Source organism: Pseudomonas batumici, from assembly GCF_036585405.1.
GTDB classification, from domain to species: Bacteria; Pseudomonadota; Gammaproteobacteria; order Pseudomonadales; family Pseudomonadaceae; genus Aquipseudomonas; species Aquipseudomonas batumici.
This window is the reverse complement of record NZ_CP144470.1, coordinates 5071948-5187290: the sequence shown is the minus strand read 5'-3', so window position 1 is coordinate 5187290 and position 115343 is coordinate 5071948. Positions and strand designations below refer to the sequence as shown.

Annotated in this window: 104 protein-coding genes and 2 pseudogenes (2 of these 106 only partly in view); 72 read left to right on the top strand and 34 right to left on the bottom strand. The window is 62.0% G+C overall.

Features of this window, described 5'->3' with window-relative positions; translation table 11 throughout:
- Nucleotides 1-345 carry the 3' portion of an OB-fold protein gene (locus NUH87_RS23580; protein ID WP_338522890.1) on the top strand. The gene continues 165 nt to the left of window position 1, outside the view, so the window shows 345 of its 510 coding nt (coding positions 166-510); the start codon falls outside the window, past its left edge; it ends in the stop codon at nucleotides 343-345.
- A 130-nt stretch (nucleotides 346-475) separates the two neighbouring features.
- Here the strand turns inward: NUH87_RS23580 and NUH87_RS23575 are convergent, their stop codons facing one another.
- Nucleotides 476-904, bottom strand: coding sequence for a hypothetical protein (locus NUH87_RS23575; protein ID WP_338522889.1), 429 nt, complete (start codon nucleotides 902-904; stop codon nucleotides 476-478).
- A 456-nt stretch (nucleotides 905-1360) separates the two neighbouring features.
- On the opposite strand from NUH87_RS23575, the gene NUH87_RS23570 reads away from it, so the two are divergent.
- The 20 genes from NUH87_RS23570 (at nucleotide 1361) to NUH87_RS23475 (ending at nucleotide 24410) form a co-directional block, all read left to right on the top strand.
- The gene (locus tag NUH87_RS23570) at nucleotides 1361-1915 is read left to right on the top strand and encodes a hypothetical protein (protein WP_338522888.1); all 555 of its coding nucleotides are present in this window, start codon (nucleotides 1361-1363) and stop codon (nucleotides 1913-1915) included.
- Between the two features lie 32 nt (nucleotides 1916-1947).
- A complete protein-coding gene (locus NUH87_RS23565) occupies nucleotides 1948-2433 on the top strand; it encodes a hypothetical protein (RefSeq protein ID WP_338522887.1) in 486 nt (161 codons plus the stop codon).
- Between the two features lie 246 nt (nucleotides 2434-2679).
- The gene (locus tag NUH87_RS23560) at nucleotides 2680-3198 is read left to right on the top strand and encodes an RNA polymerase sigma factor (RefSeq protein ID WP_338522886.1); all 519 of its coding nucleotides are present in this window, start codon (nucleotides 2680-2682) and stop codon (nucleotides 3196-3198) included.
- A gap of 110 nt (nucleotides 3199-3308) precedes the next feature.
- Entirely contained in the window at nucleotides 3309-4289 is a 981-nt protein-coding gene (locus NUH87_RS23555; RefSeq protein WP_338522885.1) for a FecR family protein, read from the top strand.
- 117 nt (nucleotides 4290-4406) lie between these two features.
- Nucleotides 4407-6992, top strand: a complete 2586-nt coding sequence (locus NUH87_RS23550) for a TonB-dependent receptor (RefSeq protein ID WP_338522884.1) — start codon at nucleotides 4407-4409, stop codon at nucleotides 6990-6992.
- A gap of 115 nt (nucleotides 6993-7107) precedes the next feature.
- On the top strand, nucleotides 7108-7716 hold the full coding sequence (locus tag NUH87_RS23545; protein ID WP_338522883.1) for a biliverdin-producing heme oxygenase: 609 nt from the start codon (nucleotides 7108-7110) through the stop codon (nucleotides 7714-7716).
- Nucleotides 7717-7921: 205 nt separating this feature from the next.
- Nucleotides 7922-8329, top strand: coding sequence for a YbaN family protein (locus tag NUH87_RS23540; protein WP_338526917.1), 408 nt, complete (start codon nucleotides 7922-7924; stop codon nucleotides 8327-8329).
- Nucleotides 8330-8421: 92 nt separating this feature from the next.
- Nucleotides 8422-9774 (top strand): CoA transferase, encoded by a 1353-nt coding sequence (locus NUH87_RS23535; RefSeq protein ID WP_338522882.1) that lies wholly within the window; start codon nucleotides 8422-8424, stop codon nucleotides 9772-9774.
- A 446-nt stretch (nucleotides 9775-10220) separates the two neighbouring features.
- Nucleotides 10221-11648 carry an arginine-ornithine antiporter gene (gene arcD, locus NUH87_RS23530; protein ID WP_338522881.1) on the top strand — a complete coding sequence of 476 codons (1428 nt, stop codon included), beginning with the start codon at nucleotides 10221-10223 and terminating at the stop codon, nucleotides 11646-11648.
- 34 nt (nucleotides 11649-11682) lie between these two features.
- On the top strand, nucleotides 11683-12939 hold the full coding sequence (arcA, locus tag NUH87_RS23525) for an arginine deiminase (protein ID WP_338522880.1): 1257 nt from the start codon (nucleotides 11683-11685) through the stop codon (nucleotides 12937-12939).
- A 74-nt stretch (nucleotides 12940-13013) separates the two neighbouring features.
- The gene (locus NUH87_RS23520) at nucleotides 13014-14024 is read left to right on the top strand and encodes an ornithine carbamoyltransferase (RefSeq protein ID WP_338522879.1); all 1011 of its coding nucleotides are present in this window, start codon (nucleotides 13014-13016) and stop codon (nucleotides 14022-14024) included.
- Nucleotides 14025-14034: 10 nt separating this feature from the next.
- Nucleotides 14035-14964 (top strand): carbamate kinase, encoded by a 930-nt coding sequence (gene arcC / locus NUH87_RS23515; RefSeq protein ID WP_338522878.1) that lies wholly within the window; start codon nucleotides 14035-14037, stop codon nucleotides 14962-14964.
- Between the two features lie 55 nt (nucleotides 14965-15019).
- Complete coding sequence (locus NUH87_RS23510; protein ID WP_040070288.1) at nucleotides 15020-15379, top strand: DUF5064 family protein; 360 nt, start codon at nucleotides 15020-15022, stop codon at nucleotides 15377-15379.
- Between the two features lie 55 nt (nucleotides 15380-15434).
- Nucleotides 15435-16943, top strand: coding sequence for a sigma-54-dependent transcriptional regulator (locus tag NUH87_RS23505; RefSeq protein ID WP_338522877.1), 1509 nt, complete (start codon nucleotides 15435-15437; stop codon nucleotides 16941-16943).
- A gap of 310 nt (nucleotides 16944-17253) precedes the next feature.
- Entirely contained in the window at nucleotides 17254-17631 is a 378-nt protein-coding gene (gene gcvH / locus NUH87_RS23500; protein ID WP_338522876.1) for a glycine cleavage system protein GcvH, read from the top strand.
- Between the two features lie 9 nt (nucleotides 17632-17640).
- Nucleotides 17641-20490, top strand: coding sequence for an aminomethyl-transferring glycine dehydrogenase (gene gcvP / locus NUH87_RS23495; protein WP_338522875.1), 2850 nt, complete (start codon nucleotides 17641-17643; stop codon nucleotides 20488-20490).
- A 124-nt stretch (nucleotides 20491-20614) separates the two neighbouring features.
- Nucleotides 20615-21991: an L-serine ammonia-lyase gene (locus tag NUH87_RS23490; protein WP_040070292.1), complete on the top strand. Its 1377-nt coding sequence runs from the start codon at nucleotides 20615-20617 to the stop codon at nucleotides 21989-21991.
- Nucleotides 21992-22049: 58 nt separating this feature from the next.
- Complete coding sequence (gene gcvT, locus NUH87_RS23485) at nucleotides 22050-23174, top strand: glycine cleavage system aminomethyltransferase GcvT (RefSeq protein ID WP_040070293.1); 1125 nt, start codon at nucleotides 22050-22052, stop codon at nucleotides 23172-23174.
- Nucleotides 23175-23600: 426 nt separating this feature from the next.
- A complete protein-coding gene (locus NUH87_RS23480) occupies nucleotides 23601-23813 on the top strand; it encodes a cold-shock protein (protein WP_040070294.1) in 213 nt (70 codons plus the stop codon).
- Between the two features lie 111 nt (nucleotides 23814-23924).
- On the top strand, nucleotides 23925-24410 hold the full coding sequence (locus tag NUH87_RS23475; RefSeq protein ID WP_338522874.1) for an RDD family protein: 486 nt from the start codon (nucleotides 23925-23927) through the stop codon (nucleotides 24408-24410).
- Between the two features lie 61 nt (nucleotides 24411-24471).
- Here the strand turns inward: NUH87_RS23475 and NUH87_RS23470 are convergent, their stop codons facing one another.
- The 4 genes and pseudogenes from NUH87_RS23470 to rpoE all read right to left on the bottom strand — a co-directional run bounded on the left by NUH87_RS23470 (nucleotide 24472) and on the right by rpoE (nucleotide 28364).
- Entirely contained in the window at nucleotides 24472-25899 is a 1428-nt protein-coding gene (locus tag NUH87_RS23470) for a DegQ family serine endoprotease (protein ID WP_338522873.1), read from the bottom strand.
- Between the two features lie 278 nt (nucleotides 25900-26177).
- Nucleotides 26178-27154 (bottom strand): annotated as a pseudogene (locus tag NUH87_RS23465) (MucB/RseB C-terminal domain-containing protein).
- A gap of 8 nt (nucleotides 27155-27162) precedes the next feature.
- The gene (locus tag NUH87_RS23460; protein ID WP_338522872.1) at nucleotides 27163-27747 is read right to left on the bottom strand and encodes a sigma-E factor negative regulatory protein; all 585 of its coding nucleotides are present in this window, start codon (nucleotides 27745-27747) and stop codon (nucleotides 27163-27165) included.
- Nucleotides 27748-27782: 35 nt separating this feature from the next.
- Entirely contained in the window at nucleotides 27783-28364 is a 582-nt protein-coding gene (rpoE, locus tag NUH87_RS23455; protein WP_338522871.1) for an RNA polymerase sigma factor RpoE, read from the bottom strand.
- 541 nt (nucleotides 28365-28905) lie between these two features.
- On the opposite strand from rpoE, the gene nadB reads away from it, so the two are divergent.
- Nucleotides 28906-30522, top strand: a complete 1617-nt coding sequence (gene nadB, locus NUH87_RS23450) for an L-aspartate oxidase (RefSeq protein WP_040070300.1) — start codon at nucleotides 28906-28908, stop codon at nucleotides 30520-30522.
- On the opposite strand, the gene NUH87_RS23445 is transcribed toward nadB, so the two are convergent.
- Entirely contained in the window at nucleotides 30491-30943 is a 453-nt protein-coding gene (locus NUH87_RS23445; RefSeq protein WP_040070301.1) for a protein YgfX, read from the bottom strand. The two genes, nadB and NUH87_RS23445, sit on opposite strands and share 32 nt — an antisense overlap.
- Nucleotides 30927-31181 (bottom strand): succinate dehydrogenase assembly factor 2, encoded by a 255-nt coding sequence (locus tag NUH87_RS23440; protein WP_040070302.1) that lies wholly within the window; start codon nucleotides 31179-31181, stop codon nucleotides 30927-30929. Before NUH87_RS23440 ends, NUH87_RS23445 begins: the two co-directional genes overlap by 17 nt.
- A 150-nt stretch (nucleotides 31182-31331) precedes the next feature.
- Between NUH87_RS23440 and NUH87_RS23435 the strand changes: the two genes are divergently transcribed.
- Complete coding sequence (locus NUH87_RS23435) at nucleotides 31332-32273, top strand: folate-binding protein YgfZ (protein WP_338522870.1); 942 nt, start codon at nucleotides 31332-31334, stop codon at nucleotides 32271-32273.
- A gap of 23 nt (nucleotides 32274-32296) precedes the next feature.
- Nucleotides 32297-33118, top strand: a complete 822-nt coding sequence (locus NUH87_RS23430; protein WP_338522869.1) for an HDOD domain-containing protein — start codon at nucleotides 32297-32299, stop codon at nucleotides 33116-33118.
- A gap of 12 nt (nucleotides 33119-33130) precedes the next feature.
- Here the strand turns inward: NUH87_RS23430 and NUH87_RS23425 are convergent, their stop codons facing one another.
- Together NUH87_RS23425 and NUH87_RS23420 are read right to left on the bottom strand one after the other, a co-directional pair.
- Nucleotides 33131-34531, bottom strand: coding sequence for a sensor histidine kinase (locus NUH87_RS23425; RefSeq protein WP_338522868.1), 1401 nt, complete (start codon nucleotides 34529-34531; stop codon nucleotides 33131-33133).
- The gene (locus NUH87_RS23420) at nucleotides 34524-35195 is read right to left on the bottom strand and encodes a response regulator (RefSeq protein WP_338522867.1); all 672 of its coding nucleotides are present in this window, start codon (nucleotides 35193-35195) and stop codon (nucleotides 34524-34526) included. The genes NUH87_RS23425 and NUH87_RS23420 overlap by 8 nt, the downstream gene beginning before the upstream one ends.
- A 247-nt stretch (nucleotides 35196-35442) precedes the next feature.
- Between NUH87_RS23420 and NUH87_RS23415 the strand changes: the two genes are divergently transcribed.
- Nucleotides 35443-36420 carry a tripartite tricarboxylate transporter substrate binding protein gene (locus NUH87_RS23415; protein WP_338522866.1) on the top strand — a complete coding sequence of 326 codons (978 nt, stop codon included), beginning with the start codon at nucleotides 35443-35445 and terminating at the stop codon, nucleotides 36418-36420.
- 262 nt (nucleotides 36421-36682) lie between these two features.
- Nucleotides 36683-39892, top strand: a complete 3210-nt coding sequence (locus tag NUH87_RS23410; RefSeq protein WP_338522865.1) for an Ig-like domain-containing protein — start codon at nucleotides 36683-36685, stop codon at nucleotides 39890-39892.
- Between the two features lie 98 nt (nucleotides 39893-39990).
- Here the strand turns inward: NUH87_RS23410 and NUH87_RS23405 are convergent, their stop codons facing one another.
- The 4 genes from NUH87_RS23405 to ung all read right to left on the bottom strand — a co-directional run bounded on the left by NUH87_RS23405 (nucleotide 39991) and on the right by ung (nucleotide 47618).
- Entirely contained in the window at nucleotides 39991-42258 is a 2268-nt protein-coding gene (locus NUH87_RS23405) for an autotransporter outer membrane beta-barrel domain-containing protein (RefSeq protein WP_338522864.1), read from the bottom strand.
- Between the two features lie 232 nt (nucleotides 42259-42490).
- Complete coding sequence (locus tag NUH87_RS23400; protein ID WP_338522863.1) at nucleotides 42491-44428, bottom strand: hypothetical protein; 1938 nt, start codon at nucleotides 44426-44428, stop codon at nucleotides 42491-42493.
- A 354-nt stretch (nucleotides 44429-44782) separates the two neighbouring features.
- Nucleotides 44783-46759, bottom strand: a complete 1977-nt coding sequence (locus NUH87_RS23395; protein WP_338522862.1) for a hypothetical protein — start codon at nucleotides 46757-46759, stop codon at nucleotides 44783-44785.
- 166 nt (nucleotides 46760-46925) lie between these two features.
- Nucleotides 46926-47618 carry a uracil-DNA glycosylase gene (gene ung, locus NUH87_RS23390; protein WP_338522861.1) on the bottom strand — a complete coding sequence of 231 codons (693 nt, stop codon included), beginning with the start codon at nucleotides 47616-47618 and terminating at the stop codon, nucleotides 46926-46928.
- 130 nt (nucleotides 47619-47748) lie between these two features.
- Between ung and NUH87_RS23385 the strand changes: the two genes are divergently transcribed.
- Nucleotides 47749-48861, top strand: a complete 1113-nt coding sequence (locus NUH87_RS23385) for an enoyl-CoA hydratase/isomerase family protein (RefSeq protein ID WP_338522860.1) — start codon at nucleotides 47749-47751, stop codon at nucleotides 48859-48861.
- Between the two features lie 21 nt (nucleotides 48862-48882).
- On the opposite strand, the gene NUH87_RS23380 is transcribed toward NUH87_RS23385, so the two are convergent.
- The 4 genes from NUH87_RS23380 to NUH87_RS23365 all read right to left on the bottom strand — a co-directional run bounded on the left by NUH87_RS23380 (nucleotide 48883) and on the right by NUH87_RS23365 (nucleotide 52379).
- Nucleotides 48883-49191 carry a hypothetical protein gene (locus tag NUH87_RS23380; RefSeq protein WP_338522859.1) on the bottom strand — a complete coding sequence of 103 codons (309 nt, stop codon included), beginning with the start codon at nucleotides 49189-49191 and terminating at the stop codon, nucleotides 48883-48885.
- 286 nt (nucleotides 49192-49477) lie between these two features.
- Nucleotides 49478-50320 carry an ATPase gene (locus NUH87_RS23375; RefSeq protein WP_338522858.1) on the bottom strand — a complete coding sequence of 281 codons (843 nt, stop codon included), beginning with the start codon at nucleotides 50318-50320 and terminating at the stop codon, nucleotides 49478-49480.
- A gap of 114 nt (nucleotides 50321-50434) precedes the next feature.
- Nucleotides 50435-51433, bottom strand: a complete 999-nt coding sequence (locus NUH87_RS23370) for an NAD-dependent epimerase/dehydratase family protein (protein WP_338522857.1) — start codon at nucleotides 51431-51433, stop codon at nucleotides 50435-50437.
- A 52-nt stretch (nucleotides 51434-51485) separates the two neighbouring features.
- Nucleotides 51486-52379, bottom strand: a complete 894-nt coding sequence (locus tag NUH87_RS23365) for a LysR family transcriptional regulator ArgP (RefSeq protein ID WP_040070313.1) — start codon at nucleotides 52377-52379, stop codon at nucleotides 51486-51488.
- A 95-nt stretch (nucleotides 52380-52474) separates the two neighbouring features.
- Here NUH87_RS23365 and NUH87_RS23360 point away from each other — a divergent pair, with 95 nt between their 5' ends.
- The 8 genes from NUH87_RS23360 (at nucleotide 52475) to NUH87_RS23325 (ending at nucleotide 61887) form a co-directional block, all read left to right on the top strand.
- The gene (locus NUH87_RS23360; RefSeq protein WP_040070377.1) at nucleotides 52475-52876 is read left to right on the top strand and encodes an ACT domain-containing protein; all 402 of its coding nucleotides are present in this window, start codon (nucleotides 52475-52477) and stop codon (nucleotides 52874-52876) included.
- Between the two features lie 5 nt (nucleotides 52877-52881).
- Nucleotides 52882-53484, top strand: coding sequence for a LysE/ArgO family amino acid transporter (locus NUH87_RS23355; protein ID WP_338522856.1), 603 nt, complete (start codon nucleotides 52882-52884; stop codon nucleotides 53482-53484).
- 178 nt (nucleotides 53485-53662) lie between these two features.
- Entirely contained in the window at nucleotides 53663-54259 is a 597-nt protein-coding gene (locus tag NUH87_RS23350; protein ID WP_040070315.1) for a superoxide dismutase, read from the top strand.
- A gap of 287 nt (nucleotides 54260-54546) precedes the next feature.
- Entirely contained in the window at nucleotides 54547-56598 is a 2052-nt protein-coding gene (locus tag NUH87_RS23345) for a putative bifunctional diguanylate cyclase/phosphodiesterase (protein WP_338522855.1), read from the top strand.
- A gap of 172 nt (nucleotides 56599-56770) precedes the next feature.
- Nucleotides 56771-58108 carry an imelysin family protein gene (locus NUH87_RS23340; RefSeq protein ID WP_338522854.1) on the top strand — a complete coding sequence of 446 codons (1338 nt, stop codon included), beginning with the start codon at nucleotides 56771-56773 and terminating at the stop codon, nucleotides 58106-58108.
- 166 nt (nucleotides 58109-58274) lie between these two features.
- Entirely contained in the window at nucleotides 58275-59696 is a 1422-nt protein-coding gene (locus NUH87_RS23335; protein ID WP_338522853.1) for a di-heme oxidoredictase family protein, read from the top strand.
- Between the two features lie 26 nt (nucleotides 59697-59722).
- Nucleotides 59723-60787 (top strand): imelysin family protein, encoded by a 1065-nt coding sequence (locus NUH87_RS23330; protein WP_338522852.1) that lies wholly within the window; start codon nucleotides 59723-59725, stop codon nucleotides 60785-60787.
- Nucleotides 60788-60789: 2 nt separating this feature from the next.
- Nucleotides 60790-61887, top strand: a complete 1098-nt coding sequence (locus tag NUH87_RS23325) for a DUF1513 domain-containing protein (protein WP_338522851.1) — start codon at nucleotides 60790-60792, stop codon at nucleotides 61885-61887.
- 4 nt (nucleotides 61888-61891) lie between these two features.
- Here the strand turns inward: NUH87_RS23325 and NUH87_RS23320 are convergent, their stop codons facing one another.
- Complete coding sequence (locus NUH87_RS23320) at nucleotides 61892-62446, bottom strand: cysteine hydrolase family protein (RefSeq protein ID WP_338522850.1); 555 nt, start codon at nucleotides 62444-62446, stop codon at nucleotides 61892-61894.
- A gap of 127 nt (nucleotides 62447-62573) precedes the next feature.
- On the opposite strand from NUH87_RS23320, the gene NUH87_RS23315 reads away from it, so the two are divergent.
- The 6 genes from NUH87_RS23315 to NUH87_RS23290 all read left to right on the top strand — a co-directional run bounded on the left by NUH87_RS23315 (nucleotide 62574) and on the right by NUH87_RS23290 (nucleotide 69493).
- Complete coding sequence (locus tag NUH87_RS23315; RefSeq protein WP_338522849.1) at nucleotides 62574-65027, top strand: penicillin acylase family protein; 2454 nt, start codon at nucleotides 62574-62576, stop codon at nucleotides 65025-65027.
- Between the two features lie 290 nt (nucleotides 65028-65317).
- Nucleotides 65318-66097 (top strand): transporter substrate-binding domain-containing protein, encoded by a 780-nt coding sequence (locus tag NUH87_RS23310; RefSeq protein ID WP_040070322.1) that lies wholly within the window; start codon nucleotides 65318-65320, stop codon nucleotides 66095-66097.
- Nucleotides 66098-66155: 58 nt separating this feature from the next.
- Nucleotides 66156-66884, top strand: a complete 729-nt coding sequence (locus tag NUH87_RS23305) for an ABC transporter permease (RefSeq protein WP_040070324.1) — start codon at nucleotides 66156-66158, stop codon at nucleotides 66882-66884.
- A complete protein-coding gene (locus NUH87_RS23300) occupies nucleotides 66881-67591 on the top strand; it encodes an ABC transporter permease (RefSeq protein WP_338522848.1) in 711 nt (236 codons plus the stop codon). The genes NUH87_RS23305 and NUH87_RS23300 overlap by 4 nt, the downstream gene beginning before the upstream one ends.
- 11 nt (nucleotides 67592-67602) lie before the next feature.
- Nucleotides 67603-68721: a succinylglutamate desuccinylase/aspartoacylase family protein gene (locus NUH87_RS23295; protein WP_338522847.1), complete on the top strand. Its 1119-nt coding sequence runs from the start codon at nucleotides 67603-67605 to the stop codon at nucleotides 68719-68721.
- Nucleotides 68722-68728: 7 nt separating this feature from the next.
- Entirely contained in the window at nucleotides 68729-69493 is a 765-nt protein-coding gene (locus NUH87_RS23290) for an ABC transporter ATP-binding protein (RefSeq protein WP_338522846.1), read from the top strand.
- A gap of 18 nt (nucleotides 69494-69511) precedes the next feature.
- Here NUH87_RS23290 and NUH87_RS23285 read toward each other — a convergent pair whose 3' ends face one another.
- The 3 genes from NUH87_RS23285 to dcd all read right to left on the bottom strand — a co-directional run bounded on the left by NUH87_RS23285 (nucleotide 69512) and on the right by dcd (nucleotide 71359).
- On the bottom strand, nucleotides 69512-70357 hold the full coding sequence (locus NUH87_RS23285) for a transporter substrate-binding domain-containing protein (protein WP_338522845.1): 846 nt from the start codon (nucleotides 70355-70357) through the stop codon (nucleotides 69512-69514).
- A gap of 102 nt (nucleotides 70358-70459) precedes the next feature.
- A complete protein-coding gene (locus tag NUH87_RS23280) occupies nucleotides 70460-70684 on the bottom strand; it encodes a hypothetical protein (RefSeq protein ID WP_338522844.1) in 225 nt (74 codons plus the stop codon).
- A 108-nt stretch (nucleotides 70685-70792) separates the two neighbouring features.
- Complete coding sequence (dcd, locus tag NUH87_RS23275; RefSeq protein WP_040070331.1) at nucleotides 70793-71359, bottom strand: dCTP deaminase; 567 nt, start codon at nucleotides 71357-71359, stop codon at nucleotides 70793-70795.
- Nucleotides 71360-71734: 375 nt separating this feature from the next.
- On the opposite strand from dcd, the gene NUH87_RS23270 reads away from it, so the two are divergent.
- A complete protein-coding gene (locus NUH87_RS23270) occupies nucleotides 71735-71944 on the top strand; it encodes a cold-shock protein (RefSeq protein WP_002554837.1) in 210 nt (69 codons plus the stop codon).
- A gap of 259 nt (nucleotides 71945-72203) precedes the next feature.
- Here the strand turns inward: NUH87_RS23270 and apbC are convergent, their stop codons facing one another.
- Nucleotides 72204-73298, bottom strand: coding sequence for an iron-sulfur cluster carrier protein ApbC (gene apbC, locus NUH87_RS23265; RefSeq protein WP_338522843.1), 1095 nt, complete (start codon nucleotides 73296-73298; stop codon nucleotides 72204-72206).
- 137 nt (nucleotides 73299-73435) lie between these two features.
- Here apbC and metG point away from each other — a divergent pair, with 137 nt between their 5' ends.
- The 8 genes and pseudogenes from metG to NUH87_RS23225 all read left to right on the top strand — a co-directional run bounded on the left by metG (nucleotide 73436) and on the right by NUH87_RS23225 (nucleotide 80235).
- Nucleotides 73436-75487, top strand: coding sequence for a methionine--tRNA ligase (gene metG, locus NUH87_RS23260; RefSeq protein ID WP_338522842.1), 2052 nt, complete (start codon nucleotides 73436-73438; stop codon nucleotides 75485-75487).
- Between the two features lie 112 nt (nucleotides 75488-75599).
- Complete coding sequence (locus tag NUH87_RS23255; protein ID WP_338522841.1) at nucleotides 75600-76187, top strand: Rnf-Nqr domain containing protein; 588 nt, start codon at nucleotides 75600-75602, stop codon at nucleotides 76185-76187.
- A pseudogene (gene rsxB / locus NUH87_RS23250) lies at nucleotides 76184-76999 on the top strand (electron transport complex subunit RsxB); the annotation flags it as partial. The gene NUH87_RS23255 and the pseudogene rsxB, both read left to right, overlap by 4 nt.
- A gap of 1 nt (nucleotide 77000) precedes the next feature.
- Nucleotides 77001-77993, top strand: a complete 993-nt coding sequence (locus NUH87_RS23245; protein ID WP_338522840.1) for an RnfABCDGE type electron transport complex subunit D — start codon at nucleotides 77001-77003, stop codon at nucleotides 77991-77993.
- Nucleotides 77990-78589 carry an RnfABCDGE type electron transport complex subunit G gene (locus tag NUH87_RS23240; protein ID WP_040070336.1) on the top strand — a complete coding sequence of 200 codons (600 nt, stop codon included), beginning with the start codon at nucleotides 77990-77992 and terminating at the stop codon, nucleotides 78587-78589. The genes NUH87_RS23245 and NUH87_RS23240 overlap by 4 nt, the downstream gene beginning before the upstream one ends.
- The gene (locus NUH87_RS23235) at nucleotides 78582-79187 is read left to right on the top strand and encodes an Rnf-Nqr domain containing protein (RefSeq protein ID WP_338522839.1); all 606 of its coding nucleotides are present in this window, start codon (nucleotides 78582-78584) and stop codon (nucleotides 79185-79187) included. Before NUH87_RS23240 ends, NUH87_RS23235 begins: the two co-directional genes overlap by 8 nt.
- Before the next feature lie 123 nt (nucleotides 79188-79310).
- Nucleotides 79311-79949: an endonuclease III gene (nth, locus tag NUH87_RS23230; RefSeq protein WP_040070338.1), complete on the top strand. Its 639-nt coding sequence runs from the start codon at nucleotides 79311-79313 to the stop codon at nucleotides 79947-79949.
- Between the two features lie 106 nt (nucleotides 79950-80055).
- Nucleotides 80056-80235 (top strand): PA3496 family putative envelope integrity protein, encoded by a 180-nt coding sequence (locus NUH87_RS23225; RefSeq protein ID WP_040070339.1) that lies wholly within the window; start codon nucleotides 80056-80058, stop codon nucleotides 80233-80235.
- A 198-nt stretch (nucleotides 80236-80433) separates the two neighbouring features.
- On the opposite strand, the gene NUH87_RS23220 is transcribed toward NUH87_RS23225, so the two are convergent.
- A complete protein-coding gene (locus tag NUH87_RS23220; RefSeq protein ID WP_040070340.1) occupies nucleotides 80434-81060 on the bottom strand; it encodes a response regulator transcription factor in 627 nt (208 codons plus the stop codon).
- A gap of 912 nt (nucleotides 81061-81972) precedes the next feature.
- Between NUH87_RS23220 and NUH87_RS23215 the strand changes: the two genes are divergently transcribed.
- Entirely contained in the window at nucleotides 81973-82515 is a 543-nt protein-coding gene (locus NUH87_RS23215) for a hypothetical protein (RefSeq protein ID WP_338522838.1), read from the top strand.
- A gap of 63 nt (nucleotides 82516-82578) precedes the next feature.
- Here the strand turns inward: NUH87_RS23215 and NUH87_RS23210 are convergent, their stop codons facing one another.
- Nucleotides 82579-83796 carry an argininosuccinate synthase gene (locus NUH87_RS23210; protein WP_040070342.1) on the bottom strand — a complete coding sequence of 406 codons (1218 nt, stop codon included), beginning with the start codon at nucleotides 83794-83796 and terminating at the stop codon, nucleotides 82579-82581.
- A gap of 129 nt (nucleotides 83797-83925) precedes the next feature.
- On the bottom strand, nucleotides 83926-84843 hold the full coding sequence (locus NUH87_RS23205) for a flagellar protein MotY (protein WP_338522837.1): 918 nt from the start codon (nucleotides 84841-84843) through the stop codon (nucleotides 83926-83928).
- Between the two features lie 157 nt (nucleotides 84844-85000).
- On the opposite strand from NUH87_RS23205, the gene pyrC reads away from it, so the two are divergent.
- Both pyrC and rnt read left to right on the top strand, forming a co-directional pair.
- Nucleotides 85001-86047 (top strand): dihydroorotase, encoded by a 1047-nt coding sequence (gene pyrC / locus NUH87_RS23200; RefSeq protein WP_338522836.1) that lies wholly within the window; start codon nucleotides 85001-85003, stop codon nucleotides 86045-86047.
- Nucleotides 86044-86721 carry a ribonuclease T gene (gene rnt / locus NUH87_RS23195; RefSeq protein WP_040070345.1) on the top strand — a complete coding sequence of 226 codons (678 nt, stop codon included), beginning with the start codon at nucleotides 86044-86046 and terminating at the stop codon, nucleotides 86719-86721. The genes pyrC and rnt overlap by 4 nt, the downstream gene beginning before the upstream one ends.
- A gap of 41 nt (nucleotides 86722-86762) precedes the next feature.
- On the opposite strand, the gene NUH87_RS23190 is transcribed toward rnt, so the two are convergent.
- The 3 genes from NUH87_RS23190 to NUH87_RS23180 all read right to left on the bottom strand — a co-directional run bounded on the left by NUH87_RS23190 (nucleotide 86763) and on the right by NUH87_RS23180 (nucleotide 89765).
- Nucleotides 86763-87773 (bottom strand): AraC family transcriptional regulator, encoded by a 1011-nt coding sequence (locus tag NUH87_RS23190; RefSeq protein WP_338522835.1) that lies wholly within the window; start codon nucleotides 87771-87773, stop codon nucleotides 86763-86765.
- 26 nt (nucleotides 87774-87799) lie between these two features.
- Complete coding sequence (locus NUH87_RS23185; RefSeq protein ID WP_338522834.1) at nucleotides 87800-88861, bottom strand: NAD-dependent epimerase/dehydratase family protein; 1062 nt, start codon at nucleotides 88859-88861, stop codon at nucleotides 87800-87802.
- Nucleotides 88862-89162: 301 nt separating this feature from the next.
- Nucleotides 89163-89765, bottom strand: a complete 603-nt coding sequence (locus tag NUH87_RS23180) for a peroxiredoxin (RefSeq protein WP_040070348.1) — start codon at nucleotides 89763-89765, stop codon at nucleotides 89163-89165.
- Nucleotides 89766-90051: 286 nt separating this feature from the next.
- Here NUH87_RS23180 and NUH87_RS23175 point away from each other — a divergent pair, with 286 nt between their 5' ends.
- Together NUH87_RS23175 and bfr are read left to right on the top strand one after the other, a co-directional pair.
- Nucleotides 90052-90270 (top strand): bacterioferritin-associated ferredoxin, encoded by a 219-nt coding sequence (locus NUH87_RS23175; protein WP_040070349.1) that lies wholly within the window; start codon nucleotides 90052-90054, stop codon nucleotides 90268-90270.
- Nucleotides 90271-90469: 199 nt separating this feature from the next.
- Complete coding sequence (gene bfr / locus NUH87_RS23170) at nucleotides 90470-90940, top strand: bacterioferritin (protein ID WP_338522833.1); 471 nt, start codon at nucleotides 90470-90472, stop codon at nucleotides 90938-90940.
- An 88-nt stretch (nucleotides 90941-91028) separates the two neighbouring features.
- Here the strand turns inward: bfr and grxD are convergent, their stop codons facing one another.
- From grxD to NUH87_RS23155, 3 genes are all read right to left on the bottom strand, one after another.
- The gene (gene grxD, locus NUH87_RS23165) at nucleotides 91029-91370 is read right to left on the bottom strand and encodes a Grx4 family monothiol glutaredoxin (protein WP_040070351.1); all 342 of its coding nucleotides are present in this window, start codon (nucleotides 91368-91370) and stop codon (nucleotides 91029-91031) included.
- Nucleotides 91371-91583: 213 nt separating this feature from the next.
- Complete coding sequence (locus tag NUH87_RS23160) at nucleotides 91584-93689, bottom strand: molybdopterin oxidoreductase family protein (protein WP_338522832.1); 2106 nt, start codon at nucleotides 93687-93689, stop codon at nucleotides 91584-91586.
- A gap of 134 nt (nucleotides 93690-93823) precedes the next feature.
- Nucleotides 93824-94114: a hypothetical protein gene (locus NUH87_RS23155; RefSeq protein ID WP_040070353.1), complete on the bottom strand. Its 291-nt coding sequence runs from the start codon at nucleotides 94112-94114 to the stop codon at nucleotides 93824-93826.
- Nucleotides 94115-94524: 410 nt separating this feature from the next.
- Between NUH87_RS23155 and argF the strand changes: the two genes are divergently transcribed.
- Nucleotides 94525-95445, top strand: coding sequence for an ornithine carbamoyltransferase (gene argF, locus NUH87_RS23150; protein WP_338522831.1), 921 nt, complete (start codon nucleotides 94525-94527; stop codon nucleotides 95443-95445).
- Nucleotides 95446-95550: 105 nt separating this feature from the next.
- Here the strand turns inward: argF and ybaK are convergent, their stop codons facing one another.
- Complete coding sequence (gene ybaK / locus NUH87_RS23145; protein WP_338522830.1) at nucleotides 95551-96021, bottom strand: Cys-tRNA(Pro) deacylase; 471 nt, start codon at nucleotides 96019-96021, stop codon at nucleotides 95551-95553.
- Nucleotides 96022-96393: 372 nt separating this feature from the next.
- Here ybaK and NUH87_RS23140 point away from each other — a divergent pair, with 372 nt between their 5' ends.
- The 13 genes from NUH87_RS23140 (at nucleotide 96394) to NUH87_RS23080 (ending at nucleotide 110636) form a co-directional block, all read left to right on the top strand.
- Nucleotides 96394-97245, top strand: a complete 852-nt coding sequence (locus NUH87_RS23140; protein ID WP_040070356.1) for an MIP/aquaporin family protein — start codon at nucleotides 96394-96396, stop codon at nucleotides 97243-97245.
- A gap of 91 nt (nucleotides 97246-97336) precedes the next feature.
- On the top strand, nucleotides 97337-98842 hold the full coding sequence (gene glpK / locus NUH87_RS23135; RefSeq protein WP_040070358.1) for a glycerol kinase GlpK: 1506 nt from the start codon (nucleotides 97337-97339) through the stop codon (nucleotides 98840-98842).
- Between the two features lie 266 nt (nucleotides 98843-99108).
- A complete protein-coding gene (locus NUH87_RS23130) occupies nucleotides 99109-99864 on the top strand; it encodes a DeoR/GlpR family transcriptional regulator (protein WP_040070360.1) in 756 nt (251 codons plus the stop codon).
- 224 nt (nucleotides 99865-100088) lie between these two features.
- Nucleotides 100089-101627, top strand: coding sequence for a glycerol-3-phosphate dehydrogenase (gene glpD / locus NUH87_RS23125; RefSeq protein ID WP_338522829.1), 1539 nt, complete (start codon nucleotides 100089-100091; stop codon nucleotides 101625-101627).
- Nucleotides 101628-102076: 449 nt separating this feature from the next.
- Entirely contained in the window at nucleotides 102077-102991 is a 915-nt protein-coding gene (locus NUH87_RS23120; RefSeq protein WP_040070363.1) for a glutamate/aspartate ABC transporter substrate-binding protein, read from the top strand.
- A 199-nt stretch (nucleotides 102992-103190) separates the two neighbouring features.
- Complete coding sequence (locus NUH87_RS23115) at nucleotides 103191-103937, top strand: amino acid ABC transporter permease (RefSeq protein WP_040070364.1); 747 nt, start codon at nucleotides 103191-103193, stop codon at nucleotides 103935-103937.
- Nucleotides 103937-104608 (top strand): ABC transporter permease subunit, encoded by a 672-nt coding sequence (locus NUH87_RS23110; RefSeq protein WP_338522828.1) that lies wholly within the window; start codon nucleotides 103937-103939, stop codon nucleotides 104606-104608. The genes NUH87_RS23115 and NUH87_RS23110 overlap by 1 nt, the downstream gene beginning before the upstream one ends.
- Nucleotides 104605-105339 carry an amino acid ABC transporter ATP-binding protein gene (locus tag NUH87_RS23105; protein ID WP_338522827.1) on the top strand — a complete coding sequence of 245 codons (735 nt, stop codon included), beginning with the start codon at nucleotides 104605-104607 and terminating at the stop codon, nucleotides 105337-105339. Before NUH87_RS23110 ends, NUH87_RS23105 begins: the two co-directional genes overlap by 4 nt.
- A gap of 183 nt (nucleotides 105340-105522) precedes the next feature.
- Nucleotides 105523-107424, top strand: coding sequence for a sensor histidine kinase (locus tag NUH87_RS23100; RefSeq protein WP_338522826.1), 1902 nt, complete (start codon nucleotides 105523-105525; stop codon nucleotides 107422-107424).
- Nucleotides 107425-107468: 44 nt separating this feature from the next.
- Entirely contained in the window at nucleotides 107469-108746 is a 1278-nt protein-coding gene (locus NUH87_RS23095) for a sigma-54 dependent transcriptional regulator (RefSeq protein ID WP_338526914.1), read from the top strand.
- A 165-nt stretch (nucleotides 108747-108911) separates the two neighbouring features.
- Entirely contained in the window at nucleotides 108912-109832 is a 921-nt protein-coding gene (locus NUH87_RS23090) for an arginase (RefSeq protein WP_338522825.1), read from the top strand.
- On the top strand, nucleotides 109829-110203 hold the full coding sequence (locus NUH87_RS23085) for an EamA family transporter (RefSeq protein WP_040070371.1): 375 nt from the start codon (nucleotides 109829-109831) through the stop codon (nucleotides 110201-110203). Before NUH87_RS23090 ends, NUH87_RS23085 begins: the two co-directional genes overlap by 4 nt.
- A 31-nt stretch (nucleotides 110204-110234) precedes the next feature.
- Nucleotides 110235-110636: an EamA family transporter gene (locus NUH87_RS23080; RefSeq protein ID WP_338522824.1), complete on the top strand. Its 402-nt coding sequence runs from the start codon at nucleotides 110235-110237 to the stop codon at nucleotides 110634-110636.
- Between the two features lie 18 nt (nucleotides 110637-110654).
- Here NUH87_RS23080 and NUH87_RS23075 read toward each other — a convergent pair whose 3' ends face one another.
- Nucleotides 110655-111512, bottom strand: a complete 858-nt coding sequence (locus NUH87_RS23075) for a fatty acid desaturase family protein (RefSeq protein WP_338522823.1) — start codon at nucleotides 111510-111512, stop codon at nucleotides 110655-110657.
- Between the two features lie 97 nt (nucleotides 111513-111609).
- On the bottom strand, nucleotides 111610-112383 hold the full coding sequence (locus tag NUH87_RS23070; protein ID WP_338522822.1) for a MipA/OmpV family protein: 774 nt from the start codon (nucleotides 112381-112383) through the stop codon (nucleotides 111610-111612).
- A gap of 227 nt (nucleotides 112384-112610) precedes the next feature.
- On the opposite strand from NUH87_RS23070, the gene NUH87_RS23065 reads away from it, so the two are divergent.
- The 3 genes in view from NUH87_RS23065 to NUH87_RS23055 are tightly spaced (each overlapping or abutting the next) and all read left to right on the top strand, a layout consistent with a single transcriptional unit that may run on beyond the window.
- Nucleotides 112611-113315: an HAD-IB family phosphatase gene (locus NUH87_RS23065; RefSeq protein ID WP_040070547.1), complete on the top strand. Its 705-nt coding sequence runs from the start codon at nucleotides 112611-112613 to the stop codon at nucleotides 113313-113315.
- Nucleotides 113308-114702 carry an aspartate aminotransferase family protein gene (locus NUH87_RS23060; RefSeq protein WP_040070549.1) on the top strand — a complete coding sequence of 465 codons (1395 nt, stop codon included), beginning with the start codon at nucleotides 113308-113310 and terminating at the stop codon, nucleotides 114700-114702. Before NUH87_RS23065 ends, NUH87_RS23060 begins: the two co-directional genes overlap by 8 nt.
- Nucleotides 114699-115343, top strand: the 5' portion of a protein-coding gene (locus NUH87_RS23055; protein WP_338522821.1) for an alpha/beta hydrolase. It continues 222 nt past the right edge of the window; 645 of the gene's 867 nt are visible here — the first part of the coding sequence; it begins with the start codon at nucleotides 114699-114701; its stop codon lies beyond the right edge, outside the window. Before NUH87_RS23060 ends, NUH87_RS23055 begins: the two co-directional genes overlap by 4 nt.

Here is a 115343-nt window from a genome sequence, read left to right as displayed (position 1 = left end):
GCACAAGACAAGGCGAAGCAGGAAGTGGCGGCCATGCCCGCTGTCACGGCCAAAGCTATTGCAGTGGCTTATAACGAGAACACCGTGGCGGCCGACCAACAGTTCAAAGGCAAGAAGTTCAAAGTCTCGGGCACCGTCGCCGATATCAGCACCAACTTCATGGGCGCCCCTTACCTGACGCTGGTTGGCGGTGTGAACCAGTTCATGGAACCGCAGTTCGCCTTCGAAAAAGAAGACGCCCCTAAGCTGGCTCCGCTGAAAAAAGGCGCCAAAGTCACCCTGCTGTGTGTCGGCAAGGGCGATGTCGCCAAGATCCCGATGTCGGACTCCTGCATACTGCTCTGATTCACAGGATTGACCTCTTCAGCCACCCGGACAGGGCTCAAATGCTGTAAGCATTGATTTCGCCGGGGGACATACGAAGTGTTGAAAAAGCCCGCCTTTGGCGGGCTTTTTTCGTTTTCGCCTACCGGTTTCAGTCGAATGAAGGTGATGCGCGATCAGATGCACGCGAACCTTCCAGCAACGCATCCACCACCGCACGCGCCACCTCAACCGAATGCAGCATGCCCCAGAACAGCGCCCGCTCGACGGGGTTGGTATGCAAGCTGATTTCGTCGCCATTGAGTTCCGCCGTTTCGAGCAGATTCGAAACGTAGGTCAACGCATCCTGAGCATTGATACCTGGCTGGATGGCAAACAGCGTGGGCTTGTACGGGGCTTCGGGGATGACGGGTTTGGAGCAGGTGAACGAGAGGGTATCGAGCAAATGGGGTGTATTGGCCGGAACCGGCTCAGACTCGGTTGAAGAGTCATCAGAGATTTTTCGCAGATATATCGTTTTGTCGACTGTACTTGGCGCTTTGCGAGTAAGAGATAGATCGGGAGTCATTTTCTTTGTCATCGTGACGCTCCTTAAACAACCGCTTTCGCGGCGTTGTGCGCCTTTGCTTAACTCCGGGCTGCAAACCCCGTATCGCTGAACTTTCAGCGACAACTCAACTCTAGCGCTCACCTTTTGCGCACGCAATACCCTCCAATACCTGAAGCATGTAGGAAACATGAGACTCTTTTGCAATCCTTCTCATGCACCTATGAATTGAGCATGAAATAGGAAATACCCTACAACTTTTCGGGAGGCTGTCATGGCGGACGCCTCGTGCCGAAGGATTTGGACTACAGAATAAACCCACCTATATTCGCCAAGGTTATTTATAAAATCGTATCGATACTAAAAAATCAACACAACCTATCCGTTCGGCCAGTTTCCAAAGCAAGAAAAAGCCTGCCTAATATTTACTTACAAGTTGACTCACCCTCTTCACACCTCGCACTACTGCTGCAACATCAGGAGTCATAAATGAGCATCAGCATCTCCAGCCTTCTATACAAATATACTCCGACACCCGTCGCTAAATCATCCGTATCACCACCGGAAAGGAAGGAGGGCTTTGCACTCCCCTCTTCCACCAGCGCAGCAAAAAAAGAAGACACCGTCAGCTTGCCCAATTTAAACCTGAACATAACGCTCCCACTAAAAAATCCCCGTCCCCCAATCGCCATAGCCGATATGGATTTGGATACCCAACTCAAAGCGGCGATGATACCGAGCTGGTTAGGTACTTTTTATAGTAGAACGCCAGCGACCTTCGGATCGCGAGGTGATTACATAGAACCTGAAAATGTTAAATTTCTGAATCTAACATCGGGCGAGCGGGATGAGTACTTCATACTACTAAACTCAATAGAGCACGATCTATATGAGCAAAACAACCTCACCAACCCAATAGACTGCTACGAAGCCTACTGTTCCCCGACCGCAAACGAAGCGTTTCATCAAGATTTCATCAACAGAATTAAAGACAACCCTAGAATGTTTGAACTTGTAAAAAAGCTGGGCATCCTACTTTCTTAAACTTGCCCCCCCAAAAAACTGAGCACCTAAAAATGAAAAAATTCTTTATCGCGATGACTATCTGCTTATTGCCGATTACGGTTTTTGCTCAAAGCCCTATTCTTGCCTCGCTTCAAGCGCAGGGCATCCAGATTACAACCTTGAGCGATCAAGATTTAAGTCACATCAGAGGCGCCTCAAGAATCACGGGGCAATCGCCACCAAGCGTTACAACCGGCCTGAAGATCTACAATGTAAAACTGAATCGATTTGGCAACGAACATGACTACAGATCCTACCGAATAATGGGCAGTGAATGGGACCCGCACGCGAAAAAAACCCATTTCGAAAATGGTGTCGAATACAAAATTTTCGGTGATCGCTGGCTGGCCGACAAATCGAGCGGCACCGATTGGAGCATGAGCAATGCGACAGAGGTTGATTACCACTACCAAGCTCTGGATCGTGACGGCGCACCCTTCAATTTCGGCTGGAGGGAAACCAGTTGGAGTCGACCAATTTCAACTTTTTCCTGGTGACACGCGAATAAGAGCCACACATTTCAAGATGTGTGGCTTTTTAGTATCTGACGAACAGCCGTTCAATTCAGATTTGCATTGCCCATCAGGACGCCATCGCCAGCAAGCCGGCTCCTACAGTAGATCGGTGCTGGTTCCGAGCCACCGGTTGCCTCGGGTTCTGTAGGGACAGGGAACACATTAGGGCTTGACCAACAAAGCAGATGATAAGCATTATCATTAACTTGCAATCGGTCCGGTGCCTCCGTGAGTCAGTCCCACTTCAATACTGTCTTCCTCGCCCAGCGTGTCACGCTGCTGCGCACCTTGCAGCGCATGGTCAACAATCCCAGCACCGCCGAGGATCTGCTGCAGGAAACCTACCTGCGGGTCACCCGTGCCCTGAGCGAACGCCCGGTGGATCACCTGGAACCCTTCGTCTTCCAGACCGCCCGCAACCTGGCGCTGGACCATCTGCGCGCGCTGCGTGTCCAGTCGCGCACCCTGATGGACGACGTGCCGCTGGATGTCATGCAGAATGTCGCCGCCCCCCTGAGCACGGCGGAAGACGCCACCCACGCCGAGCAGATGCTCAAGCGCCTGAGCGTCAGCCTCGGCCAGTTGAGTGCGCGCCAGCAGCAGATTTTCATCCTCAGCCGCCTCCACGGCTGCAGCTACCAGGAGATCGCCGAACGGCTCGACGTCTCCCTGAGCACCGTGCAAAAGGAACTCAAGCTGATCATGGCAATCTGTGTCGGAGTGGCCGAACGCTTGGATCGCCCCTAAGCTCTGGCGCCTGACAGCGTGGACGGCCAGCTCGAAAGCCCTACGGCTCTATCGCTCAAAATCATAAGATCGTTGAACCAAACCGTGGCAAACGTTGCCGAGGAACACCCGTGACAGACAGTCAAGACTTGCGCCCTCCCGCCTCCGGGCAGGTGCCGCATGACGCAGCCATGGATCAGGCACTGGACTGGCTGATCGTCATGGAGTGCCCGACGGCCGAGCAGCAGGCCGCCTTCGACACCTGGCACGCCGCCGACCTGCGCCATGCCCAGGCCTATGCGCGGGCCAGCGCTGCCTGGAATGCGCAGCCGGTGTTCGCCACCGCCCAACTCCTGCAACAACAGCTCCTGCAACAGCGGCGACGCCCGTCACTGCTGCGGCGCCTGCGCCCACACTGGAAACCCCTGGCCACCGCCGCCGCGCTGCTGATCGCCCTCGGCAGCTATGGCAACCTGCCCTTGCGCCTGCAAGCCGATCACCTGACCGTGGTCGGCGAACGCCAGCACCTGCAACTCGAAGACGGCTCGAAAGTCCTGCTCAACACCAACTCGGCGTTCTCCAGCAGCTTCAGCGAACGGCAACACAAGGCCCGGCTGTACAAGGGCGAGGCGTTCTTCGACGTGGCCGCCGAACGCGAACAACCCCTTGAGATCGACGCCGGGCCAGTCCGCGCCAGCGTCAGCGATACCAGCTTCGCCGTGCGCTACCTCGATGGCGAGGCGCAGGTGCAGGTCCAGCGCGGCGATGTCGACCTGCGCACCCTCGACGACAGCGCCCGCCTGCGCCTGTCCGCCGGCAACAGCGTGCGGGTCGGTCCCCACGGCTTCGGTCCCCCGGAAAAACTCGATGCACAGAAGGACCTGGCCTGGGTCCAGGGCCGGCTGGTGTTCGAAAACTGCCCGCTGAACCAGGTACTGGCCGAACTGCGGCGCTACTACCCCGGCTGGATCGTCAACAACAACGAGCACCTGGCCCAGGTCGCCGTCACCGGCAACTACCGCCTGGACAAGCCCCTGGACGTGGTCCGCGCCCTGGCCCAGATCACCTCCGCCAAGCTCTCGGAGTACCCGGCGCTGGTCATTCTCAACTGAGCAGAATTATTTTTACGCGATAGCCACCGGTGATTCGTCTCGTTATAGCCAATGCAAGTGATTCGCATTTGAGTCACGCACTACCTATAACGATTCGTCCACCCGGGAGCGCTATCGATGCCCACTCGTTTCACCTCCAAGACCCGCACCGGCGGTCTGCAACACGGCACCTTGTCCTTGCTGACCGCCGCCATCCTGCTGGCCGGCGTACAAGCGACACCGGTGCTGGCGGCCGGTACCGCCGAACCACCGGCCAGGAGCCTGGGCAACTACAGTTTCTCCATCGCACAACAACCCCTGGTGTCGGCGCTCAACGACTTCACCTCGATCACCGGCTGGCAGGTCGGCTTGCCCGCCGAGCTCGGCCAGGACGTGGCGTCGCCGGGTGTGCGCGGCGCACTGCCGCCGGAAAAGGCCCTGGAGCGCCTGCTGGTCGGCACCAACCTGAGCTACCGCAAAGTCGGCGATAACAGCATCGTCCTGGAAAAGCGCGTCGGCGGCAGTGCCCTGAACCTGGCGCAGGTGACCATCAGCGCCACCCGCCAGGAGCAGGACGTCAGCTCGGTGCCCAATACCGTGACAGTGAAGGACCGCCAGCAACTCGATCGCCAGAACGTCAATACCATCAAGCAACTGGTCCGTGACGAACCCGGCGTCTCGGTGGGCGGTACCGGCCAGCGTGGTGGCGGCATCAGCAACTACAACATCCGTGGCATCGACGGCGACCGGATCCTGACCCAGGTCGACGGCATCGAGATTCCCGACAGTTTCTTCAACGGCCCTTACGCCAACACCCGGCGCAACTACGTCGACCCGGAAATCATCAAGCGCGTGGAGATCCTCCGCGGCCCGGCCTCGGTGCTCTACGGCAGCAGCGCCATCGGTGGCGCGGTGAGCTACTACACCCTCGACCCGGACGACATCATCAAGCCAGGCCAGGACGTCGGCGCCCGGCTGAAGAGTGGCTACAGCTCCGCCGATAACAGCTGGCTGACCTCCGGCACCGTCGCCGCACGCAGCGGCGATCTCGATGGCCTGCTGCACCTGAGCCAGCGCAACGGACGTGAGACCGAGTCCTATGGCGATACCGGCGGCACCGGTCTGAACCGCACCGCGGCGAACCCGGAGAAAGCCCGTGCTACCAACGTACTGGCCAAGTTGGGGTGGAACTACAACGACGACTCGCGCCTGGGCCTGACCTACGAGCGCTACAAGGACGATATCGATACCAACCAGCGCAGCGCCGTGGGTGGCCCGTTCAACTTCGGCCAGCCACTGGGCATGTACCGCTCGCGCACCGGCAACGACACCATCAGTCGCGAACGCTTCGGCCTCGAGAACAGCTTCGGCCTGGACAGTGCCGTGGCCGATCACGTCAAGCTGAGCCTGAACTACCAGATCGCGAAAACCGACCAGAGCACCCTGGAAAACTACTTCCCCTTCACCCGTAACGTCCTGCGCAACCGCGATACGGTCTACGAGGAAAAGCAGTGGGTCTTCGATGCCCAGGCCGACAAGGCCTTCAACCTCGGTGCGACCGATCACCTGCTGACCTACGGCACCACGATCAAGCAGCAGAAAGTCACCGGTTCGCGCAGCGGTTCCGGGACCTGCCTGGCCCTGGGCCGGGGCTGTACCGCCGTGGGCGCCGACAGCCCGTCCGACCGCCTGGTCAAGTCCAGCGACTTCCCGGACCCGACCATCGACAGCTACAGCCTGTTCGCCCAGGACCAGATCAGCTGGAACAAATGGACCTTCCTGCCGGGCCTGCGCTATGACTACACCCAGCTCAAGCCGCATATCACCCAGGAATTCCTCAACACCATCGCCGCGGCGGGCGGCGGTGCCGTCGACGGTTCCAACAAGACCTGGCATCGAGTCTCGCCCAAGCTCGGCCTGACCTACGCCCTGAGCGACCAGTACACCTGGTACGGCCAGTACGCCGAAGGTTTCCGCACCCCGTCGGCCAAGGCCTTGTACGGTCGCTTCCAGAACCTGAACACCGGCTATCAGGTCGCGCCCAACCCGAACCTGCAGCCGGAAAAGAGCAAGAGCTACGAGACCGGCCTGCGCGGCAGGTTCGAGTCCGGCTCCTTTGACCTGGCGGTGTTCTACAACCAGTACCGCGACTTCATCAACGAAGACGCCATCGCTCCCGGCTACACCGATCTGACCTTCCGGAGCAACAACATCAAGCACGCCACCATCAAGGGTGCCGAGCTCAAGGGTCGCCTCGACCTGGATACTTTCGGTGCACCGCAAGGCCTCTACAGCAAAGGCTCCCTGGCTTATGAGCACGGCCGCAACAACGACACCGGGCAACCGCTCAACAGCGTCAACCCACTCACCACCGTCATGGGCCTGGGCTACGACCAGGACAACTACGGCGGCCTGTTGAGCTGGACCCTGGTACAGCGCAAGCACGGGGTGGACAGCAGCAACTTCTTCTCCCCCGACGGCAAGGGCGAGCAGTTCAAGACCCCGGGCTACGGCGTGCTGGACCTGACCGGCTACTACAAGGTCAGCCACGACGTCACCGTCAACGCCGGTCTCTACAACCTGACCGACAAGAAGTACTGGAACTGGGATGACGTGCGCGGCTACGACAGCGTCGGCGAAGCCGGTGTGCTGAACCCGGCCAACCTCGAGCGCCTGACCGCGCCGGGGCGCAATTTCTCGGTCAACCTGATCTGGGATATCTGATCGAACCGCACCTCACCCGGCCGGATTTCGCGGCGCCAGGGTGAGGTTTTTTTACTGTCGCGCGTCTTCTGATTCGTCTAGTCACACAACGCCTCTCATTCTCAAGGACATCGTCATGACCACCCCGGACACCACCCAGCGCCCAAGCCTGCGCTCGCAACGCCTGAACCAGATCACCCACGAACCGCACGCCAGGCTCGATCAGTTGGTCAAGGCCCACGCCCTGTTCGAAACCCGGGCGAACTTCGCCCGTTTCGTAGTGGCCCAGTACCTGTTCCAGTCGGAGCTGGTGTCGCTGTACAACGATCCCGAACTGATCGCCCTCGTGGCGGATCTACCCGAGCGCTGCCGGGCCGAAGCGGCCAAGGCCGACCTCGCCGACCTGGACACCGAAGTGCCCGCGCCAGTGGCCGGCGCCGTGAAGCATCCGAGCAAGGCCGAGGCCCTGGGCTGGCTCTTTGTCTCCGAGGGTTCGAAGCTCGGTGCCGCGTTCCTGATCAAGCGCGCCGTGGGCCTGGGCCTCGGCGAAACCTTCGGCGCCCGCCACCTGGGTGAACCGGCTGGTGGCCGTGCCGAAGGCTGGAAGCGTTTTACCAGGACCCTCGACGGGCTGGAGTTCAGTGCCGAGGAAGAGGCGGCGGCGGAAAAAGGTGCCATCGATGCGTTCGTGCGTTTCACCGTGTTGCTGGAACGGGCCTACGCCACGGCGCCGGAACTGGCCTGATCAGGCGCCCCCGCTCCCTGTAGGAGCGAGCTTGCTCGCGATGCTCTGGAGAACGCCGCCGTGCCCCAGATACCCCGCGTTATCGTTGACGTTCATCGCGAGCAAGCTCGGCTCCTACACGGGGCGTCGCTCCACAATCTTGCGTACGTCACAACAAAGGATTCGGGGCTTGAGCCGTTCACTCCATCGCCGCACAATCGACGCCATGACCCAGCCAAAACCCTCCCCCTCCAAACTCGCCCGCGTGCTCTTCGGCCTGCTAGCCTACGTCAGCCTGGGCATCGGCCTGATCGCTATCGTCGTTCCCGGCCTACCGACCACCGAGTTCATCCTGCTGGCCGCCTGGGCCGCCACCAGGAGTTCGCCGCGCCTGAGCGCCTGGCTGGAAAACCATCGCCTGTTCGGCCCGATCCTGAGCAACTGGCGCAACGGCAAGATCATCGCCCGCCGGACCAAGGTCAGCGCCACCGTCAGCATGCTGCTCTGCGCCACACTGATGCTGGTGATGCTCGAACACGGCTGGCCGGTCTACCTGGCCATCGCCGGGATGAGCCTGGGCAACCTGTGGATCTGGTCGCGTCCGGAGCGGCTCGCCCTGCCCGACGCGTCCTGATACCCATTCGGTGCCTACGGTCCATGGCGGCACCTGACATCGACAATCGGCTGTATTTCAGGTGCAATGGCCCTTCTCACGGAGGGCCTTCGATGACCGATCTACTGACGTCCATTCAAGCCGCACTCGACCTGCCCCTTTCGCCCCCGGTCTTCACCGGCAGCGGCGTTCTGCCCTCGGCCTTCGCCGTCACCGAACTGGCCGGCGCCACCCTCGCCGCCGCCGGCCAGGCCGTGGCCGAACTGCTGCAGCAACAACGCGGACAACGCCCCGAGGTCGAAGTCGACCGCCGCCTGGCCTCCTTCTGGTTCGGTACCGCCGTGCAACCGGTGGGCTGGGAAATCCCGCCGCCCTGGGACCCGATTGCCGGCGACTACGCCAGCGCCGACGGCTGGATCCGCCTGCACACCAACGCCCCGCACCACCGCCGCGCCGCCGAGCGGGTACTGGGACCGGCCACCGATCGCAACGCCATGGCCGACAAGGTTGCCCAATGGTCCGCCGGCGAGCTGGAGCAGGCCGTGGTCGAGGCCGGGGGCTGCGCCGCGCAAATGCGCTCGTGGTCCGCCTGGAAGGAACATCCTCAAGGGCTGGCGGTGAATGCCGAAGCCCTGGTCCAGCGAACCACCCACGACAGCCATGGCCCGCGGACCTGGTTGGGTTCGCAGGCGCGTCCACTGGCGGGCATCAAGGTCCTGGACCTGACCCGCGTACTCGCCGGCCCCGTGGCCAGCCGCCTGTTGGCCGGACTGGGCGCCGATGTGCTGCGTATCGACCCACCGACCTGGGACGAACCCGCGCTGACACCGGACGTGACCCTGGGCAAGCGCTGTGCCCGCCTGAACCTGCATGACGCCGCTGACCGCGAGATCTTCGAAGGCTTGCTGGGGGGTGCCGATATCCTCCTGCACGGCTACCGCGCCGATGCGCTGGACGGGCTCGGCTACGATGCCCGGCGCCGTCAGCGCCTGGCCCCCGGCCTGATCGATGTGAGCCTGAACGCCTACGGCTGGAGCGGCCCGTGGCGCAATCGCCGGGGCTTCGACAGCCTGGTGCAGATGAGCAGCGGTATCGCCCAGGCCGGCATGCTCTGGAAACAGGCGGACAAGCCCATCCCACTACCGGTGCAGGCGCTGGACCATGGCACCGGTTACCTGATGGCGGCAGCGGCGATCCGCGCACTGACCGAACGCTTGCACAGCGGGCTGGGCGGCTCGGCACGCTTGTCCCTGGCCCGCACCGCAAAACTGCTGGTGGAACAGGGGGCGGTTAATGGCACACAGCCGCTGTCGCCCGCGCAGGCACAGGACTGGAACCCGCTGTTGGAACCCACCTCATGGGGCCCGGCGCAACGTTTGCTGGCGCCGCTGAAGGTCGGGGCGGCGCCGTTGCAATGGGCCTTTGCGGCGACGAGACTGGGGGCCCATCCGCCACAGTGGTGGTGAACCCAGGATCACCTTGGCCAGGCGCGTGAACAGCGGCTCAGCCTGTTCGCGCCTGGTGCAGGCAAAGGCGATCTCGGCACATCGCAGCACCCAGGATAACAACGCACCCAGCCGCAATTTCTCTGTCGGCCGTGACCTATCAAATACCCCACCCACTTAATTGTTTCAATATTTAACGAGAGAACGAATGTTCACTCGATTAATTATCCCGCGCACTGCTGTATTTATTCGATATAGACGACAAAGGCAGGCACTCAAGCACTCTTTAAAGTTCTGACGCGACAGCTCTGGAACGGTCTTCTTCACGCATTTACCAGTGCATCTTCTCTAAATACTCAAGTCGTTCATAAACAATGGAATGTGCCAATAAACTGATCTGTATCACCTCTCGACTTTATCCCCGGTCCTAGGCTGTAGCCTCACTTCTCCTGGATTGGAGTCATACAATGTCTGAATCTCCCGGAAAACTGCGATTAGGCGCGCTCGTCGCCCTGGTGGTCGGTTCGATGATCGGCGGCGGGATCTTTTCCCTGCCGCAGAACATGGCCGCCAGTGCCGATGTCGGCGCCATCCTGATCGGCTGGGCCATTACCGCGGTGGGCATGTTGACCCTGGCCTTCGTGTTCCAGACCCTGGCCAATCGCAAGCCAAACCTGGACGGCGGGGTCTACGCCTACGCCAAGGCCGGTTTCGGCGACTACATGGGCTTCTCGTCGGCCTGGGGCTACTGGATCAGTGCCTGGCTGGGCAACGTCGGCTACTTCGTCCTGCTGTTCAGCACCCTGGGTTACTTCTTCCCGGTCTTCGGCCAAGGCAATACCCTGGCCGCGGTGGTCGCGGCCTCGGTGCTGCTGTGGGCCGTGCATGGGCTGGTACTGCGCGGCATCAAGGAAGCGGCCTTCATCAACCTGGTCACCACCGTCGCCAAGGTGGTGCCGCTGCTGCTGTTCGTGCTGATCGCGCTGTTCGCCTTCAAGCTGGAGATCTTCAACGCCGACATCTGGGGCGTGAAGAACCCGGACCTGGGCAGCGTGATGAACCAGGTGCGCAACATGATGCTGGTCACCGTCTGGGTGTTCATCGGCATCGAGGGCGCGAGCATCTTCTCCGCCCGCGCGGAAAAACGCTCGGACGTGGGCAAGGCCACGGTCATCGGCTTCATTACCGTGTTGCTGTTCCTGGTGCTGGTGAACGTCCTGTCCCTGGGGATCATGACCCAGCCGGCCCTGGCGAAACTGCAAAACCCGTCCATGGCCGCCGTGCTCGAGCACGTGGTCGGTCACTGGGGCGCGGTGCTGATCAGCGTCGGCCTGGTCATCTCGCTGCTCGGCGCCCTGCTGTCCTGGGTGCTGCTGTGCGCGGAGATCATGTTCGCCGCCGCCAAGGACCACACCATGCCGGCGTTCCTGCGCCGCGAAAACGCCAACCATGTGCCGGCCAACGCCCTGTGGCTGACCAACGCCATGGTCCAGGTCTTCCTGGTCATCACGCTGTTTTCCGCCAGCACCTACCTGTCGCTGATCTACCTCGCCACCTCGATGATCCTGGTGCCCTACCTGTGGTCGGCGGCCTATGCCGTGCTGCTGGCGGTGCGTGGCGAAAGCTATGGACAGGCCCTGGGCGAACGCCGCAAGGACCTGGTTATCGGCACCATCGCCCTGGTCTATGCGATCTGGCTGCTGTATGCCGGCGGCGTCAAGTACCTGCTGCTGTCCGCCCTGCTCTACGCCCCCGGCGTGATCCTGTTCGCCAAGGCCAAGCACGAGCTGGGCAAACCGATTTTCACCCCCGTCGAGAAGCTGATTTTCGCCGCGGTGGTCATAGGCGCCCTGGTGGCGGCCTACGGCCTCTACGACGGCTTCCTGACCCTGTAGCACCCTGTTTGTTCCGCCCTCTGGAGGATCTGCAATGACCACGGAAAAAGTGAAGTACGGCGTTCATTCCGAAGCCGGCAAGCTGCGCAAGGTGATGGTCTGCTCACCGGGCCTGGCGCACCAGCGGCTGACCCCGAACAACTGCGACGAACTCCTGTTCGACGATGTGCTCTGGGTGGCCCAGGCCAAGCGCGATCACTTCGACTTCGTCACCAAGATGCGCGAACGCGATATCGACGTGCTGGAAATGCACAACCTGCTGACCGACATCGTCGGCCAGAAGGAAGCCCTGGACTGGATTCTGGAACGCAAGATCACCGCCAACCAGGTCGGCCTGGGCCTGGTCAACGAAGTCGGCGCCTGGCTGCGCAGCCTGGAACCGCGCAAGATCGCCGAGTTCCTGATCGGTGGCGTCTCGGCCGATGACCTGCCCGGCAGTTTCGGCGGCAAGACTATCGAGATGTTCCGCGACTTCCTCGGCCACTCCAGCTTTATCCTGCCGCCGCTGCCCAACACCCAGTTCACCCGCGACACCACCTGCTGGATCTACGGCGGCGTGACCCTCAACCCGATGTACTGGCCGGCGCGACGCCAGGAAACCCTGCTGGCCAGCGCCATCTACAAGTTCCATCCAGAATTCGTCAACGCCGACTTCCAGGTCTGGTACGGCGACCCGGACCTGGAACACGGCAACGCCACTCTCGAAGGCGGCGACGTCATGCCCCTCGGCAACGGCGTGGTGCTGATCGGCATGGGCGAGCGCTCCTCGCGCCAGGCCATCGGCCAACTGGCGCTGAACCTGTTCAAGCACAAGGCGGTGGAACGGGTGATCGTCGCCGGCCTGCCGAAGTCCCGCGCGGCCATGCACCTGGACACTGTGTTCAGCTTCTGCGACCGCGACCTGGTGACCATCTTCCCGGAAGTGGTGAACCAGATCGTCGCCTTCAGCCTGCGACCTGACGAGAGCAAACCCGGCGGCATCGACATCCGTCGCGAGGAAAGCAACTTCCTCGACACCGTCGCCCAGGCCCTCGGTCTCAAGGCCCTGCGTGTGGTGGAGACCGGCGGCAACAGCTTCGCCGCCGAGCGCGAGCAGTGGGACGACGGCAACAACGTGGTGGCCGTGGAACCGGGCGTGGTGATCGGCTACGACCGCAACACCTACACCAACACCCTGCTACGCAAGGCCGGCGTGGAAGTGATCACCATCAGCGCCGGCGAACTGGGCCGGGGCCGCGGCGGTGGCCACTGCATGACCTGCCCGATCATCCGCGACCCGATCGATTACTGACCGATATTCAAGCCTGCCCTTGCCCCTACGAGGGGTCACGGCAGGCGGATAACCGATACCCGAGGAGATCCAAAATGGCTTTTAACATGCGTAACCGCAGCCTGCTGAGCTTGATGCACCACACCAACCGCGAGCTGCACTACCTGCTCGACCTGTCCCGCGACCTCAAGCGCGCCAAGTACACCGGCACCGAGCAAGCGCACCTCAAGGGCAAGAACATCGCGCTGATCTTCGAAAAGACCTCGACCCGCACCCGCTGCGCCTTCGAAGTCGCGGCCCATGACCAGGGCGCCCACATCACCTATATCGACCCGGTGTCGTCGCAGATCGGCCACAAGGAAAGCATGAAGGACACCGCCCGCGTGCTCGGGCGGATGTTCGATGCCATCGAGTACCGTGGCTTCGAGCAGGACATCGTCGAGGAGCTGGCCCAGTTCGCCGGCGTGCCGGTCTTCAACGGCCTGACCGCCGAGTTCCACCCGACGCAAATGATCGCCGACACCCTGACCATGCGCGAGCACAGCGACAAGCCGCTGCATGACATCAGCTACGCCTACCTCGGCGATGCCCGCTACAACATGGGCAACTCGCTGCTGATGATCGGCGCCAAGCTCGGCATGGACGTGCGCATCGGCGCGCCGAAGGCGCTGTGGCCCCATGAGGATTTCATCGCCCAGTGCCAGGCCTTTGCCGAGGAGAGCGGCGCGCGTATCACCCTCACCGAAGACCCGAAGGAAGCGGTCAAGGGCGTGGACTTCATCCACACCGATGTCTGGGTGTCCATGGGTGAGCCAGTGGAAGCCTGGGACGAACGCATCGAGCAACTGCTGCCGTATCAGGTCAATGCGAAAATGATGAAGGCCTCGGGCAATCCTCGGGTGAAATTCATGCATTGCCTGCCGGCGTTCCATAACAGCGAAACCAAGGTCGGCAAGGACATCGCGGCGCGTTATCCGCACCTGGCCAACGGTGTTGAAGTGACCGAGGAGGTCTTCGAGTCGCCGGCCAACATCGCCTTCGAGCAGGCGGAAAACCGCATGCACACGATCAAGGCGATCCTGGTCTCGGCGCTGGCGGATATCTGAGGACTGCATCATGCGTATCGTCGTAGCACTGGGCGGCAACGCCCTCCTGCGTCGTGGTGAACCCATGACCGCGGACAATCAACGCGCCAATATCCGTACCGCCACCGAGCAGATTGCCAGGATCTACCCCGGCAACCAGTTGGTCATTGCCCACGGCAACGGCCCGCAGGTCGGCCTGCTGTCATTGCAGGCCGCCGCCTACACCCAGGTCTCGCCCTACCCGCTGGACGTACTCGGCGCCGAAACCGAAGGCATGATCGGCTACATCATCGAACAGGAACTGGGCAACCTGCTGGACTTCGAGGTGCCTTTCGCCACCTTGCTCACCCAGGTCGAAGTCGACCCCAGGGACCCGGCCTTCCAGCACCCGAGCAAACCCATCGGCCCGGTCTATGCCAAGGCCGAGGCGGAACGCCTGGCCGCCGAAAAAGGCTGGAGCATCGCCCCCGACGGCGACAAATTCCGCCGCGTGGTCGCCAGCCCCAAACCCAGGCGCATCTTCGAGATCCGTCCGATCAAATGGCTGCTGGACAAGGGCAGCATCGTGATCTGTGCCGGTGGCGGCGGCATCCCGACGCTGTACGACGAGGACGGCAAGCTCAAGGGGATCGAAGCGGTGATCGACAAGGACCTGTGCTCGTCGTTGCTGGCCGAACAGCTGGGCGCCGACCTGCTGGTGATCGCCACCGACGTCAGCGCCGCCTTTGTCGACTGGGGCCAGCCGAGCCAGAAAGCCATCGCCCAGGCCCACCCCGACGCGATCGAAAAACTCGGTTTCGCCGCCGGCTCCATGGGCCCGAAAGTCCAGGCCGCCTGCGAGTTCGCCCGACATACGGGCAAGGTTGCGGTGATCGGATCACTGGCGGATATCGAGGCGATAGTCCAAGGTAAGGCAGGGACGCGGATCAGTACGGCGAGACCCGGCATCACCTATTCATGAGAACCCTCGGGCAGGCCCGTGGCCTGCCCTACTCCATGCCTTGAAGGAGAACACCATGGCCACGTTCGCGCCCGGTCACCTGCATATCCAGCGTGCCGCCTTGCAACCCGGCGATTTCAGCTACGACCTCAAGATCGACTATGAGGTGGTGCAGGATCCGAAGGAAGGCACCTCCATGCAGTTCACCCTGCACGGCGACATCAACCACAAGGCGTTCAGCGAGGTGTTCACACTGCCCAAGGACCTGGCATTCAACTTCGCCAGCGAAGCCTTCCACCTCGCGGTGAAGCACGGCATACCGAAAAACGCCGACCTGCGCACCATGCACGGCTACTACGACAAGATGTTCGAAGACGTGCGCGCGCAACTCCACGCCAAATCCGGCGACCCGGTGAAACCCGAGCATTTGGAGTAACACCCCGGGCCAAGGCATAATTGCCACCCTCGCGCCCGGAACTCCGAATCGCCCCATGCGTATCCACGTCAGTTTCATCGACCGCGTCGGCATCACCCAGGAAGTCCTGGCCCTGCTCGGTGGACGCAATCTCAACCTGGATGCGGTGGAGATGGTCCCGCCCAACGTCTATATCGACGCCCCGACCCTCAGCCCGCAAGTGCTGGAGGAGTTGCGCGAGGCGCTGTTCAGCGTCCGTGGCGTACAGGCGGTGACAGTGGTGGACATCCTCCCGGGGCAGCGCCGGCATCTGCAACTCGACGCCCTGCTCGCGGCCATGACCGACCCGGTGCTGGCCCTGGACAGCGCCGGCCACGTGCTGCTGGCCAACCCGGCGCTGATTGCCCTGTACGGTCGCGAGCCGGCCGGTGAAAGCGTCGCCGAACTGTTTGCCGACCCCGGCCTGCTGGAGGCCCTGCTGGAAAACGGCTTTCGCCTGCCGCTGCGGGAAATCACCGTCAACGGCCAGACCCTGCTGCTGGACGCCACCCCCATCACCGATGCCGGGGCGCTGCTGACCCTCTATCAGCCCAACCGCATCGGCGAGCGCCTGTCGGCCCTGCACCACGACCATGCCGAGGGCTTCGACGCGCTGCTCGGCGAGTCCCCGGCGATCCGTACCCTCAAGGCCCGCGCCCAGCGCGTCGCGGCCCTCGACGCACCGCTGCTGATCCAGGGTGAAACCGGCACCGGCAAGGAACTGGTGGCGCGGGCCTGCCATGCCATCAGTGCGCGCCACGGCGCACCGTTCCTGGCCCTGAACTGTGCGGCGCTGCCGGAGAACCTCGCCGAAAGTGAACTGTTCGGCTATGCCCCCGGAGCCTTTACCGGCGCCCAGCGTGGCGGCAAGCCGGGGCTGATGGAACTGGCGAACCAGGGCACGGTGTTTCTCGACGAAATCGGCGAAATGTCGCCCTACCTGCAAGCCAAGTTGCTGCGTTTTCTCAACGACGGCAGCTTCCGCCGCGTCGGCGGTGACCGCGAGATCAAGGTCAATGTGCGGATCCTCAGCGCCACCCACCGCAACCTGGAGAAGATGGTCAGCGAAGGCAGCTTTCGCGAAGACCTGTTCTACCGGCTGAACGTGCTCAATGTCGAGGTCCCGCCCCTGCGCGAACGCGGCCAGGACATCCTGCTGCTGGCGCGCTACTTCATGCAGCAGGCCTGCACGCAGATCCAGCGACCGGTCTGCCGGCTGGCGCCCGGGACCTATCCGGCGCTGCTGGACAACCGCTGGCCGGGCAATGTGCGGCAGTTGCAGAACGTGATCTTCCGGGCGGCGGCGATCTGCGAGAGCAGCGTGGTGGACATCGGCGACCTGGACATTGCCGGGACCTCGGTGGCGCGCGAGAACGACCCCGAGATCGACAGCCTGGAACAGGCGGTCGAGGACTTCGAGAAAACCCTGCTGGAAAAGCTCTACGTGCAGTACCCCTCGACCCGACAACTGGCCAGCCGCTTGCAGACCTCCCATACGGCCATTGCCCATCGGCTGCGCAAATACGGCATTCCCGGCAAGCCCTGAGAACACCCGCCGCCGCCGGACCCGGCCAAAAACGACCTCCATCTGTACTGAAAGCGCTACAGCGGAACGATTTCGCTACACGCCAGGCCAATCCCCATCCCACAAGGCTTTGATCCTGCTGGGCTTTTTTTCTCCTCCCCAGCTGTAGCGATTTCGCTACAGCGGCGGGCTCACGGGCGCCGTAAAAACCCCTCAACCCCTTGATTTACAGGCCTTGCGCAATATTGGCCACAAACTTGCTATGGGAACTCCCATTCAGCGGGACGTCGATCCCGCATCCCCTGCGAGTCTGGCCCCCCTAGGAGTTTCCATGAGCGAGTTGCGTTTTACTGAAGACCACGAATGGCTGCGTACCGAAGCCGATGGCAGTGTCACGGTCGGCATCACGGCTTTCGCCCAGAACGCCCTGGGCGACGTGGTGTTTGTGCAACTGCCGGAGCTGCAGCACTACGAAAAAGGCGCCGAAGCCGCCACCGTGGAATCGGTCAAGGCCGCCAGCGGCGTGTACATGCCCCTGGACGGTGAAGTGCTCGAGTCCAACCCGGAACTGACGGACAGCCCCGAGCTGGTCAACGAAGACCCGCTGGGCGCCGGCTGGTTCTTCCGCTTCCAGCCAACCGATGCCTCGGCAGTCGCTAAACTGCTGGATCAGGATGCCTACGACCGCCTGATCAAAGCCAACGCCTGAGGAACCGTCATGACTGTCAATCTCAGCACCGCCAACGAATTCATCGCCCGTCATATCGGCCCGCGTCAGGCAGACGAGCAGGCCATGCTCGAAACCCTCGGTTTCGACTCCCTGCAAGCCCTGAGCGCCAGCGTGATCCCCGACAGCATCAAGGGCACCAGCGTCCTTGACCTCGGGGCCGGGCAAAGCGAAGCCGACGCCCTGGCGTCGATCAAGGCCATCGCTGCGAAAAACCAGCTGTTCAAGACCTACATCGGCCAGGGCTACTACAACTGCCACACGCCGGCGCCGATCCTGCGCAACCTGCTGGAAAACCCGGCCTGGTACACCGCCTACACCCCGTACCAGCCGGAAATCTCCCAGGGCCGCCTGGAAGCGCTGCTGAACTTCCAGACCCTGATCAGCGACCTCACCGGCCTGCCGATCGCCAACGCCTCGCTGCTCGACGAAGCCACCGCCGCCGCCGAAGCCATGACCTTCTGCAAGCGCCTGAGCAAGAACAAGGGCAGCAACGCCTTCTTCGCCTCCGTGCACTGCCATCCGCAGACCCTCGACGTGCTGCGCACCCGTGCCGAGCCCCTGGGCATCGACGTGGTGGTGGGCGACGAACGTGAACTGACCGACGTCAGCCCGTTCTTCGGCGCCCTGCTGCAATACCCGGCGAGCAACGGCGATCTGTTCGACTACCGCGAACTGAGCCAGCGCTTCCACGCCGCCAACGCCCTGGTGGCCGTCGCCGCCGACCTGCTGGCCCTGACCCTGCTGACGCCTCCGGGCGAGTTCGGTGCCGACGTCGCCATCGGCAGCGCCCAGCGCTTCGGCGTGCCGCTGGGCTTCGGCGGCCCGCACGCGGCCTACTTCTCCACCCGCGATGCGTTCAAGCGCGACATGCCCGGTCGTCTGGTCGGCGTCTCGGTAGACCGTTTCGGCAAGCCGGCCCTGCGCCTGGCGATGCAGACCCGCGAGCAACATATCCGTCGCGAGAAAGCCACCAGCAACATCTGCACCGCCCAGGTCCTGCTGGCCAACATCGCCAGCATGTACGCGGTGTACCACGGTCCGAAGGGCCTGACCCAGATCGCCCAGCGCATCCACAGCTTCACCGCGATCCTCGCCAAGGGCCTGGAGGCACTGGGTGTGGCGGTCGAGCAGAAGAACTTCTTCGACACCCTGACCCTCGACACCGGTGCCCAGACCGCCGCCCTGCACGAGCAGGCCCGCGCCCAGCGCATCAACCTGCGCGTCGTCGACGCCCAACGCCTGGGCCTGTCCCTGGACGAAACCACCAACCAGGCCGACATCGAGACCCTGTGGGGCCTGTTGGCCGGCGGCAAGGCGCTGCCGGACTTCAACGCCCTGGCTGCGTCGGTGCAAAGCCGTATCCCGGCCGAGTTGGTGCGCCAATCGGCGATCCTCAGCCACCCGGTGTTCAACCGCTATCACTCGGAAACCGAGCTGATGCGCTACCTGCGCAAGCTGGCCGACAAGGACCTGGCCCTGGATCGCACCATGATCCCGCTGGGCTCCTGCACCATGAAGCTCAACGCCGCCAGCGAAATGATCCCGGTGACCTGGGCCGAATTCGGCGCCCTGCACCCGTTCGCCCCGGCCGAGCAGAGCGCCGGCTACCAGCAACTGACCGATGAGCTGGAAGCGATGCTCTGCGCCGCTACCGGCTACGACGCGATTTCCCTGCAACCGAACGCCGGTTCCCAGGGCGAATACGCCGGCCTGCTGGCGATCCGTGCCTACCACCAGAGCCGTGGCGACGAGCGCCGCGACATCTGCCTGATCCCGTCGTCGGCCCACGGCACCAACCCGGCCACCGCGAACATGGCCGGCATGCGCGTCATCGTCACCGCCTGCGATGCCCGCGGCAACGTCGATATCGAAGACCTGCGGGCCAAGGCCGTCGAGCACCGCGAGCACCTCGCCGCGCTGATGATCACCTACCCGTCGACCCACGGCGTGTTCGAGGAAGGCATCCGCGAGATCTGCGGGATCATTCATGACAACGGCGGCCAGGTGTACATCGACGGCGCCAACATGAACGCCATGGTCGGCCTCTGCGCCCCGGGCAAGTTCGGCGGCGATGTATCGCACCTGAACCTGCACAAGACCTTCTGCATCCCCCACGGCGGTGGCGGCCCGGGCGTCGGCCCGATCGGCGTGAAATCGCACCTGGCGCCGTTCCTGCCGGGTCACGCGAGCATGGAGCGCAAGGAAGGCGCGGTGTGCGCGGCACCGTTCGGCAGCGCGAGCATCCTGCCGATCACCTGGATGTATATTCGCATGATGGGTGGCGAAGGCCTCAAGCGCGCCTCGCAGCTGGCGATCCTCAATGCCAACTACATCGCCCGGCGCCTGGAAGAGCACTACCCGGTGCTCTACAGCGGCAGCAACGGCCTGGTGGCGCACGAGTGCATCCTCGACCTGCGTCCGCTGAAAGACAGCAGCGGCATCAGTGTCGATGACGTCGCCAAGCGCCTGATCGATTTCGGTTTCCATGCCCCGACCATGTCGTTCCCGGTGGCCGGCACCCTGATGATCGAGCCGACCGAAAGCGAATCCAAGGAAGAACTGGACCGCTTCTGCGACGCCATGATCCACATCCGCGAAGAAATCCGCGCGGTGGAAAACGGCAGCCTGGACAAGGACGACAACCCGTTGAAGAACGCCCCGCACACCGCGGCGGAGATCGTCGGCGAGTGGTTCCATCCGTACAGCCGCGAACAGGCGGTGTACCCTGTGGCTTCGTTGATCGAAGGCAAGTACTGGCCGCCGGTCGGGCGTGTCGACAACGTGTTCGGCGACCGCAACCTGGTGTGCGCCTGCCCGTCGATCGAGAACTACGCGTAACCCAGCCGGGTCGATCGTTCCCATGCTCTGCGTGGGAACGATCAAACCCTGTAGGAGCCGGCTTGCTGGCTCCTACAGGACACCGCGTCCATCACCATAATAAGAACGACCCCGGAGAACCAACATGTCCCTGAGCGTGTTCGACCTGTTCAAGATCGGCATCGGTCCCTCCAGCTCCCATACCGTCGGTCCGATGCGTGCAGCCGCGCGTTTCGTCGAGGGCCTGCGGCGCGAGCACCTGCTGGAACAGACCACCTGCGTCAAAGTCGAGCTGTACGGCTCGCTGGGCGCCACCGGCAAAGGCCACGGCAGCGACAAGGCCGTGCTCCTGGGCCTGGAAGGCGAACACCCGGATACCGTCGATACAGAAACCGTCAACGCCCGCCTGCATGCCATTCGCAGCAGCGGACGCCTAAACCTGCTCGGCGAGCACTCCATCGAATTCAATGAAAAACTCCACCTGGCGATGATCAGGAAACCCCTGGCCTATCACCCCAATGGCATGATCTTCCGCGCCTTCGATGCTGCCGGCATCCAGGTCCGCAGCCGCGAGTACTACTCGGTGGGCGGCGGTTTCGTGGTGGATGAAGACGCTGCCGGCGCCGACCGGATCGTCGAAGACAGCACGCCGCTGACCTTCCCGTTCAAAAGCGCCAAGGAACTGCTGGGCCATTGCAGCACCTACGGCCTGTCCATCAGCCAGGTGATGCTGACCAACGAAAGCGCCTGGCGCCCGGAAGCGGAAACCCGCGCCGGCCTGCTGAAGATCTGGCAGGTGATGCAGGACTGCGTCGACGCCGGTTGCCGCAATGAAGGCATCCTCCCCGGAGGCCTGAAGGTCAAGCGTCGGGCCGCGGCGCTGCATCGGCAATTGTGCAAACACCCGGAAGCGGCGCTGCGCGATTCGCTGTCGGTGCTGGACTGGGTCAACCTCTATGCCCTGGCGGTCAATGAAGAAAACGCCAGCGGCGGGCGCGTGGTCACCGCCCCCACCAACGGTGCGGCCGGGATCATCCCCGCCGTGCTGCATTACTACATGCGCTTCATTCCCGGCGCCAACGAAGACGGTGTGGTGCGCTTCCTGCTCACCGCCGCCGCCATCGGCATTCTCTACAAGGAAAACGCCTCGATCTCCGGCGCCGAAGTCGGCTGCCAGGGCGAGGTCGGCGTGGCCTGCTCGATGGCCGCCGGGGCCTTGTGCGAAGTGCTCGGCGGCACGGTGCAACAGGTGGAGAACGCCGCCGAAATCGGCATGGAACACAACCTCGGCCTGACCTGCGACCCTATCGGCGGGCTGGTGCAAGTGCCCTGCATCGAACGCAATGCCATGGGTTCGGTGAAAGCCATCAATGCCGTGCGCATGGCCTTGCGCGGCGACGGCCAGCACTTCGTCTCCCTCGACAAGGTGATTCGCACCATGCGCCAGACCGGCGCCGACATGAAAAGCAAATACAAGGAGACCGCCCGCGGCGGTCTGGCCGTCAACATCATCGAGTGCTGATCCTCACTCAAGGGGGGACCGGGCCTGCCCGCCCCCTGCACACTTACCAGGAGCTGCAATGTCCACCGAATCCCTGAAGCAAACCCCGCTGCACGCCCTGCACCTGCAACTCGGCGCGCGCATGGTGCCGTTCGCCGGCTACGACATGCCGGTGCAATACCCGCTGGGCGTGATGAAAGAACACCAGCACACCCGCGAACAAGCCGGGTTGTTCGATGTCTCGCACATGGGCCAGATCCGCCTGGTGGGCGCCGGCGCCGCCAAGGCCCTGGAAGCCCTGGTACCGGTGGACATCGTCGACCTGCCGGTGGGCATGCAGCGTTATGCGATGTTCACCAACGAATCCGGCGGCATCCTCGATGACCTGATGGTCGCCAACCTGGGCAACGACGAACTGTTCCTGGTGGTCAACGCCGCCTGCAAGGACCAGGACCTGGCGCACCTGCAAAAGCACCTGGGCCACCTGTGCGAGGTCCAGCCGCTGTTCGAGGAACGTGCCCTGCTCGCCCTGCAAGGCCCGGCCGCGGTCAGCGTGCTGGCGCGCCTGGCCCCTGAAGTGACGAAAATGACCTTCATGCAGTTCGCCGCCGTGCGCCTGCTGGGGGTGGACTGCTATGTCAGCCGCTCCGGCTACACCGGCGAAGACGGTTTCGAGATTTCCGTACCGGCGGCCAGCGCCGAATCCCTGGCCCGCAGCCTGCTGGCCGAAACCGAGGTCGAGGCCATCGGCCTGGGCGCCCGCGACTCCCTGCGCCTGGAAGCCGGCCTGTGCCTGTACGGGCACGACATGAACGCCCAGACCACCCCGGTCGAGGCCAGCCTGCTCTGGGCAATCTCCAAGGTACGGCGCGCCGACGGTGCGCGGGCCGGCGGCTTCCCGGGCGCCGAAACCGTCTTCGCCCAGCAGCAACAAGGCGTACCCCGCAAGCGTGTGGGTCTGTTACCGCAGGAGCGCACACCGGTGCGCGAAGGCGCGGAAATCGTCGATCAGGACGGCAGCGTGATCGGCAGCGTGTGCAGCGGCGGCTTCGGTCCGACCCTGGCCGGCCCTCTGGCCATGGGCTATGTAGACAGCGCGCACGCCGCGCTGGACAGCGAAGTCTGGGCCATCGTGCGGGGCAAGCGCGTCCCCCTCAAGGTCAGCAAAATGCCTTTTGTTCCACAGCGTTACTACAGGGGCTAATACAGCGCTATCAACAGGGGGCGATCCCCCTGTTGATACCTACAGTAACAACTAACGCAATGCTGAAACAGTGCACTACCTTGTCACGCAACCGCCACAAAACAGTGCATATATTCGCCAATGAACTTGCCTTATAACGGGCGAAAATAAGCGAGCCCACCCAAAGGGCCGGCGATGGCCCGCAAGGCCGCACAAACACCGCTGAACAGGCGTAAACCGGCGGGTTTCGCGGGGCTTGTTTTTCCTCCCGGAGTTGGCGTAGAGTTTCTCTACTGTGTTTGCATGGGTCGCTTGGAATCGTGACCTGGGCAGTAGCCTGAAGTTTGCTACAACCCGTTCGACGTCTCTTACTTTCCTGCAACCCAGCCCAGTACTCTTTCCAATGAAAGGGGCTGTCATTAATTTTAGCGTCAAGGAAATAAGAAAATGGCTGAACGTCAGAGCGGTACCGTCAAGTGGTTTAACGACGAGAAAGGTTTTGGTTTTATCACTCCAGAAAGCGGTCCGGATCTGTTCGTCCATTTCCGCGCTATTCAGGGCAGCGGCTTCAAGAGCCTGAAAGAAGGCCAGAAAGTGACCTTCGTCGCCGTGCAGGGCCAGAAAGGCATGCAGGCTGATGAAGTGGTTGCGGAAGCCTGATCCCGTCGGGAACTCACCTTCTTGCAATGAAAAGCCCCTGATATTGATATCAGGGGCTTTTTTATGGGCGCAATTTCGTAAAATGGTGCTTTCAGTCCCGAGAGAGCCGTCATGTCGAAACACGCGCTGAGCCCCCAGGGCGATTTCCCCGCTGCCGGCCTGGGCCGTCGCCTGGCCGCGATGTTCTATGACTTCCTGCTGTGTACGGCGCTGCTGATCGTCACCAGCTTTGTCTACAAGCTGGTGCAGATGTCGATCATCGGCGAGGCGCAACTCAGGAAGCTGTCCGATGCCGGCGCACTGGATGGCGACCCGTTGCTGTCAACGATCCTGCTGTTCGTGCTGTTCGGCTTTTTCGCCAAGTTCTGGACCTACAAGGGCCAGACCCTGGGCATGCAGGTCTGGGGGATTCGCGTACAGAACGCCGACGGTACGGCCATCAGCCTCTGGCAGGCGCTGCTGCGCTTTATGGTGTCCATTGCCTCCTGGCTGTTCGGCCTGGGCTTCCTGTGGTCGCTGGTCGACAAGCAGAAGCGCAGCTGGCACGACATCTATTCCAACAGCCAATTGGTACGACTGCCCAAACGCACCCAGTGATCGGACATGAAAAAGCCCCGAACCAGTCGGGGCTTTTTCATACAGTCACTTTCAGTCCGGCTTATTCGGCCAGCTTGAAGGTAATGAAGCTGGCCCGTCCCTGACGCAGTACGCGCATGGACACCGAACGATTCTTCGGCAGGGCCTTGGCGATCTCGGTGAACTGCGCCGCGCTGGTGATCGCCTGGTTGTTCAGGTGGGTGATCACATCGCCCGGCTGCAGGCCGATCAGAGCGGCAGGACCGTCCTGGACGTCCTTGATGACCACGCCACCCTTGAGGTCGTTGGCCTTCTTCTGCTCATCGCTCAGCTCGACCACGGAGATCCCCAGGCGGTTGCTGCTGCGCTCGGCACCATCAGCCTTGGCGATGTCCATTTCCTTGCCTTCGTCCGGAATCGCACCGACCGTCAGGTCCACGGTCTTGCGCTTGCCTTCACGAATCACCACCAGGGACGCCTTCTCGCCAGCCTTCAACGCACCGACCAGATGCGGCAGGTCAGCCGACATCTCGATCGGCTGGCCGTTCATGCTGAGGATCACGTCACCAACCTGCAAGCCACCCTTGGCCGCCGGACCACCGTCCTGCACCTGGGCCACCAGGGCGCCGGCCGGCTTCTCCAGGCCGAACGACTCGGCCAGGTCCTTGTTGACCTCCTGGATCACCACGCCCAACCAGCCACGGCTGACCTTGCCGCCGGCCTTCAGTTGATCGGAGACATCCATGGCCACGTCGATCGGGATCGCGAAGGAAACCCCCATGAAGCCGCCGGAGCGGGTGTAGATCTGCGAGTTGATCCCGACCACTTCACCATTGAGGTTGAACAGCGGGCCACCGGAGTTACCCGGGTTGATCGGCACGTCGGTCTGGATGAACGGTACGTAGTTCTCGTTTGGCAGGCTGCGGCCCACGGCGCTGACGATGCCCTGGGTCACGGTATGGTCAAAGCCAAAGGGCGAACCGATGGCCACGACCCACTGGCCGGGTTTCAGGTCCTTGGACTTGCCCAGCTTGAGGGTCGGCAGGTCCTTGCCATCGATCTTCAACAGCGCCACGTCGGAACGTGGGTCGGTACCCACCAGCTTGGCCTTCATTTCGCTGCGATCGGCCAGGCGCACCAGGATCTCGTCCGCATCGGCGACCACGTGGTTGTTGGTCAGGATGTAGCCGTCCTTGGAGATGATGAAGCCCGAGCCCAGGGACTGGGCTTCACGCTGGCGACCGCCACCACCGCCTTTCGGACTGCGCGGCTGCGGAAAGCCGCGGAAGAATTGCTGGATTTCCGGCGGCAGGCCTTCGAGGCCCTGAATGTCGGAGACCTTGCGGTCCGGCAGCTTCTGGGTGGTACTGATGTTGACCACCGCCGGCGAGGTCTGCTCCGCCAGTTGGGTGAAGTCGGGCAACTCAACGGCCTGGGCGGTCACCGCCTGGCTCAGCACCAGGACGGTGGCAACAATGGACAGATAAGACTTCAAGCGTGGTATCGACATAGGGCTCCCGTGAACAACGAGCATGATTAAGCGATAGGCCCCTGCAAACCCCGGGCATGACGCGCCGGGACTTCCGGACCGGGAACGACAAACAAGGCCAGAGCCGAGAGGCTCTGACCTATAGGAAAACTTGGGAATATTTGCAAATGAATTTGATCACTAAACATTTCTGCACCCGCACCTGCACTTGCGGCGCAGGTCAACGATAACGCACACCTCCTGGCAAACCGCGGCGTCCTGGAGTTCATCGCGAGCAGGCTCGCTCCTGCATCAGTCACTCACTGCTTGACCTGGGCGTCGCCGGAGCGCATGGACAGCGCAATCCGCTCGGCGGTGCCGATGGGAATCTCCCCCACCACCGTGACCATGATATCGCCGCCAGGCGTGGTCAGGTGTCGGGAAACCGCCACCGTCGGCCCCAACTGGGCACGGGAGTCCGTCACCGCGGCACCGTTCAGGGGCTCGAGGAACACCGAAAAACGCGACAGGCCATCGTCATACATCAAGCTGCTGACCTGGACCTTGGTGGCCGGGTCGACGCGAGCCGTGCTGCTGACCAGCTCGAAGCCCGGCGGCAGCCAGTCCGAATGCCACAGCTGGGTGGTCGCGGCCCCCAGCGTCTGCGCCTTGGCCTGGGCCTGATTGGTCAGCAGGACCACCGGCTTGCACTCGGCACCAGGCTGTACCTGGCTTTCCTCGGGGGCTGGGCGGTATTCAATTCGGTGAACTGGAAGCGTTCCAGCAACTGCCCCTTGTCATTGAGCAACAATGACTTCAAGGGCAGGCCGGTCTCACGGTCCAGGTGCAATTCGAAACCATAGCGATGCTGATCACGCGGGGTCAGCGAAACCACCACGGCCGGACGACCGGCCACGCGCGACTTGCCGATGACGGCGATGTCGTACCAGCTCTTGAGTAGTTGCGGATCCAGCGAACGGGTATGGGAGTCCGGCATATCGCCGAGACCCGCCACCAGTGAACCACTGGCGCACTGGGTGTGACCATCGACGCGAACAACCTCTTGTGCCGAGCCATCGAGCTGGATCAAGCGCTCACGAACCTTGCCCTCTCGCACCAGGTGCCAGATGCCATGGGTAGAAAAACTACCGTTGCGCTCGTAGACGAAAGTGCCCTGAAAGCTTTGCTGCTGCTCGGCTTGCCCAAGACGGCTCAACCAGTCCTGGGCTTCATCAGCCTGGGCTGGAAGCATCCACCAGCCACTGAGCAGCAGCGTTAGAAGAGGTAGCGCGCGCATGATCCTCCTTAACGGTTTTCCAGACTGGCTGCACGGGCGTAAGGCAGAGCGCCTTCAGTCCCCTTGAGGGCGGCTTGTTGGGCATGCTGGCGCAGGTAGCCTGGCAGACGCTGGTCGTGCCAACCCGACTGCAGCACGCCATTAGCCATAGGGCCTGTCGTCTGGTCGCTGCCTTCAGTGTAGCCGGCCAATACCGCAGGGCCTTTGGCGGTCGGGGCAACCAGGCCCGGCTGGGTCGATTGCTGGGCCAGTTGGGCACCGACAATGTCATCCTGGTTGTACAGGCGGACACCGGCCAGAACGGCCAGGGTGACCGACGCGGCCACGGCCAGGCGACCCAGGGTACGCCAGGGACCACGAGTGCTTTTCGCCGGGACATCTTCACCGGCCAGCGCCGCGGAAACGGCCGAGGCGAGATCCAGACGCGGATCCAACAGTTCCTTGTGCATCACTGCCCGGGCGATCTGGTAACGAGACCAGGTAGCACGGGTCTCGGCATCGTCAAGGGCATTGAGCACCCGACGCAGTTCCAGTTCGTCCGCTTCGTTATCCATCACCGCGGACAGCGATTCCTGCAGGGCTTCACGACTCATGGCGGTTCCTCTTTTGCTTGGCTGTCGCCGCTGTCTCAGGTTTCCTGCAACAACGGCTGCAGGGCTTTATCGATGGCCTCCCGGGCGCGGAAAATCCGGGAGCGCACGGTGCCCACCGGACACTGCATCACGGAGGCAATGTCCTCATAACTCAGACCTTCGAATTCACGTAAAGTTAACGCCGTACGCAAATCTTCTGGTAATTGCTGGATGGTCCGATGGACGGTGCCTTCGATCTCATCCCGCAACAATGCACGCTCTGGTGACTCGAGATCCTTGAGCCCATGATCGCCGTCGTAGAACTCGGCATCCTCGGAACTCACATCGCTGTCTGGTGGCCTGCGACCGCGGGAAACCAGGTAATTCTTCGCCGTGTTGATGGCGATGCGGTACAGCCAGGTGTAGAAGGCACTGTCACCGCGAAAATTGCCCAATGCACGGTAGGCTTTGATAAAGGCTTCTTGTGCAACGTCCTGGGCTTCATGGGTGTCGTGCACGAATCGCACGATCAACCCGAGAATTTTGTGCTGATATTTCAGCACCAGCAGATCAAATGCCCGCCTGTCGCCGCGTTGAACGCGCTCGACCAGCTGCTGATCCTCTTCCTGGGTTAGCATGAACACTCCTCATAGGACCTGAAGGAGGCGCGCTTCACTAATTGACCAGGCTTGCAAACATAGACTCGGGCTTCTGGCAAAAGTTCTCCCCCTTCAAGCAAGTTTCCTGTGGTCCGCCGAACGGACACACACGAAAAACGCAGCACGGCCATCGCCGACTGCGTGAATAATCTGGTCGTCGAATTCCTATGCCCGGGTCGTATCACGAACCCCGCATAAAGCCGACGCTGTCCCCTTCTTTCAGGCACCCTGCATGGGAGCCCCGAGCGCCGTAAAAGTTCCCGGAATCCCCTGCAGGTAATAGCATTATGATAGCCGTTCTGACCCTGGCTGCCTGAGCCCGGGTCATAAGCTGAAAAATCATCGCCTTACCCTGCAAAACCACATGCACGGCGGCCTGGACTGGCGCACACTCAGCGCCCACAGCCCTTTCACAATGCCACAAAGGCCCGGCTATTGTGCCGGTCCCCCCAGCCATATACTAGTGGCCTTTCGGGCGGATCCCGGCAGTTGTCCCGGGCGCTTTTTTCGGATGTTTCAGATGAGCCGACATTTTCAACACGATGTGCTGGTCATTGGCAGCGGTGCCGCCGGCCTCAGCCTGGCGCTTACCCTGCCCAGCCACCTGCGCATTGCCGTACTGAGCAAGGGCAACCTGGCCAACGGTTCGACCTTCTGGGCCCAGGGCGGGGTCGCCGCGGTGCTGGACGACACCGACACCGTGCAGTCCCACGTCGAGGACACCCTCAACGCCGGCGGCGGCCTGTGCCACGAAGATGCCGTACGTTTCACCGTCGAGCACAGCCGCGAGGCCATCCAGTGGCTGATCGACCAGGGCGTGCCCTTTACCCGGGACGAAGACGCCCGCGCCGATGACGGCGGTTTCGAATTCCACCTCACCCGCGAAGGCGGCCACAGCCATCGACGCATCATCCATGCCGCCGATGCCACCGGCGCGGCGATCTTCAAGACCCTGCTGGACCAAGCCCGCCAACGCCCCAATATCGAGTTGCTGGAGCAACGGGTTGCCATCGACCTGATCACCGAAAAACGCCTGGGCCTGGCCGGCGACCGCTGCCTGGGGGCCTACGTGCTCGATCGCGGCACCGGCGAGGTCGACACCTACGCCGCGCGCTTCACCGTCCTCGCCTCGGGTGGCGCGGCCAAGGTCTACCTCTATACCAGCAACCCCGACGGTGCCTGCGGCGACGGTATCGCCATGGCCTGGCGCTCGGGCTGCCGGGTGGCGAACCTGGAGTTCAACCAGTTCCACCCCACCTGCCTGTATCACCCGCAGGCCAAGAGCTTCCTCATCACCGAGGCCCTGCGCGGCGAAGGCGCGCACCTGAAGCTGCCCAACGGCGAACGCTTCATGCCGCGCTTCGACCCTCGGGCCGAACTGGCGCCACGGGACATCGTCGCCCGGGCCATCGACCATGAGATGAAGCGCCTGGGTATCGACTGCGTGTACCTGGATATCAGCCACAAGCCCGAAGCCTTTATCAAGACGCATTTCCCGACGGTGTACGAGCGCTGCCTGGAGTTTTCCATCGACATCACCAAAGGCCCGATCCCGGTGGTGCCCGCAGCCCACTACACCTGTGGCGGCGTGCTGGTCGACCAGCAGGGACGCACCGATGTGCCCGGTCTGTACGCCATCGGCGAGACCAGCTTCACCGGCCTGCACGGGGCCAACCGCATGGCCAGCAACTCGCTGCTGGAGTGTTTCGTCTATGCCCGCTCGGCGGCGGCCGATATCCTCCAGCAACTGCCGCAGGTCACGCTGCCGGTCGCCCTGCCGAGCTGGGATGCCAGCCAGGTGACCGACTCCGACGAGGACGTGATCATCGCGCACAACTGGGACGAACTGCGGCGCTTCATGTGGGACTACGTCGGCATCGTGCGCACCAACAAGCGCCTGCAACGGGCGCAACATCGGGTGCGCCTGCTGCTGGACGAGATCGATGAGTTCTACAGCAACTACAAGGTCAGCCGTGACCTGATCGAGTTGCGCAACCTGGCCCAGGTCGCCGAACTGATGATTCGCTCGGCCATGGAGCGCAAGGAAAGCCGGGGCCTGCACTACACCCTCGACTACCCGGACCTGCTGCCCGAAGCGCTGGACACTATCCTGGTGCCGCCCACCTACGCCGGCTGAACTTCAAGCGCACACGCAGGCGTCGGTGCACATCCGCCGCCTGCGCATCGAAGGGCACGCACAGCGCGCGCACCCGACGCTCGCCCGGCAGGCGAAAACGCAGCAGCACCAGCCACGGCAAGGCCAGGCTGTCGCGGCACAAGCGCACCGGCTGCCAGCCGCCGGACTGGCTCCACAGCTGCCAACCCCGCTCGTCGCGGCGCAATCCGGTAAAAGCCGACGGATGGTTCAGCCGTATCTGTCGCGGCAGCACCCAGGCGCCATGGAACAGGCACAGCAAAGCCCCGGGCAGGCTCGCCCAGAGCGGGATATCAAGCAGACAAAGCGAACCCAGCGCCAGGCCCTGGGTCCCGAGATACGCCGCCGACAACAGCCGTGAGGCCCGCCAGTGGCATTCGAACGAATTACTTGGGCTGGACACGATCCAGGATCATGCGAACCATGCGCTGCAATTCCGGATCTTCCGACTCGGAGCGCTCCATGAACCAGCCGAACATGTCCTGGTCCTCGCATTCGAGCAGGTTGCGATAGCACTCGCGGTCGGCCTCGCTCAGATGCGGGTACACCTCCTTGACGAACGGCACCAGCAGCACGTCCAGTTCCAGCATGCCGCGGCGGCTGTGCCAATAGAGACGATTGAGTTCTACATCTTCGACCATGGAGCGCTCCTCAAATTTGCGCACCAGTATACAGCCCTGCGCGCGCGCGGACAGCCGGCTTTGGTCGGGGGTGGCGGCGCTGTTGTGAACTACCCATTTGCCAGGCGCCCCACTATGATGTCTCCCATCCCTTTTTCGCTGCGATGACCCATGGCCGATTCCGCTTTTTTCTGTACGCTGACCCACGAAGGCGTTCTTGCCGTCCGCGGCACCGACGCCGCCAAGTTCCTCCAGGGCCAGTTGACCTGCAACCTCAACTACCTGAGTGACACCCAGGCCGGCCTCGGTGCCCGCTGCACGCAAAAAGGCCGCATGCAATCGAGCTTCCGCATCCTCCTCGAAGGCGACGGCGTGTTGCTGGCGATGGCCACCGAGTTGCTGGAACCGCAGTTGGCGGACCTGAAAAAATACGCCGTGTTCTCCAAATCCAGACTCACCGACGAAAGCGCCGGCTGGGTCCGCTTCGGGCTTGGCGACGCCGACGACGCCCTGCGCAGCCTCGGCCTCGAGCTGCCGACGCAGACCGACGCCATGGTCCGCGCGAGCGGCCTGATCGCCGTACGGGTTTCCCCCGGGCGCAGCGAACTCTGGGCCCCGGCGGATCAGGCCGGCCGAGTGCGTGAACAACTGGCGGGCCGGTTGCGCGAAGCCGATCTGAACACCTGGCTGCTGGGCCAGGTGCGGGCCGGTATCGGCCAGGTCATGCCCCAGACCCGCGAACTGTTTATCCCGCAAATGCTCAACTTGCAGGCGGTCGGTGGCGTAAGCTTCAAGAAAGGCTGTTATACCGGGCAGGAGATCGTCGCCCGCATGCAGTACCTGGGCAAGCTCAAACGCCGCCTGTATCGCCTGGCCCTGGTGGCCGAACAACTGCCGGCGCCGGGTAGCGAACTGTTCGCCCCTTCCCATGGCAGCGCCATCGGTGAAGTGGTGATCGCCGCCCGGGCGGAGAATGGCATTGAACTGCTGGCCGTGCTGCAAGCCGAAGCGGCGGAGGAAGGCGATGTCCACCTGGGCGATCTGCAAGGTCCGTCCCTGACACTGCTGGACTTGCCCTATCAACTGGACCGCGACAGCGAAATCCAGCGTTAACTGCACCGCCCTAGAGAATTGAAATGAACAAGCTGGCGGAAAAGGTCCAACGGGATTTGGTTCAGGCTATCGACAACGATGACCTGGTTCTGCCGACGCTCCCGGAAGTGGCTCTGAAGATTCGCAAGGCGGCCGAAGATCCCGAGATCAGTGTCAGCACCTTGAGCAAAGTGATCGGGGGCGACACCGCGTTGTCGGCGCGCCTGATCAAGGTGGTCAACAGTCCGTTGCTGCGGGCCACCCAGGAAGTCACCGACTTGCACACCGCCATCACCCGGCTGGGGGTCAACTACAGCAGCAACCTGGCCATCGGCCTGGTCATGGAGCAGATTTTCCATGCCCGCTCCGAGGTGGTGGAGCAGAAAATGCGCGAGGTCTGGCGCAAGAGCCTGGAGATCGCCGGTGTCAGCTACGTGCTGTGCCGCAACTTCACCCTGCTCAAGCCGGACCAGGCGGCGCTCGGTGGGCTGGTGCACCAGATCGGGGTCCTGCCGATCCTGACCTATGCCGAGGACCACTACGAGTTGCTGGCCGATCCGCTGAGCCTGGATCACGTGATCGACAGCATTCACCCGTTGCTGGGCGACGAGCTGCTGAAGGTCTGGGAGTTTCCGGAAATGCTGGCGAAACTGCCCGGGCAGTACCTGAACCTGGAGCGCGACAGCCAGGGCATCGACTATGTCGACCTGGTGCAGATCGCCAGTGTGTTCTGCCATCAGGGCACGACGCATCCTTTTGCGCACTTGGCGCTGGGCAACCTGAAGGCCTTTATCAAGCTGGGGCTGGACCCGGAGAGCAGCGCGCTCGCTGAACAGCTCAACGAAGCGCGGGAGATGTTCCGCTGACGACACGGCGTTTCAGGACGCCGAGGCAAGCCCGGCGATAAAGCTCACACGAACCTTCAAGCCGTGTGGCCGGGCATCATGCAAGCTGATCTGCGCCAGGTGCGCCCGGCAGATCTCGCCGACAATCGCCAGTCCCAGCCCCGCGCCGACGCCCTGCTGATGGCGCCGGTAAAAACGCTCGAACACCCGCTCACGTTCCGACTGCGGAATCCCCGGTCCGTCGTCCTCCACTTCCAGCACCGCCGGCAAGCCGACCCGCAGGATCACATTGCCGCCCGACGGCGTATGGGCCAAGGCGTTGTCCACCAGGTTACTCAGCAGCTCGTTGAGCAAGGTCGGCTCCCCCCGTAGCCACACGGGCTCATCGGCCTCCAGCGCCAACGCCACGCCCCGCGCATGAGCCAGGGGCGCCATCGCCATGCCCAGCTCCCGTGCCAGCTGACTGAGATCGAGCAATTGCGCACCGCCCTCGGCAATCGCCCGTGCGCCATTCTCGATCCGCGCCAGCGACAGCAACTGGTTGGCCAGATGGGTCAGGCGGTCCGTGCCTTGAGTCGCGATCTCCAGGGTCTCGCGCCAGGTCGTCGGTTCCGTCGCTCGCAAGCCCAGCTCAAGACGCGCCTTGAGCGCGGCCAGCGGCGTGCGCAACTCATGGGCGGCGTCGGCGATAAACTGCCCCTGGCGCTCGAACTGTCGACGCAGGCGCTCGGTGAAGTGATTGAGCGAGAGCACCAACGGCTGGAGCTCATGCTGCACCTCCACCAGCGGCAAGGGCCGCAGATCATCCGGCTGACGCTCCTCCACAGCCGCGCGCAAACGTTCCAGCGGACGCAACGCCGCGCTCACGGCAAACCCCACCAGCAATAGCGCCCCCAGCGCCAGCATCCCCACGCGCAACAGCGTGTCGGCCATCAGGCTGCGGGCCATGGTCTCCCGGGCCTCAACGGTCTCGGCCACGCGAATTTCCGCCGTGCCGTGCATATTCGGTTCGCTGACCACCTTGAGCAGGCTCACCACCCGCACCTTCTGCCCCCGATATTGGCCATTGTAGAACCGCGCCAGCGCCGGATAGTCATCGGTGCGCGGCGTGCCGGGCGGTGGTGCAGGGAGGTTTTCGTAACCGGAAATCAGTTGCTGGTGGATGTCGTTGACCTGGTAGTAAATCCGCCCCGCGCTGTCATAGGCAAAAGTGTCCAGAGCGACATACGGTACATCGGCGCTCAGGCTGCCGTCGTGTTGCGACAGGCCCGCGGCAATGGTTCGCGCCGAGGCCAGCAGGGTGCGGTCATAAGCCGTGTCCGCCGCCTCGCGACCATTGTAGTAGGCACTCCAACCGCTGGCGAGCATCAACACCACCAGCAACAGCATCAGGTTGCGCAGCAGCCGCCAGCGCAGGCTGCCGGCCTTATGCATCGCGATGCTCGAGCAGATAGCCGAGACCGCGAAAGGTGACGATGGCCACCGCCTGGCCGTCGAGCTTCTTGCGCAGACGATGCACGTAGATTTCGATGGCATCGGTGCTGGCCTCCTCGTCCAGTCCGAAGACTTGCGCGGCCAACTGCTCCTTGCTCATCACCCGACCGGGTCGGGCAATCAGCGCTTCGAGCACCGCGTGTTCACGAGACGTCAGGGTCAACAGTTCGTCGCCGAGGGTAAAACGCCGGGTGTCCAGGTCGTAGACCAACGCACCGCAACGCTGCTGACGCTCACCGCCCAGAACGCTGCGCCGTAACAACGCCTTGACCCGCGCCTCCAGCTCGCTGAGCTCGAACGGCTTGGCCAGGTAATCGTCCGCCCCCAGGTTCAGCCCATGGACGCGGTCCTTCACATCACTGCGCGCGGTCAGCATCAGTACCGGCAGGTTCTTGCCCCGTGCACGCAAACGGGCCAGCACCTCGAACCCGTCCAGGCGCGGCAGGCCCACGTCAAGAATCGCCACGGCGTATTCCTGACTGCTCAATGCCAGGTCAGCGGCCACCCCATCGTGCAGCACATCCACGGTCAACCCCGCGCTCTTGAGCGCCTGGGCCACACTTTCAGCCAATTGGGGATGGTCTTCGACCAGAAGCACACGCATGGTTTTCCTACCTCGACAAGGGTGACGTCAAACGCCCTTCCGGGGCCGGAGTCTACCGGATAAACAAACCACCGCTAGCCATCACCGCCTCTGTTTGCAGGGCCTCTCACACTGAAAGCGTAGTGAAAGATTGAACCGTTATAATCCCTTAACGGGGAGTTACGAGCACTGTCCGCTGCCACCCCTGAAGCCGAAAGCACTTCAACGTGGTGGCGCCCGCACAAGAACAATAACGGAGTACTCCACCATGCTGCCATTACGCACCTTCGCCCTCGCCGCCGGGTGTTTACTGCTTGCCGGACAGCTCTTCGCCGCCGAACCCGAACACCCCGAATGCATCGCCCCGGCCGCCCCCGGCGGTGGGTTCGACCTGAGCTGCAAGCTGGCGCAAAGCGCGCTCCTCAACGAACAAATCCTCAGCACGCCCATGCGCATCACCTATATGCCCGGTGGCGTCGGAGCCGTGGCCTACAACGCCGTGATCACCCAGCACCCGGCCGATGCCAACACCCTGGTGGCCTGGTCCAGCGGTTCGCTGCTGAACCTGGCGCAAGGCAAGTTCGGCCGTTTCGATGAAGGCGCCGTGCGCTGGCTGGCCACCGTTGGTACCAGCTACGGCGCCATCGCGGTGAAAAGCGACTCACCGTATAAAACCCTCGCCGACCTGGTCAAGGCACTGAAGGCCGACCCGAGCAAGGTGGTCATCGGTTTCAGCGGCACCATTGGTGGCCAAGACTGGATGCAGGCCGCGCTGATCGCCAAGATTGCCGGGATCAACCCGCGCAACCTGCGTTACGTGGCCCTCGAAGGGGGTGGCGAAATCATCACGGCCTTGCTGGGCGGGCAAACCCAGGTCGGCAGTACCGACACTTCCGACTCCATGCCGTACATCCAGAGCGGCGACATGCGCCTGCTGGCGGTGTTCGCCGAACAACGCCTGGACAAGCCGGAAATGAAGAACATCCCCACCGCCAAGGAGCAAGGCTACGACATCGTCTGGCCGGTGGTGCGCGGTTTCTACCTGGGGCCCAAGGTCAGCGACGAAGACTACGCCTGGTGGAAAGCCGCCTTCGACAAACTCCTGGCCTCGCAAGAGTTCGCCAAGCTGCGCGACCAGCGCGCGCTGTTCCCCTTCTCCATGACCGGCCCGGAACTCGACACCTACGTGAAAAAACAGGTCGCCGACTACAAGGCGCTGGCCAAGGAATTCGGCCTGATCCAGTGATCATCTGCGCCTAGCGTTCGTACCCCCTTCCGGGGGTGGCGGAGCACTTCGTGCTGCAGAGCGGACGCGAAGCGTCCGGTGAGGCATTCCCACGCAGAGCGTAGGGACGATCATCAAAACCCTATCGTGGCTGTGTGCGACCACTCGTCGCCACTGTCATTTCTGACAGCTAGCCAGCCCTTTCCTCGAGGCATTGAATAACCCCACGACTCGCCATCCGGGTTTTCGGGTCGCTTCCCTGAATCCCCAAAGGTGCCTCGTCATGAACGAAGATCCCTCCTTGCCCACCTCCGACGTTACCGATCCCCTGGTCGCCCCCAGGCAACCTGACTTCAGCTTCGAACGCGATCCCCAACCCGAGCGCCGTCCCTTCAACGACCTGGTCATCGAGGTCTATGGCCAGCGGCCGGTGATCGGCGCCGATATCGGTGTCAACAAGGCCGCCCTCGACACCTACTATCCCGACGGACTGTTGTGTTACCTGAACCCCTACTTCTTTCAAGAAGAGGGCGACTTTGTCGAACTGTTCTGCGGCAATGCAGACGACCCGGTGGCCTTTACCTCGGTGTCCCAGGAAGAAGCGGACAAAGGCGCGAAAATCCCCCTGTTCATTCCCCGCGCCCGCCTGCCCGAAGGCGTAATCCAGCCTGTGTTCTTTCGTCTTACTCGTCATAACGGAGGCAACCAGGACGAAACCCTGCACAAGAGCCTGCTGGTCGATACCATCCCGCCCGCCGGCCCCTACGATCCGATCCCCAGCACGCCCTGGCATGAAGGACTCGCGCCACCGGAACCGCCGCAGTTCGTGATCGACTTCGGAGTCGACAAGGATACTGCCGAACACGGCGTGCCGATCACCATCAAGCCCTACCCGCTGGACGAGTCCGCTCCCCACAGCTGGAGAATGGCCGAGTACGACAAGATCCGCCTGTTTATCGGCGGTGTCCTGGTCACGCCGGTGCACAGTGTCACCTGGGACGAGGCCAACAACCGACTGCCGCTGACCATCACCATTTACTACGAAACCTGGATGAAGGTCGGCGACGGCCAGAAAGTCCTGGAGTACGAGGTCATCGACCAGTGCGGCAACTACTCGGTGAAGTGGTCGCCGCAGGTGGTGCTCAAGGTCAATATCGGCAACGACAGCCGCCCCCGTCTTCCCTACGCCTATATCGAGGAATCAGCGGAGTTCGGCGCGGAATTCGATACCGTGGACTACGACCTCATCGGCGAGGACGACGATGCCACCATCGTGATCACCACCATTCGCCAGGGCTACCTGAGCGGAGACAGCGTGCATGTCACCCTGGAGGGGCGCACCGAGGAAGGCGCGACGATCCGGGAAACCATCGACTATCCGATTCAGGACGCCGACACCCGGAGAAATATCGAACTGCCCCTGCGCAACGAGATCCTCCGCGAGCTGGTCGGCGGCACGGCGGTCCTCAGTTATGAACGGATCCGTGCCGGCAGCGACCCGCAACCCTCGGAAGTGACCCGCCTCGTCATCCTCGGCAGCATCCTCAGCCGCCTGGCCAAACCCCAGGTGCTCGAAGCGGTCGGCGATTTCCTCGACCCCACGTCCCTGCTGGCAACCGTGGAAATCAGCCCCTATGTGGGCCAGCAACCCAACGACCGCGTCGACCTGTACCTGCTCGGCACGCGGGCCAACGAGGATCTGGAGTTCTGGCATTTCTTCAAGATGGCCGGCAGCACCAACGCTCCGGTGCTCTTCCATTTGCAGCACGACCGGGACCTGGACATTGCCGGGCTCAACGGCGGCAAGCTGGAGCTGCACTATGTGGTGACCAATACCGAAGGTGACCGTGAATCCCTCCATACGCTGCTCAATGTCGGTGAAGCCACCGCCACCTTGCCTGAGCCGAACGTTCCCGAAGCCCCCGGCGGCGTGCTGGACCCGGAGTCATCGATCCGCGGCGCCACGGTGGTGGTGCCCAGGGCCGCCAACCTGCAGGAAGGCGATCTGCTCAGTGTGTACTGGCAGGGCAGCAAACCCGGCGGCAGCTTCACCTACCGCAAGTTCGAAGTGACCAGTGCCTGGCTCAACAGCGATATTCCGTTTCCGATCGAGCGCCAATACATCGATGCCAACAAAGACGGTTCGGTCAAGGCGTTCTATATCGTCGAGCGTGGGCGCGAGCCGGTGCGCTACTCCCATGTGTATCACATCAAGGTGGGGGTCGAGCTGGCGCTGGAAAAACCCGAAGTACTGGAAACCACAGAACCGGGTGGCAACCAGCTCAACCCGATCACTGCGCAAACCGCCGTTACGATCAGGGTGCGTTACGAGGGCATGAGCAACTCGGACAATATCCAACCCTATTGGAAGGGCGTCGCCGATATCGGCAGCCCGCTCATCGAACCCAAACCGGGAAATGCGGCCCAGGGGTATGTCGACTTCACCCTGTCAGGCGACACCGCCGTGGGGCCCAATATCGGCAAAGAAGTGGAAGTCAGCTACGAGGTGACCCATGGCGGGGCAACCCAGCCTTCGGATGAACTGAATCTCTGGGTACAGGAGATCCCACAAGCCAGTCTGCCAAGGCCCGAATTCTACGCGGACAATGTCTTGGTGACCGGCAGTACGCTCGATGTCACCAAGACCATAAAAATGCGCGTGCCCTCCTGGCCGTTGATCGCCGCGGGACAGAAAGTCTGGTTGAGGCTGGCGGGGTTGCCGCAAAGTCATACCCTGTGGGAGGCCGCCCCGGTTTCACCAACGTGGATCAGCACCGGTTATGCGGAAATACCGGTACCGGCCAGCTACCTGAATGGGTTGAGCCATAACACCACGCTGTCGGCAACGTTCAAGGTGACGTTTGACCACAGCAGCATCGAGGCCAACACCACGACTTTTCCGGATCGTGTAGTGGTCGTGCAAAATCAGCCCACTCTTATTATTGATACATCGCCGATGATACTCAATGGTCGAGCCGTTATAGTCGACTTTAACTGGCCAAGAACCGGCACCGATTATCCCGGCAATACCAGCACACGGACGCCTACATCCGGAACACCACCGTATACCTATACTTCAAGCAATTCGAATGTAGCCTCAGTGGCAGCTGGAAAGGTGACAGGGCAAAGAAACGGAAGCGCCACAATTACTGTGAGAGATCAATCCGGCCAATTCAAGACATACAACGTACAAGTAAGCAATGTGAAAAAACTTCTTGTCACCTACACACTCATGACATACACAAACTATCAAGCGTGGGTTTCCAGCATGGGAGGAATCGATCTAAGTGATTACTCTTATCAGATGCTCCTTTACTACAGAACACCGCTCCCTCAAATCCATATTACCGTTGATCGTTACTGGGTAGCCACAGGCGTAGGCTGTTCTCATCCAGACGCAAGAACCGCATATCTATTTAACAATGCAAATCCAATCACGAGATGCTACGACCTCAAATCGTTATGCGGTGGATTTTGCCTCATCGACAGGTAAAACTGCCCCTATCAAAATAACCCCTAAAAACGAGGCATTACGCCAGCAAACACAAAAAGAGGAAGCCAAGGCTTCCTCTTTTTGTCTACACGGACCGCTTACCAGCTATAGCGGATCCCGACATTGGCGCCCCAGGGCTGTTCGATCTTCTCGCCCTTGCTGAAGTCCAGGTCGGCGTGCACTTGCCACTTCTCGTTCAAGGACACCGCCACACCGGTGCCCACTTCCACCCGCGAACCCGACAGGTCGTTGTGGAAGGTGTTGTCGTTGACCTGCACCTTGTTGTTCTTGGCGAACTCCTGCACGAAGGCGGTGCGCAGGTAAGGCTGGGCCACGCGACCGTCGCCGATGTCGAAGTTGCGGCCACCGGTCACACCCACTTTGCCCAGCAACGACAGGGTACGACCGTTTTCCGCCTTCAAGCCGTTGTCCAGCTTGTAGTCCTTGGCGCCCACGGCCATGGCCGAGAGCTGTACGGTCGGCTCGACGAAGTAGTCGTTTTCCAGCTTGATATGACGACCGAACTCAGCAGAAACACCCGCCCCCATATCCTTGTAGCCGCCCTTGGCCTTCTTGCCGTCACTGAGCGCCACCGAGGACTTGTTGTGGAAGCTGTTGAGCTTGGCGACACCGTCGAAGTAGTAACCGCTCTGCTCATCCAGCCAGGTGGCATAACCCCCGATATAGGTGCTGTGCACTATGGCGCTGGTGCCCCGACCCAGGCTCAGGTCGGACTTGCTGTAGCCACCCATGACACCGGCCAGCCACTGCCCGTCACCGACAGGCAGACGACCGTCGGCACCGAGGGAAATGCCTTGCTGAGCCTGATCATAGGCGCCGCCCTTGCCGGCATCGACCTTGTGCTTGTTGCCATAGGTGCGTACCCAGCCACCGCTCTGGCCGCCGTTGAAACGCAGTTCACCCATGCGCGAACGCAGGGAGGTCAGTTCGCCATACATCACGGTCGGTGCGACATTGGCCAGGGCCAGTACCGAACGGGTACCCGGGCTGATGACCTTGGTCGACGGGTCCAGGTGCCAGTCACGACCGTTGTCGTCGCCGATCAGGCTGTAGGAGTAAGTCCCGACATCCACGCGGTCCCCCACCAGGCTGAACGTCGCGCCGCCGTCGGCGGTGTGCACCACGTGCAGCTTGTCCTCGGACAGCGGGTCGGCGCCGCTGCTGCTGATCAGCAGCTTGTGCGCGCCCTCGGAGGTACCGGTGACGTTGAGGAAATCTCCCTGCATGTGGGCGAAATCGGCGCTCATGATAAAGGTACCGTTGCCCGCGAGGTTTTCCACGTCCAGTTGGTAGAAGGTACCGGGGTGGCCGAACTTGACGTTGCCGCCGGCCATGTTCAGGTCGCCGATGCTCTGGTGGTCGGTCATCACCCAGGTCGCCTCACTGTTGAGCGCCAGGCTGTCGACGTTGTCCAGGCGACCGGTGAGGACCGAACCGTTGTTCAGGGCCACATGGGCAGTACCGCCAGCATCCTTGACCAGGTCACCGGTCATGGAAGCGCCATCCAGGCTCAGGTTCAGGGTGCTGGCATCGCCAACCTGGATATTGCCGGTCAGGGCGCTGTTGTTGACGCGCATGTTGGCGTCGGCACCGCTGGCCAGTTCCAGCATATTGCCGTTACCGCCCACCAGGGTCGAACCGTTACGTACATCGATTTCGGCGGTGGTCGGGAACGCAGGGTCCGCAACCACCAACAGCGCGGCCCCCGTCAAGCCTTCGACCCGAGTGCCATTCAGCACCAGGGCGGAACCATCGTCCGTTTCAAAATCAGGGTACATGACAACACCGTTGGCGCCGCCGGTGATCGTGCTGTTGATCGCCATCAGTCGTCCGCCCAACATGTCCACGCCATTGCTGGAGGCACCCGTTCCGGTTACACGGGAACCCTCAAGGAGCAGATCGCCATCGGCACCGACCATGACACCTCTGGCACCACCGCTGATACTGCTGTTACGAACCACGGCGGTGGAGCCACTGTCCGGCACGCCAATCAGGCTCCCCAACAAAAGCCCGGTGCCATCACGGCTGGAAACAGTGGAGTCGGAGATACTGGCATTACTGTTATTGAGTTGGATACCCGTTTGCGTAGAGGCGGAAACAGCCGCGCCGCTGATGTTCACGGTCGAGTCCCGCGCTGTAATATCAAGGGAGCGAGCGCCTTCGACTACATTCAAGGTAGCGCCATTGATCAATTGGTAACGATCGAGAAAGTCGCCAGGACGAATAGTCTCCTCCCGGCCATCAATCACACCGGCAACCGCATAGCTGCCCAGCAAGGAAAACGGCGCAACAGCCAGAAACTTGATAGCGATGGACAATCGTGAATATTTGAAACCTTTTTTCATATCTGCACACATATCAAGCAAACCTCTAACATCATGTGATGGGAATATCCCAATCCATAAAGCCGAGTATTTGCTCCCGGCCTCCAGAGGCGCTCAAACTACAGATATGAAGGCAAAGATCATGTAGGATATTTCCTTCAAATTTGAAGTAATTTCCTCAATATCTGTCCAGATACGAAAAAGGGAGCACGAGGTTGAATCCCCTTGCTCCCAGGTCAAACAGGCTCTTCGTTCAGTCATCCAGGGTTATACGACAACCATTACCATCCAGTTCCTGTTGAAGCAGGTAGCACTCGCTATAATCGGAACTGCCACCGCCGAAGCCATCAGCCTTGATCAATCGATACAGAACCTTGATTCTCGACTCGAACCCACCCAGTTCCACATACGGTGAATAGGGTACGGTCAGCAACTCTCCCGGATGACCGGCATCACTGTGGTCCTGGGTGATCTTGATAGGGAAATTTCCTGCCGCGGCACCAATCTCGGTATCACCCTCAAAGCCCTGGAGCAACGTCCATTCGACGACAATCTGATCACCGGCCTTTATATGGGTCCTGTCCAATATGCGAATCGGAACTCCATTATAAGGCTGGTGCGTGCAATTTATGAGAAACACACCTGGCGTCAACTCCACAGTACGCATGAACGTTATTTTTTCGAGATCACCGATCTCGAATATATTGACTCTCACCGTTGTTCTGGGCGACTCGATCTCATTGTCGTTGACGTTGTTATTCAGTGTGTAATAAACCTCATGTGCGCCATTCTTTACGGTATCGATCACACTCCAGGGAACGATCAGCTCGAAATGCCCCCGGGCCAGATCCGCATCGTCGACAGAATGAGGAGGAGAGAAAACGGCTTCTGTCCCCCAATACAACTGAACCTGATGGCCCAGCGCAACGTCATCATATAGATCGAAGGTAACGGTCGCCGGCTCGTTGATATCATCCGGCCCCAGTTCGTTTTCCTCCCCCTCGGAAGATGTCACCAGGGGTGGATCGAGATCCGGGTTGATCGGCCCCGGACCTATCGGGTCCTCGCCGCCGCCGGCCACCGACAGGTCCACATCAACGGAAATGGGCGGAGTGTAGTCATAATGATCGCCACCACGGACAATCCTGTAAGTGACAGAGGCCACATACGGCGCGGTCACGCCACCCGCCTTGAGCACTTCCCAGGGCACATCCACCGATACCGGAAATGACAACCGATCAAGGGGTTTGACTAACGAGTGTCCGTTGAAATCAACGATGATCGTGTCGAAAAGCGCAGCGTTATCGTAACGGTCAATCTCGACCGTTACCCCTATCTGTGCGTCCTTCAGGTCGATGGGCGCCAGCGGTACACGAGGCGGCTGTAGATCGGATGGCACAGGATCAATGACAACCCTCAAAGGGCGGGGTCTGGAAGGTTTGCTGTCGTTACCCGCCCGGTCCCACAATTTGTAGGTCAGGTATTTTTCACCATCCTGCTTGGCAACGATGGCGGCGGCCGGGATGGCAAAGGTGAAAGGAGCTCCATCGCCCGGCAAGTCCACCGTTGCAATCGGCTGCGTATCGAAAAAGCTCCAGAAGAACTGGCACCAGTCGCCGGGGTGGGGATCCGAGTAGGGAGGAATGGTGACTTCAAGTTCACCATGGGTATCCAGGTAATCCCCGGTGAGCAGATCGCCAACCTCCGCCGGCAACTCCACGGAATCGGGTTCGCTCAGGGTATTGGGGTCATACAGGTCCACGGTAAAGTTGACAGGTTGTGCGGTCCCGAATTGTCCGGTTGCGGTCTGAACTTCGTAGTGCAGTTTCTTAAGGCCATCCGCCCCCAGTTGGCTTTTCGGGATGCTCAGCTCCAGCGGGAATTTGCCGGCCAGCGGCCTGTCGATCGTGATGATCGGGTCCAGCGTCACGTTGTTAAGCTTGATGGTCAAGCGGTCCACTCCGGGAAGGGGATTGGTTATCCACTGCGGAATCTCATACAGCAACCCATTGGTCTGCAACTCTTCCCGACTTATAAGCCCCGGCTGGCCGCCCGGAATATCGTCCATCAAATTGGTCGGGACTACCGGGGCGATCTCCACTTCTTCACGGGTGCTGGCCCCCGTGTTTCGCGCGGTCAGGTATTGCGCCCGTTGGCGCTCTGCTTCGAAATGTTGTTTGGTGGTGCGCATGTTGATGAACTCCATCGCGGTAACGGAACACTCACCCACCCAGGCAGGTGAACATGTTTTGCGGCCTTCACCACCGGCGGCCCGGAAAGGGCCAACCGCCGTACGTCGATCAAGGTGAACTCATTAGATTGGAAACCTGGACATTGCGCATCCTGTCAGTTTTGACAGGTGCCAGAACCGGACAATTGTGCTTCCATGAAAAACTCCGAAAAAGAAGTCTTTTAGAAACACACCACGCTCAGGAGGCTGTCGACTATTTCAAAACAAACTAATAGCGCCCTCCCTGGCGTTGAGAAACGAAAGGGCATTGCGCCCTCTCGTCTACTCCGTTTCCTGGCAGTCAAAGTACCTTCGCTAGTCCCCCAGGCACCTGTCCCCTGTTGATCTGATCAATGAGACCGCCACCATTTTTTTCTCCGATTCGCCATGGCTGCCGTCCGCCTTGCTCAAGGTGTAATGGACAACCGCCGAACCATTTCGAGGAGTAACCAGCCCGGGAAGAGTAATCAACGGGTTGAAAGGCAGGACAGTGATATCGACACCATTGCGGGCTTCGTCCTCACTCAATAAGTGGGGAAACTCTTCTTCCGAACCTGGGATCGGGGCTCCCGAGCCATTGGTACTGCTGTAGCCTTTCCAGAACAACGTGACGGTGTCGTTTTCGACAAAGCGAGGATCGCTGGGGATATGTACCCGAATCCCCTCCCAAGGAGGCGGCAGTGTGTGGCAATTGATGGTGCCCTGGACAGCATCGATAAACTTCGGCGCCACCAGGTCTTCGATCCGGGTAATGGCAACCCTTACCAGCGTATCGCGTGAGCGTTGTCGATTGACTCCATTGTCGGTCCAGTAATAGACCGGCAGGCTGGGATGGCTTCCAACATCCTCGACAATTGACCAGGGCACATAGAGCTCAAGCAATTGTCCGGCGACATCTCCGGCCTTGACCGTATAGGTATCGGCCAGAACCGAATCGCTCCCCCACATCAACTCAAGGGTTTCTCCTACCTTGGGATCATCGAACAGAAGCACTTCTACCCTCAGGGGTCGATTGCTATCAGCCGAGGTGACAACATCGTCTCCAGTCACGCCTTTGACCGTGACCGGGTCGAGAAACCGATTGATCGGATCAGGACCTTCCGGGTTCGGACCCGCGACCGTCAGATCGACAATAAAGAATGAGGAAGGTGAATCCTCAGCGGGCAAGGAGCCCCTCTGGTATTTGTAATAGATTCTCGTCGGCGTGGGTGCCGCGAATCCTCCCGAGGACAGGATCTGCCAACTGACGTCACGGGGAATCGGCCAGAGCTCGACATCCTCCAGCGAGAAAGAAGGCATTGCATGGGTGTTCCAGTAGGGCATGACTCGGTCGCCCCCCAGCGCACCCTCGATGAAGGGTATGTTCATCACAACCATGGAGCGAACATCCTCCAGGTCGATCAGGCCATCGCTCGCCAGGGGCACCCAAGGCGGATCCAGATCCCCCGGCATCGGTGTCGTCAGGACCTCAACCACTTTCGGCGCGGAGAACGCCCCCAGATTGCCGGCGCGGTCTTTCAGGCGATAACTGGCATAACGCAGGCCGGGGCCGCTCGCACGGATGACCCCCTCAGGAATCGTGTATTCGACGGGCTGACCCTGGGCGTGGTCGAACGTGATCGACAAGGTGCCTGCTTCATCCGCATCGGCGTTCAGTAGCCGAGGCGTTTTCGACCAGTAGTAAATCACCTGGTCCTCCATGAACAAATCAGGCCATCGATCGACTGTGGTAGGCGCCCCCTCATAGGTACTGAGGTAATCGTCGGTGAGCCCATTACTCTCCACTTCATCCTCGAAATTCAGCGGTGGTCCGGAATTGCCTTGATTCGGTGCGGTTTGATCGACATTGATAAAGGTTGGATCAGAAATATCCATGCCAATCGCAGGGCTGGTCACCCTGTAACGGATGACCCGAAAGCCGGGATTAGTCATGTAGAGGGCGGGGATGGTGCGGGTGTAGGGAAACAGCTGGTCCGGGTCGTAAGGCCCTTGAATGTAGTAAGTGGCTGCCGTCTCGCTACCCCATAACAACTCCACCGTGGTCGTGACGGGCAGGCCCGCCTGATGGCCAGGCCAGACTTTCTCAATCGTCACCTCCAAGTCCTCAAGCTGAACATTCAGAGGGATCGTCAGTGCGGTTTCATCAAACAGCAGGGGTAGAGCAGCGGGTATGAGCGGTTTGTCCAACTCGAGGATTTCAGGATCGGGTTTCCTGGCCATCGGAATATCCTGAGGCGGGTCGGTAATGGATAACCTGGACTTTCCTTTGGGTTCAGCTTTGGCCCTAGGCATCTGTCTTCTCCTTGCGAAATGATCAACGAAGCGGCCGTTGACCACCCGGTAGACACATGACCAACCGACAAGGCCGTGGAGAACATTTAATGCGCAAAGGCCCCGGGGCGGATACTGTCAGAAATGACAGGTCGCGGGGCCTTACGTCTGAAAAGCAAGGTGGAGATCAGAGCGGCGGCAGCGCCCACTCGATCGGCGCCAGGCCGTTCTGCTCGAGGAACTTGTTGGCCCGGCTGAAATGCCCGCAGCCGATAAAACCGCGATAGGCCGACAATGGCGACGGATGCACCGACTTGAGCACCAGGTGCTTGGTCGCATCGATCAGCTTCTGCTTGCCCTGGGCATGGGCGCCCCACAACAGGAACACCAGTTTGTCCTGGCGCTCGCTGACCACCTCGATGATCCGGTCGGTAAACAACTGCCAGCCACGATTGGCATGTGACGCGGCATTGCCGCGCTCCACGGTCATGGTGGTGTTGAGCAGCAACACCCCCTGCTCGGCCCAGCTTTGCAGGTAGCCGTGGTTGGGGATGTCGATGTTCAGGTCGCGCTGCAGCTCTTTATAGATATTGACCAGCGACGGTGGCGCCGGGACACCCGGTTGCACCGAAAAGCACAGGCCGTGGGCTTGGCCGGGACCGTGGTAGGGGTCCTGGCCGATGATCACCACTTTCACCTTGTCCAGCGGCGTGCTGTTCATGGCATTGAAGATCAGCGGGCCCGGCGGGTAGATCTCCTTGCCGGCGGCATACTCCTGGCGCAGGAATTCTCGCAACTCGCTCATGTAGGGCTTGTCGAACTCCTCACGCAGGGCCTGCTTCCAGCTGGGCTCGAGTTTGATGCGGTCGTCGTCGGTCATTATCGTGTCCGGAAATAACAATGGGGCGGACACTAGGAAAGCCCATCACGCTTGTCAATTGATCCGACACAGAACCGGCACTTTCCCACACAAGGATCATACTGTGTATTCAACGAGCAGCGAGGTCACGATGAACCTGCATTTCGAAGAACTCACCGGTATCGACGGCGCCTGCCTGGGCATCGCCACACTGGACTCAGAACACACCCTCAATGCGCTTTCACTGCCGATGATCCAGGACCTGGACGAACGCCTGGAGACCTGGGCGCGGGATCCGAACATTGTCTGTGTGCTGCTGCGCGGCAACGGCACCAGGGCCTTCTGCGCCGGGGGCGAGGTGCGCAGCCTGGCGCAGGCGTGCCAGGCGCATCCCGGGGCGGTGCCGCCGCTGGCCAGCGTGTTCTTTGCCTCGGAATATCGACTCGACTATCGCCTGCATACCTATCCCAAACCCGTGCTGTGCTGGGCCCATGGTTATGTCCTCGGCGGCGGCATGGGCCTGCTGCAAGGCGCGCGCATCCGTATCGTCACCCCGAGCAGCCGCCTGGCGATGCCCGAGATCGGCATCGGCTTGTACCCGGATGTCGGCGCCAGTTGGTTTCTGTCGCGCCTGCCGGGCAAGCTGGGGCTGTTCCTCGGCCTCACCGGCGCGCAGATGAACGGTCGCGACGCCATCGACCTGGGACTGGCCGACCGGCTACTGGCCGACGACCAGCAGGAAGAACTGATCGAAGGGCTGTTGCGGCTCAATTGGCAGGAACAGACGGCGATACAACTCAACAGCCTGCTCAAGGCACTGGAACATCAGGCCCGGGAGCAACAGCCCGCGGCCCAGTGGCTGCCGCTGCGCGAACGCATCGATGCGCTGCTGGATGTCGGCGATGTGCGCTGTGCCTGGAAGGCCATTGCGCAGCTGGTCGAAGACGCCGACAAACGCCTGGGCCGGGCAGCCAGGCAGCTCAAGGAAGGCTGCCCGCTGACCGCGCACCTGGTGTGGGAACAGATCGCTCGCGCCCGACACCTGTCCCTGGCGCAGGTGTTCCAGATGGAATACACCCTGAGCCTCAACTGCTGCCGTCACCCGGAATTCAGTGAAGGCGTGCGGGCACGACTGATCGACAAGGACGGCGAACCGCGCTGGCATTGGCCGGATATCGGTGCCGTGCCGGAAGCGGTGGTCGAGGCGCATTTCCACAAGGCCTGGGAGGGACGCCATCCGCTGGCGGACTTGTCAGACTATTGAGCAGCGCCTCGAGTTGTCCCGCTAGTCCTCCCGACCGCCATGATCATGACCGCGGCCGTGGCGACCGTGACCGTCATCGTCGTCACCGCGCCACCGATGCTCATGCCGCTCCCAACCCCGGTGCGGATAAGGGCGGTAGGCCGGCGCGTAATAGCGTGGTCCGGGCACATAGTAGTCGCGGCGGTAGTAGGAACCACCGCCGTAGTAATAGGCCGGTGCCGGTGCGGTGTAGACATCGGAACGGTAGTAGGTAGGCCCTTCATCGTAGTAGGGCACGCACGCGGACAGCGCCAGGGACAGGCTTGCAGCGAGAAGGATTCGAGGGTGCATGGCGGCCTCCCGGACCGCGAAAAGGCATCGGACAGCGACGCTGACCGACGTAGGCGGACCAATCGCCCGCCTACACCTGATCAGACCGCAAAACCCTCGACGAGTGCCCTGACGGCAAAAAATTCCTGTCGCTGTCGACAGGAAAAACACCGCAGACCTGTAGGAGCTTGCCCGGGAAGAGGCCATAGAACCTGTGGGAGCGGAGCTTGCCCGCGAAGAGGCCAGTGAGGCCGACAAAAGCTTCGCGGGCAAGCTCCGCTCCCACACAAGCCGACTTACGCAGTGATCAAGGCCGTGCGCTGATCTGATCCTGCAGGTTCTGGATCTGGCTCTGCAGGGTGTTGATATTGCGCGTGACCTGCCCACGGAAAGCATCGAACTCCGCCGTGTTGGCGCCAGCCTGTCCGCCCGCGGCCTGCCGGTTGTCCTGCTGGCTCTTGAGCACGATCAGTTCCTGCTCGATGCGCTCGAGCGCCGCGCTGGAACTACCCTGTTTTTTCAAGGCGGCAATCTCGGCGGCATTGCTCTTCAATTGCGCGTCGATCTTGCCGGCGTCGCCATCAGCGCCTTTCAGGCTGGCCAGCTCCGCCGCCAGGCTTTTGACCTGCGCCTGCAACTGGGTGTTGGCGGTCTGCTGCTCCGCCGTCTGCGCACTCATCTGCTGCAGCCGTTGCTCCAGGCCCGTCGCCTGCCCGGCAACGCCCTGCTGCTGGCGGCCCTGCTCGAGCAACTTGCCTTCGAGCTGGCGGATCTGCAACTTCAGCGCTTCGCTGTCGCTGTTGACGCTCGACTCGCTGGCGACCACCTTCCCGGAAATCGCCTGCAAGCGCCCCGCCGCTTCCTCGCTGATGCGCGCGAAGCTTTCCTGGGTCGCCACCAGTTGCTGCTCCATCAGGGAAATCTGCTGGAAACTCCACCAGGCAAGACCGGCGAAGGCAATGAACAAGGCCCCGACCAACGCCCACAATGGCCCGGTGCTCGGCACCTTGACCTTGAGCCGTGGCGTGGCGGCAACCTGGTTACGGCTGCGCTCGTGCGCGGGCGCGGCGCCCACATGATCGTCATGGTCGTCCACGTCGGCACGCAGGCTGGGCACATCATCGAAATCGTCGTTGGCATCGTTACGCATGAAGGAACCTTTCTGAACCGCGGTGATAGCGAAATACGGCGAGTATAACCCCCTGACTCGCCACTCTGATCGACCCTGAACCCGGAACCGGGTTCAGTCGTGGTAACCGAATATTCAACCCGCCGCCGGCTCCTGGGCTTTCCACCAGGCACAGAACTCGTCGAGGGCCGCCCACAGGCTGACCTTGGGGTCGTAACCCAGATAATGCCGTGCCCGGCTGATGTCCAGGGTGAAATCCTTGTTCATCACCTGCATGCCCAGACGCGACAGGGTCGGCTCCGGGCGCCCCGGCCAGAGGGCGCAGGCACTTTCGTTCAAGGCGGCGATGCTATAAGCCAGGCCGTAGGAACGGTAGCGGGTCACTTGTGGCACCTGCATCTGGCGCATCACGTAGTTCACCACATCCCACAACGGAATGGGGCTGCCGTTGCTGATATTGTAGGCCTTGCCCAGGGCCGGCTCGCCGACCTGCAGGCTGCTCAGCAAGGCATCATTGAGGTTGTGCACGCTGGTGAAATCGACTTTGTTCAGGCCGTTGCCGACAATCGACAGGCGCCCCTTGCGCTGCATCTTCAGCAACCGCGGGAAGATGCTCATGTCGCCGGCGCCGGTGACGAAGCGCGGGCGTAGCGCCAGCACTTCAAGCCCGAACTCCTGGGCCCCGAAGACCTTCTGTTCGGCCAGGTACTTGGTGGCCGCATAAGGGTGCTTGAAACGCTTGGGCACCTGCTCCTCGGTCAGCCCCAGGTGCGAGCGACCGTCGAAGTAGATCGATGGCGACGACAGGTGCACCAGGCGCCGGACCTGCTGCTTGAGGCAGGCCTCGACCACATTCTCGGTGACCAGCACATTGCCCTGGTGGAAATCCTGATAGCGTCCCCACAAACCCACCGCGCCGGCACAGTGCACCACGGCCTCGACATCGCGGCACAGCTCGCGCACCAACTGCGGGTCCGTCAGGTCGCCCTGGACGAACTCGGCGCCACGCCGTACCAGATGTTCGACGCTCTCGGCCCGGCGTCCATTGACCCGCACCTCATGGCCCTGCTCCAGGGCGCAACGCGCAAAGCGCCCGCCAATGAAGCCGCTTGCGCCGGTGACCAGAATTTTCATCGTTTGCTCCACATACCTTGATTCGTCCTGCCTGCTACTTGAACGCCGCCCATCATGCCAAAGGCACCAACCACCGCGCCGCCGAACGCGCCAGATGCTCGGTCAACTGCCCGAGCAATTGCCCGCCGTTGCGCCAATGATGCCAGTACAACGGCACATCGATGGTTTTATCCGCGATCAATTCCACCAACGTGCCCCGGGCCAGCTGCTCACGCACCTGCAACTCGGGCACCAGCCCCCAGCCCAGGCCGGCCTCGGTCAGGCGTATGAAGCCTTCCGACGATGGGCACAAATGATGTTCGAAACCACCCTCCACGCCCAGTGCCGCAAGGTAACGGTGTTGCAGGAAGTCGTCCGGGCCGAACACCAGCGCCGGCGTCCGGGCCAGCGTCTGCGCGTCGATCCCCCGGGGAAAGTGCCGGGCGATAAACGCCGGGCTGGCCAACGCCCGATAGCGCATGGCCCCCAGCAGGATACTGCGCGCGCCAGCCACCGGGCGCTCGCTGGCACACACACAAGCGGCGACCTCACCGGCGCGCATGCGCTTGAGGCCCACGGTCTGGTCCTCCACCACCAGGTCCAGCAGCACGTGCTGGCGGGCACAGAAATCCCCCACCGCCTCGCCCCACCAGGTCGCCAGGCTGTCAGCATTGAGGGCGACGCGCAGGCGCTCCGGCAGACCGTCCTCATCCAGTGCCGGTACCTGGCTCTGCAGGTCGCGCTCGAGCAAACGCACCTGCTGCACATGGTTGAGCAGGCGCCGGCCGATCTCGGTCGGACTCGGCGGCGTGGCCCGCACCAGCACCGGCTGGCCGACGCGGGCTTCGAGCAACTTGATCCGCTGGGAAATCGCCGATTGCGACAACCCCAGCACCTGGGCCGCCCGCTCGAAGCCGGCCTGCTCGACCACGGCCGCCAGCGCGGAGAGCAATTTGTAGTCGAACATCAGTTTTCCTAATGGGCGATCAGCACTATTGGTTTTTCTTATACAGCATCACCCCGCAAAATGCCCCCATTCACTGCTTATCCGAGGACACCGACATGGCCGGCGAAACTTCCCTGAGCGTGCTGCTGCGCAGCATGAGTCCCGAGCTCAACGAGGGCGACTACGTCTTCTGCTCCCTGACCGACGCGAACCTGCTCAAGGGTCGCGAGCCCATCGGCAGCTTTCGCGAACGCGAAGGCCTGACCGTGATCCTGCGGCGCGAAGACGCCCAGGCCCTGGGCCTGCCGTTCGACTACCTGGCGGCCTGGATCACCCTCAACGTGCACTCGGCCCTGGAAGCGGTCGGCCTGACCGCCGCCTTCGCCGGCGCCCTGGGCAAGGCCGGCATCAGCTGCAATGTGATCGCCGGCTATTACCACGACCACCTGTTCGTCGGTCGCGACGACGCCGGGCGCGCCATGCACGTCCTGCGGCAACTGGCCGAACACGGGGAGTAGCCGGCATGTGGCAGAGCTATATGAACGGAATGCTGGTGGCCGCTGGATTGATCATGGCGATCGGCACCCAGAACGCCTTTGTCCTGGCCCAGAGCCTGCGCCGTGAACACCACCTGCCGGTGGCGGCCCTGTGCGTGCTGTGCGATGCAATCCTGGTGGCGGCGGGGGTTTTCGGCCTGGCCACCGTCCTGGCGCACAACCCGACGTTGCTGGCACTCGCCCGCTGGGGCGGCGCGGCCTTTCTGCTCTGGTATGGCAGCCTGGCGTTGCGCCGGGCCTGCTCGCGCCAGAGCCTGCAGCAAGGCGACGGCCAGACGGTGCGCTCCCTGCGCGCCGTGCTGCTCAGTGCCCTGGCGGTGACCCTGCTCAACCCCCACGTGTACCTCGACACCGTGCTGCTGATCGGCTCCCTCGGCGCCCAGCAGGCCGAGCCCGGCGCCTACGTGATGGGCGCGGCCAGCGCGTCCTTGCTCTGGTTCTTCAGCCTGGCCCTGGGCGCGGCGTGGCTGGCCCCCTGGCTGGCGCGCCCGGGCACCTGGCGCCTGCTCGACCTGCTGGTGGCGGTCATGATGTTCAGCGTCGCCGCCCAACTGATCGGTGCCGGCTGACTGACTCCAAAGGCTCTGGAGCCTCTATTCCACACAGTTGTTGCGTGGTTAAGCGGCCACCCCGGTGCTATGATCCGAGACTTGCGCCGCAAAGAGTACAAACTCCCCGGCGCACGTCTGTATGGCCGCCGTGATCGGCCTTGCGCTCACCGCAACTGACCTGATTAGGAGAATCACCATGGCTTTCGAATTGCCTCCGCTGCCTTATGCACATGACGCCCTGCAGCCGCACATCTCCAAGGAAACCCTGGAGTACCACCACGACAAGCACCACAACACCTACGTCGTGAACCTGAACAACCTGGTGCCAGGCACCGAGTTCGAAGGCAAGACCCTGGAAGAAATCGTCAAGTCTTCCTCCGGCGGCATCTTCAACAACGCCGCTCAGGTCTGGAACCACACCTTCTACTGGAACTGCCTGGCGCCAAACGCCGGCGGTCAACCGACCGGCAAGCTGGCTGAAGCCATCAACGCCGCATTCGGTTCCTTCGACAAGTTCAAGGAAGAGTTCACCAAGACTTCCGTCGGCACCTTCGGTTCCGGCTGGGGCTGGCTGGTGAAGAAAGCCGACGGCTCCCTGGCCCTGGCCAGCACCATCGGCGCCGGCAACCCGCTGACCAGCGGCGACACCCCGCTGCTGACCTGCGACGTCTGGGAACACGCCTACTACATCGACTACCGCAACCTGCGTCCGAAGTATGTCGAGGCGTTCTGGAACCTGGTGAACTGGAAATTCGTCGCCGAGCAGTTCGAAGGCAAAACCTTCACCGCTTGAGATTGAATCCGTTTCACAAAAAAACCCGGCCTTGCCGGGTTTTTTTATACCTCCCGCGCTGGCAGGAACTAACCTGAATAATCGGGGAAAATACCGCGCCGTCCCCTCAAGTAGAAGGCTTGGGCGACCGACACAGTATCAATGGCCAGGAACGGCCTGGGCATAGTCTATTCGGTCAAGCATGAGCAGCGGTTCTCGTCGCTCGCATTGTCCCTTTGACTGACCGGGCCGGATTGCCAATACTCATGGCAACTTGATGCCATCCGCACGGAACAAGGAATAGCCCTTTGAAGCTGGAATTCAAGAACAGCTTGTCGGTGAAGTTGCTCCGGGTCGTGCTGCTGTCGGCGCTGATCGTCGGCGTTGTACTGAGCTGTGCGCAGATTGTCTTTGATGCCTACAAGACTCGACAGGCGGTGGCCAGCGATGCCCAGCGCATTCTCGACATGTTCCGCGATCCCTCGACCCAGGCCGTCTACAGCCTCGACCGGGAGATGGGCATGCAAGTCATCGAGGGCCTGTTCCAGGACGACGCCGTGCGCCTGGCCTCCATCGGCCATCCCAACGAACCCATGCTCGCGGAAAAATCCCGCGATCTGCAAAAATCCGCCAGCCGTTGGCTGACCGATCCGATCCTCGGCCAGGAAAGCACCTTCAGCACGCAACTGGTCGGGCGCGGCCCCTACAGCGAGTATTACGGTGACCTGAGCATCACCCTCGACACCGCCACCTACGGCCAGGGCTTCCTGATCAACTCGGTGATCATCTTCATCTCCGGCGTGCTGCGGGCGCTGTTCCTGGGCATGGTGCTGTATCTGGTCTATCACTGGCTGCTGACCAAACCGCTGTCGCGGATCATCGAGCACCTGAGCAACGTCAACCCGGATCGCCCCAGCGAACACCAGTTGCCCCAGCTCAAGGGCCATGAAACGAACGAACTGGGCATCTGGGTCAACACCGCCAACCAGTTGCTGGCGTCCATCGAGCGTAATACCCACCTGCGTCACGAAGCGGAAAACAGCCTGCTGCGCATGGCCCAGTACGACTTCCTCACCGGCCTGCCCAATCGCCAGCAGTTGCAGCAGCAACTGGACAAGATCCTGGTGGACGCCGGTCGCCTGCAACGCCGGGTGGCGGTACTCTGCGTCGGCCTGGACGACTTCAAGGGCATCAACGAACAGTTCACCTACCAGGTCGGCGACCAGTTGCTGCTGGCCCTGGCCGACCGCCTGCGTGCCCACAGCGGACGTCTCGGTGCCCTGGCCCGCCTGGGCGGCGATCAGTTCGCCCTGGTCCAGGCCGATATCGAACAACCCTATGAGGCGGCCGAGCTGGCACAGAGCATCCTCGACGACCTGGAAGCGGCGTTTGCCCTCGATCACCAGGAGATCCGCCTGCGCGCCACCATCGGCATTACCCTGTTCCCGGAAGACGGCGACAGCACCGAAAAGCTGCTGCAGAAAGCCGAACAGACCATGACCCTGGCCAAGACCCGTTCGCGCAACCGCTACCAGTTCTATATCGCCAGCGTCGACAGTGAAATGCGCCGTCGTCGCGAACTGGAAAAAGACCTGCGCGAGGCCCTCAACCGCAATCAGTTCTACCTGGTCTACCAGCCGCAGATCAGCTACCGCGACCATCGGGTGGTGGGCGTCGAGGCGCTGATCCGCTGGCAGCACCCGGAACACGGCCTGGTGCCGCCGGACCTGTTCATTCCCCTGGCCGAGCAGAACGGCACCATCATCGCCATCGGCGAGTGGGTGCTGGACCACGCCTGCCGCCAGTTGCGCGAATGGCACGACCAGGGCTTCAGCGACCTGCGCATGGCGGTCAACCTGTCCACGGTGCAGTTGCACCACGCCGAGCTGCCGCGGGTGGTCAACAACCTTTTGCAGATGTACCGCCTGCCGCCGCGCAGCCTGGAGCTGGAAGTCACCGAGACCGGCCTGATGGAAGACATCAGCACCGCCGCCCAGCACTTGTTGAGCCTGCGCCGCTCCGGAGCGCTGATCGCCATCGACGACTTCGGCACCGGCTACTCGTCGCTGAGCTATCTCAAGAGCCTGCCGCTGGACAAGATCAAGATCGACAAGAGCTTCGTCCAGGACCTGCTCGACGACGACGACGATGCGACCATCGTGCGGGCGATCATCCAGCTGGGCAAGAGCCTGGGCATGCAGGTGATCGCCGAAGGCGTGGAAACCCTCGAGCAGGAGGCCTACATCATTTCCGAGGGCTGCCACGAAGGCCAGGGCTACCACTACAGCAAACCGTTGTCGGCCCGGGAGTTGGGGATGTATCTCAAGCAGGCACAGCGCAGCAATGCAGCGATCTTGTAAGGCCCGGCGCCAACAAGCTCGCCCCTATAAGATCCGGTGGGATCAAGCCTTGTTTTAATACCAAATATTTCAGGCGCTAAGCTCTTTACACCGAATGCAAATCCTTCGCATTATGTGCCGGTTTTGTGGGGCCCCGTGCCCCCATCCCCTCTCTCGAAGCAGGATGTTCGTCATGATTCGCAAGCCTCTGGCCACCGCCAGTCTGTTGGCTATCGCCATCGCCCTCGCCGGTTGTGGCGACAAGGACAAGGAAAAATCCGTAGCGGCCGCCCAGGCCCCTGCCGCGGCCCAGGCGTCCGCGGGCGATGCCACGGCGAAAATCGATGAAGCCGCCGCCAAGGCCGTGGTCGCCCACTACACCGAGATCGTCTTCGCCGTGTTCAGCGACGCCGAATCCACCGCGAAGAACCTGCAGGCCGCTGTCGACGCCTTCCTCGCCAAGCCGAACGAAGAGACCCTCAAGGCCGCCCGCGTAGCCTGGATCGCCGCGCGCGTGCCATACCTGCAAAGCGAAGTCTTCCGCTTCGGCAATACCATCATCGACGACTGGGAAGGCCAGGTGAACGCCTGGCCGCTGGATGAAGGCCTGATCGACTACGTCGACGCCTCCTACGAGCACGCCCTGGGCAATCCGGCCGCGACCGCCAATATCATCGCCAACCCGCAGATCCAGGTCGGCGAAGACAAGGTCGATGTCAGCGAGATCACCCCGGAAAAACTCGCCAGCCTGAACGAGCTGGGCGGTTCCGAAGCCAACGTCGCCACCGGCTACCACGCCATCGAATTCCTGCTCTGGGGCCAGGACCTGAACGGCACCGGCCCTGGCGCCGGCAACCGTCCGGCCTCGGACTACCTGGAAGGTCCTGGCGCCACTGGCGGTCACAACGATCGTCGGCGTGCCTACCTCAAGGCCGTGACCCAACTGCTGGTCAACGACCTGGAGGAAATGGTCGGCAACTGGAAGCCGGATGTGGCCGACAACTATCGCGCCAGCCTGGAAGCCGAACCGGCTGAAAGTGGCCTGCGCAAAATGCTCTTCGGCATGGGTAGCCTGTCCCTCGGCGAACTGGCGGGCGAGCGGATGAAGGTTTCGCTGGAGGCCAACTCGCCGGAAGACGAGCAGGACTGCTTCAGCGACAACACCCACAACTCGCACTTCTACGATGCCAAGGGTATTCGCAACGTCTACCTGGGCGAATACACCCGTGTCGACGGCACCCGGATGACCGGCCCGAGCCTGTCTTCCCTGGTGGCCAAGGTTGACCCGGCGGCCGACGCGGCGCTGAAGAACGACTTGCAAGCCACCGAAGCCAAGATCCAGATCATGGTCGACCATGCCAACAAGGGCGAGCATTACGACCAGTTGATCGCGGCCGGCAACGAAACCGGTAACAAGATCGTGCGTGACGCCATCTCGGCGCTGGTCAAGCAGACCGGTTCCATCGAGCAGGCGGCGGCCAAGCTGGGCATCAGCGACCTGAACCCGGATAACGCCGATCACGATTTCTGATCGGCCTTTTGTAGGAGCGAGCAATCGAACGTCGACCGGCTGCTCCTACAGCAAGCTCGCCGCAAAGCCGCGCCTTGCCACAAATCAAGCAAATGCTAATCCCTCTTATTCAAATGTATCCAGCCTGATACACTCTCGCCCGATCTTCCTTACGCCCAGGACACCGATGCCCTCGTTGCCCCTTCGCCTGTCGACGCTGCTCCTGGCCCTTGGCCTGAGCGCCTGCGACGACGCTCCGCGCTTTACCAAGCCAGAACCCGGCGAAGCTCGATCCGGCGGCACCGCCACGGTGGGCAAAAGCGATCGCAGCGCTTTCTCGCAACCCTCGGCCAACCTCTCGCCAGAGCGGCGCCTGGACTTCAGTGTCGGCAACAATTTCTTCCGCAGCCCCTGGGTGACCGCCCCCTCCAGCACCACCGCCCGCGACGGACTCGGGCCGCTGTTCAATGCCAGCGCCTGCCAGAGCTGCCATATCAGGGACGGTCGCGGCCATCCACCGGAACCGGGCGCGGATAACGCGGTATCGATGCTGGTACGCCTGTCGATTCCCAATAGCCCGATCTACGCCAACCTGATCGAACGCCAGGGCGTGGTGCCGGAACCGGTCTACGGCGGGCAGTTGCAGGACATGGCCATCCCCGGCGTCGCCCCAGAGGGCAAGGTGCGGGTCGACTACGAAGCCGTGCCGGTGCGTTTCAAGGACGGCACGCAAGTCGAACTGCGCCGGCCGACGCTACGCATCACCCACCTGGGCTATGGCCCGATGCACCCGCAGACGCTGTTTTCCGCGCGCATCGCTCCGCCGATGATCGGCCTCGGCCTGCTCGAAGCGATTCCCGAAGAAGCTATCCTGGCCAACGCCCGGCAGCAGCAACGACTAGGGGTCAACGGACGCCCCAACCGGGTCTGGGACGACGCCCAACGCAAGACCGTGCTCGGCCGCTTTGGCTGGAAGGCCGGGCAACCGAACATCAATCAACAGAACGTCCATGCGTTTTCCAGCGACATGGGCCTGACCACCCGCCTGCGCCCCTTCGACGACTGCACCCCGACCCAGGTCGATTGCCTGCAAGCCCCCCATGGCGGCGGCCCGGACGGCGAGCCGGAAGTCAGCGACAACATCCTGCGCCTAGTGACTTTCTACGCCCGCAACCTCGCGGTACCGGCGCGGCGAGAAGTCGGTGCGGCGCAAGTACTGGCCGGCAAGAACCTGTTCTACCAGGCCGGCTGCCAGGCTTGCCATACCCCGCAACTCACCACCTCGGCCACGGCCAGCGAGCCCGAACTGGCCAACCAGGTGATCCGCCCCTACAGCGACCTGCTGCTACATGACATGGGCCCCGGCCTTGCCGACCAGCGCAGCGAGTTCCAGGCCGACGGCAATGACTGGCGCACCCCGCCGCTGTGGGGCATCGGCCTGACGCAGAGCGTCAGCGGCCACACCCAGTTCCTGCATGACGGCCGCGCCCGCAACCTGCTCGAAGCCGTGCTCTGGCACGGCGGCGAGGCCCAGGCGGCGCAACAGCGGGTGCTGTCTTTCAATGCCGAACAACGTGACGCGTTGCTGGCATTCCTGAACTCGTTATAAAACTTCTCTAAATAAAGGACGTGGACATGTTCCGCCCCAAACTGTTGTTCACCAGCCTGGCGGCGCTCGCCCTCGGCGCCTGCTCGCCCCAGGACCCGCAGGCGGTGACCTCCGCAGCCATCGCCAAGCAGGTGATCCTGCCGACCTACAGCCGCTGGGTCGAGGCCGACCGCCAGTTGGCGATCAGCGCCCTGGCCTTCTGCGAAGGCAAGGCCAGCCTTTCAACCGCCCGCGCCGACTTTCTCCACGCCCAGAAAGCCTGGGCCGAACTGCAACCGCTGCTGATCGGACCGTTGGCCGAAGGCAATCGCTCCTGGCAGGTGCAGTTCTGGCCGGACAAGAAAAACCTGGTGGGTCGTCAGGTCGAGCAACTGGTCAGCACCCAGCCCCAGATCGATGCCGACGCCCTGGCCAAGTCCAGCGTCGTGGTGCAGGGGCTCTCGGCCTACGAATACATCCTCTACGACAGCAGGATCGACCTGGCCGACAGCGCGCAGAAAGCCCGCTATTGCCCGCTGTTGAGCGCCATCGGCAAGCGCCAGCAAATGCTGGCCGAAGAGATCCTGTCACGTTGGGAAAGCAACGACGGCATGCTTGCGCAGATGAGCAAGTTCCCCAACCAGCGCTACGCCGACTCCCACGAAGCCATTGCCGATCTGCTGCGGGTCCAGGTCACCGCCCTCGACACCCTGAAGAAAAAGCTCGGCACGCCCATGGGCCGTCAGGCCAAGGGCATCGCGCAACCCTTCCAGGCCGACGCCTGGCGCAGCCAGTCGTCGCTGCAAGGCATGCGCGCCAGCCTGGCCGCCGCCCGGACCGTCTGGGTCGGCGTCGACAACCAGGGCCTGCGCAACCTGCTGCCGGCGCAGCAGAAGCCGTTGGCCGAGAAGATCGACGCCGCCTACGCAGCGTCCCTGAAGCTGTTCGACAGCACCCAGCGTTCGCTGACCGAGCTGCTCGGCGACGATGCCGGACGCCAGCAGCTCGACGACCTCTACGACAGCCTCAACGTTGTCCACCGCCTGCACGAAAGCGAACTGGCCAAGGCGCTGGGTATCCAACTGGGCTTCAATGCCAACGACGGTGACTGATAATGCTCCGACGCCAGGCCCTGACCCTCGGCAGCCTGCTGCTCAGCGCATTGACGCTGGGCGGCTGGAACCTGTTCCGGCAAACAGGCAAAAGCCCGCTGCTGCTCTCCGCCCGTGACGATAGCGACGGCAGGCACTACGCCGTGGGCTATCGCCTGGACGGCACCCAGGTCTTCGCCACCGAGGTCGGCCAGCGTTGCCACGACATTATCAACCACCCGACCCTGGCGTTGGCGCTGTTCGTCGCGCGGCGCCCCGGCACCGAGAGCTACCTGATCGACCTGCGTGACGGCCGGCTGATGCAGACCGTCGCCTCGCAACCGAACCGGCATTTCTATGGACACGCGGTGATCCACAAGAGCGGCGACTGGCTCTACGCCACCCTGAACGACACCACCGACCCGGGCCGCGGACTGCTCGGTGTGTATCGCTTCGAAGGCGAACGCCTGGTCCACAGCGGCGAGATTTCCACCCACGGCATCGGCCCGCACCAGGTGTCATGGATGCCCGACGGCGAGACCCTGATCGTTGCCAACGGTGGGATTCGCACCGAAGCCGAAAGCCGGGTGGAGATGAACCTCGACGCGATGGAACCGAGCCTGGTGCTGATGCAGCGCGACGGCACGCTGCTGAGCAAGGAAACCCTGGCCCAGCCGATGAACAGCGTGCGCCACCTGGGCGTGGCCAGCGACGGCACTATCGTTGCCGGCCAGCAATTCATGGGACCGTCCCACGAGTCGTCCGAGTTGCTGGCGATCAAGCGTCCCGGCCAGCCGTTTGTCGCCTTCCCGGTGGCCGAACAGCAGTTGCAGGCCATGGCGCACTACACCGCCAGTGTCGCGGTGCACAGCGAGTTGCGGCTGGTGGCCTTGACCGCGCCACGGGGCAACCGCTTCTTCATCTGGGACCTGGACAGCGGTGCCGTGCGCCTGGATGCGCCGCTACCGGACTGCGCGGGCGTCGGCGCGGTGGCGAACGGCTTCGTCGTCACCTCCGGCCAGGGCCGCTGCCGTTTCTACGATTGCCGCCAGAAGGAACTGACAGCCCAGCCGCTGGAGCTGCCGGCGGGGCTGTGGGACAACCATCTGCACCTGGCCTGAGGGGTCACGCCCCAAGCACCACACCGCTGGACACCACCGTCGCGTACTCGCCATGCAGATTGCCCAGGGAGATGGCGTGGACCTCCTGGGCGCTATGCCGACCACCGAAATAGTCGGCCTTGTCGAAGGTGTAGCACGCATCCTCCACCACCCAGGTGTCAAACCCGAGGTTGCCGGCCGTACGCGCCGTCGCCTCCACGGAGTTGTGGGTTGCCACGCCGACAATCACCAACTGTTCGATACCGGCGCGGCGCAACCAGTCCTCCAGCCCGGTGGCACAAAATGCATCCGGCACCCGCTTCTGCACCAGCCGTTCCCCCTCCCCCGGCAGGAAGCGCTGCTGGAACTCGACCCCCGACTGCCCGGGCCAGAACACCGACTCCGGCGAATGCGACAGATGCTGGACATGCACCACCGGGCGCGCCGTCCGGCGCCACTGCTGCAACAGCTCGAGCATGCGCGCCTCGGCCTCGGGATTGTTGCGCGGCCCCAACCGGGGATGCAGGATGCCTTGTTGCTGGTCGATCAGAATCAGCGCCGCGTTTACCTGGAGGTTCATGTTCATTCCTTTTCCCTTCCGATTTATCGCTCAAAACTCGAAATAAGCCCGCCCGCCGTCTTGCGCGCCTTCCTCCTGCTCACTAACGTAGCGCCTTTACTGACGCTACCCCCGCAGGAGCCTTGCCATGGCCTCGCCAGCCTTTTCCCTCTCTCTTCAGCAATGTGGCGTTGCCGCCGCCATGGCGGGCCTGCTCGGCCTGACAGGCTGCCAGGCCTGGAACACCCAGGACAGCCTGCCGCCGACCTCCGGCGTGCAACCGCTCAAGGGTCTCGCGCAGAACGTCTCGGTGCGCCGCAACAGCCTCGGCATGCCGCTGATCGAAAGCAATACCTTTCACGATGCACTGTTTACCCTCGGGTACGTCCACGCCAGCGATCGCCTCACCCAGATGGTCACCCTGCGCCTGCTCGCCCAGGGCCGGCTCGCCGAAATGGACGGCCCGGACGCCCTGGATACCGACCGCTTCATGCGCGCCGTCAACCTGAAGAAAAGTGCCGGCGAGCTGTACAACGCCTCGTCGCCACGGCTCAAGCGCTTCTTCGAAGTCTACGCGCGCGGCGTCAACGCCTACCTGTTCCGCTACCGCGACAAGCTGCCGGCGGACCTCGCCCGTAGCGGCTACAACCCCGAATACTGGAAGCCGGAAGACTCGGCGCTGATCTTCTGCCTGCTCAACTTCAACCTGTCGGCCAACCTGCAGCAAGAGATTTCCAGCCTGGTCCTGGCGCAGAAAGTCGGCGTCGACAAGCTGGCCTGGTTGATCCCGGCCGCTGCGGACGAACCGCTGCCGCTGGCCGAAGCCGAGAAACTCAAGGGCATCGCCCTCAGCCAGGTCTCGGGCCTGGGCGCACTGAACAAGGCCGCCGAGCAAGTGGCCGCTCTGAACATCCTCGGCGCCGGCACCTCGACCAACTGGGCCATCGGCCCGCAGCGCAGCCGCAGCGGCAAGAGCCTGCTGGCCGCCGACCTGCAACAGCCGACCAGCGCCCCCGCCGCCTGGAACTACGTGCAGATCCACGCACCGAAGTACCAGGCCGCCGGGACCTCGATCGCCGGCCTGCCGATGGTGCTGTCCGGGTTCAACGGCAAGGTAGCCTGGAGCATGGCCGCCGTTCCAGGGGACAACCAGGACCTGTTCCTGGAAAAACTCAAGCGCCAGGGCAACGCGCTCTATTACGAGGCCGATGGCAAATGGCAGCCGGCGATCGCGCGCAACGAGACCTACTTCATCAAGGGCCAGCGCTCGATCCGCGAGACGGTGTACGAAACCCGCCACGGCCCGCTGCTCAACAGCGCGCTGGACAATACCGCGTTGACCGCCGGCTACGGCCTGGCCCTGCAGACCTCATCGTTCAAGGACGACAAGAGCCTGGATGCGTACTTCGACCTGTCCCGGGCCCAGAGCGCCGAGAGAGCATCCGATGCCAGCCGGGAAATCCGCGCCATCGCGCTGAACATGGTCTTCGCCGACGCCAGCCATATTGGCTGGCAGGTCACCGGACGCTTCCCCAACCGCCGTGAAGGCGAAGGCCTGTTGCCGTCGCCGGGCTGGGACAGCCGCTTCGACTGGGACGGCTACGCCGACGCGATGCTGCACCCCTACGACCAGGACCCGACCCAGGGCTGGCTGGGCACCGCCAACCAGCGCACGGCGGCGCGCGGCTACGGCATGCAACTGTCCAACGCCTGGTACTACCCGGAACGCGGCGAACGCCTGGCGGAACTGGCCGCGGCCGGCAAACAGGACAGCCGCAGCACGATCGCCATGCAGTACGACCAGAGCACGACCTTCGCCAACAAGCTGAAGAAAATGTTCGAGGCCCCGGGCATGGCCGGCCCCCTCAAGCAGGCCATCGACGCCCTGCCGGACGCCGAGCGCGGCAAGGCGCGCGAGGCCTTGGGCCGGTTGATGGAGTTCGACGGCAAGCTCAGCCCGACCTCGGCCGACGCCGCGCTGTACGAGCTGTTCCTGCAGGAAAGCATGAAACAGATCTTCCTCGACAAGCTGGGTCCGGAAAACGGCCCGGTGTGGCAGGCCTTTGTCGCCAACGGCAAGCTGTCCTACTCGGCCCAGGCCGATCACCTGCTGGGGCGCGAGGACAGCCCGTTCTGGGACGACAGCCGCACGCCACAGAAAGAAGACAAGCCGGCGATCCTGGCCCGCAGCCTGGCGGCGGCGATCAGCGCCGGCGACCGCCAGCTGGGCAGCGATCACAAGGCCTGGCAATGGGGCACGCTGCACCACTATGTCTGGAAAAACAGCGCCGGCCAGGCCATCCGCGGAGCGATCCCGGCCGGCGGCGACCACACCACGCTGAACACTTCGGCCTACGCCTGGGGCGGCGAGAACCTCGACGCCATCCAGGTTCCGGGGGTGCGCCTGATCGTCGACTTCGGCCAGGTCGAACCGATGACCGGCCAGCAGAGCCCCGGGCAATCCGGCAACCCGGCCAGCCCGAGCTACGCCAGCGGCATCGATGGCTGGTTGAAGGCCCAGTACGTCAGCTTCCCGATGCAGCCGCAGAACTTCGACAAGGCCTACGGCACCACGCGCCTGACCCTGGTGCCCGGCAAGTAACCCCGCACACACTGTAGGAGCGTCGACCGGCTGCTCCTACAGTTACATGCGTTACCGCGCCAGCACCTAACTGCACCCTTTTCTCACTTGCAAGAGCACCAATTTAGGGCGTTTATTTTCTAATGCCCAATTTCGGGCATTATTAGCTGGCCCGTAGCTATATTCCTGCCTTTTAAAACACTTGTTCGTGACTCTGGTTCGGAAATTGCTACCTTTATCGGGTCATACGCGTTCCAGTAACAGTACTCCGTGCGCCACAAGCGCTCATATTGGTTTTTAGGGAATAAATAATGAAAAAAGCATTGCTGACCCTTTCTGCACTGGCTCTCTGCATGGCCGCCGGTTCCGCTCTGGCCAAGGAATACAAGGAACTGCGCTTCGGCGTCGATCCGTCCTACGCGCCATTCGAATCCAAGGCCGCGGACGGCAGCCTGGTCGGCTTCGACATCGACCTGGGCAACGCTGTCTGCGCCGAACTGAAGGTCAAGTGCAAATGGGTCGAAAGTGACTTCGACGGCATGATCCCAGGCCTCAACGCCAACAAGTTCGACGGTGTGATTTCGTCGATGACCGTGACCGAAGCCCGCGAGAAAGCCATCGACTTCTCCAGCGAGCTGTTCTCCGGCCCAACGTCCCTGGTGTTCAAAAAAGGTGCAAACTACTCCACGCCTGAGTCCCTCAAGGGCAAGACCGTGGGCTACGAGCAAGGCACCATCCAGGAAGCCTACGCCAAGGCCATCCTGGACAAGGCCGGTGTGACCACCAAGGCCTACGCCAACCAGGACCAGGTGTATGCGGACCTGATCTCCGGCCGCCTCGACGCCTCGGTGCAGGATATGCTGCAAGCCGAACTGGGCTTCCTGAAGTCGCCACAAGGCGCCGGCTACGAAGTCAGCAAGCCGATCAATGATCCGCTGCTGCCGGCCAAGACCGCCGTCGGTATCAAAAAAGGTAACAAAGAGCTGAAAGCCCTGTTGGATAAAGGTATCGAAGCGTTACACAAAGATGGCAAGTACGCGGAAATCCAGAAAAAACACTTTGGCGATCTGAACCTGTACAGCGGGAAGTGATCCCTTGGCGCCCCTTGCCCGAGGGGCGCCTTTTCGATGTCCAAAGGTCTGATTTTTCATGTTTGACAACCTCCTGCAAATCCTCGGTCTTTCGGCCTTCAGCCTGAAAGGCTTTGGTCCGATCCTGCTGGAAGGCACCTGGATGACCGTCCAGCTCTCCATCCTGTCGCTGCTGGTGAGCGTGCTGCTGGGCCTGATCGGCGCCAGTGCAAAACTGTCCAGCATCACCTTGTTCCGCATTCCGGCCCAGCTCTACACCACGCTGATTCGTGGGGTACCCGACCTGGTGCTGATGCTGCTGATTTTCTACAGTCTGCAAACCTGGCTCTCGACCCTGACCGACGCCATGGACTGGGACTACATCGAAATCGACCCGTTTGCCGCCGGGGTCATCACCCTGGGCTTCATCTACGGTGCCTATTTCACCGAAACCTTTCGTGGCGCGATTCTCGCCGTGCCGCGCGGACAGCTCGAAGCCGCCACCGCCTATGGCCTGACCCGCGCCCAGCGTTTCCGCTTCGTGATCTTTCCGCAAATGATGCGCTTCGCCCTGCCAGGGATCGGCAATAACTGGATGGTGATCCTCAAGGCCACCGCGCTGGTCTCGATCATCGGCCTGGCCGACCTGGTCAAGGCTGCCCAGGATGCCGGCAAGAGCACCTATCAACTGTTCTACTTCCTGGTACTCGCCGCCTTGATCTACCTGCTCATTACCAGTGCCTCAAACTACGTCCTGCGCTGGCTGGAACGCCGCTATGCCGCGGGCGCCCGGGAGGCCGTGCGATGATCGAGCTCCTGCAGCAATACTGGCGTCCGTTCCTCTACAGCGACGGCCAGCACATCACCGGCCTGGCCATGACCTTGTGGCTGCTCAGCGCCTCGATCTTCATCGGCTTCCTGGTGTCGATCCCGCTGTCCATCGCCCGGGTCTCGCCCAAGCGCCGCATCCGCTGGCCGGTGGAGCTCTACACCTACCTGTTTCGCGGCACGCCGCTGTATATCCAGTTGCTGATCTGCTACACCGGGATCTACAGCCTGGAAGCGGTCCGCAGCCAGCCACTGCTGGATGCGTTCTTCCGCGATGCGATGAACTGCACCATCCTGGCCTTCGCCCTGAACACCTGCGCCTACACCACGGAGATCTTCGCCGGGGCGATCCGCAGCATGAACCACGGTGAGGTCGAAGCGGCCAAGGCCTACGGTCTCAGCGGCTGGAAGCTCTACGCCTATGTGATCATGCCCTCGGCCCTGCGCCGCTCGTTGCCCTACTACAGCAACGAAGTGATCCTGATGCTGCACTCCACCACCGTGGCGTTTACCGCGACCATCCCGGACATCCTGAAAATCGCCCGGGACGCCAACTCGGCGACCTACATGACCTTCCAGTCGTTCGGTATCGCCGCCTTGATCTACCTGGCGATCACCTTCACCCTGGTCGGCCTGTTCCGTCTGGCCGAGCGTCGCTGGCTGGCGTTTCTCGGCCCGGCCCACTAGGACCCTTGAGCATGCGTCATCTGACTCACGAGCTGCTGGCTCCCCTGCCGGGCACCGCCCGGCAGATCCACAGCTTTCATTTCGGGCCGGAGCAGGCCACGGGCAAGATCTACATCCAGTCGTCCCTGCACGCCGACGAACTGCCTGGCATGCTGGTGGCCTGGCACCTCAAGCAGCGCCTGGCCGAGCTGGAACAGGCCGGCGCCCTGCGCAGCGAAATCGTGCTGGTACCGGTGGCCAACCCCATCGGCCTGGAACAGGTGCTGATGGACGTGCCGCTGGGTCGCTACGAGCTGGAAAGCGGGCAGAACTTCAACCGCTGGTTCGTCGATCTCAGCGATGAGATCGGCAACCGCATCGAAGCGCAGCTCAACGACGATCCGGCGCACAACCTGCAACTGATCCGCAGCCAGCTCAAGGCCGCCCTCGCGGCGGAGGTGCCGGCGACCCAGTTGCAGTCCCTGCGCCTGACCCTGCAGCGGCTGGCCTGCGATGCGGACATGGTCCTAGACCTGCACTGCGACTTCGAAGCCGTGGCCCATCTGTACACCACGCCCGAAGCCTGGCCGCAGGTTGAACCGCTGGCCCGCTACATCGGCTCGCAAGCCAACCTGCTGGCGACCGACTCCGGCGGCCAGTCGTTCGACGAATGCTTCACCCTGCTCTGGTGGGACCTGCGACAGCGCTTTGGCGAGCGTTTCGAGATTCCCCAGGGCAGCTTCTCGGTGACCGTGGAACTGCGCGGCCAGGGCGATGTGAATCACCCCCAGGCGCGTCTCGACTGCCAGGCGATCCTCGACTACCTGACCCACTTCGGCGCCATCGCGGGCTCGCCCGCGCCCTTGCCGGCGCTGCCTTACCCGGCAACGCCGCTGGCCGGTGTCGAGCCGGTGGCCACCGCGGTGGGCGGCCTGCTGGTGTTCTGCGCGCTGCCTGGGCAATACCTGGAAGCCGGGCAACTGATCGCCGAGATCATCGACCCGCTGAACGACAGCGTCACCCCGATTCATTGCAGCAGCGCGGGCCTGCTCTACGCCCGCTCGCTGCGCCGCATGGCCACCGCCGGCATGGTGATTGCCCATGTCGCCGGCCGCGAAGCCTATCGCAGCGGCTATCTACTTTCTCCTTGAGGTACCCATGTACAAATTGACCATTGAAGGCCTGCACAAGAGCTATGGCGAACACCAGGTGCTCAAGGGCGTTTCACTGAAAGCCAAGACCGGCGACGTGATCAGCCTGATCGGCGCCAGCGGCTCGGGCAAGAGTACCTTCCTGCGCTGTATCAACTTCCTGGAAACGCCCAATGACGGCGCCATGAGCCTCGACGGCCAGCCGATCCGCATGATCAGCGAGAAGCAGGGCATGCGCGTGGCCGACGACGCCGAGTTGCAGCGCCTGCGCACCCGCCTGGCCATGGTGTTCCAGCACTTCAACCTGTGGAGCCACATGAGCGTGCTGGAAAACATCACCATGGCCCCGCGCCGGGTGCTGGGGGTGAGCAAGAAAGAGGCCGAGGAGCGTGCGCACCGCTACCTGGAAAAGGTCGGCCTGCCGGCCCGGGTAGCCAGTCAGTACCCGGCGTTTCTCTCCGGCGGCCAGCAACAGCGCGTGGCGATTGCCCGGGCGCTGGCGATGGAACCGGAAGTGATGCTGTTCGACGAACCGACCTCGGCCCTCGACCCGGAACTGGTGGGCGAGGTGCTCAAGGTGATCCAGGGGCTGGCCGAAGAAGGCCGGACCATGATCATGGTGACCCACGAAATGAGCTTCGCCCGCAAGGTCTCGAGCCAGGTGCTGTTCCTGCACCAGGGCCTGGTGGAAGAACAGGGCGCGCCGGAAGACGTGCTGGGCAATCCGCAGAGCGAGCGGCTACGTCAGTTCCTCAGCGGCAACCTGAAGTAATCCTCCCCTGGCGCACGCTCAGCCGTGCGCCGCCGGCCACGGATAGGCCAACCATGTCTCCAGGCGCTTGGCGAAGCGGCCACTTTCCATATCCTGGTGCAGCCACTGGTCGACATACTGCTTGAGCACGATGTCACGGGGCAGCAGCACGGCCTTCTCGGAGAAGTCGAAAGGCTGGTCCGGGTGCACCGCGCACAGCTCGGGATGCAGTTTCTGCTGCACCCGGGTTTCCACCGCATCGGTCATCATCAGGTCGGCCTTGCCGTCGACGATCTGCTGGAAGATCGTCACGTTGTCCGGATGGACCAGGATCTGCGCCTGCTTGAGGTTGGCACGGGCGAACTTCTCATTGGTCCCGCCGGGATTGACGATGGCCGTGACACCCGGACGGTCGATCTGGGCCAGGGTCTGGAATTCCTGCTGCCTTGCACAGAGGGTGATCGGCGTCTTGCCGTCACGCTGGTAAGGCTGTGAGAAAAACGCCAGCTTCTGGCGCTCCATGTTCACCGAGATCCCGCTGATCCCGAGGTCGAACCTGTCGGCCTGCAGATCGCCCATCAGCGTCGGCCAGGTGGTCGGCACCAGTTCCAGCTTCACCCCCAGGGATGCCGCCAGTCCTTGGGCCAGTTCGATATCCAGCCCGATAAAACCGTCCGCGTTCCGGTAGCTGAACGGCTTGTAGTCACCGGTGGTGCCGACGCGCAGCACGCCTTGCTGGACAATCCGGTCAAGCCGGCTGCTGGTGGCCTCCTGCCGGGGGACCGTGCTCCCCGCCAGTGGTTCCGGCGCGGCAACGGCGCTACCGGCCAGCAACAGCCCGGCGAACAGGGCGCGGGAAAAATACACGGGAATGGCAAGCGTCATGAGCGGTCCTTTCTGGTCTGGATCCATGGGTGCGCGACAAGCACACCACTCCAGATTAACCGCTAACCCATTGTAGGAGCAGCCAGTAACGACAAATCGGCATCAGTCCTCGGGTGATGGCGTCTCATCGGGAACGTATGGCTTGTTGGGCTCGTACGGGTGGGGCTGTTCGTCGGGTTGTGGCGTATCGGGGTCAGGCTGCCCGGGGATACCCGGAATACCGCCGACCGGGGCCTGCGGATGCGGCAGCAACGACCAGGCCAGCAGCCCCACGTGATTGGGTCGAAGTTTCGCCAGTGAGTCGCTGATGCGCGGATCGTTCTTCATGGGGCACTCCTGGGCGTTGAAGCCCGGCTCGCCTTGCACGAACCGGGACGGTCTCTTTAATAATAGAGTGTCCGTACGCCCGGGAATGCCCTCTTTCAGCGCCCTTCGTCAGGTGCGCGGCAGGGTCACGCCACGTTGGCCCTGATACTTGCCGCCACGGTCCTTATAGGAGACTTCGCACTCTTCATCGGACTCCAGGAACAACATCTGCGCCACGCCTTCGTTGGCGTAGATCTTCGCCGGCAGCGTGGTGGTGTTGGAGAACTCCAGGGTCACGTGGCCTTCCCATTCCGGCTCCAGCGGCGTGACATTGACGATGATTCCGCAGCGGGCATAGGTGCTCTTGCCCAGGCAGATGGTCAGCACGTTGCGCGGAATGCGGAAGTACTCGACGGTGCGGGCCAGGGCGAAGGAGTTAGGCGGGATGATGCAGACGTCGCTCTTGATATCGACGAAGCTGCCCGCGTCGAAGTTTTTCGGATCGACGGTCGCCGAATTGATGTTGGTGAACACCTTGAACTCATCGGCGCAACGCACATCGTAGCCATAGCTCGACACCCCGAAGGAGATCACCCGGTCGGCGCCTTCGCCACGCACCTGGCGCTCGACGAAGGGCTCGATCATGCCGTGCTCTAGCGCCATGCGGCGAATCCACTTGTCCGATTTGATGCTCATGGCGGGTGTCCTGAAATAGCGAGGTGGAGAAATTCTGTCCGGCATCTTACCGGGGCGCGTCGTCGGGTTCAAAGCGTCGCGGTCTTTTCTCGCGGTGACAACGTGCACAGGCCTGACAAATCGGCCCTTTGAGCCGGGCCAACAGCCCGGCGTACCGCCGTCAGTCATGAAATAGGCGAAACCTGGGTGAAGACCATTGGCACGTCTCGGAAAGTGGGGTATGGTGGCGCCACTGTGCTGCTTGTGTCACTGAGAATCTCTACACGATGTTGAATTTCGATCCAACCATCTCCAAGAATTTTTCCTGCTCTTTGCACTCAGTCTCGGCCAGGGCTTTTCCTGAGTCGCAGTTAACTTTGTCCAAGGAGACATCAAATGTCTAATCGCCAAACCGGTACCGTTAAGTGGTTCAACGATGAAAAAGGCTTCGGCTTCATCACTCCACAATCCGGTGACGATCTGTTCGTACACTTCAAAGCCATCCAATCCGACGGCTTCAAAAGCCTGAAAGAAGGCCAGCAGGTCTCTTTCATCGCTACCCGCGGTCAGAAAGGCATGCAAGCTGAAGAAGTTCAAGTTATCTAACTTGTACTGATCCAGTAAAAAAGCCCCGCCCTCAACAGCGGGGCTTTTTTGTGCCCGGGTGTTTTTGCCGGTCTGTGCAAGATATCGGGGGCGTACGCCAATCAGCCGTACGACACAAAACCCGTGGGAGCCGGCTTGCCGGCGATAGCGATATAACAGTCGACACATCCATCGCCAGATAAAACGCCATCGCCGGCAAGCCAGCTCCCACACGATCCACGCCCTGCATCGATTCAGCGGGGCGCCCAAACCTCTCGTATCAATCGTCGCTGACGGTGATATTCGGCATCGCCTGGTTGACCGCTTCCTGCAACACGATCCGCGCACCCACGTGCCGTGCCAGCTCCTGATAGACCATGGCGATCTGGCTGTCCGGTTCGGCGATCACCGTCGGCTTGCCGCCGTCGGCCTGTTCGCGGATCAGCATCGACAACGGCAACGAGGCCAGCAACTCGACGCCATACTGGCTCGCCAGCTTCTCACCGCCGCCCTCACCGAACAGATGCTCGGCATGGCCACAGTTGGAGCAGATGTGCACCGCCATGTTCTCCACGACACCCAGCACCGGAATATTCACCTTGCGGAACATCTCCACGCCCTTGCGGGCATCCAGCAGGGCCAGGTCCTGCGGGGTGGTGACGATCACCGCGCCGGCCACCGGGACCTTCTGCGCCAGGGTCAGCTGGATATCGCCGGTGCCCGGCGGCATGTCGATCACCAGGTAGTCCAGGTTGCCCCAGTCGGTCTGGGTCACCAGTTGCAGCAAGGCTCCGGAGACCATCGGACCGCGCCAGACCATCGGTGTGTTGTCGTCGGTCAGGAAGGCCATGGACATCACTTCCACGCCATGGGACTCGATGGGCACGAACCACTTCTGTTCCTTGATCTTCGGCCGCGTGCCTTCGGCGATGCCGAACATGATGCCCTGGCTCGGTCCGTAGATATCGGCGTCGAGAATGCCGACCCGGGCCCCTTCGCGGGCCAGCGCCAGCGCCAGGTTGGCCGCCGTGGTGGACTTGCCCACCCCGCCCTTGCCGGACGCCACCGCTACCACGTTCTTCACGTTGGCCAGGCCCGGAATCTGCGCCTGGGCCTTGTGGGCGGCAATCACGCAATCGATCTCGACCTTGGCCGAGGCCACGCCGTCCAGGCCTTCGACGGCCATCTGCAGCATCTGCGCCCAGCCGCTCTTGAACAGGCCGGCGGCATAACCCAGCTCCAGCCGGACCGTGACGCGATCGCCCTGGATGTCGATGGCCCGCACACAGCCGGCGCTGACCGGGTCCTGGTTCAGATAAGGGTCGGTGTACTGGCGAAGGACGGCCTCCACCGCTGCGCGATTGACTGCGCTCATGGGCAACTCCCGAAAAAGACTGAGTAAAACAGACAGCTATCGTAACCGTTCTGAGGCGCGGGCGCCTTGCAGGTGAAATAAATCGCCCGGCGCTTTATAGTGGCCGATCTCCGTTTCACTTCAAGTAGCCGAGCCCCATGTCCGAGCCACGCCAGATCCTCGTCACCAGCGCCCTGCCCTATGCCAATGGTTCCATTCACCTTGGCCACATGGTCGAGTATGTCCAGACGGACATGTGGGTGCGCTTCCAGAAGCACCGCGGCAACCAATGTATCTACGTCTGCGCTGACGACGCCCACGGTTCGGCCATCATGCTGCGTGCCGAGAAGGAGGGCATCACCCCGGAACAGTTGATCGCCAACGTCCAGGTCGAGCACAGCGGCGACTTCGCCGACTTCCTGGTGGAGTTCGACAACTTCCACTCGACCCACGCCGAGGAAAACCGCGAGCTGTCGAGCCTGATCTACCGCCGCCTGCGCGACGCCGGGCATATCGCCACGCGCTCGATCACCCAGTATTTCGACCCGGAAAAGCAGATGTTCCTGGCCGACCGTTTCATCAAGGGCACCTGCCCGAAATGCGGCACCGAGGACCAGTACGGCGACAACTGCGAGAAATGCGGCGCCACCTACGCCCCGACCGACCTGAAAGACCCGAAATCGGCGATTTCCGGGGCAACGCCGGTGCTCAAGGACTCCCAGCACTTCTTCTTCAAGCTGCCAGACTTCCAGGCCATGCTGCAAGGCTGGACCCGCAGCGGCACCCTGCAGGACGCCGTGGCGAACAAGATCGCCGAATGGCTGGACTCCGGCCTGCAAGAGTGGGACATCTCCCGCGATGCGCCGTATTTCGGCTTCGAAATCCCGGATGAGCCGGGCAAGTACTTCTACGTCTGGCTGGACGCGCCGATCGGCTACATGGCCAGCTTCAAGAACCTCTGTGCGCGTCGTCCGGAACTGGACTTCGATGCGTTCTGGGGCAAGGACTCCACGGCCGAGCTGTACCACTTCATCGGCAAGGACATCGTCAACTTCCACGCCCTGTTCTGGCCGGCGATGCTCGAAGGTGCCGGCTACCGCAAGCCCACAGGCATCAACGTGCACGGCTACCTGACCGTCAACGGCCAGAAGATGTCCAAGTCGCGCGGCACCTTCATCAAGGCCCGCACCTACCTGGACCACCTGTCCCCGGAATACCTGCGCTACTACTACGCGGCCAAGCTGGGCAAGGGCGTCGACGACCTGGACCTGAACTTGGAAGACTTCGTGCAGAAGGTCAACTCGGACCTGGTGGGCAAGGTGGTCAACATCGCCAGCCGTTGCGCCGGTTTCATCCACAAGGGCAATGCCGGTGTGCTGGTGGCCGGCAACGCCGCGCCGGAACTGACCGACGCCTTCCTGGCCGCCACCCCGAGCATCGCCGAGGCCTACGAGGCGCGGGATTTCGCCCGGGCCATGCGTGAAATCATGGCGCTGGCCGACCGCGCCAACGCCTGGATCGCCGACAAGGCGCCCTGGTCCCTGGCCAAGCAGGAAGGCAAGCAGGACGAGGTCCAGGCCGTCTGCGCCGTGGGCATCAACCTGTTCCGCCAACTGATCATCTTCCTCAAGCCGGTACTGCCGCTGCTGGCCGCCGATGCCGAGGCATTCCTCAATGTCGCGCCGCTGACCTGGAACGATCACGCCACCTTGCTCGCCGAGCATCAACTGAACGAGTTCAAGCCGTTGATGACCCGTATCGATCCGGTCAAGGTCCAGGCCATGACCGACGCGTCGAAGGAAGACCTCGCCGCCAGCCAGACCGATACCGGCTCTGCTGCTTCCCAAGGCAATGGCGAACTGGCCAAGGATCCGCTGTCGGCCGAAATCGACTTCGACACCTTCGCCTCCGTCGACCTGCGCGTCGCGCTGATTCTCAAGGCCGAGGCCGTGGACGGTGCGGACAAGCTGCTGCGCCTGACCCTGGATATCGGCGACGAACAACGCAACGTGTTCTCCGGGATCAAGAGCGCCTACCCGAACCCGGCCGAGCTGGAAGGTCGCCTGACCATGATGATCGCCAACCTCAAGCCACGGAAAATGCGCTTCGGCATCTCCGAGGGCATGGTGATGGCGGCGGGCCCCGGCGGTGAGGAAATCTACCTGCTGAGCCCGGACAGCGGCGCTAAACCCGGCCAACGGATCAAGTAAGCACCGCCCTCCGCTCGCGGGCCATGTGCAATCATGGTCCGCGACGCGGCAAAACTGGTACGCAGTCCCTCCTTGCCGGATAATCAGCCTTGTTCGCTAATCCGGCATGCCCATGATCGATCTTGTTGCCCCCCTCGTCAGTGCTGCGCTGCTCAACAACTTCGTGTTGCACTGGGCGCTGGGCGTCGATCCGTTGCTGCAAGCCCGCCCCGCCACGTCCGGGGATCGCCTTCCACTGCATGCGTTGGGCATTGCCACCAGCGCACTGATGCTGATCGCCACACTGATCAGTCACACGCTCTACCACTACGTGCTGGTGCCCCAGGGCCTGGAGGCCTTGAAACTGTTCGTCTTCCTGCCCACCAGCGTCTTGCTGGTCGGCCCGGTCCTGAGCGTGCTTGCTCGCGGCCTGCCACGCCTGCCCTTTGCCGGACTCGCGCCCCTGCTGCTGGGCAACGCCGGCATCCTCGGCCTGACCCTGCTCAACGCCGCCGACGACAAGGGGCTGGCCCGGGCAGTCGCCACGAGCCTGGGCGCCGGGCTGGGTTTCTGGCTGGTCCTGAGCCTGTTCAGCGACCTGCGACAACGCACCCTCCACGAGGATGTCCCACTGCCCTTTCGCGGCCTGCCGATCGACCTGATCGGTGCCGGCCTGATCGGCCTGGCCTTCCTCGGTTTTACTGCATTGGTCAAACCATGAGCCTGATTCAACGTATCGATGCCCTGCTACCGCAGACCCAATGCGGCAAATGCGGGCACCCGGGCTGCAAGCCCTACGCCGAAGGCATCGCCCGGGGCGAAGCGATCAACAAGTGCCCGCCGGGCGGTGGCGAAACCATTGCCGCCCTGGCCGAGCTGCTGCAGGTGCCGGTACTGGCGCTGGACCCCGAGCGCGGCAGCGCCCCCGCCCAGGTCGCGTTTATCCGCGAGGCCGAGTGCATCGGCTGCACCAAGTGCATCCAGGCCTGTCCGGTGGATGCCATAGTCGGAGCCGCCAAGTGGATGCACAGCGTGATCATCGACGAGTGCACCGGCTGCGACCTGTGCATCGCCCCCTGCCCGGTGGATTGCATCGAGATGCACCCGTTGCCCATGGCCCAGGTCGTAGCGGTGGTCGGTGGCCTGGCCCACAGCGCCGAAGAACTCAGGGCCCGCACGGAGAAACGCAATCATGCCCGCCGGCGCTTCGAAAGCCGTAACGCACGGCTGCACGCCGAGGAGCAGCGCAAGCAGGCTGAACGCCTGGCCCGTACGCAACGCGCAGCGCAACCCGAGCCGGTCGCCGCCAACCCGGTGCAGGACGCCATTGCGCGGATCAAGGCGCAGAAGGCCGCGGCCGCCGATGCCGCGTTGAAAAAAGCCAAGATCGATCTGGCCATGAGCCGGGCGCAGCTGAACAAATCGCTGAAAGCCTTCGGCCATCCGCCGATCGCCGAACAGGCCGCGCAACTGGTGCAGCTGCAACAGCAATTCGAGGCGGCGGAGCAGGCCCTGCGCGCCGCCGAGGAGGCCCATGCGTCCACCTGAAAGACCCGACGAACGCACCCGCCAGGCGATGCAATGGGTGTTGCTCGCCACCTTGCCGGGGATCGCGGTGCTGCTCTGGCTCCAGGGCTGGGCGATCCTGATCAACCTGCTGCTGGCCGGCAGCACCGCGCTGGCGGCCGAAGCGCTGGCCCTGGGTTTGCGTCGCCGCCCGATAGCCCCCGCGCTGCTGGACGGCAGCGCCCTGGTCAGCGCCACCCTACTGGCCATTGCCCTGCCACCCTACTGCCCCTGGTGGCTGACCGTCACGGCCTCGGCCAGCGCCTTGCTGTTCGGCAAACACCTGTACGGCGGCCTGGGGAAAAATCCATTCAACCCGGCCATGCTCGGTTATGCCCTGGCCCTCGTCACCTTCCCCGGCCCCATGACCCATTGGTCGATCAACCATGGCATGGACCTGCTCGGCGGCCTGCAGTCCGTGTTCGGTATTCATCTCGCCGGGCAACCGGACGCCTGGGCCACGGCCACGGCGCTGGACGCCCTGCGCATCAACAAGAGCCTGACCCTCGACGAACTCTTCACCAGCAACCCCGCCTTCGGGCATTTCGGCGGCAAGGGCAGCGAATGGGTCAATCTGGCGTTTCTCGCCGGTGGCGCCTTCCTGCTCAGGCAAAAAGTGTTCAGTTGGCACGCGCCGCTGGGCATGCTCGGCAGCCTGTTTGTCCTCAGCCTGCTGTGCTGGAATGGGTCCGGGTCGGACTCCCACGGTTCGCCGCTGTTTCACCTGCTGAGCGGCGCCACCATGCTCGGTGCGTTTTTCATCGTCACCGAGCCGGTCTCCGGCGCCAGAAGCCCCAGGGCGCGCCTGCTGTTCGGCATCGGGGTCGGCAGCCTGACCTACATCATCCGAACCTGGGGCGGCTACCCCGATGGCGTGGCCTTCGCGGTGCTGTTGATGAACCTGACCGTACCGTCCCTGGAACGCCTGGCAGCCCGCCGCGTGGAGGAACCGACCGCGTGAACAGAACCGCCTCGGCAATCATCCTGCTGGCCGTGGCCGGGCTCGGGATCGGCCTGACCTGGCTGGCGCAGCAACAGGCGCTGCCGCTCGTCGAGGAACAAAGGGCAGCGATCGAAAACCGCAGGCTGCTCGACGTCCTGCCGCCGGGACAATACGAGAGCCGCCCCTTGCTGCTGGAGGCGGCGCAGCAACCCGACAGCCTGCTGCTCGGCGGCACCCTGATGCTCCAGGGCGGGCAACCGACCGCGGTGGTCCTGCAGAGTCGAACCCAGGGCTACGGCGGCCCGCTGGAGCTGATGATCGGAATTGGCATGAACGGCAGGCTGCTCGGCATCAAGACCCTGTCGCACTCGGAGACACCCGGACTGGGGGCGAAAATCGCCGACCAGGGCAGTCCCTGGTTGCAGCACTTTCTGGGCAAGTCCCGCGCGGATACGCCCGATGCCGACTGGAATCTGAAAAAGGATGGTGGCCAATTCGACCAGATCGCCGGGGCGACGATCACCTCCCGTGCTGCCACCCATGCCATTCATGACGCCCTGCGCTACTTCGATGAACACCAGGCACAGCTCACCGGAAAGACCGCCCATGAATAAACCCGCGATGCTCCAGGGGACACTGGTCCTGGCGCCGCTGCTCGGCGCCAGCGACTCGCTGGTCAAGGCGCTTTCGATGTGGCTGCTGAGCCTGATCGTGATCGGCGCCTACGGCCTGTCGAGCCGAACACTCAAGCCCTGGATTCACCCGGACCTGGGAGGGCTGGCCAGTATCCTGCTAGCCGCCACGCTGGTCAGCTGCCTTTCGCTCGGCCTCCAATCCCGGGCCTGGGAACTGCACCAGGCCCTGGGCATCTACCCGGCCCTGCTCAGCCTGCAATGTCTGCTCCTGGAACGCCTCGGGGCGTTCGAGCGTCGCAAACTGGCCAACAGCGCCGCGCTGCTCGCCAGCCTGGGGGCGGGACTGCTGCTCATGGGGACGCTACGGGAACTGCTGGGCAACGGCACGCTGCTGGGTCAACTGCGCTGGCTGGTCCCGACCGTGAGCGAGCTGCCACGCCTGTGGGCCGCACAAGACGGATTGCGCCTGGCCACCCTGACACCGGGTGCGTTCATTCTCCTGGGGCTGCTGCTGGCCGCCAGGCAGGCCTTGCGCCATCATCGGCCCGCCAAACCGAATTCGCCCTTGGACCCATAATTAAACCTATAGGAGCATGGCTTGCCAGCGAAGCTTTTGGCGGCCTTGAGGACGCCTTCGCTGGCAATGGCAAGCCATGCTTCTACAGGTGCCGTGTACAACCTTAAAGGAATCCACCGCCCCATGAACGCCGCCAAACGCCTGGAGATCTTTCGCAGATTCCACGAAGACAATCCGGATCCCAAGACCGAACTGGCCTATTCGACGCCCTTTGAGCTGTTGATCGCGGTGATTCTCTCGGCCCAGGCCACCGACGTGGGCGTGAACAAGGCGACCGCCAAGCTCTTTCCAGTGGCCAACACTCCCCAAGCCATCCATGCCCTCGGAGTCGAAGGATTGTCGGAGTACATCAAGACCATCGGCCTGTTCAACAGCAAGGCCAGGAACGTGATCGAGACCTGCCGGCTGCTGGTGGAAAAACATGGGGGCGAGGTACCCCAAACCCGCGAAGAACTGGAAGCCCTGCCTGGAGTCGGTCGCAAGACCGCCAACGTGGTGCTCAACACCGCGTTCCGGCAACTGACCATGGCCGTCGACACGCATATTTTCCGGGTCAGCAACCGTACCGGCCTGGCGCCAGGCAAGGACGTGGTGGAGGTCGAGAAACAACTGCTGAAGTTCGTGCCCAAGCCCTACCTGCTCGACGCCCACCATTGGCTGATCCTGCATGGGCGTTACGTCTGTCAGGCGCGAAAACCGCGTTGCGGCAGTTGCCGGATCGAAGACCTGTGCGATTACAAGGACAAGACTTCGGACGATTGAGCCGCTATTAACTTTATTGATCAGGCGATTGAAAAAATCTTTTTTACCGGGCCGGCAATTATCGATATAAGGAGCGCCAACGGCAGTCTTAGCCCGGAGTTATGTTATGAGCACCGACAAAGAGCAATTGGACGTAGAGGACGACTTCATCGCCGCTGAAACAGAGGACAGCGAGCCCGTGGTTGAGGTCGCAAAAACCAACCTCAGCAAGCGCCGCACCATCGACAACCTGCTGGAAGAGCGTCGCCTGCAGAAGCAATTGGCGGATTATGATTTTGATTTGTAATTAACACGCGCCCACTCAAAAGCCTCCTTTGCGGAGGCTTTTCGGTTTCTGGAGGTGTCGTTGTCACGCGCAACAGCATCGATACAACACCGCAGGCCCTCTCCTGCCGGCTAAATGCCAGGGGTTTTCTTCGTCTTCCCTGCTTCCTTCCCCCCTTCTTCAAACGTCCGTGGCCAGGCCCCTGCTGAGCCTCAGTGATTAAACCAAGCCGTTGCGTTGCGCCAACTCGATCAAATCAACCAGCGAGCGGGCATTGAGCTTGAGCAGCAAGCGCGTTTTGTAGGTACTGACAGTCTTGTTGCTCAAAAACATGCCATCGGCAATTTCCTTGTTGCTCTTGCCTCTCGCCAACTGCTGCAACACCATCATCTCACGGCCGGAGAGACGGTTGACCATATCGGCTTCACTGGCATTCCCCAGGCTGGAGCGCACCGTGTGCAACGCCTGATTGGGGAAATAGCTGTAGCCGGACAGCACAGCCTTGATAGCACTGAGCATTTCAGTCAGGTCCTGCTGCTTGCACACATAACCGGCGGCACCTGCCTGCATGCAGCGCATGGAGAAATGCCCGGGGGCCTGTGAGGTCAGCACCAGAACTTTGAAAGAAAGCCCCATCGACGTTAGACGGGCAATGACTTCAAGCCCATCCAGCTTGGGGATCCCGATATCGAGTATAACAATGTCCGGCGCATGTTCCCGCGCCAACTGTAAAGCATCTACACCGTTATCCGTCTCCGCAATGACTTCGTAGCCATGACGTTCCATCAGCATACGTACAGCAAGACGAATGACGGGATGATCATCCACGATCAGCACTTTATTCATGGGCAAGTCCAATTTTCGCTGTTCGAATTTTCAGAGTCAGCACAATAGCCTAGTCATACCCTCCTGGGCATAGCGCCTTCACCGGGCAGTACCAGCCAAAGACATTCCCTACAAACAACAGAGATTTGCCCTACAAAAAAGCGCCCTCATAAAAAGTACGACTCCCATCAGGATAATCTGCACTCCAAGAGACATACATCCCAGGATAAACACCCCATCCCCAGGGGATTTCATCAGGGTATCCGGCAAAACGACATCATCTTGGCTCGCCTTGCAGATTCAAACATTAGAACGCAAGGTGATGCGTGTCTAATGGATTTCTGCAACAAGAAATAATGAGACCGCCCCTTGCAAAGCCACCCCTCGACACGTGGCATGCCCCTGATCCATGCCCGTGCGCCGTCACGTCCGGCGCAGCGGGGCTGGCAGCCAGGTGCACCGCAGCCGCGCCGGAGATCGGTCGAGAAAATTTTTATAAAACCTCCCGGCATACACATAAGTAAGGACGGCATTATCAAAAAGACGTTTACTCTAATACCGGGTCACCGGAAACGTTTGACAACGCATACGCGCCCTCTGCCCATCAATACACAGTTCACCTTGAGTTGCGCAGTTTCCATAAACCTTGAGCGTCAACGCTATCTCCCCCTCGCCCTTTAAAGACTCCAATCCATGATCGATAAAAATAACAGGAAACGGACTACGCCCCGCCCAGAACACTTACCTTCAACTCCAAGATGACAGCCCGAAAGCAAAACCCTCTCTCTTGATCCTTTCTTTCCAGGCTGCAAACTCGCTACTTGCTGATCCGCTTCAATACTTTCGAACAACACCAATCACTTATACAACTCATCAAACCGAACGACATTAGCAAAGGTCTATCCTACGACTCGGACGAGCAGGCCATATATAATGAACGACCACACATTCAAAAAGCATCTCACCCCGCAGAGAAACCTGGATCTTGACCTGGACCTGGCCATCGACGACTTCCTCAAACGCGGCGGCACCATTGATCGCGTACAGGGACCCGTTTGCGCCCAGACCCTCGTGGAGGCTGGCAATCACCTCACTGCGCCGGAGGAAGAGGAACAGGAAAGAACACGCAAGACCGAACTGCTGCGCGAGCTGATTACCAAGGGCGCGGGCATCTCCGCACTCCAGTACTCCCTCAAGATGAACAAGAGTGAGATAAAGCGCATGGCGCGGGAAAACGGTCTGAAGATCGTCCAAAGCCGCTCGCTGCACCTCACGCGCAAATATCGGGCAGCACAAACGGCCACGGCGGAGTTTGCGCAAGATGCCATTGCCGGACATGCCATGCACTATTGCGCGCTCGGCTACACCGCCATCGAGATCGCGCAAAAGCTCGACCTGACCCTCCGCCAGGTCTGCGAACTGGGCAAGAACTACCGCTTCGAACTCAATCACCGCACCGACAACCGGGATGAATGATATCGTCCTGACCGCAAAAAAAAGCCCCGGCCATCGGCCAGGGCTTTTCAGAGCGGCAATCGATCAGAACAACCGACGGCCCTTGTTCGCCGCAATGCGCATGCGCAGTGCATTGAGCTTGATGAAGCCGGCCGCGTCGGCCTGGTTGTAGGCACCGCCGTCTTCTTCGAAGGTGGCGATGTTGGCATCGAACAGCGACTCGTCGGACTTGCGACCGGTGACGATCACGTTGCCCTTGTACAGCTTCAGGCGAACCACGCCATTCACATGAACCTGGGACGCATCGATCATCTGCTGCAGCATCAGACGCTCAGGGCTCCACCAGTAGCCGGTGTAGATCAGGCTGGCGTACTTGGCCATCAGCTCGTCTTTCAGGTGAGCGACTTCGCGGTCCAGCGTGATCGACTCGATGGCCCGGTGGGCGCGCAACATGATGGTGCCGCCAGGGGTTTCGTAGCAGCCGCGGGACTTCATGCCCACATAGCGGTTCTCGACGATATCCAGACGCCCGATACCATGTTCGCCACCGATACGGTTCAGGGTCGCCAGCACGGTGGCCGGGGTCATTTCGACGCCGTCCAGTGCGACGATATCGCCGTTGCGGTAGGTCAGTTCCAGGTACTGCGGCTTGTCAGGCGCGTTCTCCGGGGAGACGGTCCAACGCCACATGTCTTCTTCGTGCTCGGTCCAGGTATCTTCCAGCACGCCGCCTTCATAGGAGATGTGCAGCAGGTTGGCGTCCATCGAGTACGGGGACTTTTTCTTGCCGTGACGCTCGATCGGGATCCCGTGCTTTTCAGCGTAATCCATCAGCTTTTCACGGGACAGCAGGTCCCATTCACGCCACGGAGCGATCACTTTCACGCCAGGCTTGAGGGCGTAGGCGCCCAGTTCGAAACGCACCTGGTCGTTGCCCTTGCCGGTAGCGCCATGGGAAATGGCGTCGGCGCCGGTTTCGTTGGCGATTTCGATCAGGCGCTTGGCGATCAGCGGACGGGCGATGGAGGTACCCAGCAGGTACTCGCCTTCGTAGACGGTGTTGGCGCGGAACATCGGGAACACGAAATCACGCACGAACTCTTCGCGCAGGTCATCGATGTAGATCTCTTTCACGCCCATGGCTTGCGCCTTGGCACGTGCCGGCTCGACCTCTTCGCCCTGACCCAGGTCCGCGGTGAAGGTCACCACTTCACAGTTATAAGTATCCTGCAGCCACTTGAGGATCACCGAAGTGTCCAGGCCGCCGGAATACGCGAGAACGACCTTGTTTACGTCGGCCATGCCATCACTCCACGGGGTTGTACGGAAAGGCGTCGATTCTACCGCTCAAACCGGTGAATTTACAGAGGCGCGACAGCTTAGGACGGCAAAGCGACAGATAATGTCGAGACGGCGACGAAAACAGCCGCTTCAGGAGGTCTTCGCGGCATTCCCCACGCTGGCCGTGGGGACAGGTGCGGGCGCGGACTTCTCGGCCACCGGGACACGCTCCAGATGGATATTGACCCGGCGATTCTTCGCCCGGTTGGCCGCACTGTTGTTCGGCACCAGCGGATAACGTTCGCCGTGAAAGCGCATGACGATCTGCGATTCGGGGATACCGTTGGCCTTGAAGAAGTCCATGACCGACAGCGCCCGGCGGCGCGACAGGTCGCGGTTGGCCAGGCGATTGCCGGCATTGTCGGAATGCCCGTCGAGTTCGATATGGTTGACGCTCGGGTCGGCCTTGATGAAGTCGAGCATCACCTGCAACTCGGCCTTGGCCTGGGCATCGAGGTCGACGCCGGTGCCGGGAAAGCCGATCTGCGCCTGTTTCACCTGCTCGAAATTCTTCGGCAGCAGTTTGGCGGTGCACTCCTGGTAGTCGCTGTAGGCCTTGCTGAACTTCACCGGCAGCAGGCGTATTTCCGACAGGCCACCGTCTCGCGAGTAGTGACGCACCAGCGGGCTACGGCCCTCCAGCAGACCGCTGACCAGGCGTCCGGCCTGGCCCTGGGAGCTGTTGAACAGCACATCGCCGTTGCCCATCTGCACCGAGCCCAGATTGATGTCACCACGCCCCGGCTGCCACGGCGCCGCCGCCGCCAGCAAGGTCGCCGAACCGCCACCCAGCACGTGGTTATAGGCTTTCAGGCGAAAGGTCACCTGCTCGCCGGCCCGACGCACGAACTCGCCGGTGCCGAAGTCGGTGATCGGCTGGCTCAACCGACACTCGAATTTGTCCCCTTCCACCTTCCACTCGATGCTCTCCAGACGGGTCTGGAAAGTCAGCGCCATGGCGGGCAGGCTGGCGAACATACTGAGCAAGGCTAAATAACGCTGGCGCACGGGAGGCTCCACTGGATATCTACATCGTCAAGACAGGCATGCCGATTCCACGCCCTACTCCTGTGGTATCGGTTGCTCGTGGCAAAACTTGATAGCGAGTGCCTGAAACCGTCTTTTCCGGTAGCATTCCCTCAGTTCGACCCGCCTGGAATCCCCCATGTCCGACCGCCTGACCCTGCTGCGTCCCGACGACTGGCATATCCATCTTCGCGATGGCGCTGCCTTACCTCACACTGTGGCGGATGTTGCGCGCACCTTTGGCCGCGCCATCATCATGCCCAACCTGCTGCCACCGGTGCGCAACGCCGTGGAAGCCGATGCCTATCGCCAGCGCATTCTCGCTGCGCGACCGGCCGGCAGCCGCTTCGAGCCGCTGATGGTGCTCTACCTCACCGATCGGACCCAGCCCGAGGAAATCCGCGCCGCCAAGGCCAGCGGTTTCATCCACGCCGCCAAGCTCTACCCGGCCGGCGCGACCACCAACTCGGATTCGGGCGTGACCAGCGTCGACAAGATTTTCCCGGTCCTGGAGGTCATGGCCGAAGTCGGCATGCCGTTGTTGGTCCATGGCGAGGTCACCCGTGGCGAGGTCGACGTGTTCGACCGCGAGAAACTGTTCATCGACGAACATTTGCGCCGCGTCGTCGAACGCTTCCCGACCCTCAAGGTGGTGTTCGAACACATCACCACGGCGGACGCCGTGCAGTTCGTCAGCGAAGCCCCGGCCAACGTCGGCGCGACCATTACCGCGCACCACCTGCTGTACAACCGCAACCACATGCTGGTGGGCGGTATCCGTCCGCACTTCTACTGCTTGCCGATCCTCAAGCGCGGCACGCACCAGGAAGCCCTGCTCACGGCAGCGACCAGCGGCAATCCGAAGTTTTTCCTCGGCACCGACTCGGCGCCCCACGCCCAGCACGCCAAGGAAGCCGCCTGCGGTTGCGCCGGCTGCTACACCGCCTATGCCGCGATCGAGCTGTACGCCGAGGCCTTCGAACAACGCAACGCGCTGGACAAGCTCGAAGGTTTCGCCAGTGTGTATGGCCCGCGCTTCTACGGCCTGCCGGCGAACACCGACAGCATCACCCTGGTTCGTGAAGAATGGACCGCCCCGACCAGCCTGCCCTTCGGCGAGCTGTCCGTCATCCCGCTGCGCGCCGGTGAAAAACTGCGCTGGCGCCTGCTGGAGGAAACCCTGTGAGTGAAGAGCATTACGACGACGAACTAGAAGGCAACGGCGGCGGTACCGGCTCCCGGCATCCGATGGCCGCGCGCTTTCGCGGCTATCTGCCGGTTGTCGTCGATGTCGAGACCGGTGGTTTCAACGCCGCCACCGACGCCCTGCTGGAAATCGCCGCCACCACCATCGGCATGGACGAAAAAGGCTTTGTGTTCCCGGAACACACCTACTTCTTCCGGGTCGAGCCGTTCGAAGGCGCCAATATCGAAGCGGCGGCCCTGGAGTTCACCGGGATCAAGCTCGACCACCCGCTGCGCATGGCAGTCAGCGAGGAAACCGCGCTGACCGACATTTTCCGTGGCGTGCGCAAGGCCTTGAAGGCCAACGGTTGCAAACGCGCGATCCTGGTCGGCCACAACAGCAGCTTCGACCTGGGCTTCCTCAACGCCGCGGTGGCGCGCCTGGACATGAAGCGCAACCCGTTCCACCCGTTCTCCAGCTTTGACACGGCCAGTCTCGCCGGCCTGGCGTACGGCCAGACCGTGCTGGCCAAGGCCTGCCAGGCCGCCGATATCGACTTCGACGGACGCGAGGCCCACTCGGCCCGCTACGACACGGAGAAGACCGCCGAGCTGTTCTGCGGCATCGTCAACCGCTGGAAGGAAATGGGCGGCTGGGAAGACTACAACGACTGATCCGCTCGGCGAATGATCCGGGCGCCTGAAAATGCCCGCTCTCAAGTCATTCTTGATGACACCGTTTCGTGCCGATAGGCTCCAGGGGTATTGCCTGTCCACTCCTTGAATGCCCGGATAAAGGAATTGACCTCCTGAAATCCAAGGAGATAGGCAATCTCCCCCTGGGAAATGGCGGGGCTGCTCAGGTAATGCTGCGCCAGTTGCTGGCGCGTAGCATTCAGAATATCGGTAAAACTCGTGGACTCGTCGCCTAGTTGCCTCTGCAAGGTGCGCTTGCTGACGGCAAGATGCCTGGCGACGAACACGATCGAATATTCGCCCGCGGGCAATCCCTCCAAGAGTACCGCCCTGACGCGATCACTCATCTTCGCCGTCGAGTCCAGGGAGGACAGTCGCTTGCGCAAACCCGGCTCGAAATACGCCCACATCGATTCGTTGGCGGTCAGGAACGGTCTGACAGCATCCCGGCTCGAAAACGATACCCGGATCGCGGCGCCCTGTTTTGGCGAAACACCGAAATAGTCGACATACCCGTCAAGACTACCGGGGAGCTCAGGCACCATCACCTCCAGGGGAATCACCCGATGGCGGGTTCCGAGCCTGACCAGTTGCGTGAGAAAGACCAGTTCCGTCATTGCCAGGTTCCGGGGGATGCTTCCCTCGTTTGCGTAGCACTCGAGCGTTATCGAAGTCTTCGTCGAGCCGACCGCCACACTCAGTGTCATCGGCCCGATGAGTTTCTTGAATGCCGACAGACGCTGCATGGCGATATTGAGATTGGGGCTGCACAAGCTCGCGAAGATCGGCGGATCGAAGGCTTCGACCGAGATCGCCTGCCCCACCCGAAGCGGCAAGGCCGTGCCCCCCACGGAGACCTCAATGGCTTGCCACAGCCTGAAATACTGTTGCGCGGTGATACTGGCCTGCTTGCGCGAAAACAGATCTTCGGGGAGGCCCGCCAGACGTAGCAAATGATCAGGGTTGAGGCCCATATCCCATAGCAGCAACTGCCAGCCGGGCTGGACGCAGAAGTGCGTTGCGCGTGTCATGCGTGACCTCCTCGGTAAAACGCGACTCAGCACCTGGGAATCTGGTCACTGTCGATCATCTGCTGGAACATCTCCTGAATCGTAACCTGCAAGGGCCGATAGGACATTTTCAGCTCCCGGACGCTCTTGCCGTTATCCGCCCGCCAGGCATAACCGACGTTCCTGGCAATGAATGGGCGGGTAGTGCTCTTGTCGGCAAGGGGAGCGACCAACCAGACCAGCCATTTCGGCAGGATGCGACGGGGTATCGGATAGGCCGCATATTTCGGAAGGAGCCCGCTGGCAATCTCGGGAAGCGACGTATTGTGTCCGGAGACGATGTGACGCCCCTTGGCATCAGGCAGATAGGCCGCACGCAGATGGGCTTCGGCCACATCACGTACGTCGACGGCACCGAACCCGATGTCGGGAACACCCGCCTTCATGCGCCCATTCCCCAATTGACGGACCAGATTGAAGCTTTCGCTGGTCCCGCGTGGATTCAGTCCCGGCCCCAGGATGAGGCTGGGGTTGATGACGACCAGATCCCAACGCGACTGCTTCCCCGCGATATCCCAGGCTTCCCGTTCAGCGACGGTCTTCGAATAGGAATAGGGGACATGCCGTAGCGAAGAGCTGGTATTCCAGATCGCTTCGGTCAGGACTTGCCCCGGGGTGTTCTGGATGTCCGCACAGTCGCCATAGATGGCCGCACAACTGCTGGTCAGGACGACGCGCCGAACGGATTCGGTCCTGTTGGCCGTTTCCAGGACATTGCGGGTTCCCAGTTTGGCCGGAGCGACCAGTTCCCGCTCGGGGTCGCGGATGTCGAGCTTGAACGGGGAAGCGGTATGGAAGACGATGGAACAGCCTTGCATGGCTTGCGCATACGAGCCTTCGTCAAGCAGGTCGGCCTTGAAGTAGCTCAGAGTCCCCGACAGCCCCGCAGCCGCCTGGTCCAGATGGGCACGCTTGCTGACATCCCCGGGGTCGCGCACGGCGGCATGCACGGTGAGCCCCTCTTCCAGGAGCCGCTTCACCAGCCAACCGGCAAGATAGCCGGTTGCGCCTGTCACCAGGACGGGCCTGGTCTTGTCGATGTTCAGCATGGTTCTGCCCTCGGAGATTGCCGGTTCATGGGAAGTGTCGACCACTCACCTGCGCGGTCAAGCAACTTGCGAAGGCATTCTCTCCCGTGGGCCGCGCTCGATCATCAGCAACTCGCGCCACATGACATTCAATGTGCGCCATTCCCAGTGGCGTGGCCGGCATCGCTCTCGACGCCATCGGGTCAGCGCACATCGGTGTGATGAAGGCGTTTGGGCAATCCGCCAAATACGCTGCGGATATCGGCATGACATAAAAAAACCGGTCATCAAGACCGGTTTTTTCATACGTGAAGCCTGGCGCTTACAGCTTGCCGGCGTTCTCGCTCAGGTACTTGGCAACGCCTTCTGGCGAAGCGTCCATGCCCTTGTCGCCTTTCTTCCAGTTGGCCGGGCAGACTTCGCCGTGCTCTTCGTGGAATTGCAGGGCGTCGACCAGACGGATCAGTTCTTCCATGTTACGGCCCAGCGGCAGGTCGTTGACGATCTGCGAGCGAACAACGCCCTTGTCGTCGATCAGGAACGCGCCACGGAACGCCACGCCGCCTTCGGACTCGACGTCGTAGGCCTTGGCGATTTCGTGCTTCAGGTCGGCGGCCATGGTGTACTTGACCTTGCCGATGCCACCGTCGTTGATGGCGGTGTTGCGCCAGGCGTTGTGGGTGAAGTGCGAGTCGATGGAGACGGCCACGACTTCAACGTTGCGTGCCTTGAAATCGTCCATGCGGTGGTCCAGGGCGATCAGCTCGGACGGGCAGACGAAGGTGAAGTCCAGTGGGTAGAAGAACACCAGGCCGTATTTGCCTTTGATGGCCGAGGACAGGGTGAAGCTGTCAACGATTTCGCCATTGCCCAGTACGGCAGGGACGGTGAAGTCGGGGGCTTGTTTGCCTACGAGTACGCTCATTGAATATCTCCTGGTGTTGATGCGGTGAAGAACTAAGGCCAGCCCAGCCTGCCACGATCAGGCGACAGGACTGTGACGCGGCCTACCTTCCTAAGGACCGACCATCATACACCGCGTTTTTGACCTGTCCCCAACGCTTTTTACAAACCTGTCCCCGACGTAGCAAAACCGTTCGTCAGGCAAGTCAGCCGTTGACAAAAGCTTTACCCAAAGCACTTTGACAATCATTCTCGTTAACATTAAGATCCAGCGCAATCGAGCCTTAATCAGCGATGGTTCTCACCTTATGTATGTCTGCCTCTGCACTGGCGTCACCGATGGACAAATCCGTGAAGCGATCTATGACGGTTGCTGCAGCTACCGCGAAGTGCGACAAGCCACCGGCGTGGCCAGCCAATGTGGCAAATGTGCGTGCCTGGCCAAGCAGGTGGTCCGCGAGACACTGACCGAGCTGCAAAGCCAGCACGCGGCGATCCCTTACCCGGTGGAATTTTCCGCCGCGTAAATAGAAACATTTTAAACAACCGGACCCTGTGTCCGGTTTTTTATGCCTGTAATTCAATCGCTTAGGACAAAGACGCGGAACACAAACATTCTTATTCCGATTAATTTTCATATAGGATTCAATAACTTAGGTTTGACACCCAAAGTTGCCGGGATCAAACTCCGCCTAATAGCCAGCTAATACAGGACAGGACCCCACCATGAAAGGCGATATCACGGTTATCCAGCATCTCAACAAGATCCTTGCCAATGAGCTGGTCGCGATCAACCAATACTTCCTGCACGCACGCATGTATGAAGACTGGGGCCTGAACAAGCTGGGCAAGCATGAGTACCACGAGTCCATCGACGAGATGAAGCACGCGGACAAGCTGATCAAGCGCATCCTGTTCCTCGAGGGCCTGCCGAACGTGCAGGACCTGGGCAAGCTGCACATCGGTGAACACACCAAGGAAATGCTCGAGTGCGACCTGCGCATCGAACGCACCGGCCATGCCGACCTGAAGGCGGCCATTGCCCACTGTGAAGCTGTTGGCGACTTTGGCAGCCGCGAACTGCTGGAAGATATCCTCGAGTCCGAGGAAGAACATATCGACTGGCTGGAAACCCAACTGGGCCTGATCGACAAAGTAGGCCTGGAGAACTACCTGCAATCGCAGATGGGCGAATAAACAGCGCCCACTAAAAAGCCCCGCACTCTTGTTCAGAGTGCGGGGCTTTTTTATGGGTGTCTGGCAGGCAGGCACCCGGCTTCGACCATCAGGCTTCGGTCTTGGCCGCTGCCGCCTTGGTCGCCGCATCCTTGATCAGGGTCTGCAACTCACCGTTGGCGAACATTTCCGCCATGATGTCGCTGCCGCCGACCAGTTCGCCAGCTACCCACAGCTGTGGGAACGTCGGCCAGTTAGCGTATTTCGGCAGGTTGGCGCGAATTTCCGGGTTCTGCAGGATGTCCACGTAAGCGAACTTCTCGCCGCAGCCCATCACGGCCTGCGCAGCCTTGGCGGAAAAACCGCACTGCGGGGCATTCGGCGAGCCTTTCATGTAAAGCAGAATGGTGTTGTTGGCAATCTGCTCTTTAATCGTTTCGATGATATCCACAAGGCACCTCTTCTGAACTTTCCGACGCTGTTGTCGGCACGGTGAGGCATTGTAACGGAAAGCCAGGCGTGGTGCTCGGTCTGCCCGATATCCGTCCCCATGGCCGCTGCTGACGCAACTGTGGGAGCCGGCTTGCCGGCGATGGCGTCCGCAAGCTCAATGCAAACCTTACGGGCCTCATCGCCGGCAAGCCGGCTCCCACATCAGTACGTGTCAGGCTGCCGCCACGGTGACCGGCACACCGTTCAACGCCGCATTGCCCGACAGCACGTCCAGATAGCGTTCATCGGTCAGGTCGTTGGCACTGGAACCCGGCTGCCCGCTGGCAATGCCCATTTTCACTCCGGGCCGCGCATGCCCCCAGCCATGGGGCAGGCTCACCACGCCAAGCATCATCTCCAGGCTGGCGAGCACTTCCACCTCGATCATGCCGACCCGCGAGCTGACCCGCACCCGCTGCCCATCCTCGAGGTTGCGACTGGCCAGGTCATCGGGGTGCATCAGCAACTGATGACGCGGCTTACCCTTCACCAGCCGATGATAGTTATGCATCCACGAATTATTGCTGCGCACATGACGGCGGCCGATCATCAACAACTCCCCCACTTGCGGCGCCTGCTGCGTGGCGAAGCGGGCGAGATCGGCCAGAATCGCCGCCGGCGCCGCCTGGACCCGCTGCCCGGGCGTCTTGAGGCGTGGCGCCAGATTGGGCTTGAGCGCACCGAGATCGACACCATGGGGATAGTCTTCCAGGGCCTTCACCGACAACCGCTGCGGCGATGCATCGCCATAAGGCCCCATCCGCAGCCCCATGTCGATCATCTGCGCCGGGGGCATGGTCGACTTGAGCGCCTGGCCGGTCAAACTGGAAAACGCCTTGGCCAGGCCGACAAAGATCTCCCAGTCGTGCAACGCTCCCACCGGTTTGGCCAGGATCGCCCGATTGAAACGGCTCACGTTGCGCACCGCGAACATATTGAACGTGGTGTCATAGTGATCGTTTTCCAGGGCCGAGGTCGACGGCAGGATCAGGTCGGCATAACGGGTGGTCTCGTTGATGTACAGGTCGATACTGACCATGAACTCCAGGCCGTCCAGCGCCTGCTCCAGCTGCCGGCCATTGGGCGTGGACAGCACCGGGTTGCCGGCGATCGTCACCAGGGCCCGCACCTGCCCTTCCCCTTCGCTGAGCATTTCCTCCGCCAGCGCCGACACCGGCAGTTCACCGCCATATTCCGGCAACCCGGACACCCGACTCTGCCAGCGATTGAAATGCCCGCCGGACGTCGAGGCCACCAGGTCCACCGCCGGTTCGGTGCACAAGGCACCGCCGACCCGGTCCAGATTGCCGGTCACCAGGTTGATCAACTGCACCAGCCAGTGGCACAAGGTGCCGAACGACTGGGTCGAGACGCCCATCCGCCCATAGCAGACCGCCTTGTCGGCGGCGGCGAAGTCCCGTGCCAGTTGGCGGATCTGCGATGCGGGCACCGCACAGAGCGGGCTCATGGCTTCGGCACTGAAGCCGGCCACGGCCTGGCGCACCTCATCGAGCCCGTCGACCGGCAGATGACTGTCGCGCGTGAGCCCTTCCGTGAACAAGGTGTTGAGCAGGCCGAACAACAAGGCCGCATCGCCACCCGGGCGCACGAACAGGTGCTGGTCGGCCATGGCCGCCGTCTCGCTACGCCGGGGATCGACCACCACGACCTTGCCGCCCCGGGCCTGGATCGCCTTCAGGCGCTTTTCAACGTCCGGCACGGTCATGATGCTGCCGTTGGAGGCCAGTGGATTGCCACCCAGGATCAGCATGAAGTCGGTGTGATCGATGTCCGGGATCGGCAGCAACAGGCCATGGCCATACATCAGGTGGCTGCTCAGGTGCTGCGGCAACTGATCGACCGAGGTCGCGGAAAAGCGGTTGCGGGTTTTCAGCAGCCCCAGGAAGTAGTTGCTGTGGGTCATCAACCCATAGTTGTGCACACTGGGATTGCCCTGGTAGATCGCCACGGCATTCTGGCCATGCCGGGCCTGGATCGCCGCCAGGCGTTCGGCCACCAGGGCAAAGGCCTCATCCCACTCGATCGGCAGCCATTCAGCGCCGACACGACGCATCGGCTGGCGCAGGCGATCCGGGTCGTTCTGGATATCCTGCAACGCCACCGCCTTGGGGCAGATATGCCCGCGGCTGAAGGTATCCAGCGGATCGCCCTTGATCGAGGTGATCTGCACGGCAGCCTCGGTGGTGGTGGTTTCGATGGTCAGGCCGCAGATGGCTTCGCACAGGTGGCAGGCACGGTGATGGAGAGTCTTGGTCATGGCCAGTCTCTGTTTTGTCCAAGGCAACCCGAATCGGTTGCGGGAACAAAACTATGGCCCCGGGCCGAATGGCACACCAGCGACGTTCGTCTTGTGAATCGGGGAACATCAGGCCTGCCGATGGGGCACGGAAATCAGGCCATGGGCAGCCTGGGGGCGGGTTGCAACTGGATTTCCTCAATGGTTTCGAGCTGCTCCTGGCCCATGTGGACCCCGGTCAGCTCGCCAATCAGGCGCCAATGCTCGTCGAGACCGGAACTGATGGTCGCCATGCGATCGATCATCCGGCGGCCAGCCGAGCGGGTCACTTCATCCTCGCTGCGCAACAATTCAAACGACATCGAGGTGACGGAGGCAGTCATATGGGTCAGTGCCTGTGCCGTCAGCTTCAGCAGCTCCATCAACTGTTGCTCTTTCGATTCCATTCCAAAGCCTCTCATGTGTCCGCAATGACACATTTTATAACCTAGCAGATTAGTTTAGGAAATGTTTCCACTTCGGCAGGTCATTGCCCGGTCCAGCCAGTCGGAACACGACCAGGCCCTGCCCACGCCCGCCGCCCTCGATTGCCAAGGCTTCGGGGCACGGTGTACAAAGACCTGTCGTCACCCTGAAACAGTTCGGTGCCGACTTGAAAAGTGTCATGGCCGTCAAGCCTGTCGAACGCCAACAGCCTGAAAACCAAGCCTCCTATTGGTAACACGCGACATTTTCTTATACGATCGCGTCTCCCCCTATTTCGTCGCCCCGTGCGGCTTACGCCGCAGGTCTCGCCCGTTTTTCCGTAAAACCCGGCTTTGAGTATCTGCGGTCTGTTGCAAAAAGGTAGTCAATGATGAGCGCAAGGCACTTTCTCTCCATGATGGATTGCACGCCCGAAGAGCTGGTCAGCGTGATTCGTCGAGGCATCGAGCTGAAGGACCTGCGTGACCGCGGCGTACTGTTCGAGCCACTCAAGGGTCGGATTCTCGGCATGATTTTCGAGAAATCCTCGACACGCACCCGCGTGTCGTTCGAAGCCGGCATGATCCAGCTGGGCGGCCAGGCGATCTTCCTCTCGCCGCGCGACACCCAGTTGGGCCGGGGCGAGCCTATCGGCGACAGCGCCATCGTCCTGTCGAGCATGCTCGACGTGGTCATGCTCCGCACGTTCAAGCACAGCACCCTGACCGAGTTCGCGGCCAACTCCCGCGTACCGGTGATCAATGGCCTGTCCGATGACCTGCATCCCTGCCAGTTGCTCGCCGACATGCAGACGTTCCTCGAACATCGCGGCTCGATCCAGGGCAAGACCGTGACCTGGATCGGCGACGGCAACAACATGTGCAACAGCTATATCGAAGCCGCCATCCAGTTCGACTTCCAATTGCGCGTCAGTTGCCCCGAAGGCTATGACCCGGACCCGGCGCTGCTGGCCCGGGCCGGCGGACGGGTACAACTGGTCCGCGATCCACGTGAAGCGGTACGCGGCGCGCACCTGGTGAGCACCGATGTCTGGACCTCCATGGGCCAGGAAGAAGAAACCGCCAAGCGCCTCGCCCTGTTCGCCCCCCTGCAGGTCACCCGCGAACTGCTCGACCTGGCCGCGCCGGACGTGCTGTTCATGCACTGCCTGCCCGCCCACCGCGGCGAAGAAATCAGCCTCGACCTGCTGGACGACCCGCGTTCGGTCGCCTGGGACCAGGCTGAAAACCGCCTGCATGCACAAAAGGCCTTGCTCGAATTCCTGGTCGCACCGGCCTATCGCCCTGCATGAGTCATGCGCGGCGGTTGAATCTGCATGACCTGGATATCCTCAAGCAGCGCGGCACCAGTGCGATCCTGGTGCTGCTTCAGCCGGCTACGTAAATCATGAGCGGGATCAGGCGCGGCCGATATCGGCAAACTTCGCCTGGGTATGCTCGGCCAACACCGCCGGCGCCAACTCCACCTCCAGGCCCCGACGCCCGGCACTGACAAAAATACTGGCGAAGGGCTGCGCGCTCTGGTCGATAAAGGTCCTCAGACGCTTCTTCTGCCCGAGCGGACTGATCCCCCCCAACAGATAACCGGTGGCCCGCTGGGCCGCCGCGGGATCCGCCATCTCGACCTTCTTGACCCCCGCCGCCTGGGCCAGCGCCTTCAGGTCCAGACTTCCGACCACCGGCACCACCGCCACCAGCAGCTCGGCCTTTTCCGTGCTGGCCAGTAGCGTCTTGAACACCTGCGCCGGTGCCAATCCCAATTTCTCCGCAGCCTCCAGGCCGTAGGAAGCCGCCTTCGGATCATGTTCGTAACTGTACACACGATGTTCGGCACGAACTTTTTTCAGCAGGTCCAATGCAGGGGTCATGGCAGCTCCAGGCGGCTCGGAAGACAAGCGTGGATTTTAGGCTATTGGCAACGAAAAGGCTCTATGACAGGCCAGGCCCCAAGTTTTTCCTAGCCTCACGGTAGCCAATAAACGCGTAAAAACCACCCGTATCCTACATACAAATCATCCCCATTCACGCAGCCAATAGTCAAAAAGTGGACTATCGTTCACTTTCGACCTTTGACAGCAGTGTTTCTTGTCTATATTTTTTCGAAACTGAAGATTACAGTCCTACACTCAGGCGTAACGAGCGGTAAGCCGAAATCAGAGAGGGGGATTGCTGAGCATCGGTGAAAGTCCACGTCCATCATCCCGGTGGGCGTCTAACAACAAAAAAAATCGAGGTGTCCAATGAGTACCGCTTTGAAACAACCGTCGCTCTCGGGCCAATGCATCGCCGAATTCCTCGGCACCGCGCTGTTGATCTTCTTCGGCACCGGCTGCGTTGCCGCGCTCAAGGTCGCGGGCGCCAGCTTTGGCCTGTGGGAAATCAGCATCATCTGGGGCATGGGCGTGAGCATGGCGATCTACCTGACCGCCGGCGTTTCCGGTGCTCACCTGAACCCGGCCGTCAGCATCGCGCTGTGCCTGTTCGCCGACTTCGAAAAACGCAAACTGCCGTTCTATATCCTCGCGCAGGTCGCCGGGGCCTTCTGTGCCTCCGCGTTGGTTTACACGCTTTACAGCAACCTGTTCTTCGATTTCGAACAAACCCACCACATGGTCCGCGGCTCCCAGGCCAGCCTGGAGCTGGCGTCGGTGTTTTCCACCTACGCCAACCCGGCCCTGAGCACCGCCCAGGCGTTCCTGGTGGAAGTGGTGATCACCGCGATCCTGATGGGCGTGATCATGTCCCTGACCGACGACAACAACGGCCTGCCCAACGGCCCGCTGGCACCACTGCTGATCGGCCTGCTGATCGCCGTGATCGGCAGCGCGATGGGTCCGCTGACCGGCTTCGCCATGAACCCCGCTCGGGATTTCGGCCCCAAGCTGATGACCTTCCTCTTCGGCTGGGGTGAGATCGCCTTCACCGGCGGACGCGAGATTCCGTATGTCCTGGTTCCGATCTTTGCACCGATTGTCGGTGCCAGCCTCGGCGCCGTGCTGTACCGCGGGATGATTGCCCGTCACCTGCCCAGCGCCGAACCCGCTACACAGGAAGAACTCGCGACCGCTGCCAAAAAGGTCCAGGCTTCCTGAAACACCTGCCCTGCACCACCCCTGGTGAGCGCCCTTCTCCCTGAGGGCACTCATCCCGGCACTTTTCCCTATTTCACCAAGGCAATCGAAAATGACCGACACTCAGAATAAGAACTACATCATTGCCCTCGATCAGGGTACGACCAGCTCCCGGGCGATCATCTTCGACCGCGACGCCAACGTGGTCGGCACCGCCCAGCGCGAATTCCAGCAACACTATCCACAAGCCGGCTGGGTCGAACACGACCCGATGGAAATCTTCGCCACCCAGAGCGCGGTCATGGTCGAAGCCCTGGCGCAAGCCGGCCTGCACCACGACCAGGTCGCGGCCCTGGGCATCACCAACCAGCGTGAAACCACCGTGGTCTGGGACAAGGTCAGCGGCCGTCCGATCTACAACGCCATCGTCTGGCAATGCCGCCGCAGCACCGAGATCTGCCAGCAGCTCAAGCGCGACGGCCACGAAGAGTACATCCGCGAAACCACCGGCCTGGTCACCGACCCGTACTTCTCCGGCACCAAGCTGAAATGGATCCTCGACAACGTCGAAGGCAGCCGCGAACGCGCGCGCAACGGCGAGTTGCTGTTCGGCACCATCGACAGCTGGCTGATCTGGAAATTCACCGGCGGCAAGACCCACGTCACCGACTACACCAACGCCTCGCGCACCCTGCTCTTCAACATCCACACCCTGGAGTGGGACTCGAAGATGCTGGAGATCCTCGACATTCCCCGGGAAATGCTCCCGGAGGTGAAGTCTTCCTCCGAAATCTACGGCCACACCAAGAGCGGCATCGCCATCGGCGGTATCGCCGGCGACCAGCAGGCCGCCCTGTTCGGCCAGATGTGCGTGGAGCCGGGCCAGGCGAAGAACACCTATGGCACCGGCTGCTTCCTGCTGATGAACACCGGCACCAAGGCGGTACGTTCCAAGCACGGCATGCTCACCACCATCGCCTGCGGCCCGCGCGGCGAAGTGGCCTATGCCCTGGAAGGCGCGGTGTTCAACGGCGGCTCCACCATCCAGTGGCTGCGTGACGAACTGAAGATCATCAACGACGCCTTCGACACCGAATACTTCGCCGGCAAGGTCAAGGACAGCAACGGCGTGTACCTGGTACCGGCCTTCACCGGCCTGGGCGCACCCTACTGGGACCCCTATGCCCGTGGCGCGCTGTTCGGCCTGACTCGCGGCGTGAAAGTCGATCACATCATCCGTGCCGCGCTGGAGTCGATCGCCTACCAGACCCGCGACGTGCTGGACGCCATGCAACAGGACTCGGGCGAACGCCTCAAGGCCCTGCGCGTGGACGGTGGTGCGGTCGCCAACAACTTCCTGATGCAGTTCCAGGCCGACATTCTGGGGACCCAGGTCGAGCGCCCGCAAATGCGCGAAACCACGGCACTCGGCGCGGCCTACCTGGCCGGCCTGGCCTGCGGTTTCTGGGGCAGCCTGGAAGAGCTGCGGGGCAAGGCGGTCATCGAACGCGAGTTCGCGCCGCTGCGCGCCGAGGCCGAGAAGGAAAAACTCTATGACGGCTGGAAGAAAGCCGTCAGCCGCACCCGCGACTGGGAACCGCACGAAGGCAGCAACTAAGCCGAACGCGCCCTTCTAATGTGAAGCCAGCTTGCTGGCGATGAGGTCCTTGAGCCTTGCGGCGTCCATCCGGGCGCCATCGCCAGCAAGCCGGCTCCCACAGGGTGGCCGGTACGCCCACTGCCCCATTCCCTCGAACCGACAAGCACCCGCCCGGTTTACGACGCGACAACCGCACATCCACGATTGATTGGCCCCGCAAGTGGCAGACAGGTCCTTCCTGCGGCATGATGGAGGAATTTGTACGGCAGCCCAAAGGACGCCCAATGAATCTGCCTCCCCGCCAGCAACAAATCCTCGAACTGGTCCGCGAACGCGGTTATGTCAGCATCGAGGAAATGGCCCAGCTTTTTGTCGTGACCCCGCAAACCATCCGCCGCGATATCAACCAGTTGGCGGACTCCAATCTGCTGCGTCGCTACCACGGCGGCGCGGCCTACGATTCCAGCGTGGAGAACACCGCCTACGCCATGCGGGCCGACCAGATGCGCGATGAAAAGCAGCGCATCGCCGAGGCCATCGCCGCGCAGATTCCCGATCACGCCTCGCTGTTCATCAATATCGGCACCACCACCGAGTCCATCGCCCGGGCACTGCTCAATCACAACCACCTGAAGATCATCACCAACAACCTGCATGTCGCCTCGATCCTCAGTGCCAAGGACGACTTCGAAGTCCAGTTGGCCGGCGGCAATGTGCGCCGCGACGGCGGTGTGGTCGGCCAGGCCAGCGTCGACTTCATCAACCAGTTCAAGGTGGACTTTGCCCTGGTAGGCATCAGCGGCATCGATGAGGACGGCAGCCTGCTGGACTTCGACTACCAGGAAGTGCGGGTTTCCCAGGCGATCATCGCCAATGCCCGACAGGTGATACTGGCGGCGGACTCCAGCAAGTTCGGCCGCAACGCCATGGTGCGCCTCGGGCCGATCACCCTGATCGACTGCCTGGTGACCGACCAGGCGCCCGTGCCGGCGCTGGCCCAGCTGTTGCACCAGCACAAGATCCGCCTGGAAGTGGTCTGACCTCGCAAAACCATAGGTACCCCCTTGTAGGAGCGAGCAAGCTCGCTCCTACAAGGGGGTACAGCGCTCGCCCTACAATGTTCGATAATTTTCCTTTCCAGCCGTTCTGATGGATTTTTTCAATCAGGCTTGACTGGTCGTGGGCGCGCTTATCCGTTATTCTTTTCGAAAGCGAACATCAATGTTCGAATTCAAATATAGAGAAGACCCTGCGAGGCTCACCGATGAACCCCAGCACCTTGCCTGCCCCACCCCTTGCCGAGCTCTATGACATCGCCGTGATTGGCGGTGGTATCAATGGTGTCGGGATTGCCGCGGACGCAGCCGGTCGCGGCCTCTCGGTGTTCCTTTGCGAAAAGGACGACCTCGCCAGCCACACCTCCTCGGCCAGCAGCAAGCTGATCCACGGCGGCCTGCGCTACCTGGAGCACTACGAATTCCGCCTGGTACGCGAAGCCCTGGCCGAACGTGAAGTCCTGCTCGCCAAGGCCCCGCATATCGTCAAGCCCATGCGTTTCGTCCTGCCCCACCGTCCGCACCTGCGTCCGGCCTGGATGATCCGCGCCGGCCTGTTCCTCTATGACCACCTGGGCAAGCGGGAAAAGCTCGCCGGCTCCAAGAGCCTGAAATTCGGCGCCGACAGTGCGCTCAAGGCTGAAATCACCAAGGGTTTCGAATACTCCGATTGCTGGGTCGACGACGCGCGCCTGGTGGTGCTCAATGCCATGGCGGCACGGGAGAACGGTGCCCACGTGCACACCCGTACCCGCTGCGTCAGCGCCCGCCGCGGCAAAGGCCTGTGGCACCTGGAGATGGAGCGCGGCAACGGTACCCGGTTCTCGATCCAGGCCAAGGCCCTGGTCAATGCCGCCGGCCCCTGGGTCGCCCAGTTCATCAAGGATGACCTGAAGCTGGAATCGCCCTACGGCATCCGCCTGATCCAGGGCAGCCACCTGATCGTGCCCAGGCTGTACGAAGGTGAACACGCGCACATCCTGCAGAACGAGGACCAACGCATCGTCTTTACCATTCCGTACCTGGACCGCTTCACCCTGATCGGCACCACCGACCGCGAATACCAGGGCGACCCGGCCAAGGTCAGCATCACCGAAGCCGAGACCGACTATCTGCTCAAGGTGGTCAATGCGCACTTCAAGAAGCAGCTCGCCCGTAGCGATATCCTGCACAGCTATTCCGGCGTTCGCCCGCTGTGCAACGACGAATCCGACAACCCCTCGGCCGTCACTCGCGACTACACCCTGGCGCTGTCTGGTGCAAATGGCGAAGCCCCGCTGCTGTCGGTGTTCGGCGGCAAGCTGACCACCTACCGCAAGCTCGCCGAGTCGGCGCTGGCCCAACTGGCGCCGTTCTTCAAGAACCTGAAGCCGAGCTGGACCGCGCACTCGACCTTGCCCGGTGGCGAAGACATGACCACGCCGCAGGCCCTGAGCCACGAGATCCGCACCCGTTTCGACTGGATTCCCAAAGAGATTGCCCGGCGCTGGGCAAGCACCTATGGCAGCCGCACCTGGCGCCTGCTGGAGGGTGTGCAGAGCCTGAGCGACCTGGGCGAACACCTCGGTGGCGGCCTCTACAGCCGTGAAGTGGATTACCTGTGCAGTGAGGAATGGGCCTGCGCGGCGGCGGACATCCTGTGGCGGCGCAGCAAGCTGGGCCTGTTCACCACGGCGGCCGAACAGCAGCAGTTGCAGCACTACCTGGACAAGGTCGAGCAACACCGCGGCAAGATCGAAGCGGCCTGATTCCAGGCCTTTCTCACGGCCGAACGCTTTCTCCTGTAGGAGCCGGCTTGCTGGCGATAGCGTCCGAATGGGCGCTGCAAGGCTCGAGGGCCTCATCGCCAGCAATCGAGCGTCGACCGGCGGCTCCTACAGGTTTTGCCGTACGTTCAAGATCACCAGAAGCTTCGCACACACCCCTCCTTCCGCAGCCCCTCCCTCATTCGGTTTTCCGAACACCCATTTGTCCACCATTCGGTGAACCGGACGCCAGACACCTCGAAATCTCTCGGAAAAAATAAAAACCCTTTTAAAATCAATAACAAAATCAGCAACACCAAGCCTGGCATGAGTCCTGCTCTACACACCGTACCGAATGCCCAGGCCGTCCCCTGGGCCGTATGAGCGGTTCGAAGTACCCGAGAGTCGGCTGACCGGCTCCATAAGAAAAACAATCTCGAGGAAATCATCTGATGCGCATCGTTCCCCAGCTTCTGGGCGCAGCTATCGCTGTTGCTCTGATCAGTACTCCAGTTTTCGCCGCTGAACTGACCGGCACCCTGAAGAAGATCAAGGAGTCCGGCACCATCACCCTCGGGCATCGCGACAGCTCCATCCCGTTCTCCTACATCGCGGATGCATCCGGCAAGCCAGTGGGCTACTCCCACGACATCCAGCTGGCCATCGTCGACGGCATCAAGAAAGACCTCGGCCTGCCGGACCTCAAGGTCAAGTACAACCTGGTCACCTCCCAGACTCGCATCCCGCTGGTCCAGAACGGCACCGTCGACGTCGAGTGCGGTTCCACCACCAACAACACCGAACGCGCCCAGCAAGTGGACTTCTCGATGGGTATCTTCGAGATCGGCACGCGCCTGCTGTCGAAGAAGGACTCCACCTACAAGGACTTCGCCGACCTCAAGGGCAAGAACGTCGTGACCACCGCCGGCACCACGTCCGAGCGCATCATCAAGGCGATGAACGCCGACAAGCAGATGGGCATGAACGTCATCTCCGCCAAGGACCATGGCGAAGCCTTCAACATGCTCGAAAGCGGTCGCGCCGTGGCCTTCATGATGGACGACGCGCTGCTCGCCGGGGAAATGGCCAAGGCCAAGAAGCCCGATGACTGGGCCGTGACCGGCACCCCACAATCCTACGAAATCTATGGCTGCATGGTCCGCAAGGACGACCCGGCGTTCAAGAAAGCCGTGGATGACGCTATCGTCGGGATCTACCAGTCCGGCGAGATCAACAAGATCTACGCCAAGTGGTTCACCCAGCCGATCCCGCCCAAGGGCCTGAACCTGAACTTCCCGATGAGCGACGAGCTCAAGGCGCTGCTGGCCAATCCGAACGACAAGCCGGCTCCGGAAAAAAAGATCTGATTCACGGCTGACCCGGCTCCCGGTGGCGCGAACGCGACCCCGGGAGTCCGTTGAGACCTGCTGTACTGGCTTCCTCTACTGAAACGGGAAAGACACTCGGACCGCGAGCGGTACGCGTGTGCCTGGCTGAACGCGTCAGGCGGGGCGGAGTCCCGGGAAGCACGTGCGTGACCATTGATTGATCCGAGGGGAGACCCGAATGAATTACAACTGGGACTGGGGCGTGTTCTTCAAGTCCACCGGCGTGGGCAGCGAGACTTATCTCGACTGGTTCATCTCCGGGCTGGGCTGGACCATCGCCATTGCCATCGTGGCCTGGATCGTGGCGCTGATCCTCGGCTCGCTACTGGGCGTGATGCGCACCGTACCGAACCGTGTGGTCGCGGGCATTGCCACCGTCTACGTGGAGATCTTCCGCAACGTACCGCTGCTGGTGCAACTGTTCATCTGGTACTTCCTGGTACCCGACCTGCTGCCGCAAAACCTGCAGGACTGGTACAAGCAGGACCTGCACCCGACCACCTCGGCCTACCTGAGCGTCGTGGTGTGCCTGGGCCTGTTCACCGCCGCCCGTGTCTGCGAACAGGTGCGCACCGGTATCCAGGCGCTGCCGCGCGGCCAGGAGTCGGCCGCCCGCGCCATGGGCTTCAAGCTGCCGCAGATCTACTGGAACGTGCTGCTGCCGCAAGCCTACCGGATCATCATTCCGCCGCTCACCTCGGAATTCCTCAACGTCTTCAAGAACTCCTCGGTGGCCTCGCTGATCGGCTTGATGGAACTGCTCGCACAGACCAAGCAGACCGCCGAGTTCTCCGCCAACCTGTTCGAAGCCTTCACCCTGGCGACGCTGATCTACTTCACCCTGAACATGAGCCTGATGCTGCTGATGCGCCTGGTGGAGAAAAAAGTCTCGGTGCCCGGCCTGATCTCCGTGGGGGGTAAATAATGGAATTCGATTTCAGTGGTATCGTCCCGGCCATTCCGGGCCTCTGGAACGGCATGTTGATGACCCTGCAACTGATGGTGCTGGGCGTCATCGGCGGCCTGGTCATCGGTACGATCCTGGCCTTGATGCGCTTGTCTTCGAACAAGCTGCTGGCCAATATCGCCGGCGCCTACGTCAACTACTTCCGCTCGATCCCGCTGCTGCTGGTGATCACCTGGTTCTACCTGGCGGTCCCCTTCGTCCTGCGCTGGATCACCGGCGAGGACACGCCGATCGGTGCGTTCACCTCCTGCATCGTGGCCTTCATGATGTTCGAAGCGGCGTACTTCTGCGAAATCGTCCGGGCCGGCGTACAGTCGATCCCCAAAGGCCAGATGGGCGCCGCCCAGGCCCTGGGCATGGGCTACGGCCAGACCATGCGTCTGATCATCCTGCCCCAGGCGTTCCGCAAGATGACCCCGCTGCTGTTGCAGCAGAGCATCATCCTGTTCCAGGACACTTCGCTGGTCTACACCGTGGGCCTGGTGGACTTCCTCAACGCCTCGCGCTCCAGCGGCGACATCATCGGCCGCGCCAACGAATTCCTGATCTTCGCAGGTCTCGTCTACTTCACAATCAGCTTTGCCGCCTCGCTGCTGGTCAAGCGTCTGCAAAAAAGGTTTGCCGTATGATCTCTATCAAGAACATCAACAAGTGGTATGGCGACTTCCAGGTGCTGACCGATTGCAGCACCGAGGTCAGCAAGGGTGAAGTGGTGGTGGTCTGCGGTCCTTCGGGCTCGGGCAAGTCCACCCTGATCAAATGCGTGAACGCCCTGGAACCCTTCCAGGAAGGCGACATCGTGGTCGACGGCACCTCCATCGCCGACCCGAAGACCAACCTGCCGAAGCTGCGTTCGCGAGTGGGCATGGTGTTCCAGCATTTCGAACTGTTCCCGCACCTGACCATTACCGAAAACCTGACCATCGCACAGATCAAGGTACTGGGCCGCAGCAAGGAAGAAGCGACCAAAAAAGGCCTGCAACTGCTCGATCGCGTCGGTCTGTCGGCCCATGCCCACAAGCACCCGGGTCAACTCTCCGGCGGCCAGCAACAGCGTGTGGCGATTGCCCGTGCCCTGGCGATGGACCCGGTGGTGATGCTGTTCGACGAGCCGACCTCCGCGCTCGACCCGGAAATGGTCAACGAAGTGCTCGACGTGATGGTGCAACTGGCCCAGGAAGGCATGACCATGATGTGCGTGACCCACGAAATGGGTTTTGCGCGCAAGGTTGCCAGCCGCGTGATCTTCATGGACCAGGGCAAGATCATCGAAGACTGCAATAAAAACGAGTTCTTCGGCGACATCAATGCCCGTTCGGACCGTGCGCAGCATTTCCTCGAGAAGATCCTGCAGCACTAAAACCCGACGCTCCCCTGTAGGAGCGAGCTTGCTCGCGTGCTGTTGTGGGAGCGGTGCTTGCCCGCGAAGCTTTTAGCGATCTCAAGATCGCCTTCGCGAGCAAGCTCTGCTCCCACAGGTTATGCGTACACCCTGATCATTTTTCCACAAGAAATACGATCTGGTTGACCCAAGGCAACTGTGATGAAATGCGACCCCAACCTCTATCGCGCGACGCCGCCATCACTCGCCGTGAAACCCCGCCTGATCCGCCAACTGCTCCTGCCGCCACTGATCATCCTGCTGATGATCGGCCTGGGCTCTGCCGGCTATCGCATCAGCGAACACTATGGCATCCGCGCCCTCAGCGAAAACGGCGAACGCCAGTTGGAGCTGCACGCCCGCACCGTCGAAAGCGAGATCAGCAAGTACACCTACCTGCCCAGCCTGCTGGAGCTTGAATCCAGCGTCTCGATGCTGCTCAAGGAACCGGACGCCGAACACCGCCAAGCGGTCAACGATTACCTCGAAGGCCTGAACCGGCGCAGTCGCAGTCGGGCCATCTACGTGCTGGACACCACCGGTCGGGTGCTGGCCACCAGCAACTGGCGCGACGCCGACAGTTACCTGGGCGAGGACCTGTCCTTTCGCGCCTACTTCCAGGACGCCGTGCGCGGTCTGCCGGGACGCTTCTACGGCATCGGCAGCACCAGCGGCGAACCCGGCTATTACCTGGCCCACGGCCTGGAAGAACAAGGCAAGATCATCGGCGTGGCGGTGATCAAGGTCCGTCTCGAAGCCCTCGAGGAGCGCTGGCAACGGGCTCGCCTGGAAGCCTTCGTCAGTGACGAGAACGGCATCATCATCCTCTCCAGCGACCCGGCCCGGCGCCTCAAGTCCGTGCGCCCGCTGACCGCGGAGATCAAGGAGCGCCTGGCCCGCAGCCTGCAATATTACTGGTGGCCACTGAACGAGTTGCAGCCCCTGGCCCGCGAACACCTGGCCGAAGGTGTGGAAACCCTGACCTTCCCGGCCAACAGCGAACTGGCCAAGGACGGCGACAGTGTCAGCTACCTGTCCCAGACCCGGCGCCTGAGCGACACCCCCTGGCACTTCACCCTGCTCACGCCCCTGCAGGACCTGCGCCGCGAAGCCGCCAACCAGGGCATCCTGGTGGCCGTGGCCTTCGCCCTGGTGGCATTCCTGCTGATCGCCTGGAACGAACGGCGCAAGGTCATCGCCACCCGCCTGGCCGCCCGCGAAGCCCTGCAGGAAGCCAACAGCCAGCTGGAACGGCGGATCACCGAGCGTACCGTCGACCTGCGCGCCAGCAACGACCGGCTCAAGGACCAGATCCGCGAGCGGCGCCAGGCCGAGGAAACCCTGCGCCGGGCCCAGGACGAACTGGTCCAGGCCGGCAAGCTGGCCGCCATCGGCCAGATGTCCACCAGCATCGCCCACGAACTCAACCAGCCGCTGGCGGCGCTGCGCACCTTGTCCGGCAACACCGTGCGCTTCCTCGAACGCGGCGAACTGGACACCGCCAGCACCAACCTGCGCACCATCAACGACCTGATCGACCGCATGGGCCGGATCACCGCCAGCCTGCGCGCCTTTGCCCGGCGCGGCGACGACAAGGGCGAGTCGAGCCTGGGCAAGGCCATCGACGCCGCCTTGCAGGTCCTCGGCAGCCGGGTCGAAACCCTGCACCTGGAAGTCCATCGCGACTTCGGCGACGTGCAACTGGCCATCGACCAGACCCGCCTGGAGCAGGTCCTGGTCAACCTGATCGGCAATGCCCTGGACGCCATGCAGGCCCAGCCCCTGCCGGAACTGTGGCTGGAAGGCGACTTCGTCGAGGGCAAGTACCGCCTGCTGGTACGCGACAACGGGCACGGCATCGAACCCGAAGCGCGCAAGCACCTGTTCGAACCCTTCTTCACCACCAAGCCGGGAGAACAGGGCCTGGGCCTGGGCCTGACCCTCTCCGCCAGCCTCGCGGCGGCGGCCGGCGGCCACCTCGGGGTCGAACACCCCGTCAGTGGCGGCACCGCCTTCGTCCTCACTTTACCGCGGGTCCCTCCTGCCAAGGCCGAGCCGATATGAACAACGACCTCACTGTCCTGATTGTCGAAGACGATCCCCATGTCCTGCTCGGCTGCCAGCAGGCACTGTCCCTGGAAGACATTCCCTGCGAAGGCGTCGGCAGTGCCGAGGAAGCCCTGGCGCGGATCGGCGACAACTTCCCCGGCATCGTCATCAGCGACATCCGCCTGCCGGGCATCGACGGCCTGGAACTGCTGACCCGGCTCAAGGCCCGCGACCGCAGCCTGCCGGTGGTGCTGATCACCGGTCACGGCGATATCTCCATGGCCGTCGGCGCCATGCGCAACGGCGCCTATGACTTCATGGAAAAACCGTTTTCGCCGGAGCGTCTGGTGGAAGTCGCCCGTCGCGCCCTGGAACAGCGCGGCCTGGCCCGCGAGGTCTGGGCGCTGCGCCGGCAACTGGCCGAGCGCGACTCGCTGGAAGGGCGGATCATCGGGCGCTCGCCGGCCATGCAGAACCTGCGGGAACTGATTGCCAACGTTGCCGATACGTCAGCCAACGTGCTGATCGAAGGCGAGACCGGGACCGGCAAGGAACTGGTTGCCCGCTGCCTGCATGACTTCAGCCGACGTCAGTCGCAACAGTTCGTCGCCCTCAACTGCGGCGGGCTGCCGGAGAACCTGTTCGAGAGCGAAATCTTCGGTCATGAGGCCAACGCCTTCACCGGCGCCGGGAAACGGCGCATCGGCAAGATCGAGCACGCCCATGGTGGCACGCTGTTCCTCGACGAAGTGGAAAGCATGCCGATCCCCTTGCAGATCAAATTGCTGCGGGTCTTGCAGGAGCGCACGCTGGAGCGCCTGGGCTCGAACCAGAGCGTGGCCGTCGATTGCCGCGTCATCGCCGCCACCAAGTCCGACCTCGACGAGCTGGGCCGCGCCGGAGAGTTTCGCAGCGACCTGTATTACCGGCTGAACGTGGTGACCCTGGAGCTGCCGCCCCTGCGCGAACGGCGCGAGGACATCCTGCAATTGTTCGAGCACTTCCTGCAGCAGTCCTCCCTGCGTTTCGACCGTGCCGTGCCAGAGCTGGACAACCAGACTTTGTCCAACCTCATGAGCCACGACTGGCCGGGCAATGTGCGCGAACTGCGCAACGTCGCCGAACGCTTCGCCCTGGGCCTGCCGGCCTTCAAGAAAGCCGGCGCGCAAAGCAGCAGCGGGCTGGGCTTTGCCGAAGCGGTGGAAGCCTTCGAGCGCAACCTGCTGGGCGATGCCCTGCAACGCAGTGGCGGCAACCTGACCCAGGCCAGCCAGGAGCTGGGCATGGCCAAGACCACCTTGTTCGACAAGGTCAAGAAGTACGGCCTGAGCCACTGACCGCGGGTATTCATACGCCATCACCCACCCGCTGGCGACCAACCTGTGCCCGACAGGCGTCGGTAAAAAAGATGCCTTTGGGACGGCTGGCCCGTCCTTTGCATTTACTCGCGCAAGTCCTTGCACCGTACTTTTCACGGACGCCGCCACAGGTAATACAACGTTTTGAACATTCTCGACCTCGACCACAGCCTGACCGCCCAGGCCCCTGTCGCCCGGCGACTGGACAGTGGCCAGGCCACGCGCCTGGACCTGCTCGACCTGGGCCCCAAACTGCGGCTCTGGACCACCGAGCGCAACTACCGGCGCTTTGCCGAGCGCCTGCGCCAGCGGCCAAGGCCCGCCGCCGGCAAACCGGAAATCTTCTTTGTCGGTTCCGGCGACTACCATCACCTGACCCCGGCCTTCCTGGCCGACCTGCCGGAGCCGGTCAGCCTGATTCATTTCGACAACCATCCCGACTGGGTGCACCTTGCCCCTCGTCGGCATTGTGGCTCGTGGGTCAACCGCGCGCTGAAACTGCCGAACATCCGGCGTATCATCACCCTCGGCCCCTGCAGCGAAGACCTCGACACCCCCCAATTGCGCGGCGGCAACCTCGGTGCGCTGCGCCGTGGCGACCTGCAACTGTTCCCCTGGCAACATGCCCCGTCCAGGGTCTGGGGCCGGATCGGCGACGGTGCCGGGCACCAGCAGCAGGCCAATCATCTGCACTGGCGCAACCTGGCCGACGAGCACTGGCCGGACTTTCTCGAACGCTTGATCCAGAGCCTGCCCACCGAGGCGATCTGGATCACTATCGACAAAGACGTGCTGGCCAGCGAAGATGCCGCCACCAATTGGGATCAGGGCGGCATGCGCCTGACCCACCTGCTCGACGCCTTGCGGGCGCTGGCCACGCGCAAGCGGGTCCTGGGCATTGATGTTTGCGGCGAATTCGCCAAGCCGGCCTTCAGCAACGCGTTCAAGCGCTGGGAAGCCAAATCCGACCAACCCCCGCCCGAACGCTGGAGCGAAGCTGACCTGCTGCGCAATTCGGCAACCAATGAAGCGTTGATCACGCTGTTCGAGGAGCTGTTCCCGTGACCCTTGGCGTTATTTTGCTGGTACTTTTTTCCGTTGTCCTGGACGTGGTCGGCCAGCTCTGTTTCAAGATGGGCCTGGACCGTCTGCCGGAGCTGGATGGCGGTTTCAGGCTGAAGGCCTTCTGGGGCCAGGTCTTCAACTCGCCCCTGCTGTGGTGCGGGCTCGGCTCCTATGCCATCGAGTTCTTCGTCTGGATCGAAGCCCTGTCCCGGGCGCCGTTGAGCCTGGTGTTTCCCATCGGGGCGCTGGCGTATTGCGGCGTGGTGCTGGCCGGCAAGGTCGTGCTGGGCGAAACCGTCAGCCGCCGTCGCTGGCTCGGCACCCTGGTGATCACCGCCGGCGTGATGCTGGTCGCCGTTTCCGGCGCTTGAGGGGCCCATTCATGTTCGAAGGTAATTTCTGATGAGCGGTTCAAAACACATCGATTGGCTCCACGGGCGTTTCGGCACCATCGTGCTCTGGGCCTTGCTGATCGCTTGCGAAAGCGGCGGACAGATCGCCACCAAAATCGGCGGCGATCAACTCGGACAGATGGATTTCAGCCTGCAATGGCTGCACGCGGTGCTGCTCAATCCCGGCGTCTGGGTCGCGATCAGCTGTTATATCGGGGCGTTTTTCGTCTGGATGCTGATTCTGCGGCGCAGCACCCTTTCACTGGCGTTCCCGCTGAGTTCACTGGTGTTTGTCGCCGTGCTGCTGGCGTCCTGGCTGGGCCTGAACGAGCAGATCAGCCTGTTGCACTGGCTGGGCGTGGCCGTGATCATCGGCGGGATTGCCCTGCTCGCCGAGGGCGAGCAGAACTAGGCTCTGTACGAAAACTGCCTAGTGTTTCAGCAGAAACCCCAGCCCGTGTGACACCGGAATCACCTTCACCCCGGCCTTCTGTTGCTCGTCCTTGATCTGCCGGTGGAACGCCTTGACCCGGGTCCAGTGCATCTTCGGCCGGTAGTGATGCTCGGCGTGATAGCCGTTGTTCATCCAGATCAGGTTGTACAGCCAGCTATATGAGCTCACGCCCCAGGCGATCGGCAGGTCGGGGTTGCCGCCCAGGTGCTCGTAGTAGCCGTTGAGCGACGACAGCGACTGGCCCAGGTACCAGAACGGCAGCAACACCAGCACCGCGTGCCAGTCATAGGCCGCCAGCGCCAGGTAGAAGGCCACGGTTACGGCAATCTCCACCTTGACCCAGCGCGCATCCTTGGGATGCTTGCGCTTCATCTCTTCGTAATAGGCCTTGGGGTCGTCACGAAAGAAACTCAGGAAGGTATAGGCCCAGACGTTATCCGGCTGGCCATCCTTGCCGTGCAGGTAGATCGACAGCGGATCGATGGTGCTGCCGTCCGGCCCCGGCCGGTCGGCATTGCCGCGATGATGGCGGTTGTGGATATCGCGGTACATCGTCTGCGAGAAGCCGATGGTCACCGACAACAGCAGGTCGAACGCCCGATTCATCCAGTGCGGGGTGAAATAGGGGTTGTGGATCTGGTTGTGGGAAATGCTGTTGATGCTCCACGACAGGCTGATCGCATAGACCAGCGCAGCCGGGATGATGATCCACCACGACTGACCGTGAAAACCCAGCACCAGCCAGAGGACGAAGGAGAAATGCGCCAGCGCCATGACGATGGGCACCAGGTCCCACAATGAATAGGCGAGCAAACGATAAGCGGGTCGAGCCATGAACAGCATTCCGGAAAATTGATCTCCGGACAGGTTTAGCAAGAGCCGGACCAGTTTTCAACGCGAGCACCGGTCCGTGCTCCAACAGGGTCCGGCTTCAGAACTTATAGCTGATCGCCGCCTGGACCTCGCCCTGGTTAGCGTTGCCCCGCTGTTTGACGAGGCTGCTGTCCGCCGCCGAGCCCGTCAGGCGAATCCAGCTGGCACTGGTCATCAGCGACCAGTTGCCACTCAGCGGGATGGCAAAGCTCTGGGTCAGAGCCAGGTTCTGCAGGCCGCCGCTGGGACGATAGCGACTGATCCCCGAGGCCCGGGACTCACGCGCCCCCACACCGAAGAAGGTCCTGGCCTCGCGCTCGTCGACAAAATGCGCGGTGAAGTTGCTGCGACCGATAATTCCCATACCCAGCGGATAGCCCAGCTCACCGCCCAACCGTCCCACCAGGCCACCTTGCCCGTCACCGCCGCCTACGGCATTGCCCAACGAGGCGAAAAGCCGCCAGAAGTCGGCGGGCGCATATTCCACATACCCCCCCACCACGCCCATGTCCGGCACATCGCGCAGGCCACGCAACGAACCGTTGGACACCCGCCCGGGCAGGTAATTGACGAAAGGTCCGACGCTGAAGCCATTGGACTTGAGCGCGCTCCAGGTCAGGCCATCATCGCCGCTGAGGCTGAAATCGCCCCAATCCAGATCCAGGTATGGCAACGGCACCACGGCGTAACGGCTGCCCGAAGGGTCATAAGGTTGATAGCCCAGCGCCACCCCCGCCTGCCCGGTCGGACCTCCATCGGCCAGGGCGGCGTGGCTCCAGCCCCCCAGGGAAAGCAGGCCGGCAAGCAGCAATGAGGAAGTCAGCCGAATCATGAAAAATGTCCTTGTCGATACATGCCTTGCGCGATCTTCAACGCGACATTTTGTAGGCAAGCACTGATGTTGTTTGTAGGAAGCTACAAATTTTGTAGCTCCATGTACGTAATCAGATACATGTGAGGGATATATCCGACGAGAATACCGGATTTATGTACTTGGCACACTCCGTGCTGTGCGCTACGGCATGCGCAGTGTGCGCTCTTAACAACAGGTACAAGCAGATGATGCACTGGCATATCGTGTGTGATTTCGATGGGACCATCTCCCGCACCGACGCGATCGACAACATCCTTGAGCGTTTCGCCGACCCGAGCTGGGAAAGCATCGAGCAAGAGTGGCTGGACGGTCATATCGGTTCGCGCGAATGCCTCAGCCGCCAACTGGCGCTGGTCAAGGCCTCGCCGGCTGATTTGCTGGCGTACTTCGACACCATCGATATCGACCCGGACTTCCCGGACTTCGTCGATCATGTCATGGGCCTTGGCGCCTCCATCGAAGTGGTCAGCGACGGCATCGAACAAGGCATCGCGCGAATCCTGTCGCGCAACTACGTGACCTTGCTGCCGATTCTCGCCAATCGCCTGCGCCAGGTCGACCACAACAGCTGGCGCATCGACTTCCCGTATTCCAGCGACGCCTGCCGCGCCGCTTCCGGCAACTGCAAATGCAAGTCCGCGCCCAAGGGCAAGCGCATCCTGGTGATCGGCGACGGTCAATCGGACATGTGCGTGGCCGGCACCGCCGACTTCGTCTTCGCCAAGGGCCGCCTGGCCGAGCATTGCGAACGCAACAATATTCCTTACGCGCGCTTCGACTCCTTCGCCGAGCTGCCAGCCATGCTGGCCCTGCTGCCGAACGAAATCGCGGCGAACGCCGGCACCTTCTCTATCGATCTTGAACAACAGGAACTCTTCCACCATGTCTGATATTCGTATCGCTACAGCCGAAGACCAGGTGCTTCTGGAAAAAGAAGCCAAATATTGCTCCTACGGCGATACAGTCCACTACATCGAACCGCCGCGCATTTTCAGCCGCTGCGAAGGTTCCTACGTCTGGGACACCGAAGACCAGGCTTACCTCGACCTGCAAATGTGGTACTCGGCGGTCAACTTCGGCTACGCCAACCCACGTCTGAACAACGCCCTCAAGCAACAGATCGACACCCTGCCGCAGATCGCCAGCCAGTACCTGCACAAAGGCAAGATCGAACTGTCGGAAATGATCGCGGTCGACGCCAAGAAAAAATTCGGCCTCGACGGTCGCGTGCACTTCAACGTCGGCGGTTCGCAGTCCGTCGAAGACTCCCTGAAAGTCGTGCGTAACGCCAGCAACGGCAAGAGCCTGATGTTCGCCTTCGAAGGCGGCTACCACGGCCGTACCCTGGGCGCTTCCTCGATCACCTCGAGCTACCGCTACCGTCGCCGCTACGGCCACTTCGGCGAGCGCGCCCAGTTCATCCCGTTCCCGTATCACTTCCGTGGCCCGAAAGGCATGACCAAGGAAGAATACGGCAGCCACTGCGTGCAGCAGTTCGCCCGCCTGTTCGAAACCGAGTACAACGGTGTCTGGGACCCGAAAGTCGGCGCTAGCGAATACGCCGCGTTCTACGCCGAGCCGATCCAGGGCACCGGCGGTTACGTCATCCCGCCGATGAACTTCTACAAAGAGCTGAAGCAGGTCCTGGACCAGCACGGCATCCTGCTGGTGGTCGACGAAATCCAGATGGGCTTCTGGCGTACCGGCAAGCTGTGGTCGATCGAACACTTCGACGTCCAGCCGGACGTGATCGTCTTCGGCAAGGCGCTGACCAACGGCTTGAACCCGCTGGGCGGCATCTGGGCCCGTGAAGAACTGATCAACCCGACGGTCTTCCCACCAGGATCCACCCACTCCACCTTCGCCTCCAACCCACTGGGTACGGCGGTAGGCCTGGAAATGTTCAAGATGACCAGCGAAGTCGACTACGGCGCCATGGTCATGGCCAAGGGCAAGTACTTCCTCGAAGGCCTGCAAGAGCTGCAGAAACGCTTCCCGATCATCGGCGACGTCGATGGCCTGGGCCTGGCCCTGCGCTGCGAAATCTGCACCACCGACGGCTTCACCCCGGACAAGGCGACCCTGGACTACATGGTCGAGGAAGGCATGAAGGGCGACATGGTGGTTGACGGTCAGAAACTGGGCCTGATCCTCGACGTGGGCGGCTACTACAAGAACGTGATCACCCTGGCTCCGTCGCTGGAAATCAGCTACGCGGAAATCGACCTGGGCCTGAAACTGCTCGAGCAGTTGCTGAACCGGGCCATGAAGCGGTGAACATGGCAGACATCGATCTGGGCGAAGGCGACACCGGCTTCGTCCTCGGTTCGGGTCCGGTCGGGATCTTGTTGATCCACGGCCTGACCGGCACCCCGACGGAACTCCGTCGGGTGGCCCAGGGCCTGGCCAAGAAGGGTAACTGCACGGTCTACGTGCCGACCCTGGCCGGGCACTGCGGCGGCAACGCAGACCTGCAGGCCACCGGCTGGCAGGACTGGTATGAAGGCGTACGCAAGACCTTCGTGGCGGTGAAACAACGCCACGAACAAGTTTTCGTCGGCGGCCTGTCCATGGGTGCGGTGATGTCCATGTACATGGCCTCCGAGCATCCGGGCCAGATCGCCGGACTGCTGATGTATTCGACGACGCTGCGCTACGACGGCTGGAGCATCCACAAGCTGGCGTTCCTGACGCCGTTGCTGATGAAGATCCCGTTCGGCGTGCACATCTGCCGTTTCGAAGAAAAGCCGCCGTACGGCATCAAGAACGAACGCCTGCGGGCCATCGTCGAGCGCCAGATGAAAGACGGCCAGAGCAGCGATGCCGGGCTGTTGACCATGGAAGGCGTCACCGTGCGCGAACTGCACCGGATGAACGCCGTGGTCATGCGGCGCATGCCGTCGATCAAGACGCCGGCC

Excerpts from the sequence above, each read along its gene's own strand:
- NUH87_RS23330 (WP_338522852.1), top strand. The coding sequence starts at position 59,723 with ATGTTCCGCCCCAAACTGTTGTTCACCAGCCTGGCGGCGCTCGCCCTC.
- NUH87_RS23180 (WP_040070348.1), bottom strand. The coding sequence starts at position 89,765 with ATGAGCGTACTCGTAGGCAAACAAGCCCCCGACTTCACCGTCCCTGCC.
- NUH87_RS23335 (WP_338522853.1), top strand. The coding sequence starts at position 58,275 with ATGCCCTCGTTGCCCCTTCGCCTGTCGACGCTGCTCCTGGCCCTTGGC.
- apbC (WP_338522843.1), bottom strand. The coding sequence starts at position 73,298 with ATGAGCGCAGTCAATCGCGCAGCGGTGGAGGCCGTCCTTCGCCAGTAC.
- nth (WP_040070338.1), top strand. The coding sequence starts at position 79,311 with ATGAACGCCGCCAAACGCCTGGAGATCTTTCGCAGATTCCACGAAGAC.
- NUH87_RS23575 (WP_338522889.1), bottom strand. The coding sequence starts at position 904 with ATGACAAAGAAAATGACTCCCGATCTATCTCTTACTCGCAAAGCGCCA.
- NUH87_RS23385 (WP_338522860.1), top strand. The coding sequence starts at position 47,749 with ATGAACCTGCATTTCGAAGAACTCACCGGTATCGACGGCGCCTGCCTG.
- NUH87_RS23190 (WP_338522835.1), bottom strand. The coding sequence starts at position 87,773 with ATGACACGCGCAACGCACTTCTGCGTCCAGCCCGGCTGGCAGTTGCTG.
- NUH87_RS23175 (WP_040070349.1), top strand. The coding sequence starts at position 90,052 with ATGTATGTCTGCCTCTGCACTGGCGTCACCGATGGACAAATCCGTGAA.
- NUH87_RS23470 (WP_338522873.1), bottom strand. The coding sequence starts at position 25,899 with ATGTCGATACCACGCTTGAAGTCTTATCTGTCCATTGTTGCCACCGTC.
- NUH87_RS23375 (WP_338522858.1), bottom strand. The coding sequence starts at position 50,320 with ATGCGTAACGATGCCAACGACGATTTCGATGATGTGCCCAGCCTGCGT.
- NUH87_RS23380 (WP_338522859.1), bottom strand. The coding sequence starts at position 49,191 with ATGCACCCTCGAATCCTTCTCGCTGCAAGCCTGTCCCTGGCGCTGTCC.
- NUH87_RS23310 (WP_040070322.1), top strand. The coding sequence starts at position 65,318 with ATGAAAAAAGCATTGCTGACCCTTTCTGCACTGGCTCTCTGCATGGCC.
- NUH87_RS23435 (WP_338522870.1), top strand. The coding sequence starts at position 31,332 with ATGGCCGATTCCGCTTTTTTCTGTACGCTGACCCACGAAGGCGTTCTT.
- NUH87_RS23400 (WP_338522863.1), bottom strand. The coding sequence starts at position 44,428 with ATGCGCACCACCAAACAACATTTCGAAGCAGAGCGCCAACGGGCGCAA.
- NUH87_RS23480 (WP_040070294.1), top strand. The coding sequence starts at position 23,601 with ATGGCTGAACGTCAGAGCGGTACCGTCAAGTGGTTTAACGACGAGAAA.
- NUH87_RS23130 (WP_040070360.1), top strand. The coding sequence starts at position 99,109 with ATGAATCTGCCTCCCCGCCAGCAACAAATCCTCGAACTGGTCCGCGAA.
- NUH87_RS23075 (WP_338522823.1), bottom strand. The coding sequence starts at position 111,512 with ATGGCTCGACCCGCTTATCGTTTGCTCGCCTATTCATTGTGGGACCTG.
- NUH87_RS23405 (WP_338522864.1), bottom strand. The coding sequence starts at position 42,258 with ATGAAAAAAGGTTTCAAATATTCACGATTGTCCATCGCTATCAAGTTT.
- NUH87_RS23305 (WP_040070324.1), top strand. The coding sequence starts at position 66,156 with ATGTTTGACAACCTCCTGCAAATCCTCGGTCTTTCGGCCTTCAGCCTG.
- bfr (WP_338522833.1), top strand. The coding sequence starts at position 90,470 with ATGAAAGGCGATATCACGGTTATCCAGCATCTCAACAAGATCCTTGCC.
- NUH87_RS23410 (WP_338522865.1), top strand. The coding sequence starts at position 36,683 with ATGAACGAAGATCCCTCCTTGCCCACCTCCGACGTTACCGATCCCCTG.
- NUH87_RS23115 (WP_040070364.1), top strand. The coding sequence starts at position 103,191 with ATGAATTACAACTGGGACTGGGGCGTGTTCTTCAAGTCCACCGGCGTG.
- NUH87_RS23155 (WP_040070353.1), bottom strand. The coding sequence starts at position 94,114 with ATGGAATCGAAAGAGCAACAGTTGATGGAGCTGCTGAAGCTGACGGCA.
- gcvH (WP_338522876.1), top strand. The coding sequence starts at position 17,254 with ATGAGCGAGTTGCGTTTTACTGAAGACCACGAATGGCTGCGTACCGAA.
- NUH87_RS23565 (WP_338522887.1), top strand. The coding sequence starts at position 1,948 with ATGAAAAAATTCTTTATCGCGATGACTATCTGCTTATTGCCGATTACG.
- NUH87_RS23510 (WP_040070288.1), top strand. The coding sequence starts at position 15,020 with ATGGCCACGTTCGCGCCCGGTCACCTGCATATCCAGCGTGCCGCCTTG.
- nadB (WP_040070300.1), top strand. The coding sequence starts at position 28,906 with ATGAGCCGACATTTTCAACACGATGTGCTGGTCATTGGCAGCGGTGCC.
- glpK (WP_040070358.1), top strand. The coding sequence starts at position 97,337 with ATGACCGACACTCAGAATAAGAACTACATCATTGCCCTCGATCAGGGT.
- gcvP (WP_338522875.1), top strand. The coding sequence starts at position 17,641 with ATGACTGTCAATCTCAGCACCGCCAACGAATTCATCGCCCGTCATATC.
- NUH87_RS23350 (WP_040070315.1), top strand. The coding sequence starts at position 53,663 with ATGGCTTTCGAATTGCCTCCGCTGCCTTATGCACATGACGCCCTGCAG.
- NUH87_RS23420 (WP_338522867.1), bottom strand. The coding sequence starts at position 35,195 with ATGCGTGTGCTTCTGGTCGAAGACCATCCCCAATTGGCTGAAAGTGTG.
- NUH87_RS23215 (WP_338522838.1), top strand. The coding sequence starts at position 81,973 with ATGAACGACCACACATTCAAAAAGCATCTCACCCCGCAGAGAAACCTG.
- NUH87_RS23210 (WP_040070342.1), bottom strand. The coding sequence starts at position 83,796 with ATGGCCGACGTAAACAAGGTCGTTCTCGCGTATTCCGGCGGCCTGGAC.
- NUH87_RS23120 (WP_040070363.1), top strand. The coding sequence starts at position 102,077 with ATGCGCATCGTTCCCCAGCTTCTGGGCGCAGCTATCGCTGTTGCTCTG.
- arcD (WP_338522881.1), top strand. The coding sequence starts at position 10,221 with ATGTCTGAATCTCCCGGAAAACTGCGATTAGGCGCGCTCGTCGCCCTG.
- NUH87_RS23505 (WP_338522877.1), top strand. The coding sequence starts at position 15,435 with ATGCGTATCCACGTCAGTTTCATCGACCGCGTCGGCATCACCCAGGAA.
- NUH87_RS23285 (WP_338522845.1), bottom strand. The coding sequence starts at position 70,357 with ATGACGCTTGCCATTCCCGTGTATTTTTCCCGCGCCCTGTTCGCCGGG.
- NUH87_RS23140 (WP_040070356.1), top strand. The coding sequence starts at position 96,394 with ATGAGTACCGCTTTGAAACAACCGTCGCTCTCGGGCCAATGCATCGCC.
- argF (WP_338522831.1), top strand. The coding sequence starts at position 94,525 with ATGAGCGCAAGGCACTTTCTCTCCATGATGGATTGCACGCCCGAAGAG.
- NUH87_RS23300 (WP_338522848.1), top strand. The coding sequence starts at position 66,881 with ATGATCGAGCTCCTGCAGCAATACTGGCGTCCGTTCCTCTACAGCGAC.
- NUH87_RS23105 (WP_338522827.1), top strand. The coding sequence starts at position 104,605 with ATGATCTCTATCAAGAACATCAACAAGTGGTATGGCGACTTCCAGGTG.
- NUH87_RS23185 (WP_338522834.1), bottom strand. The coding sequence starts at position 88,861 with ATGCTGAACATCGACAAGACCAGGCCCGTCCTGGTGACAGGCGCAACC.
- NUH87_RS23110 (WP_338522828.1), top strand. The coding sequence starts at position 103,937 with ATGGAATTCGATTTCAGTGGTATCGTCCCGGCCATTCCGGGCCTCTGG.
- NUH87_RS23520 (WP_338522879.1), top strand. The coding sequence starts at position 13,014 with ATGGCTTTTAACATGCGTAACCGCAGCCTGCTGAGCTTGATGCACCAC.
- NUH87_RS23355 (WP_338522856.1), top strand. The coding sequence starts at position 52,882 with ATGTGGCAGAGCTATATGAACGGAATGCTGGTGGCCGCTGGATTGATC.
- NUH87_RS23270 (WP_002554837.1), top strand. The coding sequence starts at position 71,735 with ATGTCTAATCGCCAAACCGGTACCGTTAAGTGGTTCAACGATGAAAAA.
- arcA (WP_338522880.1), top strand. The coding sequence starts at position 11,683 with ATGACCACGGAAAAAGTGAAGTACGGCGTTCATTCCGAAGCCGGCAAG.
- NUH87_RS23220 (WP_040070340.1), bottom strand. The coding sequence starts at position 81,060 with ATGAATAAAGTGCTGATCGTGGATGATCATCCCGTCATTCGTCTTGCT.
- ung (WP_338522861.1), bottom strand. The coding sequence starts at position 47,618 with ATGACCGACGACGACCGCATCAAACTCGAGCCCAGCTGGAAGCAGGCC.
- NUH87_RS23060 (WP_040070549.1), top strand. The coding sequence starts at position 113,308 with ATGTCTGATATTCGTATCGCTACAGCCGAAGACCAGGTGCTTCTGGAA.
- NUH87_RS23490 (WP_040070292.1), top strand. The coding sequence starts at position 20,615 with ATGTCCCTGAGCGTGTTCGACCTGTTCAAGATCGGCATCGGTCCCTCC.
- NUH87_RS23540 (WP_338526917.1), top strand. The coding sequence starts at position 7,922 with ATGACCCAGCCAAAACCCTCCCCCTCCAAACTCGCCCGCGTGCTCTTC.
- NUH87_RS23440 (WP_040070302.1), bottom strand. The coding sequence starts at position 31,181 with ATGGTCGAAGATGTAGAACTCAATCGTCTCTATTGGCACAGCCGCCGC.
- pyrC (WP_338522836.1), top strand. The coding sequence starts at position 85,001 with ATGTCCGACCGCCTGACCCTGCTGCGTCCCGACGACTGGCATATCCAT.
- NUH87_RS23245 (WP_338522840.1), top strand. The coding sequence starts at position 77,001 with ATGCGTCCACCTGAAAGACCCGACGAACGCACCCGCCAGGCGATGCAA.
- NUH87_RS23065 (WP_040070547.1), top strand. The coding sequence starts at position 112,611 with ATGATGCACTGGCATATCGTGTGTGATTTCGATGGGACCATCTCCCGC.
- NUH87_RS23415 (WP_338522866.1), top strand. The coding sequence starts at position 35,443 with ATGCTGCCATTACGCACCTTCGCCCTCGCCGCCGGGTGTTTACTGCTT.
- NUH87_RS23225 (WP_040070339.1), top strand. The coding sequence starts at position 80,056 with ATGAGCACCGACAAAGAGCAATTGGACGTAGAGGACGACTTCATCGCC.
- NUH87_RS23370 (WP_338522857.1), bottom strand. The coding sequence starts at position 51,433 with ATGAAAATTCTGGTCACCGGCGCAAGCGGCTTCATTGGCGGGCGCTTT.
- gcvT (WP_040070293.1), top strand. The coding sequence starts at position 22,050 with ATGTCCACCGAATCCCTGAAGCAAACCCCGCTGCACGCCCTGCACCTG.
- NUH87_RS23070 (WP_338522822.1), bottom strand. The coding sequence starts at position 112,383 with ATGATTCGGCTGACTTCCTCATTGCTGCTTGCCGGCCTGCTTTCCCTG.
- glpD (WP_338522829.1), top strand. The coding sequence starts at position 100,089 with ATGAACCCCAGCACCTTGCCTGCCCCACCCCTTGCCGAGCTCTATGAC.
- dcd (WP_040070331.1), bottom strand. The coding sequence starts at position 71,359 with ATGAGCATCAAATCGGACAAGTGGATTCGCCGCATGGCGCTAGAGCAC.
- NUH87_RS23430 (WP_338522869.1), top strand. The coding sequence starts at position 32,297 with ATGAACAAGCTGGCGGAAAAGGTCCAACGGGATTTGGTTCAGGCTATC.
- arcC (WP_338522878.1), top strand. The coding sequence starts at position 14,035 with ATGCGTATCGTCGTAGCACTGGGCGGCAACGCCCTCCTGCGTCGTGGT.
- NUH87_RS23315 (WP_338522849.1), top strand. The coding sequence starts at position 62,574 with ATGGCCTCGCCAGCCTTTTCCCTCTCTCTTCAGCAATGTGGCGTTGCC.
- NUH87_RS23255 (WP_338522841.1), top strand. The coding sequence starts at position 75,600 with ATGATCGATCTTGTTGCCCCCCTCGTCAGTGCTGCGCTGCTCAACAAC.
- NUH87_RS23295 (WP_338522847.1), top strand. The coding sequence starts at position 67,603 with ATGCGTCATCTGACTCACGAGCTGCTGGCTCCCCTGCCGGGCACCGCC.
- NUH87_RS23280 (WP_338522844.1), bottom strand. The coding sequence starts at position 70,684 with ATGAAGAACGATCCGCGCATCAGCGACTCACTGGCGAAACTTCGACCC.
- NUH87_RS23425 (WP_338522868.1), bottom strand. The coding sequence starts at position 34,531 with ATGCATAAGGCCGGCAGCCTGCGCTGGCGGCTGCTGCGCAACCTGATG.
- NUH87_RS23460 (WP_338522872.1), bottom strand. The coding sequence starts at position 27,747 with ATGAGTCGTGAAGCCCTGCAGGAATCGCTGTCCGCGGTGATGGATAAC.
- NUH87_RS23160 (WP_338522832.1), bottom strand. The coding sequence starts at position 93,689 with ATGACCAAGACTCTCCATCACCGTGCCTGCCACCTGTGCGAAGCCATC.
- NUH87_RS23100 (WP_338522826.1), top strand. The coding sequence starts at position 105,523 with ATGAAATGCGACCCCAACCTCTATCGCGCGACGCCGCCATCACTCGCC.
- NUH87_RS23550 (WP_338522884.1), top strand. The coding sequence starts at position 4,407 with ATGCCCACTCGTTTCACCTCCAAGACCCGCACCGGCGGTCTGCAACAC.
- NUH87_RS23545 (WP_338522883.1), top strand. The coding sequence starts at position 7,108 with ATGACCACCCCGGACACCACCCAGCGCCCAAGCCTGCGCTCGCAACGC.
- NUH87_RS23535 (WP_338522882.1), top strand. The coding sequence starts at position 8,422 with ATGACCGATCTACTGACGTCCATTCAAGCCGCACTCGACCTGCCCCTT.
- NUH87_RS23570 (WP_338522888.1), top strand. The coding sequence starts at position 1,361 with ATGAGCATCAGCATCTCCAGCCTTCTATACAAATATACTCCGACACCC.
- NUH87_RS23365 (WP_040070313.1), bottom strand. The coding sequence starts at position 52,379 with ATGTTCGACTACAAATTGCTCTCCGCGCTGGCGGCCGTGGTCGAGCAG.
- metG (WP_338522842.1), top strand. The coding sequence starts at position 73,436 with ATGTCCGAGCCACGCCAGATCCTCGTCACCAGCGCCCTGCCCTATGCC.
- NUH87_RS23475 (WP_338522874.1), top strand. The coding sequence starts at position 23,925 with ATGTCGAAACACGCGCTGAGCCCCCAGGGCGATTTCCCCGCTGCCGGC.
- NUH87_RS23080 (WP_338522824.1), top strand. The coding sequence starts at position 110,235 with ATGAGCGGTTCAAAACACATCGATTGGCTCCACGGGCGTTTCGGCACC.
- NUH87_RS23290 (WP_338522846.1), top strand. The coding sequence starts at position 68,729 with ATGTACAAATTGACCATTGAAGGCCTGCACAAGAGCTATGGCGAACAC.
- NUH87_RS23325 (WP_338522851.1), top strand. The coding sequence starts at position 60,790 with ATGCTCCGACGCCAGGCCCTGACCCTCGGCAGCCTGCTGCTCAGCGCA.
- ybaK (WP_338522830.1), bottom strand. The coding sequence starts at position 96,021 with ATGACCCCTGCATTGGACCTGCTGAAAAAAGTTCGTGCCGAACATCGT.
- NUH87_RS23395 (WP_338522862.1), bottom strand. The coding sequence starts at position 46,759 with ATGCCTAGGGCCAAAGCTGAACCCAAAGGAAAGTCCAGGTTATCCATT.
- NUH87_RS23320 (WP_338522850.1), bottom strand. The coding sequence starts at position 62,446 with ATGAACCTCCAGGTAAACGCGGCGCTGATTCTGATCGACCAGCAACAA.
- NUH87_RS23235 (WP_338522839.1), top strand. The coding sequence starts at position 78,582 with ATGAATAAACCCGCGATGCTCCAGGGGACACTGGTCCTGGCGCCGCTG.
- NUH87_RS23340 (WP_338522854.1), top strand. The coding sequence starts at position 56,771 with ATGATTCGCAAGCCTCTGGCCACCGCCAGTCTGTTGGCTATCGCCATC.
- NUH87_RS23360 (WP_040070377.1), top strand. The coding sequence starts at position 52,475 with ATGGCCGGCGAAACTTCCCTGAGCGTGCTGCTGCGCAGCATGAGTCCC.
- rpoE (WP_338522871.1), bottom strand. The coding sequence starts at position 28,364 with ATGCTAACCCAGGAAGAGGATCAGCAGCTGGTCGAGCGCGTTCAACGC.